Genomic DNA, 112,828 nt, shown 5'->3' with positions numbered 1-112,828 from the left:
ATCTCGCCGACCCCGCCCGCCCCTTCTCGCGCCTCGGCGAATGGGATGTGCACAAGGTCGAGCCGGTCATGGACCGCGTTTCCGGCTTCATGATCCACAACAACTGCGAAAACGGCGATTTCGACCTGTTCGACCGCATGCTCGGCACGATCGAGGAGAAGTTCGCGCCGCTGCTGAAGAAGGCCGAATGGGTGAGTCTCGGTGGCGGCATCCACTTTACCGGCGAAAACTATCCGCTGGAAAAATTCGCCGAGCGGCTGAAGCGCTTTTCTGGCGAATACGGTGTTCAGGTCTATCTGGAGCCGGGCGAGGCCTCGATCACCAAGTCGACCACGCTTGAAACGACGGTTCTCGACCTTCTGAACAACGGCAAGGACCTCGCCATCGTCGACAGTTCCATCGAGGCCCATATGCTGGACCTTCTGATCTACCGGGAGAAGGCCAAGCTTTCCCCGAATACGGGGCCGCACCGCTACATGATCTGCGGCAAGTCGTGCCTGGCCGGCGACATCTTCGGCGACTTCGATTTCGAGAACGAACTGAAGGTGGGCGACCGCATCTCCATTCAGGATGCGGCCGGCTACACGATGGTCAAAAAGAACTGGTTCAATGGCGTGAAAATGCCGGCGATCGCCATCCGCGAACTGGATGGCGAGATCAAAACCGTCCGTGAATTCACCTACGCGGACTACGAAGAAAGCCTCTCCTGAGGCGTCCTGACGGGTAGAAGGAGATATCCCCCGAAATGAAGAAGAACGTGCTCATCATCGGCGCCGGCGGCGTCGCACAGGTCGTGGCGCACAAATGCGCCCAGAACAACGACGTGCTCGGCGACATCCATATCGCGTCGCGCACCAAGGCGAAGTGCGACAAGATCATCGCGTCGGTCCATGAGAAGAAGGCGATGAAGCAGGCCGGCGTGCTCGAAGGCCATGCCCTCGACGCCCTCGATATCGAAGCGACCAAGGCGCTGATCGCCGCCACCAAGTCCGAGATCGTCATCAATGTCGGCACCGCTTTCCTCAACATGTCGGTGCTGCGCGCCTGCATGGATACGGGCGTCGCCTATATCGACACCGCGATCCACGAAGAGCCGGGCAAGATCTGCGAGACCCCGCCGTGGTACGGGAACTACGAGTGGAAGCGCGCCGCCGAATGCGCGGAGAAGGGCGTCACCGCCATCCTCGGCGCCGGTTTCGATCCGGGCGTCGTCAACGCCTATGCCAAACTCGCCAAGGACGAATATCTCGACACGGTGACCGACGTCGACATCGTCGACATCAACGCCGGCAGCCACGGCAAGTACTTCGCCACGAACTTCGACCCGGAAATCAACTTCCGAGAATTCACCGGCGTCGTCTATTCCTGGCAGAACGGCCAGTGGCAGACCAACAAGATGTTCGAGATCGGCAAGGACTACGACCTGCCGGTCGTCGGCACGCGCCGCGCCTATCTCTGCGGCCATGACGAGGTGCATTCGCTGGCCAAGAACATGGACGGCGCCAACGTGCGCTTCTGGATGGGCTTTGGCGACCACTACATCAACGTCTTCACCGTGCTGAAGAACCTCGGCCTTCTTTCCGAGCAGCCGGTCAAGACCGCCGAGGGCCTCGAAGTCGTGCCGCTGAAGGTCGTCAAGGCCGTGCTGCCGGATCCGTCCTCGCTCGCCCCGAACTACGAAGGCAAGACCTGCATCGGCGACTACGTGAAGGGCCTGAAGGACGGCAAGGAAAAGACCGTCTTCATCTACAACGTGGCCGACCACAAGGAAGCCTATGAGGAAGTCGGCTCGCAGGGCATCTCCTACACCGCCGGCGTTCCGCCGGTCGCCGCCGCGATGCTCGTCGCGACCGGCGAATGGGACGTGAAGAAGATGGCAAACGTGGAAGAACTGCCGCCGAAGCCCTTCATCAACCTCTTGAACCGCATCGGCCTGCCGACCCGTATTCAGGATGAGGATGGCGACCGCGCCGTCAGCTTCTAAGACCGACAAACACCGGCCGCGTTCTTAGACGCGGCCGGTCCCCGCCTGCCCACGCCCATCCAATCGTTGTGGAAACCGTCCCGACCGATTAGGAGGGAAACATGGCCCAACCAGCGGCAGCGGAAGAATGAATCGTTACCCCATGTTCAGCCCGCAGCTTTTGATCAGCTTCGTGGCAGTCTGCGAAACCGCGAGCTTCACGCGCGCGGCCGACCGGGTGTCGCTGTCGCAATCGACCGTCAGCCAGCAGGTGCGCCGGCTGGAGGAACTGCTCGGCAAGGCGCTGTTCGAGCGCACCTCGCACGAAGTGCATCTCACCGAGGAAGGCATCAAGCTGCTCAGCTATGCCCGCCGCATCATCGCACTCAACGAGGAGGCGCATGATGCGCTGGCGGGCCCATGGCGCGACGGAGCGCTGCGGCTCGGCATGCCCGAGGATTTCACCGTGCCGACGGTGGACCTGCTCGCCGCCTTCAAGCGCGAACATCCGCATCTGCGGCTCGACGTTACCAGCGGGCTCAGCCCCGACCTGCACCGCGCCTACCAGCAGGAAGAGCTCGACCTCGTGCTCGTCAAGCAGCGCCGGGTGCACCTGCCGCGCGCCGCGCGACCGGAGCCGCTGCTCTGGCTCGACAGCAAGGCGCATCCCGCCATCGAGCAGTCGCCGGTGCCGATCGCGGTCTTCCCGGTGAACGGCCTTTACCGCGAGGAACTGTGCGGTGCACTCGACGGGCTCGGCATCCGCTGGCGCGTCAGCTACAGCGGCGGCGGCCTTGCGGCGCTGGCCGCGGCCTCTGCCGCGGGGCTCGGCATCAGCCTGCTGCCGGCAAGCTGCCGCCTGCCCGCGCACCGCGTCCTCGGCGCTGCCGAGCGCCTGCCGCCGGTCGAGGATTTCGAGCTCGCGCTGTTCTACCGAGACACCGCCACGCCCGTGGCGCTGGATCTTGCCGAACGACTAGTCGCCTTCTGCCGGCTGGTGCGTTAGAGCATTTCCAGCCGAAGCGGGATCGCTTCGGCGTCGGACAATGCGGAAAAAACAAATAGACAGAGCTTTTCCGGTGAACACGGGTTCACCGGAAAAGCTCTAACCCCGTCATTGGGAAATCGAATAGCCAGCATTTTCAAATGTCGCTGCCAACAGGCGCCTGCGTTTCCTAGAATGGCATCATCCATTCCAGACGAGGAGACGATGTTGCAGCACGCCGTATCGCAGAGCCGCAGGGCTTTTCTGAGCCGCACCGGCCAACTCACCACCGCGGCCGCCGTCGCCGGCCTGGCCGGCGGCATGAGCCGTGAAGCCGCAGCCGAGACGACCGATTGTGGTCAGGAGAATGCCGTGACGTCCGTAGGAGACAACCACTACCTGCTCGCCGACGTCCGGCTGGAGGAGGGTTTCGAGAAGGACGGCGACGTTATCGTCGCCACGCGCACGGCGCTCTACACGCTGGAAATCAAAGACGGCAGGATCGCGGCCCTGCACGGTGACGGCGCAACCCAGCCTGTGGGCCTGCCAACCTACCAGGCGAACGGCCAGCTCGCGCTGCCCACCATGCGCGACATGCATATCCATCTCGACAAGACCTTTTACGGCGGTCCCTGGCAGGCGCCCCGCCCGCGCCAGGGCAAGACGATCATGGACATGATCGCGCTGGAAGAGAAGCTGCTGCCGCAGTTGCTCCCGACCTCCGTCGAGCGCGCCGAAGGCCTCATCGCCCTCGTGCAATCCAAGGGCAGCACGGTCGCCCGCAGCCATTGCAACATCGACCCGGTCAGCGGCCTGAAGAGCCTGGAACACCTCAAGATCGCGCTGGAAAAACACAAGGACGACTTCGTCTGCGAGATCGTCGCCTTCCCGCAGCACGGCCTGTTGCATTCCAAGGTCGACAAGCTGATGCGCGAGGCCATGCAGCTGGGTGTCGAGTATGTTGGCGGCCTCGATCCAACCAATGTCGACAGCGCCATGGAAAAGTCGCTCGACGCCATGTTCCAGATCGCGCTCGACACGGGCAAGGGCGTCGATATCCACCTGCACGAGACGAGCCCGGCGGGTGTCGCGGCGATCGACTACATGATCGATACGGTGGAGAAAAACCCGGCCCTGAAGGACAAGGTGACGATCAGCCACGCCTTCGCGCTGACGACGCTGTCGCCGGAAAAGCTGGAGGAGACGGCCGCCAGGCTTGCGGCGAACGGCATGACCATCGCCTCGACCGTGCCGATCGGCGGGCTGATGATGCCGCTGCCGCAGCTTGCCAAGGCGGGTGTCTTCGTCATGACCGGCACCGACAGCGTGATCGACCACTGGTCGCCCTTCGGCAGCGGCGACATGCTGGAAAAGGCCTATCTCTACGCCCAGCTCTATCGCGGTTCGGACGAGTACCACCTGTCGCGTTCGCTCGCTATCTCGACCGGCGGCGTGTTGCCGCTCGACAAGGACGGCAATCGCGCCTGGCCGAAGGCCGCCGACGAGGCCGGCTTCTCGCTGACGACGGCAAGCTGCTCGGCCGAAGCCGTCGCCCGCCTGCCGGCCCGGACCGCAACGTTCCACAAGGGACGCCTGGTTTCCGGCGGTGTTGGCAAGGCGTCGAGCTGACACCCACCCACCGTCGTCATCCTGACAAAGAGGCCGGCGCCCTGCGCCGGCCTTTTCTTATTCCGCAAACATCTTCCAGCGTGTCGGGCGGAAGCGGATGGTAGCGCCGGTCGCGGCGGTCGCTTCCAGCGGCACCTCGATCTCGACATGGTGCGGCGCGCCGGGCTTGCCGATGTCGAGATCGGCGATGCGGGTGCCGGCAAGGCGGCGCGAGGTGGCGACACGGCCTTCGAGCGCAGGCGCAGCGGCATCGTCGACGAGGACGACATCCTGCGGGCGGAAGAAGAGCGTGCCGGTGCCGGAGGTGATGTCGCTCCCGCGCGGGGCGATGCCGATCGGCGTCTCCTGGAAGCGGACCGCGCCATCGGCCACCTGGACCGGCAGGCTGGCGCTGTCACCGATGAAGGAAAAGACGAAGGGCGAGTTGGGGCGGTCGTAGACGTCGTCCGAGGACCCGACCTGCTCGATTGCGCCCTGGCTCATCACCACCACGCGGTCGGCGAGTTCGAGCGCCTCTTCCTGGTCGTGGGTGACGAAGACGGTGGTATGTCCGGTGCGGTCGTGGAACTCGCGCAGCCAGCGGCGCAGCTCCTTGCGCACCTTGGCATCGAGCGCGCCGAAAGGCTCGTCGAGCAGCAGCACCTTCGGCTCGATCGCCATGGCGCGGGCGAGCGCCACGCGCTGCCGCTGGCCGCCGGAAAGCTGGTTCGGATAGCGCTTTTCGAGGCCCGAAAGCTGCACCATCTCCAGAAGCTCGCCGACGCGGCGGCGGATTTCCGCCTTGTCCGGCCGCTCGCCACGCGGTCGCACCGTGAGGCCGAAGGCGATGTTGTCGGCGACCGTCATGTGGCGGAAAAGCGCATAGTGCTGGAAGACGAAGCCGACATGACGCTCCTGCACCGTCTTGTGGGAAGCGTCCTCGGCTCCGAAATAGATTTTTCCGAGCGTCGGCTGCTCGAGGCCGGCAATGAGGCGCAGCAGCGTCGTCTTGCCGGAGCCGGAGGGGCCGAGAAGCGCGATCAGCTCACCGGAGCGGATGTCGAGCGAGACATCGTTCAGCGCCGGGTATCGATCGAATTCCTTGCGGATGTTTTTTACACTGACGTCCATACGGGCGTGCCTTTCAGGTCAATGCTTGCGGCCGGCGGCGATTTCCGCGCCGTAGTGAAGTTCGAGCGCCGTCTTGACGACGAGCGTGACGAGGGCGAGCGCGGCGAGGAGCGAGGCCACCGCGAAGGCGGCGACGAAGTTGTACTCGTTGTACAGGATCTCCACATGCAGCGGCATCGTGTTGGTGAGGCCGCGGATATGACCAGAGACCACCGAGACCGCCCCGAACTCGCCCATGGCGCGCGCATTACAGAGCAACACGCCGTAGAGCAGGCCCCATTTGATGTTGGGCAGCGTCACGTACCAGAAGGTCTGCCAGCCGGAGGCGCCGAGTGACAGGGCGGCCTCCTCGTCGCCGGTGCCCTGCTCCTGCATCAGCGGGATGAGTTCGCGCGCGACGAAGGGAAAGGTGACGAAGACGGTGGCCAGCACAATGCCCGGCACGGCGAACAGGATCTCGATGCCGTAGCTCTTGAGCCAGGGACCGAGCGCGCTGCCGGCGCCGAAGAGCAGCACATAGACGAGGCCGGAAATGACCGGCGAGACCGAGAACGGCAGGTCGATCAGCGTCGTGAGGAACGCCTTGCCCTTGAATTCGAACTTGGCGATGGCCCAGGCCGCCGCCACGCCGAAGACGAGGTTGAGCGGCACGGCGATGCCGGCGACGAGCAGCGTCAGGCGGATGGCGGCCATCGTGTCGGCATCGCCGAGCGAGGTAAAGAACTCGCCCGCCCCCTTGCGGAAGGCCTCGATGAAGACGGCGACGAGCGGCAGAATGAGGAAGAGCGCCAGGAACAGGAAGGCGAGCGCCATCAGACTGTAACGGGCGAAGGGCGCCTCCGTCGTCGGGGAGCGCAGGCGGCGGGAGGTCTCATGCGCCATGGCCATACCTCCGCCGGTTCCAGGCCTGGATGAGGTTGATGACGAGCAGCATGGCGAAGGAGATCCCCAGCATGATGGTGGCGATCGCCGTCGCGGCGCCGTAGTTGAACTCTTCCAGGCGGATGACGATGAGCAGCGGCGCGATTTCCGAAACATAGGGAATGTTGCCGGCGATGAAGATGACCGAGCCATATTCGCCGACGCCGCGGGCGAAGGCCAGCGCAAAGCCCGTGAGGATCGCTGGCGCAAGGCCGGGCAGCAGGACCCGGAAGACGGTCTGGAAGCGATTGGCGCCGAGGGTCGCGGCCGCCTCCTCCACCTCGCTGTCGATCTCCTCCATGATCGGCTGCACCGTGCGCACCACGAAGGGCAGGCCGATGAAGACGAGCGCGATGACGATACCGGTCGGATTGAAGGCCGCCTTGATGCCGACGAGGTTGAGGATCTGGCCGATCCAGCCGTTCGGTGCATAGAGCGCGGCGAGCGCGATGCCGGCGACGGCCGTCGGCAGCGCAAAAGGCAGATCGACGATGGCATCGACGATGCGCCGGCCGGGGAACTCGTAGCGCACGATGACCCAGGCGACGATGACGCCGAAGACGACATTGACGAGTGCCGCGATGAAGGCCGTGCCGAAGGAGACCTTCAGGGCGTTGAGCGTGCGTTCATCGGCGAGGATTGCGAGAAATTCCGCACCGGACAGCGAGGCCGACCGCCAGACGAGGCCGGCGAGCGGGATGAGGATGATGAGGGTCAGGTAAGCGAGCGAAAAGCCGAGCGTCAGTCCGAAACCCGGAATGACACTCGGCTGTCTCAGTCGCCACCGCCCGGAAGCAGCAGCAGATGTCGTCAAAGGTTTCAGTTCCCCGGCTTGTAGATCTGGTCGAAGACGCCGCCATCACCGAAATGCTCGGGCTGTGCCTTCACCCAGCCGCCGAAGATCGGGTCATCGATCGTCACCAGCTTAATGTCGGGAAGCTGTTGCAGCAACTCCGGCTTGACCACCTCGCGCTTCGAGGGCCGGTAGAAGTGTTTCGCCGCGATGTTCTGGCCTTCCTCGGAATAGAGGTACTCCAGATAGGCCTCGGCCTGCTTGCGCGTGCCCTTGGCATCGACATTGCCGTCGACCACCGTGACGGGCGGCTCGGCGAGGATCGAGATCGGCGGAGCGACGATATCAAAGGAGTCAGCCCCGAATTCCGCGCCGGCGAGATAGGCTTCGTTTTCCCAGGCGAGCAGCACGTCGCCGATCTGGCGCTGGGCAAAGGTGGTCAGCGAACCGCGAGCACCCGTATCGAGGACCGGCGCACGCTTGAAGAGCTCGGCGATATAGGCCTTGATCTTGTCCTGGTCGCCGCCGAACTCCTGGTTTGCCCAGGCCCAGGCTGCGAGATAGTTCCAGCGGGCGCCGCCCGAGGTTTTCGGGTTCGGAGTGACGATCTGCACGTCGCCCTTCACAAGGTCGCCCCAGTTCTGGATGCCCTTCGGGTTGCCCTTGCGCACCAGGAAGACGATGGTCGAGGTGTAGGGCGCCGAATTGTTCGGCAGGCGGGTGCGCCAGTCCTTGTTGATCTTGCCGGTCTTTTCGACGATGGCGTTGATATCGCTTTCGAGCGCCAGCGTCACCACGTCCGCTTCCAGCCCGTCGATCACCGCGCGGGCCTGCTTGCCGGAGCCGCCATGCGACTGCTGCACGGTGACGTCTTCGCCGGTCTCTGCCTTCCAATGCTTGGCAAAGGCCTCGTTGTAATCCTTGTAGAGTTCGCGCGTCGGGTCATAGGAGACGTTGAGCAGCGTCGTCTCGGCGAACGCCCCCGTCACCCCGCCGAGCGCAAGCCCGACACCCACGATCAAAGCCCCGAACCGTTTGGCCAATATCGACATCTCCAACCTCCTTGGATTTCTATCCCACATAAACCCTAGTGAATTAGTAGAGTTAGTCAACAATGCCTCTGCAACTCGCAAAACGGGTTTCAAACCGGCCGGAAGCACGCAACGGACGACCTGTGGTTTCCGGCAGGCAGCGAACATTTCATCCGGCCAATCCGTCCTCGCGCGCAAAAAGCATCCGCGAAAAACCGCCGGTTTCGCCGCCCCGCCCAAACTTTTTTTCGCGGCGGATGCGCCGTCAGCGCTGCGAGACGTGGGCAAGGCCCTGCGTCTGGATATCGAGAACCGCCCGGTAGGCCTGCCGCACCGTTTCGGCAAAGGTGAACGGGCCCGGCCGCAGACTGGAGGCGACGGCGCCCACGACGGACAGGCCGCACAGCACCTCGTCGTGACTGACGAGGCGGCCGCAATCATCGACGGTGAGCGCCGCAACGTCGCGGCCGAGCAGGCCGGCAAGTGCCCGGGCGGAGGGGGTCTCGCGACAGTCGATGGTGTTTTCGCCGGCGGATTTCGGATCGCAGGGCGGCACAAAGCGGGTGCGACCCGTTTCGAACTCGCCGGCGAGGCGTCGATGGATATCCCGGGCGATGCGGACGGAAAAGTGCCGGTGCAGGCGCAGGAGATGGCGCCGGTAGTGGTTGCGTTCCGCCTGGGGCAGATGGCGCCAGACGACGGACAGGCGGGCGGAAGCGGCATCGACGACGGTCTGCCAGCCGCCGCCCTGCGCTTCCGCCGCGCTACATTCCGTGCGGATGTAGCGGAAGGCGTCCTTCAGGGAACGGGTGGCCGGCGGCACGCCCAGCGTCATGCCGCCTTCGCCATGGCCATGCGGCTGCGGCAGCCGGCCAGCCGCGGCGGCGACATGGATTTGGCCGGCATACCCCCCTGCCCTCAGATCGAGCAGGATGGCGGCAAGGCGCGGCCCGTTGCCAACCAGCGTCAGCGGTGATGGAGCCTTTGCCTGCGACAGCCGTTCGGCCGCCGCCCGCGCATCGCGCCAGGACGCGGCCTCGCGCTGGGCAATACCGAAACCTGTGGCGACCACGACATGGGCGAAGTCCGCATGCTCCCCGTCGCGAAACGCGACACGCAATCCTTCCCCGCAAGCGCCGATATGGCGCACGGTGCCGCGGAACGTGCGGATGCGCACATCCCGGCGCAGGCTCAACGCCTCGGCGAAGCGGGCCATGACATAGTCACGGAACAGGCTGCGCGGCACATGCAGGTCCTGCGCCCCACGCAACGCCGAGACGACACCGCCGGAGAGCAGACCCGTTTTCAGCCAGTCGCAGAAATCCTCCGGGCGATCCGGCACGACGGAGAGATCGCGCGCCGGCTCCGTCGTCAACGCCCTGCCGGCCGCGCCGTCGGCGAAAGCGCCCGGTGCGTCCTCGGCGTCGATCAGCCAGGCCTCGAAAGGGCGGTGGAACCGCCGCATCAGCGCGATGGTCGTGGCAAGGCCGGACGGACCGGCGCCGATCACCGCGATGCGCATCACCGACAGACCTGCCGGCCGCGTGCCTTCTTCCCTGACGGCCCTTTCGAAGAACATGCGCTGTCCTTTCCCTCGCGAAGATCCGAGACGCCTGACCGCCATGATAGCGCAGCGTCCGATAATTTTCTACCTTTTTACTAGAATAATTGACGAACGTTCACCGTCCAGCCTGTCGGCAGGATCGGACAGGACGTCCGCGAGCGTCGTGCCGTCGAGGATTTCGCCGGATGCGACGGCGACCTTCGCAAAGACCCGGCGCACGGCGCAAAGGCGCTCGTCGCGGCAATCATCGCAGCGACGATGCCCGCCATTGCCAAGGCAGGCGAGCGGAACGAAGGGGCCTTCCAGAATGCGCAGGACCTCGCCAAAGGCAATCTCCTGCGGCGCCCGCAGCAGATGGTAGCCGCCGTGCTGGCCCCTGCGGCTGGCAACGAGACCGGCATGCTTGAGGTCGAGCAGGATCTGCTCGAGAAACTTTTTCGGGATCGCCTCGCGTGTGGCGATGGTGCCGATCTGCAGGGTCTCGCCCGGGCCGGCACGCGCCAGCGCGATGAGCGCACGCAGGGCATATTTGGATTTCAGCGCGATCATCGCGTCAGGCCACGCGCGGCGGGCGTGGAGCCGGCACACCGCTCGGGGCGCCGGAGCTCGTCGTCATCCGGCGACGACCTCGGCATTGATGCTCGCCGCGACGGCGCGCGCCTGGACGCGGATATCGGGAACGGCCGTGATCTCCCAGCTGTGGCCGGCAGTGAGCGGGCCAAGGGCGTAGAGGCGCGCCCTGCCGGTACCCTCGCCGGCACGAACCGCAGCCCTGTCATCGACAAGGATGCCGAGGCCGTGCGGATCAGACTGGAGGAGGCCGTGCGCGGCAAGGCTCGCCAGCAGCGGCGAGGCGGCAACCGTACATCGATCGAGGCCGGTGCAGTTGACGGCGAGATGGGCCGCCAGCGGCGTACCGTCGCGGAGAACGGCGGCAAGCCGGCCGTCCTTGAGATGCAGCGCCTCCAGCCGACCACGGTGGATGACGAGCTGCCCGGACCGGCGCAGCGCCGCAATCTCCTCGGCGACGGCTGGAGCCATGCGGTGGCGGTGGACATTCCAGAAGGAGGCAGCATGGCGCAGGAAGCGGTTGCGCTGGCCGGCGCTCCAGCCCTTCCAGAGGTCCTGCGTGACCGGCCGAAGGCCGTCCATGACGGTGCGCCAGTCCGGCGCCGCCTCGGCCTGCCGGCGCAGGGCCGCAAGCATCGTGCTGACCTCACCCCCGCCTGGAACAAGCGCCGTCTCCACCGGATCGGCCCGGCGGGCAAGATGCGGCTGGGGCAACAGGCCATGCCGCGACAGGGCGTGCATGGTGCCGCGGAAGCCGCGGCGCTTGAGCAGAAGCAACTGGTCGATGGTCGTAAGGCCCGTGCCGATGAATAGCACGTCCGCATCCGCCGGCAGGCGCTCCCACCAGGCGTCCGCCCAGGGATCCTCGACGACGAAGGGGCGCGCTGCGGACGGGACCATATCCTCCGGCAGCGGCAGGCGGCGCGTGCCGGCTCCCGTGCAAAGCGCCGAGACGCGCGTGGACAGTCGCCCGCCGTCGGAAAGCGTGAAGACGAGACCGCCGTCCTGCCCGGCTTCCGCCGCCAGCGCCTCGGCATCGACGAGAGTGATCGCGGCACGGTTGCCGGTGCGCTTCATCGCCTCGTTGAGGCAATCGCGCACATAGGTGCCGTAGATGCGGCGCGGTACGAAGTCGTCGGCCGACCAGGGGTATCCCTGCCCGGCAAGCCAGGCGAGGAAGTGGTTCGGCCGGTCGGCGAAAAGGCTCATGCGGCCAGCCGGCACGTTGAGGAGATGGCATTCCGCCTTGGTGGAATAGGCGATGCCCCGCCCCTGCCCGGCGGCCCTGCCAACAAGGCTGACCTTCGCCCTGGGCGGCAGGAGATCGACGAGGTTCAGCGCCAGAGCGACCGCCGAATAACCCGAGCCGATGATGGCCACATCCGTTTCAAGCGTCATGCATTCCCTCCTGCGAAGACTGTGCCGACACTCTAGCGAGGTTTATACAGTAAATCTATAGACTATTATCAATCCCTATCTTCGATGAGGAAACGTCTGGAATGCGGCACAGGTTCCGGCTGTTCTTTTGCCGCCGGAACCTGTGCCCGGGCCTTAGCTTTTCCGGCCAAGGCGCGGATAGGCCGCGGAGAAAATCTCCTCGACGGGAGGATGGCCGTAGGTGCGTTCGGGATAGCGGGCCAAGAGGCCGTCGAACTGGCGCTGTGCCCGCGCCTGCTCTGCCTTGGCGTCGAAACCGGGGATCTGGCCACCGACCATCACGAAGCGACCGTCGATGATCACATCGGTGACATCGCGGCCGGAGCTCGACATCATCAGGGTCTGAATCGGATCGATGACATGGCCGATACGGTCGTGTCCCATGTCGATGACGATGATGTCAGCCTTCGAGCCGGGTTGCAGACGTCCGAGATCGGGCCGCCGCAGGGCATCCGCGCCGCCGAGCGTTCCGGCGTCGAAATAGTGTTCGGAGCGTACCGTCTCGATCGAACCGTCCGTGACCCGCGAAAGCAGCATGCCGACCTGCATGTTCTGGATGAAATCCGGCGGCCAGGTGTCCGTGCCGAGGCCGATGCGCACGCCCATGTCGCGGAACTTCGAAAAGCTGTCCATGAACCCGCCATGGCGACCCGAGACGATAGGGCAATGCACCAGCGTCGCGCCGGAATTCTTCAGGATATCGAGGTCGCGGCCCGGGCGATCGACATTGCGCGTGCCCGCGACATATTCGCCGTGCGGCAGCAGCATGCGCTCGTTCAGCACGCCGAGGGCATCCATCCATTCCAGCGGCGTCATGCCGTAGGTGCTGGTGATGCGGTCGAATTCGAGCCCGGACTGGCAGCAATGCTGGCGGATCGGGATATCGAGATCGCGGCCGGCATCCGCCGTGCGGCGCAGCATCTCCGGCGTGTTGGTTTCGAGGCGGTCGGGCGCCAGCATGGCGCGCACCAGCGGCGAGGCCAACCCTTCGATGCGTTCGGCAAAGGCGAGCGATTCGGCAAGGCTGCGGAAGCCGCGCTCCTCGTCGTAGAAGAAGGCGATCTTGCCGTTCTCGTCGACATAGCTGTTGCCGGAGCGGTAGGCCGGGCCAAGATAGACGCGCAGGCCAAGCGCATGCGCCGCATCGGCGGCGGCGGAGAATTCCGCATCCGTCTCGCCCCATTCACGGTAGAACAACGAGGCGATGGGCAGTGCGGTGGTGATGCCGTTGCGGATGAGCTGGGCGAAGGCATAGCGCTTCTGGAACGCCAGCTCTTCCTGCGTGTACATCTCGTAGGCGCGGTCCATGTAGCTTTTCGGCCAGACCCGGCCCTTCTTCCAGGACGGCTGGTTGTCAAAGGCGAGCACGGTCGTGTCGAGGTCGGAAAGCGCATCGAGATCGATGAAGCCGGGCGAGAGGATGGCATTGCCGTAGTCGATGCGCTCGGCGACCTCCCCCGGATAGTCATGCCCGACGAAGATGACCTTGTCCCCCTCGAAGACAACGACGCCGTCGTCATAGATCACATGGCGCCCATCGCGGTGGCCGACGACCCAGCGGGCGGTGAGAAGGACCGGACCGTCGATGCGGCCGGAAGCGGGAAGTGTCGTCATGATGCTCGTCCTGTCGTCCTGTCAATCATGCACGGGCCGCGCGTTCACGCGGCCCGGCCTTTCCATGCCGAATTACTTCTTCGGTGCGATATCGCGCTTGAACCATTTGACGGCGAGGCGCGATAGCGTTCCGTCGGCGATCGCCGCGTTGATCGCCTCGTCGAACTTCGCCTTCAGCTCGGTATCCGCCTTGCGCAGGCCGACCGACTGGCCGCCGCCGAGCGGGCCGCCGGTAAACTCGGTGCCGGCGAAGACCACCTGATCGGCACCGATCTTCTCCAGCGTCCGGTCGAGCGCGACGGGGGACGCCATCACGCCGTCGATGCGGCCGGCCTCAAGGTCGAGGTCGTGCTGTTCCGTCGACTTGTATTCGCGGAACTCGATCCCCGGAAACAGTTCGGCCATGATCTGGCCGGCGGTCGTCGCACCCTGACCGCCCATGACGGTGCCTTCCATGAAGGGCAGCATTTCCGCAGCGGCGGCCTTCGCCGCCTCCTTGTCCTTGCCCATGTCGACCTGCTTGCCGACAGGCATGTTGGCGAGCGGCGAATCCTTGCGAACGAGGAAGGCGGCCGAGCCGGTGCCGTAGTTGCGCGAGAAGGTAATGACCTTTTCCCGCTCCTCGGTCTGCAGCATGCCGGCGACGATGGCGTCAAACTTGCCGGCGTTCAGCGCCGGGATCAGCCCGTCCCAGTCCTGTACGACGATCTCGCACTTGACCTTCATGCGCGGGCAGAGATCCTCCAGCATGTCGATCTCGTAGCCCGCCAGCTTGCCGCCGGCTTCCGTGAAGTTCCACGGCGCATAGGCGCCTTCCGTCGCGATCGTGATCGTGCGCTCCCCGGCCTGCGCCGCGGATGCTCCGAGGATCACCCCGAGGGCGATGACTGTCTTACCAAGCGACTTCAACATAATGGCAACTCCTCCTAGCCTATGTTTGAAAACCTTCACCCTTGCCTCAGGCCGCGACGAGCGCGCCGTCCCGGGCAACCGGAACCCCTTTCCGGTAAACCGCCCGGCGAACCGGGCGGGATGCCACGGCATCGGCCGGCGTCTCGGCATGCACGAGCACGAAGCTCGCATCGCAACCGGTCGAAAGGCCGTAACCCTCGATGGCCAGCATCGCCGCGCCGCCATAGGTGCACAGGCGGAGCGCCAGCTCGATGTGGACATCGTTGATGAAATCGTTGCGCTGGGAGACGATCGCTGCCCGGTCGAGCATGTCGGCATTGCCGAAGGGCTGCCAGGTATCGCGCACGCCGTCGCAGCCCGAGGCGATGTTGACGCCCATTTCCGCAAGATCGAGCACCGGGGGGCGCGGGCTTGCCGCACCGCCCTTGGTCATCAAGTGCACGCCGGCCTCGGCCATCATGCCGCCGAGCCGTGCCAGCGGCTTGTCGGCGAGCATGCCGAGGCAGAAGCCGTGGCTGACGGTCACCCGGTTCGCCATGCCGAGCGCTTTGGTGCGCTCCACGATCAGCTCGATCGCGAAGACACCGAGCGAATCGGGCTCGTGCAAGTGGATGTCCACCGGCTTGCCGTAACGTTCCGCGAGAGCGAAGACCGTGTCGAGATGGCCCTTCGGATCGCGGTCGACGCCGGACGGGTCGAGCCCGCCGACCACGTCCGCCCCCTCGCGCATCGCCCGGTCCATGAGCTCCACCGTGCCGGGGCGGATCAGCATGCCGCTCTGCGGGAAGGCGACGATCTCGATGTCGACGATATCGCGGTAACGCTCACGCGAAGCCAGCACGCCCTCGAGGCCGGCAAGGCCGTATTCCGTGTCGATATCGACATGGGTGCGGATATGGGTGGTGCCGTTTGCGGCGGAACGCTCGATCTGGGCGGCGGACTGACGCTGCGGATCGATGCCGAGCTCGCGCTTCATGCGGCGCTCGTTCTCGATGAGGTCGATCAGTTCGAGGCCGACATCGTTGCGATACCAGGGCATGCCGAGGAGAGTCTTGTCGAGATGGGTGTGGGCGTCGACGAGGCCCGGCAGCAGCAGGAGCCCTTCGCCGTCCACCACGCGCATCCCGCCAAAGGCGCGGGAACCGTGCGGGACGATTTCGGCAAAACGCCCGTCCCTGACGACGACATCCTTCGCCGCCTCGCCATTCGGCCGCACATTGATGAGAACGAACTCTTCCCGCATTGCTGTCTCCAAATCTCCAGAACGTCAGCCGAACCGGCTCATTGCGTAGGGTGCCGGGTCGGCAAAGGGCTTTTCGCCCGTCATCATTTCCGCCAGAAGCCGCCCGGTGGCCGGGCCGAGCGTCAGGCCGTGATGATTGTGGCCGAAGGCGAACCACAGGCCCTTGTGGCGCGGCGCAGGGCCGATGATCGGGCGCATGTCGGGCAGACAGGGCCGCGCACCCATCCACGGCGCCGGCTCGACGCGGCGACCGAGCGGAAAGATCGCACGGGCATGGGGCTCCGTCTGATCGACCTGAACGGGCGTCGGAGCCTCGTCCCGCTCGGCGAACTCGATGCCGGTGGTGAGGCGAATGCCCTTCGTCATCGGCGCCAGCAGGTAGCCGCGCTCGACATCGACGACGGGGTGATTGAGCACGGCATCGCCCGCCGGCTCGATATGCACATGGTAACCGCGCTTGACAGCGAGCGGCACCCGATAGCCGAGCCGGCGGTAGACCGCATCCGACCAGGGGCCGAGCGCCACCACGGCCTCGCGGGCCCGCACCGTGCCGCCATTGGTGCGGATGCTCCAGCCGCCCTCTTCCTCGGCAAGGGTCGACGCATCGGCCTCGACGATCTCGCCGCCCTTGCGGACGAAAAGGTCGGCATAGTCCTTCACCAGCCCGCCGGGATCGGCGACCGTCGCGGGATCGAGCCAGTGCACGGCACCGGCGAAGCTGCCGGCAAGATGCGGCTCGCGTGCCTGCAGGTCCTTCGGCCCGAGAAAATCATAGCGGATGCCGAATTCATCTAGCGCGCGGGCGGCGACCTTGGCGGCGGAAAAGGCCTTTTCCGTACGGTAGGCCTCCATCCAGCCGGTGCGGCGGGCGCGGTGCAGGATGCCCGCCTCGGCCATCAGGTCCGTATGCTCGGTGACGGAGCGCTCGATCAGCGGCAGCATGTCCATGGCCGCCCGGCGCAGGCGCCGGCTGGACGATTCGAACCAGAAGCGGGCGATCCAGGGCAGGAGCTTCGGCAGGAAGGTCCAGCGGAACCGCACGTCGGCGGAGCGGTTCGTCGCATATTTCAGGAGGGTCGGGATCTCGCGCGGGAAACCATAGGGAATGACGCTCGCCCGCTCGATGAGACCGGCATTGCCGTAGCTCGTCTCCTCGCCCGGCGCGCGGCGATCGACAAGCAGCACGGACTTTCCGCGCTTCTGCAAATGCAGGGCCACGCAAACACCAATGATGCCGGCACCAAGCACGAGCACATCTTTGTCGGGGCGATCTATCGGGGTCATGGCAGAAATCCGTTCTGGAGGAGAGAGAATGTTAGTTTTCTGACTTCATTTCACTAAAAGTCAACTATATAACATTCCCGACACCGACCTCCTCCGACGGCCGCAGACCATGCTGGCGCCTGCCACGCGTCGTGCTATTCGGGGAACAGGCAGGCACGAAGGGCGGACAGGCGCGACATGCGGAACGAGAACTGGATGGACAACAGCTCGGTGCGGCAGCGGCTCACCGCCGCACTGACGGAGGCGTCGGCCTCCGGCAAGGCGCTGGCGAACTTCATGCTGGCCAATATCAGCGACCTGCCCTTCGAGACCTCGCGCAGCGTCGCCGACAAGGTGGGCGTCAGCGAACTGACCGTCGGCCGCTTCTGCCGCTCGATCGGCTATGACGGGTTCAAGGACCTCAAGGAGCGGCTGAAGGACGACATCAGCGACAGCCCCTGGCTCATCGGCGACCGGTTGCGCGACCTGCAACAGAAGAGCGCCACCGACGACGCGCTCGCCCGCAGCCTCGAGCTTGCGGTCGCTTCGGTCGTTCGCGTCTATGAACATGCCCATACGGAGGCCTGGAACCGGGCGGCCAAGCGCATCGCGGAGGCCGACCGGGTGTTTGTCGCCGGCTTCCAGACCGAACGGGGCCTTGCCGAATCTTTCGTGCACATGCTGCGCTACCTGCGCGACGAGGTGCAACTGGTCGACATTGCCGGCGGCAACTTCGCCGAGGTGCTGCTGACGGACCCCGCCGGCTGCACGCTGGTGCTGATCGATGTGCGCCGCTATTCCCGACAGTCGCAATTGCTGGCCGCCAAGGCGGCCGAACGCGGCATGCCGATCACCATCGTCACTGACCTTTATTGCGACTGGGCGGCAAGCTACGGCGACGAGGTCTTTGCCGTTCCGACGGACCTCAATCTCTTCTGGGATGCGACCTCCGGCATGTGGACGCTGATGCAGCTCCTGCTCAACAGCGTCTTCGCGCACCGGGGCCCCGCGGTCGAGGAGCGGCTGAACAGCGTCGCCAGCCTCTACGAGAGCTTCGTCGGCTACAGCCGGGGCCCGAAATAGCGGCACCGCCGCCCTCGCTGCTCTAGCCATGGGACGAGATGAACTTGCGGAAGCGATCCGAGCGCGGCGCCGTGAAGACGTCTGCCGGATCGCCGTCCTCCTCGACCAGGCCCTGGTGCAGGAAGATGACGCGGTTGGAAACGTCGCGGGCAAAGGCCATTTCATGGGTGACGACGAGCATGGTGCGCCCCTCGTCCGCCAGCGCCCGCATGACGCGCAGCACCTCGCCGACCAATTCCGGATCGAGCGCCGAGGTCGGCTCGTCGAACAGCATGACCTTCGGTTTCATGGCGAGCGCCCGGGCGATCGCCGCGCGCTGCTGCTGACCGCCGGAAAGATGGCTCGGATAGAAGTCGCGCTTGTCGGCGATACCGACCTTGGCCAGCAGCTCCAGCGCCTCCTCGCGGCATTCCGCCTTCGGCCGCTTCTGCACATGGACCGGGGCTTCCATGACGTTTTCGAGGATCGTCATGTGGGACCAGAGATTGAAGCTCTGGAACACCATGGCGACATTCGTGCACAGGCGGCTCAGCTGCCTGAGATCGGCAGGCTGGCGGCCATGGCGACCGTCCTTCAGGCGGATCGCCTCCCCTGCGATGCGGATCTCGCCCTCGCTCGGCACTTCCAGCATGTTGATGCAGCGCAACATGGTCGACTTGCCGGAACCGGACGAGCCGAGAACGGAGATGACTTCGCCTTCCCGCGCATCGAAGGAAATGCCCTTCAGCACTTCGAGCGCGCCAAAACTCTTGCGCAGGTTGCGGACGGAGACGGCCGGCGTGGTGGCGGCAGCGAGGGGCGCAGGTTCAAGCATGGTGCAACGCAGCTCCGGAAGACACGGTGGGGGCGGGGCGCAGATGGGGCGACAGCCACCATTCGATGAGCGCGACGAGACGCGTGATGGCGAAGTTCAGCGCGAGATAGATGAGACCCGCGACGACGAAGACTTCCACGGCCCGGTAGGACTGCGAGATGAGCTTTGCGGCAAGGCCGGTCACTTCCAGCATGGTGATGACGGAGGCGAGCGAGGTCGCCTTGACCATCAGGATGATCTCGCTGCCATAGGCCGGCAGCGCCTGGCGGATGGCGATGGGGAAGATGATGCGGCGATAGAGCAGGAAACCCCACATGCCGCTTGCCCGCGCCGCCTCGACCTCCCGGTGCGGAACGGCCTGCAGGCCGCCACGCAGGATTTCCGAACCATAGGCCGCGGTGTTGAGGCTCAGCGCGAAAATGGCGCACCAATAGGGCTCACGGAAGAACACCCAGAGACCCCAGGTCTGCAGCGTCGGACGGAACTGGCCGAGGCCGTAGTAGATGACGAACATCTGCACCAGCAGCGGCGTGCCGCGGAAGACGAAGACGTAGAACTGCGCGACCCAACCGACCGGGCGCCAGGATGACAGCCGCATCAACGTCAGGAGCACCGCAAGCAGCGCACCGAAGGCCGTGGAGACGAGCGCCAGATTGAGCGTCAGCGGCACCCCGGAGAGAAGGTTGAGAAACGTTTCCGAGAGGAAAATGAAATCCATCACGCCCTCCTGACGCCGCGCAGGGCGCGGGCTTCCGCCTGGCGGAAGAGGTAGGAGGACACGGCGGTGATCACGAGATAGAGCACGGCGGCGGTGATGTAGAAGTCGAAGGGCCGGCGGGTGGAGCCGGCGGCGATCTGCGACTGGCGCAGAAGCTCGACGAGACCGGTGACGGAAATCAGCGCCGATTCCTTCAGCACCAGCTGCCAGGTGTTGCCGAGGCCCGGAATGGCATAGCGCAGCACCTGGGGTACGATAATGCGGCGCAGCCGCAGCCCCGTTCGCATGCCGACCGACCGGGCGGCCTCCAGCTCGCCGCGGCTGATCGCATTGAACGCCCCGCGAAAGACCTCCGCCTGGTAGGCGCCGGAAACGACGCCGATGGCCAGGACGCCGGTCAGGAAGGCCGGCATGCCGATGAAGCCATCCGCGCCGAAGAGCTGCCCCACCACGCCGAGCGCGGCACTGCCACCGAAATAGAAGAGATAGATGACGAGGAGGTCGGGAATGCCACGCAACACGGTCGTATAGCCGTCGCCGAAGGCACGCAGCGCCCGGCTGCGGGACAGCTTTGCTCCGGCAACACCCGCACCGATGACGGAACCCGCAGCGAAGCCACCGGTGGCGACGGCCAAGGTCATGCCGGTCGCCATCAGCAAGGCGGCACCCCAGCCCTCCGGGCCGAAACCGACAAGGTCAAGGAAGGACGGCCCCTGCATCAGACACCTCCCCGGAGAGCGGACAAGCCGTCTCCGCCGGAGGCAATCAGCCACCGCTTTTCAATCATCGCTGTTCCTCCTCCAGCCCGCACTCCTCGCGGGCCGGCCCGTTTGACAGGCCATGTCAGCTTTATAACGTATACAATTTTTCTGTCAATTAGCTGACAATGAGAGAATTGTATTTTCGTGTGCGCTCCTCGGTGGAAAAACAAAGCCCCGCGGGCCGGCGGGCTGGCGCGGGGCATAAAACACGGCTTCGAGGATCCGTCGGGCAGATCAGCCGAGCTTGGGCGTCAGCATCTCGAACCGGTCGCGAATGGTGGAGCAGGTGTCGCCGCCAAGGCGTGCAATGGCGTCGATGACGTTCGGATCGACATGCATGGCGCTGTCGACGGCGCCCTCCTGGTAATGCGCGAAAAGGATCTCCCCCATGATGATCTGGCGCGACTTTCCAAGCTCCAGCGTGACGTGACGGCGGCATTCGAAAGCCGCTGGCGCCTCCTTGATCCAGGGCGCGGCGATGCGTTCGCCGGGCATGGCGGTCAGACCCGCTTCCTTCAATTCATCTATGCCGCGCGGATACTTAGTGCCGCAGACATGCATCGCCTCGGCAATGGCATGGGAGACGATGTTGACGGTGAAGACCTCCGTCATGCGGATGTTGTGGCCCGTGTCCTTGAACGACATGTCCGGGTTGTTCTCGACACCGATGGCAAGGATCGGCGGGTCGGCCGAAAGGCAATTGAAGAAGCTGAAGGGAGCGGCGTTGTAGCGGCCGTATTCGTCGACGGTCGTCACCAGTGCGATGGGGCGCGGAATGATCGTACCGATCATCAGCTTGTAGCGCTCGCGCGCGCTGAGCGTGGTGAAGTCGAAGGCGGTCCTCTCGCCCTTCTCGATTTCGTTGCTGCGGGTATCCATCGGCGCTCCTCTCCGGCTTTCCTTCGCCCGGCGCCGAAGATGGCCAATTGCCCGCCTCAGTCACGCATGCGATAATTCCATTTAAAGGATGCAATTATTGTATGCAATATATCCGAACCTTGCATCTGCAAAAATCTCCTGCCGGAGACAAGGACGGACCACACGCCACCACCTGCCAGCCCACTCAAGCGGGCAGGAGAGCCCGCGCCAAATGCAGCCCCGGTGGACAGGCCTGCCGTTTGTGTGCAATTTGCGCGCTACTTTTGCGATTCTGGAGACTGCCGCATGGCAAAGACAGTTGGCGATTCCGGCCGCGGTCGTTCGCAGGCCGTTCACCGGGCATTGAAGCGCGCCATTCTCGATCAGGCCCTTTCGCCCGGCGCCAAGCTGCCGGAGGACTCGATCGGGGAGCGGCTCGGCGTCAGCCGCACGCTCGTGCGCGAGGCACTGGTTCGCCTCAGCGAGGAAGGCCTCGTCGATCTCAGGCCGAACAAGGGCGCGACCGTGGCGCGGCCGACACTCGAGGAGGGCCGCAACCTGTTCCTGACGCGCGCCGCGCTGGAACGCCTCGTGGTCGAGACCCTTGCCGGCAAATTGACGCCGGACCAGATCGAGACGCTGTCTGCCCACATCCAGGCCGAGGACGCCGCCAAGAAGGAACACGCGACCTCGATCCGCCTGGCGGGCGAGTTCCACACCCTCCTGGCGCAGATGACGAACAATGCCAGCCTGATCCGCTACGTGAACGAACTCGTTGCCCGCAGCTCGCTGATCCTGGCGCTCTACGGTCGCCCGCATTCCTCCGACTGCGCCGTCTCCGAGCACCAGGAGCTGCTCGACAGCCTGATCGCCGGCAAGGCGGAGGTCGCCTCCAAGCTGATGACGCACCATCTCGATTCCATCACCACGCGCGCCCTGCTGCCACGCGAGGACGACCGCAACATCAAGGACGTGCTCAGCGCCTACGCGGCCGCCGAAGGCCTCGCCTGACCCGCCCCCGCCGCGCACGGCGGGGTGCTTGACAAAGCCGGTTTCAGCGTATTTCAATCGTTTTCAATGCGCGGGCAGCTTTGTCCGCCTCTCTCACATGACCTCGTTCGTCGAAGGGCAACAGCGCCCACAGCGACCCGGCTTCCGGGATCATCGCTGTGGGCTTTTTGTATTGGTGGCCAATGGTAGACCGCGTGAAGATCGGCATCCTCTATTCGACCACCGGCCCCTATGGCTCGATGGGACGGGATGCCCGCGACGGCGCGGAATTCGCCTTCCATGACTACCGCCAGCGCGGCGGGAACCGTATCGAGCCCGCCTATTTCGATCCACGGGCAGACCTTGCCGCCTATCTGGAGGGCGCGCGCAGCCTGATTCGCGATGAAGGCTGCCGGCACATCATCGGCACCATCACCTCGACGGCGCGCAAGGAAGTCATCCCGCTCGTCGAGAAGCACGACGGCCTGCTCTGGTACATGTGTCCCTACGAGGGCTTCGAGGCCAACGAGAACGTCATCTATATCGGCGGCTGCCCGAACCAGCACCTCATCCCGCTCTTCGACTATCTGCTGCCCCGCCATGGCACGCGGCCCTATCTCGTCGGCGCCAACTATGTCTGGGGCTGGGAGATGAACCGGCTGGCGCGCGAGCTGATCCACAATGCCGGCGGCACGGTGCTCGGCGAACGCTACCTGCCGCTGGAGGAGACCGCCGTCGAACGCATTGTCGCCGACATCGCGGAAAAGCGGCCGAGCTTCGTGCTCAACAATCTCGTCGGCCCGTCCAGTTACGCGTTTCTTGCCGCCATGCGGGCGCTCGGCGCGCGCGACCCCGCCTTCCTGCCGGAGAACTGCCCCGTCGCGAGCTGCGACCTGCAGGAATGCGAACTGTCGGACATCGGCGCGGGCGTCGCCACCGGCCAGCTCTGCGCAGCCTCCTATTTCCACACGCTCGACACGGTCGACAACCATGCCTTCAAGGCGCGGCTGCGGGACTGGGGCGGCGGGGAGCGTATCGTCTCCAGCCTGTTCGCCAGCGCCTACACCGCCGTCAGCCTGTGCATCGCCGCGATCGAGGCGGCCGGCTCCGATGCCCCGGAGCGCGTGCGCGCCGAGGTGCTGGCCCGCGACTGGCCCTCGCTCTTCGGCGACATGCGGGTGGATGCGGCGACCAACCATGCGGCCCTGCCCTTCCTGCTCGGCCGCATCAACGATGGGCACGGCTTCGACGTCATCGCCGCCGCCCCGGCACTCGCCGCCGATCCCTATCTGACGGGCGCCACGACACGGCCCGCCCCGCGCCTGAGGATCGTGTCATGACGCTGAAGACCCCGAACTTTACCGGCTGGCGCGCCGTCATCCTCAGCGAGGCGGACGGCAACACGGATCGTCTGCGTCGCCAGCTCGGCCTGCTCGGCGTTTCGGTGACCGTGCAGTGGACGCCGCTTTCCACGGCCGATCTGCCGGATCTCGTGCTGATCGATGCCGACCGGGGCTGGGACGAGCTCTTGCCCTTCTCCGACGCCTCGCCGGCCTGCCCGGTCGTCGCGCTGCTCGGCTCGGAAGCGCCGGGCCGCATTGCCTGGGCGCTGCGCCACGGCGCCGGCGCGATCATCCCGAAACCGGTTTCCGCCTCGACCGTCTATCCCGCCATGGTGCTCGCCGTCTCTCTCCATGAAGAGCGTCTGGAGACGCGCCGCCGCATCGCCCATCTGGAGGAGCGGCTGAAACTGCGGCCTCTCGTCTTTGCCGCCGTCACCCGCCTTGCCGCCGAACGCCATATCGACGAGGAGCGCGCCTATGCGATCCTGCGCGACTGCGCCATGCGCCGCCGCCTGCCGATCGAACAGCTCGCCGCCTTCTTCCTCGGCGGCTCCGAATCCCTGCGCGAGGTCGGTTGATGCGGGTGCTGAAGGAACTGTGCCGCCAGCCCGCGGCGGTGTTCGGTCTTGTCATCGTTCTTGCCGTGGTCATCGCCGCCATCGCCGCGCCATGGCTGGCGCCCTATGCGCCTGACAACCAGATGTTCGAAGGCCTGACGATCGAGGGCGCGCCGATGCCGCCCGGCGGGGAATTCCTGCTCGGCACGGACACGCTTGGCCGCGACCTGCTCTCGCGCCTGCTCTACGGCGCCCGCACCTCGCTGATCATCGGCCTCGTCGCCAATGGCGTCGCCGTCACCATCGGCCTCTTCGTCGGCATCACGGCGGGTTACATGCGCGGCTGGGTCGGCGGCATCATGATGCGCTTCACCGACCTGATGATGGCCTTTCCCGCACTGCTGCTCGCCATCGTGCTTGCCGCCATCCTGAAACCGAGCCTGTGGATCGTCGCCATGGTCATCGCGCTCGTCAACTGGGTGCAGGTGGCACGCATCGTCTATACGGAGACGCGCGGGCTGGTGGAGCGCGACTTCATCATGGCCGAACGGGCGCTCGGCGCCGGCAACGCGCGCATCGTGCTCCGGCATGTGCTGCCACATCTCGTGCCGACCGCCATCGTCTGGGGCACGCTCGGCATCGCGACGACCGTGCTCCTGGAAGCCACCCTCTCCTTCCTCGGCATCGGCGTGCAGCCGCCGGACCCCTCCTGGGGCAACATCATCTTCGAGAGCCAGAGCTATTTCCAGGCGGCGCCCTGGCTGGTCTTCTTCCCCGGCGCGGTCATCCTTCTGACGGCGCTCGCCTTCAACCTGGTGGGCGACGCACTGCGCGACATCCTCGACCCGACCCAGCGGGGCCGCGGCTGATGGCAAAGCTTCTGGCAAAACGCCTCGTCCAGTCCTGCCTGATCCTGCTCGGCGTTGCCGCCATCACCTTCGTGCTGCTCTATGCGCTGCCGGCCGACCCTGCCCGCATGCTCGCCGGGCGCAGCGCGACGGCGCAGACCGTGGAAAACATCCGCCGTGAACTCGGCCTCGACCAGCCGCTGCTGACCCAGTTCCTCAGCTATCTCGGCAATCTCGTCCAGGGCGATCTCGGCCGGTCCTATGCGCAAAAGACCGAGGTTGCCACGCTGATCGCCGCCCGTCTGCCGGCGACGCTGACGCTGATGGCAGCGGGCATCTTCGTCGAAGTGCTGCTCGGCCTCACCTTCGGCATCGTCGCTGCGCTGAACCGCGGCGGGGCGATCGACCGCTTCGTCATGGCCTCCGCCTTCGTCGGCGTTTCCGCCCCGCAATTCGTCGTCGCGCTGCTGCTGCTCTACGTCTTTGCCGCAACGCTCGGCTGGTTCCCGATGAGCGGCTACGGCACGGCCGCCCATGTCGTGCTGCCGGCCATGACGCTCGGCATTCTCGGCGCCGGCTGGTATGCGCGCATGGCGCGCTCGGCGATGATCGACGTTCTCAACCAGGACTTCATCCGCACCGCCCGCGCCAAGGGGCTGTCCGGCCGGCGCGTGGTGCTGCGCCACGCCCTGCCCAACGCCATCCTGCCCGTCGTCGCGATGATCGGCATCGATATCGGCCAGTTCATGGGCGGGGTCGTGGTCGTGGAGGCGGTCTATGGCTGGCCCGGCATCGGCCAACTTGCCTGGCAGGCGATCCAGCAGGTCGACATTCCCATCATCATGGGCGTCACGCTCACCTCCGCCTTCGCCATCATCGTCGGCAATCTCGTCGCAGACCTCATCGCGCCGATGATCGATCCGCGTATCCGTTCGCATTGAAACCAAAAAGGGGAACGAAAAATGTTCAATCGCTGGTTACTGACAACGACAACGGCGACCGTGCTCGCCTTCTCCGCACTTTCGGCCAAGGCCGAAACGCCCGCGCAGGGCGGCGAGATCGTCGTCACCTACAAGGACGACATCACCACGCTCGACCCGCATATCGGCTATGACTGGGTCAACTGGTCGATGATCAAGAGCCTGTTCTCGCGCCTGATGGACTACGAGCCCGGCACCGCCAACCTCGTGCCCTCGCTTGCCGAGAGCTTCGAGGTCGCGCCCGACGGGCTCACCTATACGTTCAAGCTACGCAAGGGCGTGAAGTTCACCAACGGCCGCGAGATCGTCGCCTCGGACGTGAAATATTCCATCGAGCGCGCCGTCAACCCGAAGACGCAGGGGCCCGGCGCCGGTTTCTTCGGCGCGATCAAGGGTTTCGACGACCTGACGGGCGGCAAGGCCGAGGTGCTTTCGGGCGTGGAGACGCCTGACGATGCGACCGTCGTCTTCCGCCTCTCGCGGCCCGATGCGACCTTCCTGCACGTCATGGCGATCAACTTCGCCTCCGTCGTGCCGAAGGAAGCGGTGGACGCGGCGGCCGGCGACTTCGGCAAGAAGCCGGTCGGCTCCGGCGCGCTGGTGCTGAAGGACTGGACGATCGGCCAGAAGCTCGTCTTCGAACGCAACCCCGACTATTTCGTCAAGGACGTGCCGCATGTCGACAAGGTGACGATCGAAGTCGGCCAGGAGCCTCTCGTCGCGCTCCTGCGCCTGCAGAAGGGCGAGGTGGACATTGCCGGCGACGGCATTCCGCCGGCAAAGTTCCTGGAGATCAAGAACTCGCCCGATGGCGCGGCGATGATCGTCGACGGCGAACAACTGCACACCGGCTACATCACGCTCAACACCAAGGTAAAACCCTTCGACGACGTGAAGGTGCGCCAGGCCGTCAACATGGCGATCAACAAGGAGCGCATCACGCGCATCCTGAACGGCCGCGCAACGCCGGCCAATCAAATCCTGCCGCCGTTGATGCCGGGCTACGACAAGGCCTTCACCGGCTATGCCTTTGACGTGGAAAAGGCCAAGGCCCTGCTTGCCGAGGCCGGCCATCCCGATGGTTTCGAGACGGTGCTCTATTCCACCAACACCGACCCGCAACCGCGCATCGCCCAGGCGATCCAGCAGGATCTCGCTGCCATCGGCATCAAGGCCGAGGTGCGGGCACTGGCGCAGGGCAACGTGATCGCCGCCGGCGGCACGGAGGGCGAAGCGCCGATGATCTGGTCCGGCGGCATGGGCTGGATCGCCGACTTCCCGGATCCGTCCAACTTCTACGGCCCGATCCTCGGCTGCTCGGGCGCCGTCTCCGGCGGCTGGAACTGGCCGTGGTACTGCAACGAGGCAATCGACAAGCGCGCCGCGGAGGCCGATGCCATGTCCGACCCGGCCAAGGCGGCGGAGCGCCAGGCGGCCTGGGGCAAGATCTTCACCGACATCATGGCGGATGCGCCCTGGGTGCCCGTCATCAACGAGCGTCGCGTCGTCGCCAAGTCGCTGCGCATGGGCGGGCCGGACAACATCTACATCGATCCGACGCGCGTCATCAATTACGACGCGATCTTCGTGAAGCCCTGAGCCTTCACCACCGGCTCTCCTCGCACCCGCGGGGAGAGCTTTCAAGAACAACAAACGACCGGGAGGCCTTCCATGTGCGTCGCCTGCACCCACACCATCCACCGCGCGCAGCATAATTTCGGCTGGGACCGCGCCTTTCCGCCGGCGCTGACGGCCAGGCCCGGCGAGACCATCCTCTTCGAATGCCTCGATTCCTCGGGCGGCCAGCTCGGCCGTGATTCGACGCTGGAGACGCTTGCCGCGCTCGATTTCGGCAAGGTGAACCCCGTCTCCGGCCCGGTCTATGTGGAAGGCGCGGAGCCCGGCGATGCGCTGAAGGTGACGATCCGCAAGTTCCATCCCTCCGGCCACGGCTGGACGGCGAACATTCCCGGCTTCGGCCTGCTCGCCGACCAGTTCAAGGACCCGGCGCTGCACATCTGGTCCTACGATACGGCAAGCATGGCGCCCTCCGCCTTCGGACCCGGCGGGCGCGTGCCGTTGAAGCCGTTCACCGGCACGATCGGCGTTGCGCCGGCCGAACCTGGCCTCCACTCCGTCGTGCCGCCGCGCCGTGTCGGCGGCAACATGGATATCCGCGACCTCACGGCGGGCGTGACGCTCTACCTGCCCGTCGAGGTCGAAGGCGCGCTGTTCTCCGTCGGCGATACCCATGCGGCGCAGGGCGATGGCGAGGTCTGCGGAACGGCGATCGAGAGCCAGATGAATGTCGAACTCACCCTCGACCTCGTGAAGGGCGCCAACCTCAAGACACCACGTTTCACGACGACCGAGCCCGTGACGCGCCATCTCGACGGCGCCGGCTACGAGGTCACGACCGGCATCGGCCCCGACCTGATGACGGGCGCCCGCGAGGCGCTGATGCGCATGATCGACCTTCTCGTCGCCGAGCACGGCTACAGTCCCGTCGATGCCTATTTGCTCTGCTCGGTCTGCGGCGATCTCAGGATCAGCGAGATTGTCGACATGCCGAACTGGGTCGTTTCCTTCTACTTCCCGAGGATCGTCTTCGCGTGACGTCGCATCAGGCCGCCCCGGTTCTCTCCGTCCGCAACCTCTCCGTCGATGCGCGCACGCCCGAAGGGCTGAAGCGCATCCTCGACGGCGTGAGCTTCGATCTTACCGCCGGCGAGACGCTCTGCCTTGCGGGGGAATCGGGGTCCGGCAAGTCCGTCACCTCGCTGGCCATCATGGGCCTTTTGCCGAAGGCTTCGCTGAAGGTATCGACCGGCGAAATCCGGCTGGAAGACCGCAACATCCTTGGCATTCCGCACCGGGCGCTGCGCAAGATCCGCGGTGGCGACATCGCGATGATCTTCCAGGAGCCGATGACCTCGCTGAACCCGGTGATGACCATCGGCGCCCAGATGGTGGAGGCGATCCGCGAGCATCGCGAGGATCTCTCCGAGGGAGCCGAAGCCATTGCCCGCGCAATGCTCGACGCCGTGCACATGAGCGAGGCGCCGCGCCGGCTGACGCAGTACCCGCACGAACTTTCCGGCGGCATGCGCCAGCGCGTGATGATCGCCATGGCGCTCTCCTGCCGGCCCAAGGTGCTGATCGCCGACGAGCCGACGACCGCACTCGACGTGACCGTGCAGGCGCAGATCCTCACGCTGATGCGCGAACTCCGGCGTGAATTCTCCACCTCCATCCTGATGATCACCCACGACATGGGTGTGGTCGCGGAAATGGCGGACCGGGTGGCGATCATGCAGCAGGGCAGGATCGTTGAGGCCGGCGATGCGCTCGACATCTTCGCGCGGCCGGCCGAACCCTATACGCGCCAACTGCTTGCCGCCGTTCCCCGCCTCGGCGCCCATGCCGGCACGGACGGACCGCCCCGCCTGACGGAAGCTGCGCCACCACCGGCGGAAAACCCAATCCTCGTCGTCAAGGATCTCAGCGTCACCTATGGCGCGCGCGCCGGATGGTTCAACCGGTCGCGCATCGCCCCCGCCACCGTCAGCGACATTTCCTTCGTCCTCAAGGCGGGCGAGACGCTCGGCCTTGTCGGCGAAAGCGGTTCGGGCAAGTCGACCACCGGCAAGGCCGTGCTCAACCTCATTCCCTTCGCGGGCAGCGTTTCGATCGATGGACACGAGACGCACGGCCTGAAGCCCGCCGCGATGCGCCCCGTGCGCCGCATCGCGCAGATGATCTTTCAAGACCCCTACGCCTCACTCGACCCGCGCATGACGGTCGGTGCGGCCATCGCCGAGCCACTGGTCATCCACGGCGTCGGCAATGCCTCCGAACGGCAGGACCGGGTGGCCGCCCTCCTGAAGCGCGTCGGCATGCCGCCGGATGCCGGCGGCCGCTATCCGCACGAGTTTTCCGGCGGCCAGCGCCAGCGCATCTGCATCGCCCGGGCGCTGGCGCTGGAGCCGAAGCTCATCGTCGCCGACGAGAGCGTCGCGGCGCTCGACGTTTCGGTCCGCGCCCGGGTGCTCGACCTGATGCTGGAACTGCAGGAGCAGATGGGCCTTGCCTATCTCTTCATCTCGCACGACATGGCGGTCATCGAGAAGATGTCGCACCATGTCGCGGTGATGCGCGGCGGGCGGATCGTCGAGATCGGCACACGCCGGCAGGTGTTCGAAAGCCCCGGCGACGACTACACACGCAACCTGATGGCTGCCGTACCGATCCCCGATCCGGCCCTTTATCGCGCGGCCCGGCACGCCTGAGGCCGACGAGGATGCATTGAACCAGAAAGCGCGGCAAAGAGGCCTCGCTTGACGATTTTGCTGGATGCCCCCTTCGTTCCGGACAAGAAAAATGCGCCGAAACCCACAATTTCGCGCAGCCGGACGTTGTAAAATCTCCCATCACCCGCACCGTCGCCCGACCCTTCCTGATTTCGCGCGCCTTTGCATGCTCTAGGCACAGCGCCGACTGCTCACACCCTTCGACAATAGCTGTTGCAGCGTCGTGTCGACGGGGATTTTGGATGAGTAAAACACTCTAAATCGAACACATTGACTGGCGAAGGGCCGAACAAAGGCGGGACTTCATACATACGGCGAATTTAAAGTACATATTTCTTATATTGCAACATTAAACCTATTACGCCGATTCAAAAATACAACTTCAATTTTGACTAGAAATACAAAAAATAAATGGCAAGAAATTTGGAACAAAAAAATAACAATCGTCAAAACCCGCCATAGATCGAAAACCTTTAAATACACGCAGCGGATGCATACTGTTAAAATACTGAAATCCGGGGCGAATTCGGGCAAATTATCGATTCCATAACCATTATAAAGCACATCCTTTACACATACCGACGATGGCGTCGGGTATAGCACTCATGTGCGGCATGACTTCATGACGTCAGAAATGAGTTCGACGCGGCAGAAGAGGCATGTCCACGCCAGGAACTGTCCATCATGAGAATCAAGACGCAATTCCTCATCCTCGCCTCGGCCACCGGCATTGCCATTGCCGGCCTCGCGGGCAGTCTGTGGGAATATACCGGCGCAGCCGGCGATGTGACGAATGCCTATGACCAGAAGTACCGGTCCTACCTTCTCGCCGACGGCTTCCGCCAGTCGTCCGACGATCTGACGCGCCTGGTGCGCACCTATGCCGAAACGGGGGATGCATCCTACAAGGACCAGTACAACGCCGTCATCGAAATCCGCAACGGGACCCGGCCACGACCGGAAGACTACCACCGCATCTACTGGGACTTCGTCGCCGGTGGCGAGGCAAAACCCCGCCCGGACGGTCCCGCCATCTCCATTCTCGACCTGATGAAGCAGGCCGGTTTCACCGACGACGAATTCGCCCTGCTCGATGAGGCAGGCAAGCGCTCCGATGCGCTCGTCAAGCTTGAGACCGAGGCGATGACCCTTGTCGACAATGCCGCCACGACAGGACCGGAGGCCCGGGACAAGGCAGCGCACATGCTGGATTCGCCCGAGTACCACAAGTTCAAGGCCGAGATCATGAAGCCGGTCGACGCCTTCTTCGTGAAGCTCGAGCACCGCACCCAGGGCGCCGTCGACGCCGCCAACGCCCGCGCCGCCTTCTTCTGGTCGCTGACCCTGGCCGCCATGGGCGCGCTGATGCTGATGCTCGCCATCATCGGCTACGTGACCTTCAAGCGCATCATCGGCGGCATGTACAAGCTTGGCAATTCCATGGGCCTCGTGGCCAATGGTCAGCTGGACACGCAGATCGACCTTGCCAGGAACAACGACGAGATCGGCGACATGGGCAAGGCGCTGGAGGTCTTCCGCCAGGGCGCCATCGCCAACCGGCGGCTGGAGCAGGAAGCGACGGAAAACCGCAAGAAGGCCGAGGCCGAACGCATCACCATGCAGGAGAAGGCCGAAGCCGACGCCGCCGAGCGGCTGCGTGTTGCGACATCCGGCCTTGCCGCCGGCCTGAAGCGCCTCGCCTCCGGCGACCTCGCCTTCCAGCTCAACGAGACCTTCGCACCGGATTTCGAGGCCCTGCGCCACGACTTCAACCGCTCCGTCGCGCAGCTCGGCACGACGCTTTCGGAAATCTCCGGCTCCATCTCGACGCTCGACACCGGCACCCGAGAAATCGCCGCCGGCACGGACGACCTTTCGAAGCGCACGGAGCAGCAGGCCGCCTCGCTGGAGGAAACGGCAGCGGCGCTCGACGAGATCACCGTCAATGTCGCCAACTCCTCCAAACGCACGGAAGAGGCCAAGGATGTCGCCGGCCGCGCCAACCATTCGGCGGCCGAATCCGCAGAAGTCGTCTCCCATGCGGAAGAGGCGATGCGCAAGATCGAGGAAAGCTCGCAGCAGATTTCCAACATCATCGGCGTCATCGACGAGATCGCCTTCCAGACCAACCTGCTCGCCCTCAATGCAGGCGTCGAAGCAGCCCGTGCGGGCGAGGCCGGCAAGGGTTTTGCGGTCGTGGCACAGGAGGTGCGCGAGCTTGCCCAGCGCTCCGCCCAGGCGGCCAAGGAGATCAAGGGTCTGATCCAGAACTCGTCCGCCGAAGTCGGCACCGGCGTGAAGCTGGTGCGCGATACGGGCTCGGCGCTGAAAACCATCAGCGGCTTCATCGTCGAGATCAACACGCATATGGAATCGATTGCGACATCGGCCAAGGAACAGTCCGTCGGGCTGGCCGAAGTCAATACTGCGGTCAACGCCATGGACCAGACGACCCAGCAGAATGCGGCAATGGTGGAACAGTCCAACGCCGCCTCCAACACGCTGGCCAACGAGGCCGTGCGCCTGCGCGAGCTGGTCAGCCAGTTCCGGCTGGAGGGCGCCTCTGCCGCCCGTGCAGGCGGCCTGCGCACCGCGCGGAGTGCCGATTCCGCCGTTGCCTCCCCTGCCCGCACGCTCGGCCGCAAGGTTGCAGCCGCCTTCAGCGGCAATGCGGCCCTCGACACCAAAGGCGAGTGGGAGGAATTCTGAGACCACGCCGGGCCATCCGCGAGCCTGCGGGTGGCCCGGCATTCAAGGGACGCAGGCGCTTACCGCCGTCACGTCCTGTCGATCCGCCACGGCGGATCGATCCGGTTCGCCCCGGCATGGTAGAGGACGATGCGGTTGCCGCCGGGATCGAACAGCTCGGCCTCACGCCAGAGCCAGCTCATATCCTCCGGCCCGCGTTCAAACCGGAGGCCGGCTTCGACAAGAGCCCTGACCGTCCCGTCCAGATCCTCGCATTCGAAATAGACGGTGGTTCCACCCTCACCCGCCTCTCCTTGGTGCAGCGAGAAGGTGCTGTCGCCCTCCGGGCAGAGGAAGCGGGCATAGCGAGGCCGCGCGTCGACGACGGGCCTGAGGCCGAGCAGGCAATAGAACCGCCAGCCTGCATCGAGATCCGGCATCGTTACGGTCACCTGGTTGAGGCGCATGATTCCTCCTGCTGCCCTTCACCCGTCAACAAGGCCATGGTCGATGGCGAAATAGCAACAGTTTAAAGAAAGAAATTCGCGACCGTTGACAATTTTTGCGAATTTCTTCTTCTATCTCCGTCTCTTTCAACAAGGAGACAGTAAAAATGAAGCATTTTCCCTATACAGGCTCCGGCCCATATTGTTATTCAAACGCCTTCGCCATGATGTTAGGTGAAATTTCACCACCGACAAACGTCATTGAATTTGCAACGAGCAGTGCTTTCGGCATGCATTTGCTGCGGGGCACGCTGCCGTTTTTCGATCCATTCTGCTGGACGCCGGAAGCAAGCTTTGACGATACGCTGGCGGCGCTGGGCTGGGCCTCCGATCTCGTGCACGGCGACGACCCGCAATCGGCGCTCGCCACGCTCAAGGCTGCGCTGGTCGATGGGCCGGTCTGGATCGGCCCCGTGGAGATGGGTCATCTCCGGCACCAGCCGGGACGGATGGGGCCGATCGGCGCGGATCACTATGTCGTCGTCATCGAGATGGACGAGACGTCGGTGCTGATGCACGATCCGGAAGGCTTCCCCTACGCGCGGCTGCCGGTCGACCTGTTCCTCAAGGCCTGGCAGACGGAAACACTCGACTACGGCACCCCCTTCACCCTGCGCTCGGGCTTCCGCCGGACCGCTGTCAGGTCCAACACGGAGATCATCCGTGCCGCCTTGCCCGCTGCACGCAGATGGTTGGCCGGCGCGGGTGTCAGCGAGGTGCCGCCGGGAACGATCGGCAACGGCGAGGCGGCCGAAGCGCTCGCGGCAATGATCGAACGGGGCGTCGAGGAGGGGTTGCGCGACCACCTGATCCACTTCGCCGTCCGGGTCGGCGCCCGCCGTGCCGCGGACGCAGCCACCTGCCTCACGCAGATCGGCGAGGTGCAGGCCGCAGCCATCCTCGACCGTCAGGCCCGGCTCATCGGCTCCCTGCAATATCCGCTGGTCACCCGGGACGATGCAACCGCCGCTGCCCAGCTGCGGGCACTCGCCCCGACCTACGAAGCCCTTCTGGCAACCCTGCCGGCCTGACGGGTATAGGGCGGCATCTCGCTGGAAGATGATGCCGCCCAAAAGGGAAACTCCAGACGGCCTTGATTGGCATACCTTTCCAGCCTCCTCACAGCATGAAGCCCGCAGCCGAAGGGGTGGAGCATCCGGCAGAAAAGCTCGCTGCGCGTATATGCATTTCGCGTAAAAATTTTAACAATTTTACGTTGTGTATTATTTACAATCAACCGCAAGGTGTTAATCATATCCCACCCTGATCATAGGGTTTGAGGAGGGATTGAAATGTGTGGAACTGGAGGATGCTGCGGCACGTCGCAGTCTAGCATCAGAAGACTGAATCCGGAATCGGTCGACATCATCCGTCAAAAGGCATTGGCCAACAGAGCGGACCTTCTGAACAACAGAAACCTGAAAGCTTCCATTCTCAGCGCGGAAAACGTTACTGCGATCGAATTCTTAAGTCACGACAAGTCGGACATGAGAAGCGTCATCATATGCCAAAAGATGGGCAGCTTCGGTGCGTTTGACATAAAAATACGCAAGCTCGAGATAAAATACCCGAAAGTTGAGATGGTCGCCGATATCAAATTTGATCCCTTCGACGGAGGGCTTTTCAAATTCGAGGCGACGCTCACCATAAAATGCAACGACATAACACAACCCATTGGTTGTGAAGTTCACCTGGACTACGGCAAGACGGATTCGCAAATCCAGCCGCTGATAAACTGGGACTGCATCAAGAGATGCGCCCCGCAATGCATCTATTGCGGCTCTGATTATCAGTGCTGGCTGGCCTGCGCCGGCATCTGCATCATTCAGTGCCTCTGATGCCCCTTCGGCGCATGCCGTGCCATCGCGCATGACGCCTCGACGCCCCCGCTCCACCCTCCGCCATCAGATCAACCGCTGAAAGGCGGGGTGGAGCGTTTGCGCATCTCGTGCCGGCACGGCCGAGATACTCAGCCGCGCACCGCCAGCCGCCGCCAGCTTTCGGCGCTCGGCGGCCCCGCGGCGACGGAGAGCGACACCGTTTTGCCGATCTCGTAAACGACTGCACCGACCGTCATCTGGCGCATGAGGCCGAGCTTGGTGTCGGTACGTGCCGGGCCTTTCGGCACGATGGAGACGGCGCCGCCCTTGCGCTGCGCCGAAAGGGCGCGTCTTGCGGTTTCGGCATTCACCGGCCCGCCGCGGGAAAAATCGGTATGGAGGCTGCGAAGGCGGGTGCGCGAGTCGCTGCCGCCCTCCAGCCTGGCATTCGGCGCGACGCGCGTATTGGCGAGCGGATGGTTCGTGTGAAGCGACAGGCCATCGGCAATGGCGATCTCGGCAACGCCACCCGCCGCGCATTCGAGCGTGCGGATGCCGTTCCGGTCGCCGACCTGGAAATTCTGACCCGAGGCATGCGGGACGCGGGAGAGAAAGTCCGCCGCCGCTGCCGCGTCTTTCCGCGCCAGCGCGCCGCGCATGGCGAAGGAGACGGGAAGCCCGTGCGGGCTGTAGGCAAGCTGGGCAAGCGTGTTGACGCAGATGCCGAGGCCGCGGCCGGAAACGCCCATCAGGCCGATCAGGCCGGCGGAGGTGTAGACCAGCGTTTCGCTGTCGCCGTCATCGAGCCGCAGCACGGCCTGTGCGCCATCGTGCCAGCGTGGCAGGTCCATGGTCTGGCCGACAATCGTCTCGCGCCCTTCTGCCGGTGCAACGGCAAGACTGCTGCAATGGCCCTCGCCGTCGAAACCGCCGAACCACCATTCCTCGTCCATCAGTTGGAGGGCATAGGCCGTCTCCTCGGATATGCCGGCACCTTCGGCAATGCCGCGCACCTCCTCGAGAAGATCGGGCGTATGGACGGCGATTGCCGTGCGGAAGTCCGTCACCGTCAGGAAGACGGGCAGGAAGGCCGCCGCCGGTCGGCCATAGGCCTTGCCGATCGCCGCCTGCCAGCGCTCCACCTTGTCGGCGATCGTGCCGCGCAGCGCCTCGCCATGCGCCCGCCCGCGGGCAAGCGGCGCCTTCGGGCAGTCGATGACGGGAAGATCTTCGGTACGCATGATTTTCTCCTGACGGGATGCGGTCGTCGGGGCGCGATGGGCGTCCCGACGACGAGATAAAGACAGGCGAGGACGGCCCGCAGCCTGTTGGCCATTGCTCCGGCTGCGGGAACCGCTCCTGGATTGCCGCCCTCGCCCGACGGATGGGATCAGTTCTTCTTCACGCCCCAGGCCCGCTCCTTGTCGGCCGCCCAGACGTCGAAGCCTTCGATCTTGGCCCCGACTGCCGCGACGACAGGTTCATAATAGAGGCCGAAGATCGGCAGGTCCTTGGCCATCAGCGCGTGGATTTCCTTGAAGACCGCCTTGCGCGCCTCGAAATCCGTCGTCTTGGTCGACTTCAGATAGAGCTGCCAGGCCTCGGGATTGTCCCACTGAGCCGTCGGCTCGACCTTCTTGTCGCCCATGATGACGCCGTAGAACTGCGAGGGATCGAGGCGTGCGGAATAGCCGAAGGACTGCAGCTGGAACTTGCCCGCGAGGTAGTTGTCGAGCTGTGCGGCCCAGTCCAGCACCTCCAGCTCGGCATTGATGCCTGCGCCTGCCAGCATGGCCTGCACCAGGATGCTGTTTTCATACATGCCCTGGTAGCGGGTGTTGGTCTGGATCTTGATCACCTCGCCCTTGTAACCGGCCTCTGCGAGCAGCGCCTTGGCGGCCTCCGGATCGTAGGCCGGCCATTTCAGGAAGTCCTCGTCGAAGAAGGCGCTCGCCTGCGGTACGCCGGAGGGATTGAAATCGGCAAGGTTCGCCGTGCGCGCGGCGGCGATCTGCTTGAAATCGATGGCATGGGCGATCGCCTGGCGCAGCTTGACGTTCGACATCAGCGGATCGGTGGTCTGGATCAGGAGTGGCGTCAGCGAGAGGCCTGAAGTCGTCATGACCTGCAGGCCGCGTGCCTTGGCATCCTCGATGCGCTGGGATTCGAAGTTCGGCAGCACGTCGATCTCGCCGGCGAAGAGTGCGGTCTCGGCGGCCGACGTGTCGGGGATGATCATGAACTTCGCTTCATCGACCAGTGCCGTGCGGTCGCCGGCATAGCCGCTCGCCTTTTCCTTCGGCGGCTTGTAACCGTCGTACTTCTCCAGGGTGATGTACTGGCTCTTCACCCATTCCTTCAGCTTGAAGGAACCGCTGCCGATCGCGCTGCCCTCGATCCACTTGCCATTCGGCCCTGCATTTTTCGGGCTGGCGACCCAGCCGTTGCACTGGATGTTGGCGAGCTGGGCGAGGAAGAGCGCATTCGGCTCGTTGATGCGGAAGACGACGGTGCGCGGGTCGGGCGTTTCCAGCGCCTCCACCTTCAGGCCCTGCGAACCGTCGTAGAAGGCGTTGCAGAACCATTCGGCGCCGGCCGCGACGCGGTGGTCCCAGTTCCACTTGACGTCGGCCGATGTAACGGGATCGCCGTTGTGGAAGGTCGCGCCCTCGCGGATCGTGAACGTATAGGTCTTGCCGTCCTGCGAAACGGCCCAGCTTTCGGCGAGCGCAGGGCCGATGCTGAGATCGGCGCGGAAGCCGACCAGCGTCTCGAAAACATGGTGCAGCACGGTGTCGGTGTTGGCATCACGGTCGATGCCTTCCGTGCTGCGGATATCGGCATTGATGCGGATGTTCAGCGTTGCCGCCTCGGCCGAGACGCCAAGCAGCAGGCCAGCCGCCAGCGCCGTCGAAATCAGAAATGTCCGTTTCATGATGATCTCCTGGTGTTCCCCGCTTTGTTATCGTCAGGAGCGCTCGCGGATTGCGCCCAGCGTTTCTGCAAAGAAATCCTTGACCTTGCCGATGAGCTGATGGTCGTCATGGGCAATGCCCGGCACGATGTCGTGCCGCACGCCGATGCCGTGCTGCTCGAAGCTCTTCTTCAGCGCGCGCATGCGGTCGTTGCGGTTGGCGCCGGCCAGATCGGCGCCCGGCATGTACCAGTCGTCGTCGGGCGAGATGGTGATTTCCCAGGTCTCCAGGTCGTCACCGCCGATCACCATCTGCACGGCGACCTTGCGGATCGCGTCGAGATCGATCGGCTTGCCGAAGACCGTCTCGAAATTGCGCACGCCGACCCAGAAATCATGGTCGAAATCGAGCAGCGTCACGACGCCGGGCGCGCCGATCGAGGCGGCGAGCAGACGCTCGGGATGAAGGTAGAGGAACCGGTGGGTGAAGTGGCCGCCACCAGAAAAGCCGTACATCATCACCCGGTCGCCCTCGATGCGGTACTTTTCCTGCATCTCGGCGATCATATCGAGCATGATGGCGTCATAGTGCAGGTCGCCGTCGCGCAGCATCTTGTAGGACGACAGATCGCCCGGGAAGCAGATGTTGGCGGGGAAGAGCGGGCACAGCACGATGACGCCGTTGGCTTCGGCAAAATCGGCGAAGGCATCGCGATAGGCCTGCATGCCGCGCTCCGTGCCATGCACGATGACGGCAAGCGGGTAGGTCTTCTCGCCATCCTCCTCGTAGTCGTCGGGTACATAGGCGCAATAGGGGAAACGCTGGTCGAGCCGCGAGGCATAGACGGTCGTATGGCCGAAATCGTAATAGGACAGCTTCTGGCCGTGACCGCTGACATTGCGCATGGATGGTCTCCTCTCCGTATCGAAAATCTAAAGGCCTGCCGCCCCTGACAGGAGGCGGTGGCTGCCTGCGCCATCCGTGCCTGCGAAGGTGCGGTCGAGCAGCATGGCGGCGTCGAGCAGGCGGCGGGTATAGGCGTGCTGCGGCCGGTCGAAGACGTCGTCGCGCGTGCCGATCTCGACGATGCGGCCGTTCTCCATCACGGCGACCCGGTCGGCCACCTGCTCCACCGCGCCGAGATCGTGCGAGACGAACAGGCAGGCAAAGCCGTAGCGCGCCTGAAGATCGCGGAAGAGTTTCAGGATCTGCTTCTGCACGGTCATGTCGAGCGCCGAAACCGGTTCGTCGGCCACGACGAAGGCGGGGCGGCTGACGATGGCGCGAGCAATCGCCACGCGCTGGCGCTGGCCGCCCGAGAGCTGGTGCGGAAAGCGGCCGGCGAGCTCCGGCGCAAGACCGACCTCGGCAAACACCTCCTCCACCCGCGCCTGCCGCTTTCCGCGATCCATCGCCGGGTCGAGCTTCAAGGGCTCGCCGACGATCTCCGCGATGCGCTGGCGCGGGTCGAGCGAGGAATAGGGGTCCTGGAAGACGATCTGGATCGATTGGCGCAGCGCACGGCCGCCGGCATCGTTCCGGTAGGCGAGCGGCGCACCGCGGAAGGCCATCGTGCCGCCGGAAGGCGTCACCAGTCCGACGATCGCCCGGCCGAGCGTCGTCTTGCCGGAGCCGGAAGCGCCGACCAGCGCCAGCGTCTCGCCGCGGTTGATGGCGAGATCGACGCCATGCACGGCGCGTTTTCCCGCCGCCCGGCCGAAGAGCTTTGCACGGCCGGGATAATCGATGACCACGTCCTTGAGCTCGATCAGCGCCTCGGCCGGCGCGCTTGCCGACCGGCTGCCGCCGGCGCTGCGGCGCGGCAGGGCGTCGACGAGGCGCCGCGTGTAGTCGTGTTTCGGGGCATGCAGCACATCCTTGCTGTCGCCCTGCTCCACCGCCCTGCCCTTGTGCATGACCACGACGTTGCGCACGTAGTGCGAAACCATGCCGAGATCGTGGCTGATGAGGAGGACCGCGGTGTTGTTTTCCTGTGTCAGCTCCACCATCAGGTCGAGCACGTCGCGCTGGATCAGCGTGTCGAGCGCCGTGGTCGGCTCGTCGGCGATGAGAAGCGCCGGCTTCAGCAGCATGACGGAGGCGAGCATGATACGCTGGCGCATGCCGCCGGAAAATTCATGCGGGAAGGCGGCAAGGCAGCGCGCCGGATCCTGGATGCGGATGCGCTCCAGCATGGCAAGGCTCCTGTCGCGGATCTCGGCCTTGCCGAGCTTCCTGTGCAGCGCCAGACCTTCGGCCATCTGCCGGCCGATCGTCATGGCGGGGTTGAGCGAGACCATCGGCTCCTGGAACACCATGCCGATGCCGGCGCCGCGGATTTCCCGCATCTTTGCCGGCAGCGCGCTGACGAGATCCGTGCCCTTGAAGCGGATGCGGCTTTCGGGCGTCGCCATGAAGGGCGGCGGCAGAAGACCCAGCACGGAGCGGGCGGCCATGGTCTTGCCGGAACCGGATTCGCCAACCAGCGCCAGCATCTCGCCGGCCGGCAGGGAAAAGGAGAGGCCATCGACCACGGTAAGGCCGGCCTGCCCCATGCGGACGGAGAGATTTTCGACGGAAAGCACGGTCTCGATACCAGCCATGGGGTCAATCCTGCATCTTGGGGTCGAGCCAGTCGCGCACCGCATCGCCGAGCAGATTCACGCCGAGCAGCGTGATGGAGATGCAGAGGCCGGGCAGGATGATGATATGCGGCGCCTGGTTGATGTAGGGGCGGCCTGTTGAGAGCATGTTGCCCCAGCTCGGCGCCGGTGGCGGCACACCGAGGCCGAGGAAGGAGAGTGCGCTTTCCGACAGGACCACCCAGCCGAACATCGTCGTCGCCAGCACCATGATCGGTGCCAGACAGTTGGGCAGCACATGGCGCAGCATGGTGACGATGCCGCTGTTGCCGATCACCTTCGAAGCCTCGACGAATTCCCGCTCGCGGATCGACAGCACCGTGCCGCGCACCACGCGCACGGCGACGGGCATGTAGGCCATGCCGAGGGCCACGATGATGCCGTTGCGGCTGGCGCCGAACACCGCCATGAAGCCGAGCGCGAGCAGAAGGCCGGGAAAGGCGAGCAGCGCATCGTTGACCATCATCAGGATGCGATCCGTCCAGCCACGCAGGAATCCGGCAAGCACACCGAGGATCGTGCCGAAGACGATGGCGAAGACGACGGTGGCGAAGGCGATCCAGGCGCTGGTGCGCGCGCCGTAGACCAGCCGGCTGAGGAGATCGCGGCCGAACTCGTCGGCACCGAGCAGGTGCGCCTCGGACGGGCCTTTGAGGCGCGCCATGAGGTCGAGCTTCAGGGGATCATAGGGCGCAAACAACGGGCCGAAGACCGCGACGAGGAGCAGGAGACCGACGACGAGAATGCCGATCAGGCCGTTGAAACGCAGTGCCGGAAGGCCGAATGCCCGTGCGATCATGCCGTCACCCTTGGATCGAGAAGCGGATAGAGGAGATCGACCAGGAGGTTGACCACCACGTAGAGGAAGGCGGTGAACAGCATGCAGCCCTGCACGACGGGATAGTCGCGGGCATAGATGCCATCCACCAGCAGACGCCCGAGGCCGGGAATGGTGAAGACGGTCTCGATGACGGCGATGTTGGCAAGCAGGCTGCCGAGCACGAGGCCGATCAGCGTCAGGGTGGGCGCGAAGGCGTTCTTAAAGGCGTGGCGCCACATGACGGTCGCCTCGGAAAGCCCCTTGGCCCGTGCGTGGGTGATGTATTCCAGTCGCGCCACCTCGATGGTGCTCGCCCGGGCCATGCGGGTGATCGAACCGGATTCCACCAGAACCAGCGTCACCACCGGCAGAATGATGTAGAGCAGCGCGCCGCCGAAATCGCGGCTGAAGGGCACGTAGCCGACAACAGGCAGCCAGCCGAGCTGCAGGCCGAAGATCAGGAGCAGCATCAGCCCCAGCCAGAAACTGGGAATGGAGAGCAGCAGCGTCGAGGTGGCGATGACGGCGATGTCTCCGGCCCGGTTCTGCCGCCAGGCCGCGAACATGCCCGCCGGCACCGCGATCAAGGTCGCGAAGAAGACGGCCACGAGGACGATGGTGGCCGAGACGGAGAAACGGTCCAGCATCAGCGGCAGCACGGGTTGGCGCGTCGAGATCGACTGGCCGAAATCGCCGGTCAGCACGTCGCCGAGCCAGTAGAGATATTGCACGGCGATGGGCCGATCGAGGCCCATTTCGGCGCGTAGCGCCTCTAGCTGGCCAGGCTGGGCGAGGTCGCCCAGCATCAGCGCCGCAGGGTCGCCGGGGATCGCCCGCATCAGCGCAAAGACGGTGATGGAGACGAGAAACAGCGTGGGGATTGCCGTGGCGATGCGGGTCAGGAGGAAGCGGACCATCGTTTCCCCCTGTCGAGTGTTTCATCCTTGGACCCGGCCGCGCGGGCGAAAGCATCGTCGTCCATTGCCAGCTCATAGCGCGTGAAGGTGCGGTTGATCGCCGGCAGTGGCGCGATCTCCATGACGCCCTTCGCCGGCTCGCAGAGGATCATCGCGACCGTCGCCGAGAGATTGCCGCCATCCTTGGCGAGCGGCGCGCGGCAGACGCAGAAGGGCGCGGCGAAATCGTCGAAGAAGGCGCGCTTCAGGTCGTCGACGCCGAGCTTGCCGCCGCCTTCCCGCAGGACCTTCAGGACGCGGTGATCGCGGTAGAGACTGTCCGGCACGTTGGGCAGACCGGTCTCCTTGAGCTTGGAGAGAGCGACAGCGCTCTGCCAGTGGTTGGCATGCACGATCACGCCGTCCTGCGGATAGATCGGAAACGCCTCGTCCGGTGCGCATTCGAGATCGACCGCATAACCTTCGGCCGTGCTCAGCATCATGTTGTTCGAACCGGATTTCGGCGTGATGGCGACGACGCGCAGCGCCATCGCGAAATGCCGCGCCTCCAGCGCCCGACGACGGATGAAGGGCAGCGGAATGCCCATCTCGCGGTAGTCACGGTCGCTTTCGAGATAGTTGGCGGTGATCGTGATGCCGGCGGAATTGAAGCCGCTGCGGGCGAGACCGCCCGCCTCGGTGAAGGTCAGGATATCAGGTCCGTCATCGCGCAGGATGCGCAGCACTACGGACGTGTCGGCGCATTCGGCGCGCCAGTCCCAGTTCTGGCCGTGGATGACCGTGCCGTCGCGCGTCACTTCCGGCAGCAGCACGGCACCGGTGCAACCGTCCGGCTCTTCGTCGGAAACGCCTGCCTCCAACCGTGCAAGCTGCAGCACCTCGGTGCGCGCATTGACCAGCACAACGGCAGACAGACTGACTCCCGCCCCCTCGGCAATGCCCTCCATCTCCGTCACCAGGTCCGGCGCCCAATCACGGATGCGCGGCAGGAAGAGAGTGACGAGACGTTCGATGTCGGCATCGTCGAAGCCGAGCTTGTGGAGCTGACCGGTGTAGAGGCCGGCCGAGAGATGAATACGATCCCGCGCCTTCTCGCCATACATGCGACCGCGCTCCCGCGGCGGACCGCTGATCTCGATGAGGGGGAAAGGGGTGATGTCTGCCATATGCCGCTGCCTCGTTTCCGTCTTTGATTGCAGCTTAATGCATTTTGTGAATATGAAAAGCAGTAAATTTGAAAAATTATCAATTCGCATTGCGTTGTGTTCGCGCTATAATGCAAATGATAGTGAGGGACCCATGGACGATACGGACCTTTCGGACGCCGAACACACGGACGGCCCCAGCATCTTGCAGCTCGATCTGGCCCGCCGGATCATCGACCGGATCCGCGATGCGGACCTGACGGTCGGCACCCGCATTTCCGCGCCGGAACTGGCGCGGCTCTTCGGCGTGTCGCGCTCGCCAATAGCGGGCGCGCTCGATCTGCTCGTGGAAAAGGGCGTGCTGCAGCCGATGGAAAAGCGGGGCCTGCGCGTGGCGCGCGACGTCTCGACGCTCGACCTTGCCGAAATCCTGCCGGTCTCGCCGATCGAGGACCTCTATCGGCGCATGCTGCGCGAGCGGGCGCAGGATACCCTGCCGCAGGACGTGTCGGAGGCCGAGCTCATGCCGCGTTACGGCGTGTCGCGCGGCACCGTGCGCAAGCTGCTGATGCGCTTCGCCGCCGAGGGGCTGGCGCAGCGCCTGCCCGGCCATGGCTGGCGCTTCGTCGATTCGCTGGTCGGTGACGACGCCTATCGGGAAAGCTACGAGTTTCGCGCCATCGTCGAATGCTCGGCACTGCGCACGCCGCATTTCAAGGTGGACAAGGAGATCGCCGCGCAGATCCGCCGCTCGCACGAGCGCATCATCGACGATCCCGCCAGCCGCTCGGGCAGCGACGAGTGGTTCCGCGTCAATGCCTTCTTCCATGAGAACCTTGCCGGCTTTTCCGGCAACCGGTTCCTTACCGATTCGATCCGCCACCAGAACAACCTGCGCCGCATGCAGGAATCGGCCGCTTTCTTCGAGCTGCCGGCCGAACGCATCGAGCAGTCCTGTCGCGAGCACCTTGCCATTCTCGATGCGGTGGAAAACGGCGACCTCGACTGGGCCGAGGCCCTGCTGCGCCAGCACCTGAAACAGGCGCTGGAATTCGGAACGAGCGAACGCGTCTGATCGTCTCCGAGGAAGCGGCCCCGCTCAGGGCTGCTTGCCCTCCATGACGGTGATCCACTCCTCGGTGAAGCGCTTGTGCTGGGCCTGGTCCTGCGCAGCAAGCAGCGCCGGGCCGATGCGGATCGGCCGGCCGATGCCGGTATCGATGAGCGAGGTCGGACCGTCCACTCCGTAGGGCAGCAGCCCGTTGGCGCTGAAATAGAACGAGGCCTGGCGCGCCTTCTTCTGTCCGCGCTCGGACAGGAGATAATCGAGGAAGGCGCCGGCAAGGCTCTTCTGCCGGGAGGTCGCCGGGATCAGAGCGCCGCGGGAGAGGATGAGCGTGTAGTCCCGCGGCAGGACGAGGCGCAGGTGCGGATCGCGCAGATGCGCGGCATAGGCATAGGAACCGAGCACGTTGTAGGCGATCGCGATGTTGCCGCGGCGCAACTCGTCCAGCACCTCGTTGTTGCAGCAGCGCGTGACCGTCTCCGCCCGGCCGAAGCTCTCCAGCAGGCGGCCATAGGTGGTGGGCGCGACGCGAGAGTCATTATAGGCGAGCAGGTAGCCGATGCCGGAGGCGCGCACATCGTAGGTGCCGACCCGGCCGCGATAGGTTTCGAACTTCTGCCGCAGCAGTTCGGCGAGCTCGTGGTGGCTGCGCGGCACGTCCTCCGGCGGCACCTGCCGCTCGTCGTAGACCATCACGGCCGGTTCGAAGCTGAAGCCGTAGACCTCCTCGCGCCAGTTGGCCCAGGACGGCACCGTTTCCCCGGTGCGATGCGCCACCGCGCAGCCGTCATTGGCAAGCCGCACGAGTTGATCCACCGAAGAGGACAGGAGAAGATCGGCGACATGCTCGCCGCTCGCGCAAGACGCCTTCGCCTCGCGGAAAAGCTCGTTGGTGAGATAGTCGACATATTCCAGCGTCACCTCCGGACGAAGCGCCCGGAAATCCTCGAGCAACGGCCGCATCGCCTCGATGTCCGTCGCGCCGTGGATGACGAGGCGCGCCCTTTCCGTTGCGGCGGGAAAGACCTGCCGGTCGCCCTCCACCGCGACGGCGGCCCGCGGCAGGAGGAACGGCAGCACCAGAAGCGTGCAGGCAAGCGCCTTGCGGATCATGTCCTGTCCTCCTGATGAAGCGGCAATTCGATGATGGTCGTGAAGCCGCGCCCATCGGCGGCGGCAAGGAAGCGCAGATGGCCGCCGAGCAGGTTCGCCACCTCCGCGGCGATGGCGAAGCCAAGGCCGGAAACATGGCGTTCCGAACGGGAAGAGGCAAAGCGCGTGATGACCTCCGGCCATCGTTCCGGCGGGATGCCGGGCCCGTCGTCTTCGACGGCGAAAAGCGCCGTCTCCCCCGTCACCGAGACGCGCACGTCGAGCTTGGCGACGGCGCCGTGGCGCAGCGCATTGTCGATGACGTTGACCATGGCCTCGCGCAGGCTGAGCGCATCGCCCAGCACGATGACCGGTGCGTCCGGCGCCTCGAAAGCGGCGACGATATCGGGATCGAGGCTGAGCGGCACGGCACGCTTGAAGGCACGACGCGCGACGTCCCTGATATCGATCGGCACGAGCTTTTCCGAATCGAAACGATGGATGACCATGGCGTGGCCGAGCAGCTGGTTTGTCAGGTGCGACAGCTCCTCCACCCGTGCCCGCACCCGCGCCAGATGGTGGCGCCCTTCGTTCGAAAGCCCCTTTTCATCGACGAGGCTGAGCTGGGCAAGCAGGGCCGTCAGCGGCGTGCGGATCTGGTGCGCGCTATCGCCGATGAAGCGATGGAGCAGGCGCATGCGCTCGTCCAGCCGCCGCATGAAATAGTTGATCGAGCCGACGAAGGGCGACAGTTCGCGCGGCACCTCGACAGCCAGCGGCGTCAGGTCCTGCGGCTCCCGGTCGTGCAGCACCCGGGACAGGTCGACGACCGGCCGGAGCGAGAGCCGAAGGGCCAGCGCCGTTGCGAAAAGCGTGGCGCAGGCCATGACCGCGACGAGGATGACCGCCCGCGCCGTCAGCTCCGAGGCGAGCGCCGTGCGCGCCTCGGTCGTCTGCGCGAGGATGATGTAGACCCAGCCGCTCAGCGCGGGGTCGGAGACGGCGCGGGCGCCGATCGTCATGCGCACGTCCGTATTGCCGTAGCGTGTCGAGACGAAGACAGGTGCCCGCCGGCTTTCAGAAAGATCTATCGGCGGTTGCAGATCCTCGTAACCGGTCAACGTCTTCCCATCCGTTCCGACGACGCGGTAGAAGATGCGGTCGCGGGTGGCGAGCCCCAGCAGCTCGAAGGCGGAAGACGGCATGTTGATCTCCAGCGCGCCGTCTTCCACCACCATGTTTTCGGCGATCTGGAAGGCGGCGCCCTGCAGCAGGCGGTCGAACGCCTCGTCCGCCGCCGCCGCCGCGTAGAACCAGGCCGCCGTGACGATGCCGGCAGCACCGAGGAAGAGCACCAGCGCCACGCGCAGCAGCAGGCGTGAGAAGAGCGAGGTTTCCGTCTTCATGGGCCGGCCACCAGCTTGTAACCGAGGCCCCGGACGGTGACGATGACGCTCTCCGCCCCTTCCAGTTTCTTGCGCAGCCTTGCAACGTAGAGTTCTATCGCGTTCTGGTCCGGTGCCTCGTCGAAACCGAACAGGTGGTCGAGCAGTTCCTGCTTGCTGAAGATGCGGCCCGGGCGTGAGGCGAGGATCTCCAGAAGGCTCATCTCGCGGCGCTTCAGCTGGATCTCGCGGTTGCCGATGCGCACGTTGCGGTTCGTCCGGTCGAGCGCCACGTCGCCGCAGGTGATGATGTTGGTCGGCTCGCCGCCGGAGCGCCGACGCATCAGCACGCGGGCCCGCGCCTCCAGTTCGCGGAAATCGAAGGGTTTCACGAGATAGTCGTCCGCGCCGAGATCGAGCGCGCTCACCCGGTCGTCGATTTCCGAACGGGCGGTGAGCACGAGCACCGGCACCGGATTTTTCTGCAGGCGCAGGCGGCGCAGAATCTCGAACCCGTCGAGGCCCGGCAGCATCACGTCCAGGATCACCAGATCGTAGGGCGTGAAATCGAGAATCTCCGAGGCTGCCAGCCCGTCGACCTGCCAGTCGACGCTGTGCCCGATCTGTTCGAAGCGACGGCTGATCGCTTCGCCGACATCGTCGGTGTCTTCCACCAGGAGGATACGCATACGCGTGAGCGTGGCACGCTGAAGGGGGCGCAATCAAGCCGGGCGAGGCATGACAGCGTTGTGACAGGAAAGCGGCGTAGGAAGGATCGCCAGCCGACGGGAGAGACTGTGTCGGCTGCCCGGAGGAGAGTTCCCGTATCGACCGACGCCGCGCCGCGACCACCGCGAGCGCGCACCCGTTCGTGCGCCCATCGCCTCCCCGGAAACCACAACGGGAGAAGCAGACCATGATCCGATCCATCTCGAAACTCCTCGCCGGGGCTGCGCTTGCAAGCCTTGCCGCCATGGCGCCGGCCTTCGCCGAGCCCGCCAAGCCGGAATGCCTTGCCGGCGCCAAGCCGGGCGGCGGTTTCGACCTCACCTGCCGGCTGGCCGCCAATGCCCTGCTAGAATCCAAGCGGATCTCGACCCCGATGACGGTGACCTACATGGAGGGCGGCGTCGGTGCCGTCGCCTACAACCACGTCGTCGGCAAGCGCGGCAATGACGGCAACCTCATCTCGGCCGCCTCTTCCGGTTCGGCGCTCCTGATCGCCCAGGGCAAATTCGGCCAGCCGGATGAAACCGCGGTGCGCTGGCTCGGTGCGCTCGGTGCGGACTACGGCGTGATCGTCGTTGCCGCCGATTCGCCGCACAAGACGCTGAAGGAACTCGTCGCCGCCTACAAGGCGGACCCGGCCGGCTTTGCCGTGGCCGGCGGCGGCGCCGTCGGTTCGCAGGACTGGATGAAGGGTTCGCTCATCGCCAAGGCGGCCGAGCAGGATCCGAAGACCATGCGCTACGTGGCGCTGGAAGGCGGCGGCGCCGTGCTGACGGCGCTGGAAGGCGGCCATGTCAAGGTCGGCTCGGGCGATGCGGCCGAGATGGTCAAGCACCATGTCGCCGGCAAGGTGCGCATCCTCGCCGTCATGGCGCCGGAACGCCTGCCGGGCGAACTTGCCGGCGTGCCGACCGCCCGCGAACAGGGCTTCGAGATCGATTGGCCGGTCTGGCGCGGCTACTATGTCGGCAAGGATGTTTCCGATGCCGACTACGACTGGTGGGTAAAATCCTTCGAGGCGATGGCCAAGACGCCGGAATTCGCCAAGGAGCGCGATGCCCGCGGCCTCTTCGAGTTCACCCTGATCGGCAGCGCCTTCGATGCCCGCGTCAAGCAGGATGTGGAGCGCTTCAAGGTGCTCGCCAAGGAAGCCGGCATGTAAGGCGGCGCGGCCGTCCCCGTCCGCATCCTCGCGGCGGGGGCGGCCTGCCCCGGACCCGGGCACCCCTTCAGAAAACACGGGAGACCACCATGTCCAACACGGTCGAAAACCGGCGCGTGAGCCGCATCGCGGCGCTCATCCTTCTCGGCATCGCCATCGCCTATGGCGTCGGAGGCGCAACCATCGAATACGCCTTCTCGTCGGACCCGCTGGGGCCGCGTGCGGTTCCGGTCATGCTGGCGGCGCTGCTGGCGGGGCTGAGCCTTCTCTATCTCGTCTGGCCGGGCACCGTGGAGGCGATTCCGGCGGGGCCGGCGCTGCTGCGCGTGCTTGCCATCCCGGCCATCCTAGCGCTCTCGGTCGCGCTGTTCGAACCGCTCGGCTTTGCCGGCTCGACCTTCGTCCTGACCTTCGGCGCGGCGCTCGTCTTCGGCGCACCGCTCAAGCACGCCCTCATCGGCAGTGTCCTCCAGACGCTGCTGTGGTGGACGGTCTTCGCCTATGTGCTCCAGGTCTATCTGCCGACCGGCTCCCTCTTCGGCTGATCGACCGGCCGCGAACTGAAAGGTCATTTTCATGAACCTCGACTATCTCTGGCAGGGTTTCGGCGTCGCCTTGACGTACCAGAACCTCTTGATCGGCTTCATCGGCTGCTTCATCGGCACGCTGGTCGGTGCACTTCCCGCCATCGGCCCGATCAACGGCATCGCCCTTCTCATGCCCATCGCCTACACGATGGGGCTGCCCGCCGAGAGCACGATGATCCTGCTCGCCGCCGTCTATTGCGGGGCGGAATATGGCGGGCGCATCTCCTCGATCCTGCTCAACGTGCCGGGCGATGCCGGCGCCGTCATGACCGCGATGGACGGCTATCCGATGGCCAAGCAGGGCCGCGCCGGCGAGGCGCTTGCCCTTTCCGGCATCGCCTCCTTCGTCGGCGGCATCCTCGGTGTCATCGGCCTTGCCTTCTTCGCGCCGCTGCTGTCCGGCCTTGCCATCGGCTTCGGCCCGGCGGAGTACTTCGTGCTGATGATCTTCGCCTTCGCCACCCTCGGCTCCATGGTCGGCAGCCAACCCGTGAAGACGCTGATCGGCTGCACGCTGGGCCTGATGCTGGCGACCGTCGGCCTCGACGCCACCTCGGGCGCCTACCGCTTCACCTTCAACGAGCCGGAACTCGGTGACGGCATCGAGTTCGTCGTGCTCGTCATCGGCCTGTTCTCCGTGTCCGAGGCGATGCTGATCCTCGAGCATCAGGGCCGTGGCGTCACGGTGGTGCGCGAACTCGGCCGCATGACGGCCCGCATGAGCGACGTGGTGAAGAGCATGGGCGCGACCCTGCGCGGCTCGCTTATCGGCTTCATCGTCGGCGTGCTCCCGGGCACCGGGGCCTCGGTCTCCAGCGCCGTCTCCTATACGACGGAAAAGCGCATCTCCGACCGCGAGGGTACTTTCGGCAAGGGCGACGTGCGGGGCCTCGCCTCGCCGGAGGCCGCCAACAACGCGACCGCGGCGGGCGCCTTCGTGCCCATGCTGACGCTCGGCGTGCCGGGCTCGGGAACGACCGCCGTCATGCTCGGCGCACTGATGCTCTACAACATCCAGCCGGGCCCGATGCTACTCGTCGAGCGGCCGGAAGTGGTCGGTGGCCTCATCGCCTCGCTCTTCGTCGGCAACTTCATCCTGCTCGCGCTCAACCTGCCGCTGGTCAACATCTTCGCCCGCGTGCTGACCGTGCCGAACTGGCTGCTGGTGCCCGGCATCCTCGTGCTGTCCGTCATCGGCGTCTATTCCACCCATGCCTCGGTCTTCTCGATCTTCCTGATGCTGGGCATCGGTTTTGCCGGCTGGATGCTGCGCAAGGCAGGCTTCGACATGGCGCCGATCATCCTCGGCTTCGTGCTCGGCAATGTGATGGAGGTGAACCTGCGCAATGCGCTGGCGATCAGCGGCGGTGATCCTTCGATCCTGTTCCAGAGCACGATCTCGATCACGCTCTGGATCATGGCCGCCGCCGTCGCGCTCCTTCCGCTCCTCCTCTCGCGCCGCCAGAAGGCCCTGCTCTTCAAGCAGGCCGAAGGCGAAGGCTGACGCATGCCCGGACCGGGGCGCGGGACCACTCGCGCCCCGGCAACGCCTACCGGCCGCGGCGCCCGCCCTCGGCAGGTAGCGGCAGGCCACTGAACGGCTTGATTTCCTTGAGGACGAACGTGGTCTGCATTTCCTTGATACCCGGCAGCCGCCGAACGACACTCATGGCGAAGTCCGAATAGGTGTCGAGATCCTGCGAGACGACCTGCAGCAGGAAATCCGCATCACCCGCAATGCTGTAGCAGGCGACGACGCAATCGAGCTTCATCACCTCGCTGGCGAAGGCCTCCGCCTCCGCCTCGGTATGGCTGTCGATCTTGACGCGGATGAAGGCGAGGACCCCGAGGCCGATCTCCCGCCGCCCCAGCACCGCCATATAGCGCTGGATCACCCCTTCGTCCTCCAGTTGCCGGACACGTCGCCAGCACGGCGAAGCGGACATGCCCACCGCACCCGAAAGCGCCTGGTTGCTCAAGCGCCCGTCCTCCTGAAGCGCTTTGAGGATCTTCACATCCGATGCGGCGAGCGTTTCCGGCATATCCTGCCTCCTTGTTTGCTTTATAAGGCAGATCCTACCGCAATTTCGATTTCCTCAGCAATATCAGAAAGAACCTGCCCGCCCGCCCCCTGTAGTCTCGCCGGCACTGCAACAGAGGAGAAAAGCCGCCATGCTCGAAGACGTCCGTCTCGCCATCATCGTCAATCCCGACCTGCCGCCGGGCCATCTCGCCAACACGATCGCGGCCGTCTCGATCGGCATGGGGGCGGCGATGCCGGCGCTCGGGGGCCGCCGGCTCACGGACCGGCAAGAGGCGACGATCGACATCAGCTCCAACATGCCCGTACCGGTGCTTCAGGCGGACAGCCGGACGATCGGCGCGCTTTTGGCCAAGACACTGCCACGGCAGGCAGGCCGCGTCATCGTCGCCTTCCCGTCCTTTGCGCGCGCGCTGCACAGCTATGCCGACTACGAGGCGACCTTCCCCGAGCGCGACCTTGGTGAGGAGACCATCGACGGGCTGGGGCTCGTCGGCGAAAGCCGGTGGGTCAAGTCCCTGACAGGTTCCCTGAAGCTGCTTCGCTGACGGCTGTGCCACCGGCGGAAACGAGATTCTCCCAGCCCGCCATGGCGCAGTCGGCAATGGCCAGCAGCGTCTCGCGGGATATGCCATCCCGCGCCTGGATGGAGAGGCCGTGCTGCACGGTGACCATGTAGGCCGTGATGGCCTCGACATCGGCGGTTGCGGGAAGATCGCCCTCTGCGACCGCCCGTCTCAAGCGCTCCCGCAGCACGGCCGTGGTTGCTGCACGGCGGTGTTTCAGCGTGTCGCATATGGAGGGGCTGGCCCCGTCCATCTGCGGCGCGGACAATACGACCATGCAGCCGCGGCGCTTGTCATCGCTCGCGAAGGCCTCCGCCGTGGCGCGCAGCAGATGCGCACAGGCCGCACGCGCGGTCGGCGCGGCGGGCACGCCTTCCCAGATCTCGCTGCCCTCCGTTGTGGAGTAGAGCGCCAGCGCCTCCTGGAACAGTGCTTCCTTGCTGGTGAACGCCGCATAGAGGCTGGGCGAATTGATGCCCATCGCCTCGGTCAGGTCGGCCAGCGAGGTGCGCTCGTAGCCCTTCGCCCAGAACACCTCCATGGCCCTGCGCAGGGCCGCATCCCTGTCGAAGGCCCGGGGTCGGCCGCGCAACGCCATTCTCATCTCCTTTTTTGTGTCGATCGATAAATAAATCACTTGACGGGCTTCGGCAAGATGATCCAGTAATTATGTATCGATCAACACAGAAAGATAGGACATGGCAAACCTCGACGGAAAAATCGCTCTCGTTACCGGCGGCAGCAGAGGAATGGGGGCATCGATCGCCCGGCAGCTGGCGCGGGAGGGCGCACGCGTCACCTTCACCTATGCCAGCGCGGAGGCCGCAGCCGCGGCCACCGTCGCGGCCATCGAGGCCGCGGGCGGCAAGGCCGTCGCCATCAGGGCGGACAACAGGGACGCTGCAGCCGTCGCGGCAGCCGTCGATGCAACGGCGAAGGCCGAGGGGCACATCGACATCCTCGTCAACAATGCCGGCATCTTCCAGGCCGCCTCCCTCTCCGATCTGACGCTGGAGGATTTCGACCGCACGATCGACATCAACGTGCGCGCCGTCTTTGTCGCCACCCGGCAGGCCATCGCCCACATGCCCGATGGCGGCCGGATCATCACCATCGGCAGCAACCTGGCACAGCGCGTGCCGTGGCCAGGCATCAGCCTCTATGCGCTGAGCAAAGCCGCGCTGTCGGGCTTCACCCGCGGCATCGCACGCGATCTCGGGCCGCGAGGGATCACCGCCAACATCGTTCATCCGGGCTCCACCGACACGGACATGAACCCCGCAACGGGCGAGACCGCGGATATCCAGCGCGCGGCGATGGCAATCCCGCGCTATGGCAGCCCGGACGACATTGCGGCATTCGTCGCCTGGCTGGCAGGTCCTCAGGCCCGTTCCGTGACCGGCGCCGAACACATCATCGACGGCGGCACCAACGCATAAGGGGGCCCGCCCCTCTCGCAAACGATCGGAACAGCGGAAGCGCCCTGCGCGCTTCCGCTGTTTCTGTTTGTCGGAGGCCGCCCCCCTGCCAAGCCTCACGCATCACGCTGGCAGCATCGCTCCAGCGCATTGACTTTTGTCAGCGACAATGAATAATGTCAAAAGCCCTTCGCGAGAGACCCGCAATGCCCATCCGCGCCAACGACCAGATCATCCACAAGGCCGCCTGGCTCTATTATACGCATGGGCTGCGGCAGGATGAAGTGGCACAGAAGCTGGAAATCTCCCGCGCCTCCATCGCCATGTATCTGCGCAAGGCGCGCGAGATGGGCATCGTCACCATCGCCACCTCGACGGAGCTGTTTTCCGACGATGTCCTCGCCCGCGAGCTGGAGGATGCGACGGGGCTGACGACGGCGTGGCTGGTGCCGGAAGACCGGCAGGCCATGGATCCGGCCGCCGAAATGCCCGTCGTCGCCGCCTCGGTCTTCCTCGAGCTCATCAACAAGGGCGACCGGATCGGCGTGGCCTGGGGCCGTACCGTCTATCACATCGCCGATGTCATGCCCTTCGCCGATCTCAGCGGCGTCACCGTGGTGCAGCTCTGCGGCAATCTCGGCGCGCCCTATTCCTATCGCCCGGACCAGTGCACCACGGAAATCGCCCGCCGCCTCAATGCGGAAGGCATCAATTTCTATGCGCCGCTCGTGCTGTCCTCCGAGCGGCTGGCCGAGGAGCTGCGCGGCGAACCCGTCATCCGGGAGCAGCTCGCGACGATTTCCGACTGCCAGCTCGCGCTCTACTCCGTCGGCGGCATCGAGGATGACAGCCATCTCGTCAAATGCGGCGCGCTCTCGGCCGCCGACATGCATGCGATGGGCGAGCGGGGTGCCGTCGGCGTCATCGCCGGACAACTCATCGACGGCGACGGCCAGTGGATGGACTGCGAACACAACCGGCGCTGCATCTCCGCCGACCTCGCTTCCATCCGCGCGATCCGCAAGCGCATGCTCGTCGTGCAGGAGGACAGCAAATTCGAACCGCTGATGGCGGCGCTGAAGGGCGGCTTCGCTTCGCATCTCATCGTCACCGCATCGATGGCGCGGCGGGTGCTGGATCGCTGGAACCGCGAAGGGCTCGGCAAGGCTTGAGCCAAAAGTTTTGGTCCGCCGATGCCGGCCGGGCCGGTTTATCGGGAGGCTGAACACGATGGAAAATCTCTGGCGCGACGACGAGGCGGAACGGGCCGTGGCCGGCTATGCAGCCAAAGGCATCAACCGGGACTTGGCACTGCGCACCTACACGACGCGGCTGCTCGGCAGCGAGCCGCGGCTCGTGCTGCATGGCGGCGGCAACACCTCCGTAAAGACGGAGATGACGGACCTCGTCGGCGACATCCATGCCGTGCTCTGCGTCAAGGGCAGCGGCTGGGACATGGGCACGATCGAGCCGCCGGGCCTGCCCGCCGTGAAGATCACTCCGCTCCTGAAAAGCCGCAAGCTCGCCAAACTCTCGGACGAGGACATGGTGACGCTGCTGCGTGCCAATCTCATCGATCCCGCCGCACCGAACCCCTCGGTGGAGGCGCTGCTGCATGCCTTCCTGCCGCACAAATTCGTCGACCACACCCATTCGACCGCCATTCTCGCCATCGCCGACCAGGCGGAAAGCGCGAAAATGTGCGCTGCGCTTTTCGGGAAGAAGATGGGCTTCGTGCCCTATATCATGCCCGGTTTCGCACTCGCCAAGGCGGCCGCCGACGTATTCGACCGCGACCCGACGGTCGAGGGCCTGATCCTCGACAAGCACGGCATTTTCACTTTCGGCGAGACGGCGAAGGAAGCCTATGACCGGATGATCCACTACGTCACGCTGGCGGAGGACCATGTGAAGCGGAACGGCCGCAACCCGTTCACACCAGCCGCCCTGCCCGCTACCCTCGCCGACCCCAATGACATCGCGCCGATGCTGCGTGGCGCCGTCGCCGTCGACAGGGGCGAAGGCCGCTACGACCGCATGGTCAGTGTCTTCCGCGCCTCCCCCGCCATCCTCGATTTCGTCAACGCGACGCAAGTTGCGGACATGGCCGCCCGCGGCGTGTCGACGCCCGACCTTTCGATCCGCATCAAGACGGGCCCGATGGTGCTGCCGGCCCCGGCGAAGGACGATCTTGCCGGCTATCGCGCCGTGATCGACGAACGGGTCGCCGCCTTTGCAGCCGACTATACCGAGTATTTTCGCAGCAACGACGCCCGCGACGACGTCAAGCGCATCATGCTCGATCCAATGCCGCGCCTGACGCTGGTGCCGGGCCTTGGCCTGTTCGGCCATGGCCGCACCTACAAGGATGCGACGATCGCCGTCGATGTCGGCGAGATGTGGATCGAGGCCGCGCGCGACGCGGAAGCCGTTGGCCGCTTCGAGCCGGTGAGCCGACCGGACCTCTTCGACCTCGAATACTGGTCGCTGGAACAGGCAAAACTTGCCGGCGCCAAACCAAAACCCTTCACCGGCCAGGTCGTGCTCGTTACCGGCGGTGCGGGCGCCATCGGTGCTGCGATCGTCAAGGCCTTCGTGGCGGAGGGCGCGCATGCCGTCGTGCTCGACCTCGACGGCGAGAAGGCCGCTGCAGTGGCGAAGGCCGCGGGCAACGGTTCGATCGGCGTTTCTGCCGACATCACCAACCCTACCTCCGTGCGCGCCGCCTTCGATCAGGCCATCGCCACCTTCGGCGGCGTCGACATCGTCGTCTCCAATGCCGGCGCCGCCTGGGAGAGCCCGATCGCCACGATGGACGACGCGCTTCTGCGCAAGAGCTTCGAACTCAACTTCTTCGCCCACCAGAGCGTGGCGCAGAACGCCGTGCGCATCATGAAGGCACAGAAGACCGGCGGCGTGCTGCTGTTCAACGCCTCCAAACAGGCGGTCAATCCGGGCGCGAAGTTCGGCGCCTACGGCCTGCCGAAGGCGGCAACGCTGTTCCTCTCGCGGCAATACGCATTGGAACATGGAGCCGACCACATCCGCGTCAACGCCGTCAACGCCGACCGCATCCGATCGGGCCTGCTCAACGACGAGATGATCGAGAACCGTGCCGCCGCCCGCGGCCTGTCCGTCAAGGAGTACATGGGCGGCAACCTGCTCGGCCTCGAGGTGACCGCGGACGACGTCGCCCGCGCCTTCGTGCACCACGCCCTCGCCGAGCGCACGACCGCCGACGTCACCACCGTCGACGGCGGCAATATCGCGGCGGCAATGCGCTGAGTTATCGAGGAGAGAAGACGAAGGGCAGCGGCTTGCCGGCCGCCCCGAAACCCTATCGAAAAAGCCGGCGCTCCAGAAACGGCTGCATGTCCGGGCGATCGTCGACGACACAATAGACGACGGCGTCCGATCCCATAATTCGGCAGATCATGCGCCAGGGTTTGTGATGGATCTCACGATACTCGCTGATCCCGATGGAAACCACTTCCTTCGGGATGTTCCCGCGCTCCGGGAGTTCTTCGAGGCTCATTACGGGCACCTCGAGCTCACCGAGGATGCGCCTGGCGGTCTCTGCCCGTCGCGATGGGCGATGAAGCGACAGAAGTCTTCGGTGTCCCGCTCGGCGTCTTCGGAAAGCTTCATCGCAGCGCCGCATTCGGACCAAGTATAGTCCTTTAAGGGGTCCGATATAGCACCGCACAAACGGAAAGGGCGGCCGTTACAGGCCGCCCTTCATCCATTCACATGCCAAAAATCAGGGCTTCGGCATCCAGGCCGGCATGGCCACATCCGCATGGGCGAACTGCGGCAGCTTCACGCCCAGCTCTTCCATGTTCTTGATGTCCTGGTCGTTGAGGTCCTTCTGGGTGATCAGCGTCGGCGGGACGATGACCTGCTTGCCCGGGTCTTCGCCGGCGAGCAGCATGGCCAGCGAGCGGACGGAGACCTGGCCGACCACCGCCGGGTTCGTCGCGGCCGTCGCGACCCAGGCAGAGCCGGATTCGCGCATGGCGGCGATGTCGGATGTCGAGATGTCGGCGGAGTAGATCTTCACGCTGGAGGAGAGGCCCGCCTCGTCGACGGCGATCTTCACGCCCTTGGCGAATTCGTCATAGGGGGCGAACATCACGGTTATGTCGGGGTTGGCGGAGATGACAGAACGGGCCTGGTTGGCGACGGAATTGGCGATCGGGTTGTCCATCGTGCCGAACTGGGCGGCCTCGTTGATACCCGAATACTTCGCCTTGAATTCCTTCCAGGTCTCGTCGCGACGGTCGAGCGGCGCGATGCCGGCAACATAGACATAGCCGGCCTTGAAGCTCTCGCCGTTGTCCTTGATCGCCTGCTCGAGGGCAAGGCGGGCGAGGTCGCGGTCGGACTGTTCGATCTGCGGGATCTTCTCGTTCTCGACGTTGACGTCGAAGGCGACGACCTTGATGCCGGCATCGACCGCGCGCTGGGCGGCTTCTTTCATGGATTCGGTCAGCCCGTGCTGGATGATGATGCCCTGCACGCCGAGCGCGATCGCCTGGTCGACCATGTCGGCCTGGAGGGCGGCGTCCTGGCGGCTGTCGAAGACCTGCAGGTTGACGCCCAGCGCCTTGGCCTGCGCCTCCACGCCGGCAAGATAGGACTGGAAGAAGTCGCCGGTCGAAAGATAGCGCACCAGCGCGATCTTCACGTCGCCGGGCTTGTCGAAGGGCGCCGGCATATCGGCGGCAAAGGACGGCACGGCGAAAGCCGCCGCGCCCATCAGCCCGAGCGTTATCTTGCCCAGGGTTCTGCGAGTAAGGTTCATGTCAGTCTCCTCCACTGGTGAACTTTTGATTGTCTGTCAGGCGGTTTCAGCGTTTGCCTCTTTTCGAGAGCGCAAAGGTGAAGATCAGGGCGATGACGAGCACCGCGCCCTTGATGAAATCCTGCGTGTAATAGGGCGCGTTCATCATCGTCAGGCCCTGCAGCAGAATGCCGACAAAAAGCGCGCCGACGGCGGTACCGAAGGCGTTCGGCTTGGCGGCACCGAGCACGGCGAAGCCGATCAGCGCGGCGGCGACGGCGTCGAGCAAAAGGTTGTTGCCGGAGGCGATGTCGCCGCGCCCGAGCCGGGCGGCAAGTAAGATGCCACCGATCGAGGCGAAGACGCCCGAGATGATATAGGCCCAAATCTTGTAGGCATTGACCGGCGCGCCGGCGAGGCTCGCCGCCCGCTCGTTGGAGCCGACGGCGTACATCATGCGGCCGAAGCGGGTGTATTCGAGGAAAAACCAGATGACGATGGCAAGCACGATCAGCACGACGACGGACACCGGCACGAGATTGGGCAAGATGAAATCGAACCGGTGGCGGCCGAGCGCCAAGAAGGCCGGGCTGAAGGCGCCTGTCGCCGTCGAGCCGTCCGGCAGCGTCATGCCGGTCGCGATGGAGCGTCCCTCGGTCGGGATGCGCTGGAGACCGAGCAGGAGGAACATCATGCCGAGCGTGGCGAGCAGATCCGGCACGCGCATGTAGACGATGATGATGCCGTTGACGAGGCCGACGAGAACGCCGACGGCAAGGCAGGCGAGCGTCGCCGTCAGCGCATCGCCGCCCATCACCACCATGACATAGGAGGAGGCCATCATCGCCGTTGTCGCGACGGAGCCGATGGAAAGGTCGAAGCCGCCGACGACCAGCGTCGCGGTGACGCCGAGCGCGAGGATGCCTGTTATCGACACGGACTGCAGGATGAAGACGGCGCTCTGCGGCGAGGCGAAACCGCCCGTCACCAGCGAGAAATAGAGTACCATGCCGGCGAGCAGCACGAGGAAGCCGTATTTGATGGCGGCTTCCCTGAAATTCAGGGTCGCCGATGGAACGGCGCCGGTGGCGGCGGATTTGCTCTCTTCACTCATCATCATGCATTGACCTGTTGATAGAATTGCCCGGCGATCTCGGAGAGCAGCCGCTCGACGTCGATGTCGGCGTTGCGGTGCTCGCCGACGATGGTCTGCTCCGACATCACGAGGATGCGGTCGGCGACCTCGAAGGCTTCGTCGAGTTCGGTCAGGAAGAGGATGGTGGAGCGGCCGGCGGCCGAGGCGCGCAGCTTCTCGCCGATATCGCGGCGGGCGGCGATGTCGACGCCCTGGAACGGTTCGTCGAGGATGAGGAGGCGCGACGGCTCGGAGAGCCAGCGGCCGACCATGACCTTCTGCTGGTTGCCGCCCGACAGCGTCTGCATCTCGTCGCGCTCGCTGCGGCAGACGACGCCGAGCGCATCGATCTGCCGGCGCGCCTTCGCCCTTTCCGCCCGTCGGCTCGCGACGCCGAAGGCCGAGAGCCGGCGCAGGAACGGCAGGCTGATATTCTCGTAGATGTTGAAATCGGGCACGATGCCGCTGATCGCGCGGTCCTTGGCGACAAGGAAGACGCCGCGGGCAATCGCCTGGCCCGTGCTTGTCGGTGCGTAGGACCGGCCATCGAGCGTCATTTCGCCCGCTGCCGGCGCGCGGGCGCCAAACAGCGTTTCGGCGAGTACCGTCTTGCCGACACCGACAAGGCCGGTGACAGCGACGATCTCGCCGTCACCGAGGTCGAAATCGAACGGCCGCGCCTGCTCGGAAAGTTTCAGGCCCCGCACGCCGAAGACCGGAGCGCCCGCCTCTCGCACGGCGACCGCGCCGGCCGAGACCTTGCGCCCGAGCATGGCGTCGACCGCGCCCTCGTAATCGAGCTCCGGCCCTTCGAACCGGCCGGTGATACGGCCGTCGCGCAGTGAGAGGATGCTGTCGGCAAGGCGCCGGATATCCGACATGCGGTGCGAGATGTAGAGAATGGCGACGCCGCGTGCCTTCAGCCGGTCGACGAGATCGAACAGGCGATCGGCCTCGGCACTGGAAAGCGAGGAGGTCGGTTCGTCGAGGATCAGCACCTTCGGCTCATGCGCCATGGCGCGCGCGATCGCCACCATCTGGCGGTCGGCGAGCGTCAGATCGTTGATATTGGCCGCAAGATCGATGGCAAGACCCATGCGGGCAGCGACAGCCGCGGCCTCGCGGCGCACCCGGCGCGGATTGAAGAACAGTTTTGCGCCGCGCCCGTTCAACCGGTCGAGCGTGAGGTTCGTCGCGACGTCAAGATCGGCGACGACGCCATCGTTGATGTTCTGGTGCACCGTGACGACGCCGGCGCGGATCGCCTCGGCGGGCGTCGCCGGTTCGAAGGGCTTGCCGGCAAGCGTGATCACTCCGTCGTCGCGCGTGTAGACGCCGGAAAGGATGCGCACGAGCGTGGATTTGCCGGCGCCGTTCGCGCCCATCAAAACCGTCACCGCGCCGGCCTTGAGGTCGAGGTCCACCCCCTGGAGCACCGTTACCGGCCCAAAGGATTTGCGCACGCCCCCAATGCGAAACACCGCCTGTTCGCTCATTCTCTCCTCCCGATGAAGGCAGGTTAGGATAGGCTCTCATCAAATGTCAAGGCCATTGACATTTGACAGAATGCTGCCTTAGCTGTGCGCAAGAACGGGGGGATGACCGGCAGTGGAGGCCGTGTCCTGCCGAGGAGGAGAAGCACATGGAAAGCCAGGTCTTCGCAGCGCTGAGCGCCGAGACATTGCCGGATCGGCTGAGCGGCAACGCTGCCCTGAAGGAAAAGATCGGCGCAGATTTTTCCCGCTGGACCGTCAAGGAGGTCGGCGACGGCAACCTCAATCTCGTCTTCATCGTGACGGGCGATACGGGTGCGGCGATCGTCAAGCAGGCGCTGCCCTATGTGCGGCTGGTCGGCGAAAGCTGGCCGCTGCCGCTGAAGCGCTCTTTCTTCGAGTATCACGCGCTGACACGGCAGGCCGCGCGCGATCCGGGCATGGTGCCGGAAATCCTCTTCTTCGATGAGGCGCAGGCGCTCATCGTCATGGAATACCTGGCACCGCACGTTATCCTGAGGCGTGCGTTGATCGACGGGCGTCAACTGCCGAAAATCGGCCGCGACCTTGGGCTTTTTGCCGCCCGCACGCTGTTCCGCGGCTCGGATCTTTCCATGCCGACGCGGGAGAAGAAGGCGGATCTCGCGCTGTTCTCCGACAATGTCGAACTCTGCGACATCACGGAAAACCTCGTCTTTTCCGATCCCTATTTCGAGGCCGCTCTGAACCGCCACACGACACCGCAGCTCGACCCCATCGTCGCGGAACTGCGCGCCGACCGCGACCTCAAGGTGGAGGCGCAACGGCTGAAACACCTCTTCTCCGCCAAGGCCGAAACGCTCTGCCATGGCGACCTGCACACCGGCTCCGTCATGGTGACGGATGACGAGACACGGGTCATCGACCCGGAATTCGCCTTCTACGGCCCGATCAGCTTCGACGTCGGAATGCTGATCGCCAATTTCTGGATGAGCTATTTTTCGCAGGCAGGCCACGAGACGGCGCCCGGCGCGCGCGACGATGTGCGCGCCTACCTGCTCGACACGATCGAGAGGCTCTGGGAAACATTCCGGGCCGAATTCGCCCATCTCTGGCGCACGGAGCGCCGCGGCATCCTCTATCAGGCAAGCCTCTTCGAGGATCGCGGCGACCCGCTTGCCGCTGAGCAGGCTCTCAATATCGTCATCGACGAGATCTGGTGCGAGATGCTGGGCTTCGCCGGTGTCGAGATCCACCGCCGCATCCTCGGCCTTGCCCACAACGCCGATTTCGAAACCATCGCCGACCCCGATCGCCGCGCGCCCTGCGAAACCAAGGCGCTGAAACTCGGGCGTCACCTCGCCGTCAACCGGCAGCGCATCCACAGCCTTCGCGACATCCGCGAGACCGTGGAGCGGCTTGAAAAGGAGATTCTCGCGTGAAAGTCGGAGAACGCCACTACCATACGATCTGGCTGAACGAGGACGGCCGCGCCGTCGACATCATCGACCAGCGCTGGCTGCCGCATGAATTCCGCGTCGTGACGCTGAAGACCGTCGCCGACATTGCCACGGCGATCCGCGACATGTGGGTGCGCGGCGCGCCGCTGATCGGCGTCACCGCCGCCTACGGCGTCGCCATCGCCATGGCGAAGGACCCGTCGGATGCGCATCTCGACGCCGTCTGGGAGGAACTCAACGAAACGCGCCCGACCGCCATCAACCTGCGCTGGGCGCTGAACGCGATGCGCGATCATCTGCGTCCGCTGCCGGAAGGCGAACGCGCAGCCGCCGCCTACAAGCGCGCGGCGGAGATCGCGGAGGAGGATGTCGAGCTCAACCGCGCCATCGGCGCCAACGGCCTCGACGTGATCCGTAAGATCGCGGCCAAGAAAAAACCGGGCGAGCCGGTGCGTATCCTCACCCATTGCAACGCCGGCTGGCTGGCCACCGTCGACTACGGCACCGCGACCGCGCCGATCTACATGGCTGTCGAGGAAGGCATCCCCGTTCACGTCTATGTCGACGAAACGCGGCCGCGCAACCAGGGTGCCTATCTCACCGCCTGGGAGATGAACGGTCACGGCGTGCCGCACACGCTGATCGTCGACAATGCCGGCGGTCATCTCATGCAGCACGGCGATGTCGACATGGTCATCGTGGGCACCGACCGCACCACGGCGAACGGCGACGTCTGCAACAAGATCGGCACCTATCTGAAGGCGCTCGCCGCACGCGACAACAATGTGCCCTTCTATGTAGCGCTCCCCTCGCCCACCATCGACTGGACGGTGCGTGATGGCATCAAGGAAATCCCGATCGAGGAGCGGGCCGGCGACGAGGTGAGCTTCGTGCAGGGCCGCGCGGCCGACGGCTCGATCGCCAGCGTGCGCATCTCGCCCGAAGGCAGCCCGGCGGCGAACCCCGCCTTCGATGTCACGCCGGCGCGCCTCATCACCGGCCTCATCACCGAGCGCGGCATCGCCACGCCTTCGCCCGAGGGCCTGAAGGCGCTCTTCCCCGAACGGAGCTGAGACGATGAGCCTTACGAACGAGAAATCCACCGAGGACATCGCGCTCGGCATCCGCCGGCGCGTCTTCTTCCACACGATGAAGAACAATGGCGGCTATCTCAGCCAGGCCTGCTCGGCCGCCGAGAGCCTGGCCCTGCTCTACAACGAGTTTTTGAAGCTCGGAGAACCGACGCTGCCGAAGGTGCCGCTGCCCTTCCGCGGCGTGCCCTCGGCGCACAATCCGGATGCCTTCACCGGCGCCGGCTACCATGGCCCGATCGGGCCTGAATTCGACCGCCTCTTCATCTCGCCCGCCCATTATGCGCTCGTCATATACTCTGCGCTGATCGAGACCGGCCGCATGGACGAGCATGCACTCGACCATTTCAACAAGGATGGCGGTTCGGTCGAGATGATCGGCGCCGAGCACAGCCCCGGCATGGAAGTGACGACAGGCTCGCTGGCACAGGGCCTTTCCATGGCCTCGGGCGTCGCCTTCGCGCGGCTTCGGAAAAAGGAGCCCGGCAAGGTCTGGGTCTACATGTCCGATGGCGAATTCCAGGAGGGCCAGACCTGGGAATGCCTTGCAGCGATGAGCTACCACAGAATCGACAATATCCGTGTCATCGTCGATGTGAACCGCCAGCAATGCGACGGAGCGATGTCCTCCGTGCTCGATCTCGGCGATCTTGCCGCCCGGGTCGCCGCCTTCGGCGTCACCTGCCGCTCGGTGGATGGCCATGATCTCGGGGCGCTGCGCGCTGCAGCGGACAGCGCCGAGGCCGGCAAGCCACTCGTCATCCTCGCCAACACCTCGCCCTATCAGGGCATGGATTTTCTCAAGAAGCGTTTTCCGCGCCTGCACTATGTCCGCTTCAAGAGCGCGGAGGAGCGGCTGGAAATGCAGGCAGCGCTCGCCGTAGAACTCGGCGTCGATGTGAACGCGATGGAAGGGGCCTGACCATGGTCGAAATCGTCAACCGCCCCTATGCCAGGGCATTCGAGGCCTTCGCCAGCGCAAGGCCGGAGGTCCTCTGCCTTTCCGCCGATCTCACCTCTTCCTGCGAGGTTGACGGTTTTCGCGACCGGCATCCGGACCAGTTCCTGTCGCTCGGCATGGCGGAGCAGAACATGCTGTCCTTCGCCGGCGGCCTTGCCATGCAGGGGTTCCGGCCGTTCCTGCACACTTTCTCGGTCTTTCTCTACCGCCGGCCCTATGACCAGCTGATCAATTCCATCGCCTACTCCAACCGCAAGGTACGGCTGATGGGCTTTCTGCCCGGCATCACCACACCCGGCGGCATCACGCACCAGGCGATCGAGGACATCGCCGTGCTGCGGGCCGTGCCGAACATGACGATCCTCGAAACAGGGGACGCGACCGAAGTCGAGACCGTGCTCGACGTCGCCGACAGCATCGACGGGCCGGTCTATGTGCGCGTCCTGCGCGGCGAGGTGCCCCGCCTCTTCTCGACGCCCTTCGAATTCAACAGGCTGCGCACGCTTTCGGAAGGCGACGACATTCTCGTCGTCTCCTCCGGCGTCTGCACGGAGGAAGTTTTGCGTGCGATCCAGCCGCTGGAAACGCGCGGCCTCGGCGTGCACCACCTGCACGCCTCGACGCTGAAACCCTTCGACCGGGACGGCCTCCTGAAGGCTGCCCGCGGCAAGAAGGGCATCGTCACGCTGGAAAACCATACGATCGTCGGCGGCCTCGGCTCGCTGGTGGCGGAAATCCTTGCCGAGGAAGGGCTGGGCATCCGCCTTAAGCGCCTCGGCCTCAATGATACTTTCGCCCATGGCGCGTCAAAACCCTATCTCATGAAGAAATACGGGCTCGACGCCGGCGCGCTCGTCGCGGCCATCGAGGCGCTGCTCGGCAAGACGCTCGATATCGGCGAGGAGGAACTGGCAGAGGTGCGCCTCGACCATGTGCATTCGGCCCAGAAAGCCGAGGCGCTCTGATGGCGCCGCGCTTCACCGTCCGCTATTTCGTCCGCGCTGCCGATGCGGCGGAGGCGAAGATGCGGGCGCTCGACATCGCGCTGGAGCAGACGGTCGAGATCCCGCGCGACGTGGTGCCGAAGGGCTATGTGGAGGACGAGATCCTCGGCAGGCTGGAGACGCTGGAAAAGGCTCCGGACGGGCGCGCGGGCTTCCTCGCGACGATCTCCTATTCCGAGGACGATGTCGGGGGTGATTTCCTGCAGTTCCTCAACATCGTCTTCGGCAACAGCTCGATCAAACCAGGCCTCAAGGTCGAGGATATCGGCCTCTCACCGGGTCTGCTTTCGCTTTGCGGGGGGCCGCGCCATGGCATTGAGGGCTTGCGCGCACGCGCCGGGGTTGACGATGTGCCGCTCCTCATGTCGGCGATCAAGCCCGTCGGCCTTTCCACTGCTGAACTCGCCCGGCTCGCCCATGATTTCGCGCTCGGCGGCATGCACTACGTGAAGGACGATCATGGGCTCGTTGATCAGAAGACCGCGCCCTTCTCCGAGCGGCTGAAGGCCTGCATCGAGGCGGTCGGCGAGGCGAATGCCAAGAGCGGCGGGCGCACGAGCTTCGTGCCCAACATTACCGGCCCTGCGGGCGTGATCCTCGAACGGGCGAAGGAGGCGGAGGCCGCCGGCGCGGGCGCCGTCATGATCGCCCCGGCGCTTGCCGGCTACGACGTGGCGCGCACGCTCGCCGCGGATCCGGATTTTTCCCTGCCCATCGTCGCGCACCCCGCCTTTTCCGGCGCGAATGTCGTTTCGCCGGATTGCGGCTTCTCGCACCGTGCCTTCTACGGCACATTACACCGGCTGATGGGCGCTGACGCGGTGGTCTTTCCGAATTTCGGCGGCCGTTTCGGCTTCACCCGGGAAGAATGCCGGTCGATTGCCGAGGCCTGCAGCACCGGGACGGGTGGGCCGAAAGCGAGTGCGCCGACACCCGGCGGCGGCGTGAACTTCGCCCGCGTGCCTGATATGCGCGCGGTCTACGGCAAGGACGTCGTGTATCTCGTCGGCGGCGCTTTGCTGCAGGAACCGAACCTCGTCGATGGCTGCCGGCGACTTGCCGAAGCGGTCTATGCCTGACCTTGCGGCTCAGGACGGGTTGAACGTCGCATAGCCACCACAGGGGCGCGCGCCGTAGCGGCAATCCCGCGGGCGGTAGAGCCGCCGGTAGCCGCCCTCCTCGGCGCGAATCGCCTGTCGGCGCTGATGCGCCCGCATCGCCGGCGAGACCGAGCCGGAATAGCCGGGGCGCACATCCGGCGCACGTTCCGTGGTGCAACCGGTAAGCACGGCACCGGCTGCCAGCACGATCAGCAACATCCTTGGAACGCCAGGGACAATGCGCATTTCGCTTCTCCTTGCATTCGAACAGGCCCAAGCAGACGGCCTGCCACGGTTTTGCCCTTTAAAGGCTCGTTTACGGACATTTTTCTTTAAAACGCTGTTAACTGCGTAGCGTACAGATTGCCACAAGCCGGATGACTCCAGAATGAACGCAGTGCTCAGAGACGGTTCAGGTCGCCGCTGTCATATCTTGAACGAACGTCAGGTTCGGTTCGAAATCGAGGAAATTCCATGAAAACCGCTGGTATCCTGCTTGCATCTCTCTTTCTTGCCACGGCTGCCCATGCCCAGGCGGATGACATCTCGCTCGGCACGCCCGGCTACGGCGGCAGCGGCTGCCCGGCCAACAGCGTCGCCGCAACCCTGAGCCCGGACGGCAAGGCTCTCAGCCTGCTGTTCGACGAGTACGTCGTGGAAGCCGGTGGCGAGACCGGAAAGTCCTTCGACCGCAAGACCTGCAACGTCGCGATCCCGGTTCATGTGCCGCAGGGCCGCAGCGTCTCGGTGCTCGCCATCGACTATCGCGGCTTCAACCAGCTGCCGCGCGGCGCCCGCTCGCAGTTCAACGTCGAATACTTCTTCGCCGGCACGCGCGGCCCGGCTTTCCGCCAGACCTTTACCGGCCCGCAGGAGAAAGACTATCTGATCTCCAACAAGCTGACGGCGGAATCGCTGGTCTGGTCGGCCTGCGGCGAGGACGTCAACCTGCGCACCAACTCCAGCATCCGCGTCAACACGACGCGTGGCCAGGAAGCGATGGCGACAGTCGATACGCAGGACGTGAAGGCCGCGATCATCTATCAGCTGCAGTGGCGCAAGTGCCGCTAAATCCAGTCTGGTGCGTTTCCTGAAAGGGAAAACGCCCTATCCTGCGCCTTCATGAACCGGGCGGCGCCCTCGCCGCCCGGCCTGCATCCAGGGAATTTTCGTATGCGTCTTCCGATCCGCCTCGCCCTCCTCGCCGCCGCCTCGATCCCGCTTCCGGGGCTCGCCCACGCGGCAAACGGCTGTGCCGACGGAACGTTTTCCGCAACGCATTCCCCCGATGGCAATGCGACGAGCATTCTCTTCGACGATTTTTCCGCGACGGCCGGCGGTGCATCGGGCAAGAAGCGCACGACCACGACCTGCAAGCTGTCCGTGCCCGTGACCCAGCCGGGCGGGCATACCGTCTACGCCGTAGACTATCGCGGCTTCACGACGACCGAGGACGGCCAGACCGCCTCGCTGCGCACCACGCAGGACGGCAAGAAGATCCTGCAATACGAGATCAAGGGACCTCTGCAGGACGATGTCGCCATTTCCGACAAAGTGGGCGTTTCGGGCTCGGAAACGCTCGATCTCGCCGTGATCCTCGGCGCGAGCGGGCCGCTCGACGAAAACGGCTTCGAATCCACGCTGGCGATCGATTCCATCGATTTCGCCCGCATCGGCTACACGACCACGGCCTCGGTCGTCGCCTCGCTCGACCAGATCGCCCGCCAGCGGCAGTCCATCGCGCTCGACCTGATGGACACCGCGCAGAACCTGCTCGGCCAGCAGAGCCGTTTCGACGAGGGCAGCTATGTCGCCGCCTTCGCAAGCTCGGATGCGGCTGCCGGCTTCAACGGGCGCTGGGAGGCAGGCAGCGGCGTCAGCGTTCTCGGCGGTGCCGCCATGGTTCATGCGAACCGCACCGATGTCGCGCTCGACACGCTCGGCCTCTTTGCCGGTGCGGTGCGCTATACGAGCCCGCAGGCCACCTGGCGCGCCTTCGGCGAAGTCGGCGCCTGGGGATCGCCCGACATCTCGGCCTCGTTCTCGCGCAGCTACCAGAATCTCGATTCGATCGTCTTCGCCAGCGGCAACGCCTCCGGTTCGCTGTTCAGCGCCTATGGGCGGGCCGGCGTGATCTATGCACCGGATGCCGCGAACGAATTCGCACTCTCCACGCGCTTCACCCGCTCCTGGCTCGACCTTGACGGTTATGACGAGGATGCCTCCGGCAAGAACCTCTTCGCGGGCCATATCAAGGGTGGTCGCTCCGCCTCGGACACGGTGAGCGCGGAGTTCGCCTGGAGCCGCAGGCTGGACGAAAGGCTCGACTACACGATCCTCGGCGCGGTCGGCCGCACCTTCGCCGGAAAGAACGGCGCAAAAGCCTCAGTCGATTGGGTCGGCGACGCCAGGGGCAATGCGGACGACCAGAATTTCGCGACGCTCGGCGGACGCGTCGGCTGGAAGTTCGACGAACGCTGGCAGCTCGACACAGCAGTTTCCGCGACGTTCCGCGAAAACGACAAGCCGGACTGGAACATCGGCGGCCAGCTGAAGGCGTCGTTCTGACGCCGACCATGCGACGCGTATGATCAGGGACCGGCACAGCCCGAGCCTCATGCCCCGCCTTCACGTACACCGTCAGGCCGCCACCCGCATGGCGGCCTGAACAATTTTCATGGCGCCCTTGAAGATATATAGGAGTCCTATATATTATGCGCATGGAAACGATCAAGGACCCCCATTCGATCACCGAGCGCCTTCGCGAAGGTCTTTCCCGCGTCGGCATGGCCATGCGCATCGACGAGTGGAACCGGTCGAAGGCAAGCAGGCTCAACCCGACGCAGCTCGCCATCCTGACGCTGCTGGAAGGACGCGGGGTGGACGGTCTCAGCGTGCGCGAGATTGCCGCCCATCTCGGCGTTTCGCAGCCGACGGCGACGGATTCGATCAACGCCCTGGAGCGCAAGGCCTATCTGGAGAAGCGGCCGGAGGCGGGCGACCGGCGCGCGGTGCGCGTGGTGCCGACGGCGGCGGGCCTTGCAGCCCTTGCAGCCTCGGATACCGGCGATGGCCTTGCCGCCGAGGCCCTCGGCGCGCTCGACGAACACGAGCAGGAAGCGCTGCTTCTCGCCCTCGTCAAGATGATCCGGCAGCTACAGGTGGCGGAGGCGATCCCCGTCCAGCGCATGTGCGTGACCTGTCGCCACTTCGCGCCCTTCGCGCATGCGGATCCCGCGCGCCCCCATCACTGTCATTTCGTCGATGCCGCCTTCGGCCAGCGCGAGCTGCGCGTCGATTGCCGCGATCACGATGAAGCCGATCCCGCATCCCGGGCTGCCACCTGGGATGCCTTTCAGACGGGATAATCCCAACCCTCCAGGCAAACGAAAGGAAGACCATCATGTTCGGCAGATTTGCAACCGGGGCACTCGCCGCCGGAACGGCTTTGCTATGGCTGACGACAGCCTCCGCCCATTCCATCAAGGCAGAGCCCGCCGAGGCGGTACAGGCCGCATTCGACATTATCGAAACGACGATCGTCACCAAGGGCGACAGCGCGATCTTCACCACCCGCGTGCGCGGCGAAGCAGGCAAGGACAAGCCCGATGCGACGGGCAAGTTCGAAGGCTCCAGCGTCTACGCCTATGTCTGGCCGACGAGCCTCGACAGCGGTGAAATCGGCTTCGACAAGGGCCAGGGCATCGTCGCGCTCGCCGTCACCTTCCATCCGGATTTCGACGATGCGGCCAAGGGCGGCAAGAACCGCCATGTCTGGCATCCGCACTGGGTGGTGCTGGCCGAGGACAAGGCCTGCGGCGGCGGCCTCAAGGTCATCGACATTCCGGAAGGCACCAAGCCGAAAGTGCCTGAGACCTGGCCTGGCGTTCCGCTCCTCATCGACAGCCCGGAATATCCGACCAGCTTCAAGGGCGATACGGTGGATGTGGCCATTCCCCTCTCGCTGATTGGCGGCATCAAGGGGGCTTCGTTCGACGGCGTGACGGCAGGTCTGAAGGTCAACGGCAACCTGCATGCGCCGCTGCTATGCGTCAGCAACGTGTTCAAGGTGGCCTCGGGCGATCTCAGCCTGCCCGGCAAGGTCGTGCCGGCAGAATGACCCGGTGCCGGTCCGGCAACTGCCATTGCCGGACCGGCCATTCCTCCCCTCCAGGCAAATGAAAGGAAAGAACATGCCGAGATTTACCCTCACAGGCCCCTGCGATGCAACGGGCACGCACGGCCCGGCCAGAGCCACCATACCGGGAGGCGCCAATGACCGCGCCTGAGACAGCGTTTGCTCCGGAACTTGCGATCAGCGAATGGTTCAACACGCCGGTCCCGCTGACACTGGCCGGCCTGCGCGGGCGGCCGGTCTTCCTGCACAGTTTCCAGCTCCTCTGCCCCGGCTGCGTCGCGCAGGCCATTCCGCAGGTCCAGCGCATCGAGCGCGTCTTTGCCCATACGGATCTGCAGGTCATCGGCATCCACACGGTCTTCGAGCACCATGCAGCCATGTCGCCGGTCACCCTCGAAGCATTCCTCCACGAGTACCGGCTGAAATCCCCTGTTGGCATCGACAAGGCCGCAGAGGGATCAGATATTCCGGTGACGATGCAGCGCTTCAGGCTGCGCGGAACACCCTCCTCCGTGCTGATCGGACGCGACGGCACAATCCTGCACCAGGCGTTCGGCGTGGAGGACGACATCGCCGTCGGAGCACGGATCGCCATGGCGCTTTCCGCGGCCCCGGTACAGTCCGCCGCGGCCGAGGACGGCACCTGCGCCGACGGCCGCTGCGCCGTATCGACACCGTCGGTTGTCACGCCATGACGGAACTTGCATTGCTCAGCCTGCGCATCGGCAAGGTCGCGCCATTGGGTGCACGCGGCGTGCCAAGCGGCATCGTGAAATCGCCGGTCGGCCATGCGCTTGCGCTGACCGAGACCGGTTTTGCCGGCGACGCGCAGGGCGATACGGTACGGCACGGCGGACTGGAAAAGGCGGTGCATCACTATCCCTTCGAGCACTATGCCGACTGGGCGAGCGATCTCGGGCCGCATCCGCTTCTCGCCGGCCCCGGCGCCTTTGGCGAGAACCTTTCGACGACCGGGCTGACGGAGAGCATGGTGGCGATCGGCGACGTCTTCGAGCTCGGCTCCGCGGTCCTCGAGGTCAGCCAGGGGCGGCAGCCCTGCTGGAAGCTGAACGAGCGTTTCGGCCGGACGGAGATGGCGCGCCTGGTGCAGTCGACCGGGCGGACCGGCTGGTACTATCGGGTGCTCACGCCCGGCACCGTCTCGCCCGCCGACCGCCTCGTCCTGCGCGAGCGTCGCGCGCCGGAATGGACGCTGACGCGCATCTGGCGCGCCTTCTATATCGATCCGCTCAACCGCTCGGAACTTGCCGGCATCGCCGCGCTCGAACGCCTTGCCGAGAGCTGGCGCAGCCACGCCGCGCGCCGGTTGGAAAGTAACCGGGTCGAGGACTGGACGAAGCGCCTCACCGGCTCCGCCTGACCCAATGCAGGGCTTCCCGGCCCTGCGACGCTATTGCACTTTCGGCCGGTCAGGGCTTGCGTTAAAAGTGGTACTCAAGATACCTTTTTATGCCCGAGCGGGAGACGAAGACATGCGGATGACGCTTCACACGGACTATGCCCTGCGCATGCTGATCTACGTGGCGACGCGGCCGGATGGCGTGCGCACGGTGAACGACGTCGCCGAGGCCTACGGGCTTTCGCGCAACCACCTCCTGAAAGTGGCGCAGACCCTGCGCGATCTCGGCCTCATCGAGACGACGCGCGGGCGGGCGGGCGGCATCCGGCTGGCGAAGGCGCCGGCCGACATCCCAGTCGGCGCGCTGGTCCGGGCGACGGAAGAGGAATTCTCGCTGGCCGAATGCATGCAGGCAGGCGGGCGGGCCTGCGCCATATCGCCGGCCTGTCGGCTGAAGGGCATGCTGCACGAGGCGCTTGCCGCATTCCTTGCAGTCCTCGACAAATACACGCTTGAGGATATTGTCCGCAACAGGGCCGCGCTCGGTCCGCTGCTCGGCATTGCCGAAGCGGCGTGAAACGCGAAGAGGAGATATCGATGATATCGGGATTGACGGTTTCGGAGCGCCATCTGGCCCTCTTCGTGCTCGGCGCGCTCGCCCTGACGGGGCTCGCCATGGCAGTGGCCGGGCGGGGTGATCCGCTGGCCGTGCACGGCTATATCGTGCTGGTCTTCAGCGTCGGCCTCGGCTTCGTCGTGCTCTCCGCACTCTTTTCCCCGGAGCCGCCGGAAAGCCGGCTTTCCGAATATTATGACGACCCGACGCGGGTCGGCATCATCCTGTCGCTCGCCTGGGCGGTGGTCGGCATGTTCGTCGGCGTCTGGGTCGCCGCACTGCTCGCCTGGCCGGAACTGACCTTCGTCGACAGTGCCTGGGCAAGCTTCGGACGCCTCCGGCCGGTGCACACGTCGGGTGTCATCTTCGGCTTTGGCGGCAATGCGCTGATCGCCACCTCCTTCCACGTGCTCCAGCGCACCTGTCGCGCGCGACTGCCCGACCAGTTCAGCCCGTGGTTCGTGCTGATCGGCTACAATCTCTTCTGTCTCGTCGCCGCCACCGGCTACCTGATGGGCATGACGCAGTCGAAGGAATATGCCGAACCGGAATGGTATGCCGATATCTGGCTGGTCGTCGTCTGGGTCGTCTATTTCTTCATCTACATCCGTACGCTGCAGCGCCGCAAGGAACCGCATATCTATGTCGCCAACTGGTACTACATGGCCTTCATCCTGGTCGTGGCGGTGCTGCATATCGTCAACAACCTCGCCGTGCCCGTCTCCTTCGGCCATGCCAAGAGCTATTCGCTCTTCGCGGGCGTGCAGGACGCCATGACGCAATGGTGGTACGGCCACAACGCCGTCGCCTTCTTCCTGACGGCCGGCTTCCTCGGCATGATGTACTACTACCTGCCGAAGCGCGCCGAGCGGCCGATCTTCTCCTATCGCCTCTCGATCATCAGCTTCTGGGGCATCACCTTCATGTATATGTGGGCGGGCGCGCACCACCTGCACTACACGGCCCTGCCGCAATGGGTGCAGACCCTCGGGATGACCTTCTCCATCGTGCTGCTGGTGCCGTCCTGGGCATCCGCCGGCAACGCACTCGCGACGCTCAACGGCGCCTGGCACCGGGTGCGTGACGACGCGACCCTGCGCTTCATGATGGTCGCGGCGGTGTTCTACGGGCTCTCCACCTTCGAAGGCTCCTTCATGGCGATCCGCGCCGTCAACTCGCTCTCGCACTATACCGACTGGACCGTCGGCCATGTGCATGCCGGCGCACTCGGCTGGGTGGCGATGATCACCTTCGGCTCGCTCTACGCCCTCGTGCCGTGGATGTGGAAGACGGAGCGCATGTATTCGCCCAGGCTGATCGAGGTGCACTTCTGGCTCGCGCTTGCCGGCACCGTCGTCTACGTCTTCGCCATGTGGAATTCAGGCATCATCCAGGGCCTGATGTGGCGCACCTACAACGACAGCGGCACGCTCGCCTATTCCTTCATCGACAGCCTCGTCGCCATGCATCCCTATTACATCGCCCGCGCGTTCGGGGGCTTGCTGTTCCTCTCCGGCGCCGTCGTCTGCTCGTTCAATGTCTGGATGACGATCCGCATGGCGCGACAGGCGCGTGCCGCAGAGCCGGCCGGCGACGTTCCCCTCTACGGCAAGGCCGGCGCAGCCCAGGCAGGAGAATGACGATGAAGGAATTCTTCCACCGCAAGCTCGAGCGCAATGCCATCGGCTTCGTTCTGGCCATCGTCGGCGTCGCCTCCATCGGCGGCCTCGTCGAGATCGCCCCGCTCTTCACCATCGGCGAAACGGTGGAGGAGGCGCCCGATATGCGGCTCTACACGCCGCTGGAGCTTGCCGGCCGCAATCTCTACATCCGCGAGGGCTGTTATGCCTGCCACTCGCAGATGATCCGCACGCTGCGCGACGAGGTGGAGCGCTACGGCCCCTATTCGCTGGCCGTTGAATCGAAGTACGATCACCCGATGCTCTGGGGCTCCAAGCGCACCGGGCCGGACCTCGCCCGCCTCGGCGGCAAGTATTCCGACGCCTGGCATGTCGCCCATCTCGTCAATCCGCGCGATGTGGTGCCCGAATCTGTCATGCCGCGCTACGGCTGGCTGAAGCGCAATGCGCTGAGGATCGACGATCTCGGCGAACATCTTGCCGCCCAGCGCGCCGTCGGCGTGCCCTATACGGATGCGATGATCGAAAGCGCCACCGCCGACACCCGTGCACAGGCCAACCCCGATGATGCCGGCGCTTCCGGCGTCAGCGAGCGCTACGGCGAGGCGACCAATGTGCGCGCCTTCGACGGCAATCCCGGCCTTCTGACCGAGATGGACGCGCTGGTCGCCTATCTCCAGATCGTCGGCCAGCTGACGAAGGCGGCGCAGCAGCAGATGGCAACGGCGGAGTGAGGCGATGGACATCGATCACAACAGCGTCGTCGCCTTCGCCAAGAGCTGGGGCCTGTTCTACCTGATCCTGCTTGCCGCGGGCGTCGTGATCTACGCGCTCTGGCCGGGCAACCGGCAGCGCTTCGATCGCGCCAAGACGAGCATTCTCGACAAAGACGACCGGCCGGGGGACTAGGACATGGCAACCGAAAGACACGATCCCACAACCGGACGGGTCACCACCGGGCACGAGTGGAACGGCATCGAAGAGCTGGACACGCCGATCCCGCGCGTCGTCCTGTTCTTCCTCACCGTCACCACGCTGTTTGCCATCGTCTACTGGATCCTGATGCCGGCCTGGCCGCTCGGCGTCTCCTATACGAAGGGCCTGCTCGGCATCGACCAGCGCACTGTCGTGACGCAGCAGGTCGAGGATGCCGCCGCAGCCCGTGCGGCCTGGACCGGCCGCATCGCCGAGGCGAGCCTTGCGGAGATCGCCGCGGACGACACGCTGATGCAGCATGTGCGCGAGACCGGCCGCACGCTGTTCATCGACAACTGTGCCGCCTGCCACGGCACACGCGGCACCGGCGGGCCGGGCTTCCCCAACCTAGCGGCGAAGGCCTGGCTTTGGGGCGGTGAGCCGGAGACCATCGCCGAGACGATCCGCATCGGTATCAACTCCACCAACGAGGAGACGCGCGTCTCGCAGATGATGGCCTTCGGCCGCGACGGCATTCTCGACGACAGGCAGGTGCGAGCCGTCGCCGCCTATGTGCGCTCGCTCTCGGCCCTGCCGATGAGCGAGGCCGACGCGGCTGCAGCCGAGGCCGGCAAGGAAGTGTTCACCGCCAACTGCGTCGCCTGCCACGGTGAAGACGGTCGCGGCAGCACGGAAGCCGGCGCGCCCGACCTTACCGATGCAACGTGGATCTACGGCAGCAGCGCGCAGACCGTCTATTCCTCTGTCTATTCCGGCCGGCAGGGCCATATGCCCCATTGGGAAGGCCGCCTTTCGCCGGTCGATATCAAGCTGCTGGCGCTCTATGTCGGCACGCTGACGGAAGGCGCACGATGAGCGGCGCGGCAAGCGAAGCGCGCCGGCCCGGGCGCATCAACGGGCGGCTCGCCGCGTTCATCGTCGTCGCAGCCGGCCTTGCCGTCTTCGCGGGCGCCAATGCGCATCTCGTCTATGTCGCGCTGACATCCCAGCCCGATTGCGTGCAACACCTGAAGACGGAGGGCCAGGACGGCGCGTACCGCGCCGCGCGGCCGTCCTGCTAAGAGAGGAAGGATACCATGGGAACGACCGACAAGACCGGTAGCGCGCCCGTGCCGCTCGCCGAACAGCGCCGCCGCCACCTGCCGGCCGGCGCCGCGCTCGGCTGGCTCACCGCCGGCTGGCGCGACCTCTGGCGCAACCCGCTGCCGAGCCTCGCTTACGGCTTCGCCGTCTTCCTCCTGTCGCTGGCGGTGGTCTGGGGCCTCTTCCGCCTGGAGCTCGACTATATTCTCTTCCCCGCGCTTGCCGGCTTCATGGTGGTCGGCCCGCTGGTGGCGATCGGCCTCTATCGCAAGAGCCGGGACCTCGAGGAGGGCATCCCGCCAAGCCTGTCGCGCATGATCTTCGTGAAAACGGAATCCGGCGCGCAGGTATGGTACACGGGCGCGATTCTCTGCCTGCTGATGCTGGTCTGGATGCGTGCCGCCGTCATCATCTACGCGCTCTTCGTCGGGCTCCGGCCTTTTCCCGGCCTCGACCATATCGTCGCCATGCTGCTTTCCACCCCGGAAGGGCTCGGCATGCTCGTCGTCGGGACGGCGGTCGGCGGGCTTTTTGCCGCCTTCTCCTTTGCCATCAGCACCTTTGCCATTCCCATGCTGCTGGCGGAGAAGACGGATGCCTTCACCGCGATGGGCACGAGCATTTCGCTGACCTTCCGCAACCTGCCGGTCATGCTGGCCTGGGGCGCCATCGTGCTGGCGCTTACCGTTGTCGCCATCGCGACAGGGTTCCTCGGCCTCATCGTCATCTTCCCGCTGCTCGGCCATGGCACCTGGCGCAGCTACAGGGCGATCCGATGAGAGGCCGCCCCGCCCCTGCCCGCACCATCGTCATCGACGGCAAGCCGTTGCCGGAAGTGCTCGACGAAGCGATGATCCATGCCGTGGTACACGGTTTCTATGACGAGATCCGCGCGGATGCGCTGCTCGGCCCGGTCTTCAACGGCGCGATCCCGCCGGAGGACTGGCCGGTGCATCTTGCCAAGATGTGCGACTTCTGGTCTGCGACGCTGCTGCGCACCGGCCGCTACGAGGGCCGCCCCCTGCCGCCGCACCTCGCGATTCCCGAACTCCGGGAGCAGCACTTCCACCGTTGGCTCACGCTGTTCCGCATGACCGTCGAACGGCTCTGCCCGCCTGAAGTCGCCGACCTCTTCCTTGACCGGGCACTGCGCATCGCGCATTCCTTCCGCCTTGCCATCGCGTTCAGCCGCGGCGAGGATTCCATGGCGATCGCGCCGATTTCGCGAGAAGCAATTTCATGAGTGCAGCCGATGCCACCCCCCTCGTCCTCAGCCGGGACGAGGCAGGAGAGTTCCTCCTGCCGGCCGACATGCTCGCCGCGCGCTTCGGCTGGCCGACGCAGACGCTGCGCGATTACATGCGCCGCGGCCTCGTCGCCTCGCGCGTCGAGCGCGGCGAAGGCGCGGATGCCGGGCGCTGGCGGCTTTCGGTGCGCTGCGGCAACCGCCGCTGGCAGGCCGTCGTCGAGGCCGATGGTACGGTCGGCACGCAGCGCGTCGAGGTGCTTTCCACCGGAGCGCCGAAACCCGCGCGCTGAAAGAGGGTTTGGCCCGATCAGTCGCCGAGGAGCTGGCGGTCGTCGCCGTCGCGCCGGCTGACCAGTTCCTCCTTGATGCTGCGCAGCGTCTTCATCGCCTTGGTCCTGTCAGTGTAGGCCACGAGGTTGGCCAGCATGTCGATGACCGCGAGATAGGCATAGCGCGTGGAGGTGGGCCGGAAGATATTCTTGCCCTCCGGCATTTCGACGGCAATCACCACATCCGCCGCCGCCGCGACGGGCGAGCCGCTCTGCGTGACAACGATGGTGGGAATGCCGCGCCGGCGCAGCAGTTCGAGGCAGTGGACGAGCGCCGAATCGCGGCCGGTGAAGGAGGAGCCGAACACCACCGTGCCCGGCAGGGCCGCCGCGGAGATCATCGCGTTCATGTTGTGGTCGTTCGAAGCGTTGATGCGGCAGCCCAGCCGGAAGAGCCGGTTGTGCAGCTCGTTGACGATCATCGCCGAATTGCCACTCGCCCCAAAGGCTTGGATGAAATCGGCACCGCGCAGCAGACGGGCGGCGGTGTCGAGCGCCGCAAAATCCAGTTGGCGATGCAGCTGGAAGAGGGCGTTCTGCGCCTTGGCGATGATGTCCTCGGCCACTTCCTCCGGCGTTTCGGTCGGCACCTCCGGCTTGACATAGCGCAGGCCCACATAGGTCAATCTGGCGAGCTGCACCTTGAAATCCGGATAGCCCTTGCAACCGAGCCGACGGCAGAAACGCGTGACGGTCGGCGGCGACACCCCGGCCCGGTCGGCCAGCTCGCCGATCGACGAGTTGACGACGAAATCGACATCGTCGAGCGCGAGCTGCGCCAGCTTCCGGTCGAGCCCGGACAACCGGCCATCCTCATCCGACAAGGCGTGAAAAAGGTCCATAGGCTGCGGCCTCCCCCTGCACGGCGCGTCGGTTCGGCGCGCAAATGAAAACAAATTTCTTGTTCGCCCAGTCATAACACAGTGTCGGCCTGCATCAATGGGCTTGGTGGCCACCGCATGAAATTCACCGGATCATTCCGGGGTGCTTTCCTATCCGCCGTGCAGAGACGCCCCAGACTGCCCGGATATCCAGGCATTCTGGGAAGTGATTACCGGAAGTGCCGCGAATTTTCATGACGGTGCCGGTTCGACCGAACGTCAGGACATGAATTTTCAGGAGAACAGGGCCCGTTTTTCAGAAAAATTTTTACGCACTGCCTTCAAATCGGCGTGAGGTGCGGAATGAAGGCCCACCATCGATGAAAATCAGACCCATCAGATGCCACCACATTTTCATGATGCCGCTGATTTTCCTGCGCTTCCAGCCATTCCGGAATATACGTCTCAAGGCGGAACAAGTTGAAATCGATACGGGATTCAACCCGATCGCCACTGTCGTCGCAGCTCCCGCCGATACAGACATCATGAAAATTTCTCACTTTGCTGCATTGCGAGAAAACGGATTACACGAAGATGCGCAAATTGCGCCCCATCCATTGACTTCCGAAGAAATTTCCGCATTATCGAGAAAACAAATTACATCGCCTCTGCGATGATCACTGACGGGAACTTTGCGATCCAGAACACGGCTTCCTGCCGTTCGGCCAGGCACACCGGCGCGGCACGCGCCGGGCGATGACGGCCGGACATCGGCCGGCCTGGACGCCTGCGGAACGGACGCCCATGCGCATCTTCACGGCCTCGCTTGCCACCGAGACCAACACCTTCTCCCCCGTCCCCACGGACATGAACGCCTTCAAGGCCGCTTTCTATGCCGGTCCGGGCGAGCACCCCGACACGCCCACGCTCTGCTCCTCCGTCGTGCCGATCCTGCGCCGGCGCGGCCGGGCCGAAGGCTTTACCGTCATCGAGGGCACCGCCTGCTGGGCCGAGCCCGCCGGCCTCATCCAGCGCCGCACCTTCGAGACCCTGCGCGACCGGATCCTCGGCGAGTTGCAGGCCGCCCTGCCGGTCGATGCCGTCGTGCTCGGCCTGCATGGCGCCATGGTCGCCCAGGGCTACGACGACCCGGAGGGCGACCTGCTCGAGCGGGTCCGCGCGATCGTCGGGCCCGACGTGCTGGTTGCCGCCGAGTTCGACCCGCACAGCCATCTCACCGCCCGGCGCGTCGCTCATCTCGACCTGATGGCGACCTTCCTCGAATTCCCGCACACCGACTTCGAGGAGCGCGGCGAACATGTCGTCGAGCTCGCCCTGCGCACGCTGCGCGGCGAGATCCGCCCCGTCATCTCCACCTTCGACTGCCGCATGATCACCATCTATCCGACGAGCCGCGAGCCGATGCGCTCCTTCGTCGACCGCTTGAAGGCGATGGAGGGCAAGGACGGCATCCTCTCCATCTCCGTCATCCATGGCTTCATGGCCGGCGACGTGCCGGACATGGGCACGCGCATCGTCGTCGTCACCGACGGCGACAGGGCGAAGGGCGCGGCGCTGGCGCAAAGCCTCGGCCACGAACTCTACGGCCTGCGCCACAAGACGGCGATGCCGATGTTCGACACGGAGGCCGGGCTCGACCGGGCGCTTGCCGTGCGCGCCGAACGGCCGGACGTGCCCGTCGTCATCGCCGACGTCTGGGACAATCCGGGCGGCGGGGTGGCGGGCGATGCCACCTATATCCTGCGCCGCATGATGGCGCGGGGCTTGGACAATGTCGCCGTGGCGACGATCTGGGATCCCATCGCCGTCTCCTTCTGCCATGCGGCGGGGGAAGGTGCCGAGCTTGCGCTGCGTCTCGGCGGCAAGTCGGGGCCGGAGGGCGGCGAGCCGCTCGACCTCACCGTCACCGTCCAGGCCGTGTTCGACGCCGGCTGGCAGAGCTTTCGCAACAGCCGGGTGACGCTCGGCCCTGCTGCCGTCGTGCGCCCGCGCGGCTCGACGATCGACATCGTGCTGATCACCAGCCGCACCCAGACCTACGAGCCCGACATCTTCGCCAACCAGGGCATCGACTTCACCCGGAAAGCCTTCCTCCTGGTCAAGTCCACCAACCATTTCCACGCAGGCTTCCAGCCGGTCTCCTCCCAGATCGTCTATGTCGCCGCACCCACCTCCTACCCGACCGATCCCGCAACGACACCCTACAAAAAAGCCAGCCTAAATATCTGGCCACGCGTCAACGATCCGCTCGGGCTTGAAAGCTGAACCACCCGCCGGACGGGAGCCGGCGCGGACACGAACCTTGTAAAATCAGAGGGATATAAGATGAAAAATGCATTTGTCATGATAACCTTGGCCGCGGCACTCGCCAGCACGAGCAGCCTGGCCATCGCCCAGACGACGGATGGCGTCCTCACCGTCGCGACCATCGGCGAGCCGCCGACGCTCGACGTCATGCAGACCGCGACCGACATCGTGCTGACCATCGACCAGCACATTTTCGAGACGCTCTACACCTATGACAACGAGTGGCGTTCCGTGCCGCTGCTGGCGCTCGCCATGCCCGAGATTTCCGAGGATGGCCTGACCTATAGCATTCCGCTGCGCCAGGGCGTCAAGTTCCACGACGGCAGCGATCTCGATGCCAAGGACGTCACCGCCTCGCTGACGCGCTGGATGGCCGTCAACTCCAAGGGCAAGCAGGTCGCCGAAGTGGTGGAAAGCCTGTCCGAAGACGGCCCGAACACCGTCGTCGTCAAGCTGAAGTCGCGCTACGCGCCGCTGCTCGCCACCTTCTCGCAGGCTTCCGTCATCATGCCCTCCGAGAAGATCGCCGACACGCTGACCGAATTCGTCGGCACCGGCCCCTATGCCCTGAAGGAGCGCAAGCCCGACCAGTATACCCAGCTCGTCCGCTTCGACGGCTACACCTCGCCCGAGGGCGAGCCGAGCAACTATGCCGGCAGGCGCGTGGCGATCGCCAAGGAGATCCGCTTCGTGCCGGTTCCCGACGCAAACACCCGCGTCGAGGGCCTGATTTCCGGACAGTTCGACTTTGCCGATTCCCTGCCGGTCAGCGCCTATGAGCGCGTCGAGGCGAGCGGCAAGGCGAAGGCCGTGATCTACGAGAACACCGGCTGGGCCTCGCTCAACATGAACATGAAGGAAGGCCTGCTCATCAAGAAGGAGCTGCGCCAGGCCGTGCAGGCCGCGCTCAACCCGAACGACATGATGCTCGCCGCCTTCTCCGACGAGCGCTTCTTCAGCGTCGATGCCTCGATCTTCCCGAAGGGTTCGCTCTGGTACACCGAGGCGGGCGTTGCGCGCTACGGCGAGGGCGATCCGGAAGAGGCCGGCAAGCTGCTTGCGGATGCCGGCTATGACGGCACGCCGCTGCGCCTGATGACCAGCCGCCAGTACGAGTTCCACTACAAGATCGGCGAGGTCGCCAAGGCCTATCTCGAAGCCGCCGGCTTCAAGGTCGACCTGCAGGTGGTGGACTGGGCGACCCTGACGACCCGCCGCGCCGACCCGAAGGAATGGGACATCTTCATCACCCATTCCAACTTCCCGGGTGACCCGACGACGATCAACACGATCACCGACACCTATCCGGGCTGGTATGTTTCCGAGCAGAAGGCGTCGGCCGCCGCCACCTACATGAACGCCGTGTCCGACACGGACAAGCAGACGGCCTGGGAAGGCATCCAGACCGTGATCTACGACGATGCGCCGCTCTTCAAGGTGGGCAACTTCAACGCGGTCACGGGCGTCGGCGCCGGTATTTCCGACTACAAGCCGACCTACTGGCCGCATTTCTGGAACGTAACGCCCAAGAAGTAAGGGGGAAATCATGGCAAGGATCGTCCGGGCACTGTTGAACCGGCTGGGGGGCATGGCCATCGTGCTCGCCCTCGTCGTGACGGTGGTTTTCGTCATCGTCCGCGTGACACCGGGCGATCCCGCCGCCGTGATGCTGGGGTCGGATGCGACCCCGCAGGACATCGCCGAACTGCGCACGAAAATGGGGCTCGATGCGCCGCTGATCACCCAGTATGGCCAGTTCGTGCTCGGCATATTGAAGGGCGATCTCGGCCAGTCGATCTTCCTCAACCAGCCGGTGACCTCGGCGCTTGCCGCACGGGCGGAGCCGACCTTCTTCCTCACGCTGTTCTCGATCCTGATCGCGGTTGCGATCGCGTTGCCGGTCGGCATCCTCTCGGCCGTCAAGCGGGGCACGCTGTTCGACCAGGTCGTCGTGACGCTGACCATGGTGGCGGCAAGCGTGCCGAGCTTCTGGCTCGGCCTCATGCTCATCCAGGTCTTCGCCGTCGGCCAGGGCTGGTTCCCGGCCTCCGGCTACGGCGGGCCGGACACGGCCTTCCTCGAGCGGCTGCACCATCTCGTGCTGCCTGCCGTGGCGCTCGGCATCGTCAATTCGGCACTGATCACCCGCTTCACCCGTGCCGCCATGCTGGACGTTCTGGGTGACGACTATGTGCGCACCGCCCGTGCCAAGGGGGCGAGCGAGCGGCGCGTCATCCTCAAGCATGCCCTGAAGAACGCCTTGATCCCGATCATCACCGTGATCGGCCTCTCTATCGCCATGCTGGTCGCCGGCGCGGTGGTGACGGAAACGGTCTTCGGCCTGCCGGGCGTCGGCAATCTCGTGGTCTCGGCCGTGCTGCGCCGCGACTATCCCGTCATTCAGGGTACGCTGCTCGTCGTCGCGGCGATCTATGTGCTCATCAACTTCATCGTCGACATGCTCTACATCCTCGTCGATCCGCGGGTGCGCCTATGATGACCGCCTCCCTCTCCATGCCGCTCGTCTCCAGCCTGCGGCGGCTCTTCCGCAACAAGGCCATCCTCATCGGCGCGATCATCCTTGCCATCGTGCTCGTGGCGGCGATCCTTGCCCCGTGGGTCGCACCCTATGCGCCGAACAAGCTGTCGATTGTCAACAAGCTGAAGCCGCCGTCCCTCGCCCATGTCTTCGGCACCGACGAATTCGGCCGCGACATCTTTTCCCGCGCCATCTATGCGGGACGCATCTCGCTGCTCGTCAGCCTCGGCGTCGTCTGCATCTCCACGGTGCTCGGCGTCATCATGGGGGTCGCAGCCGGTTTCTTCCGCAAGCTCGACGCGCCGATCTCCCGGCTGCTCGATGCCATGATGTCCTTCCCGGACATCCTGCTCGCCATCGCGCTGGTCGCTGCGCTCGGGCCGTCGCTCACCACGGTCATCCTGGCGCTCGGCATCACCTATGCGCCGCGTCTTGCCCGTATCGTGCGCGGCTCGACACTGGTGCTGCGCGAGCTGCCCTACATCGAGGCCGCCGTCGCCATGGGCCTGCCGACCTGGCAGATCCTGACGCGCCATGTGCTGCTCAACCTCGCCTCGCCCATCCTCGTGCAGGCGACCTTCGTCTTCGCCTCGGCGATGCTCGCGGAAGCAAGCCTGTCCTTCCTCGGCGTCGGGGTTTCCACCGATATGCCGACCTGGGGCACCATGCTCGCCTCCGGCCGCGAATACATGAACAACGCCCCCTGGCTGATGGTGTTTCCGGGCCTTGCCATCGTCTTCTCGGTCCTCGCCCTGCAATTGCTCGGCGACGGGCTGCGCGATCTCGTCGATCCGCGCCTTGCGAAGGAAAGCTGACCATGACCGCTCCCACGAACCGGCCGGTGCTCTCGGTCGAGAACCTGACGACCTCCTTCAAGACTGCCGAGGGGTGGCGCGCCGTCATCCGCGACATCAACGTCGAGGTGAATGCCGGCGAGACCGTCGCCATCGTCGGCGAATCGGGCTCGGGCAAAAGCGTCACCGCACTGTCCACCATGCGCCTCCTGCCGGCAGGCCGGGCGCGCTGCGAAGGCCGCATCCTGCTCGAAGGACGCGACCTCCTGAAGGTGAGCGAAGCGGAGATGCGCTCGGTGCGCGGCGGCACGATCGGCATGATCTTCCAGGAGCCGATGACCTCGCTCAATCCGGTCTTCACCATCGGCAACCAGGTTGCCGAGGCCCTGGTGCTGCACCGGGACCTGTCATGGAGCGCCGCGGAGGCCGAAGCGCTGCGGCTGATGGAGCGCGTGCGCATCCCCGCCGCGAAAAGCCGTCTCAACGAATATCCGCACAAGTTCTCCGGCGGCATGCGCCAGCGCGTGATGATCGCCATGGCACTCGCCTGCCGCCCGAAACTGCTTATCGCCGACGAGCCGACGACCGCGCTCGACGTGACCGTGCAGGCCGAAATCCTCCATCTGCTGCGCGAACTGCAGCGCGAGGAGAACATGGGCGTGCTCTTCATCACCCATGACATGGGCGTGGTCGCCGAGGTGGCGGACCGCACCCTCGTGATGTTCCGCGGCGACATGGTCGAGACCGGCCCGACGCCGCAAATCTTCGCGGCGCCCAAGGCGATCTATACCAGGGCGCTGCTCGCCTCCATCCCGCGCCTCGGCACGATGGGCGATGCTGCTGCACCCCGCCGCTTCCCGAATGTCGATCCCGCCACCGGCGAGGCCAGCGACGGCGGCGTGACGTCGCCCGTTCCCGATGGCGTGCAGCCGATCCTGAAGGTGGAAAAACTCGCGGTCCGCTTCGCGCTGCCGCAGGGGCAGATCCATGCGGTCGAAGGCGTCTCCTTCGACCTGAAGCCCGGCGAGACGCTGGCGCTGGTCGGCGAATCGGGCTGCGGCAAATCCACCACCGGCCGGGCCATCATGCGCCTCGTCGATCCGAGCGCCGGTTCGATCACGGTCGACGGGCAGGATGTGACGCAGGCGAGCGCCGGTTCGCTGCGCGCCATGCGCCGCACCTCGCAGATGATCTTCCAGGATCCGTTCGCCTCGCTCAACCCGCGCATCACCATCGGCTCGGCGATTGCCGAACCCATGCTGGCGCATGGCCTGATGGGGCGGCGCGAGGCGAAGGACAGGGTGGCCGAACTCCTGCAGCAGGTCGGCCTCTCCGCAACGATGGCCGACCGGCATCCACACGAATTTTCCGGCGGCCAGCGGCAGCGCATCTCGATTGCCCGGGCGATCGCGCTGCAGCCGAAGCTCATCGTCGCCGACGAAGCGGTCTCGGCGCTCGACGTGTCGGTGAAGGCGCAGGTTTCGAACCTCCTGCTGGATCTGCAGGAACAGCACCGCCTCGCCTATCTCTTCATCTCGCACGACATGGCGGTGGTGGAGCGTGTCAGCCATCGCGTCGCCGTGATGTTCCTCGGCGAGATCGTCGAGATCGGCCCACGGGCGGCAATCTTCGACAATCCGCAGCACGCCTATACACGCCGCCTCATCTCCGCCGTGCCGATCCCCGACCCTGCCCGGCGCGGCCAGTTGAACCCGCCGCTCAACGAGGAGATCAAGAGCCCGCTGCGCCCGCACGGCTATGTGCCGCCCAAGCGCACCTACCGCGAGGTCTCACCGGGGCATTTCGTTCAGGACAGCATGGCTGCCTGACGCCCGATCGACGCTCCCCCAAGCCTGCCCGCCGGTCGCATCGTGCGCCGGTGGGCTTTTTTGTGTTTGCCGCGACAGCCGCACGCGAAAACCCTAATTTTTCCCGCTTCACGCGAACCGTTGCACGGGCGCCTCAGGGCGCATGCCTCGCGCCAGCCAGACCTGCAAATTAACCTTTTGTTAACCATTCCATCGGTACACCGAAGCAACCGAAAATTAACGAAGATGACTGACGTGTTAACCCAACCACGGCCGATCCGCCTCAAGGGGCGCTCTTTCCTTGCGCTTGCGCTGACCCCGGAGCTGCCCTTCGAGGACTGGCTGGTGCGGCTTGACGATCTGGCGGCGCGGTCCGCCGGCTTCTTCCTGCGGCGTCCAGTGGTGCTGGATGTCGATGGGCTGGATATCGAGAAGGCGGAGCTTCGCGAACTCGTCAGCCAGCTGAACGCCCGCAACGTGCGCGTCATGGGCATCGAGGGCGCGCGGTCCTCGCTGCTCGGCGCAGACATGCCGCCGGCCATGACCGACGGCCGCCCGGCCGGCGACATCGAGGCGCCGGTTGCGGAGGAACGCACGGAAAAGGCCGGCAAGGCAAAGAAGACGGAAAAGGCGGAACAGCCCGCCGAATCGATCGTGGTGCCCGCAAGCCCGCCGCCGATGCAGGCGGTGCCGTCGATGGTCGTCGCCCGCCCTATCCGCTCGGGCCAGTCCATTTTCTTTCCAGAAGGCGATGTCACCATCATCGGCTCGGTCGCATCAGGCGCGGAAATCGTCGCCGGCGGCTCGATCCACGTCTATGGCCCGCTGCGCGGCCGGGCCATGGCCGGCACAATGGGCAATGCTTCTGCGCGCATCTTCTGCCGCAAGCTCGAAGCAGAACTGATCGCCATCGACGGCTTCTACAAGACCGCCGACGACATGGAACCGGACCTGCGCGGCAAACCCGTGCAGATCTGGCTGGAAGGCGAAGCAATCAAGGCAGCAACACTCGGCTGAACCGAGGACGGTTCAAACAACGGAGAGGTCAATGGGCAAGGTAATCGTGGTCACATCGGGCAAGGGCGGCGTCGGCAAGACGACGTCGTCTGCCGCGCTCGGCGCCGCGCTGGCGCAAAACGGCGAGAAGGTCGTGGTCGTGGATTTTGACGTCGGCCTGCGCAATCTCGACCTCGTCATGGGTGCGGAACGCCGCGTCGTCTATGACCTCGTCAACGTCATCCAGGGCGAAGCCAAGCTGACGCAGGCGCTGATCCGCGACAAGCGCGTCGAGACGCTCTACCTGCTGCCGGCGTCCCAGACCCGCGACAAGGACAATCTCACGCCCGAGGGTGTCGAGCAGGTCATCGCCGCCCTGAAGAACGCCTTCGACTGGGTGATCTGCGACAGCCCGGCCGGCATCGAACGCGGCGCGACCCTTGCCATGCGCCACGCCGACGTGGCGATCGTCGTCACCAATCCGGAAGTCTCGTCCGTACGCGATTCGGACCGCATCATCGGTCTGCTCGATTCCAAGACGCTGAGGGCGGAGAACGGCGAGCGCGTCGAAAAACACCTGCTTTTGACGCGCTACGACGCCGTGCGCGCCGAGCGCGGCGACATGCTGAAGGTCGATGACGTCCTGGAAATCCTCTCCATCCCGCTGCTCGGCATCATCCCCGAGAGCATGGACGTGCTGCGCGCCTCGAACGTCGGGGCTCCGGTGACGCTCGCCGACGGACGCTCGGCTCCGGCACTCGCCTATTTCGAAGCTGTCCGTCGCCTCAAGGGCGAGACCCTGCCGGTCACGATCCCCGGCGACAAGCGCAGCTTCCTCGGCAAGATTTTCGGAAGGAAGGCGGCATGAATCTGTTCCGTTTTTTCTCCCGCGCCCAGTCGGCGCCGGCAGCGCGCGAGCGACTGCAGGTGCTGCTCGCCCATGAGCGGGCCGCCACCGGTGACGTGGACCTCGTCAACAAGCTGCGCGACGAGATTCTGAAGGCAATTTCCAAGCACATGCAGGTTGATGACGAGAAGGTCTCGATCAAGATGGAGCGCGGCGCGCAGGTTTCGACGCTTGCCGTCGACATCGAGATCCCGTTCGACGCCGGCAAGAAGGCGGCTTAAGGCGTCCCCCTCCGCTGCCACAAACAAAAAAACGCCCGGTGAAAGCCGGGCGCCTACCGTTTCAAAGATCGCTCGCCGAGACGTAGAGTGCGGCGAGCGCTTCGAAGCCAGCCTGGTCCTCCGCCGTGAACCGGCCGGGCAGCGGGCTGTCGAGATCGAGAACACCAAACACGACGCCGTCGCGGACGAGCGGCGTGACGAGTTCCGAGCGCGAGGCGGCATCGCAGGCAATATGCCCTGGAAAGGCGTGCACATCCGGCACGAGCTGGCTTTTGCACTCGGCCACCGCGCTGCCGCAGACGCCCTTGCCGACAGGGATGCGCACACAGGCGACCTTGCCCTGGAACGGCCCGAGCACCAGTTCCTGCGGCGTTTTCAGGAAGTAGAAGCCCGCCCAGTTGAGATCGGCGACCGCGCCGAAGATCAGCGCGGAGAGGTTCGCCGCGTTGGCGATGGCATCGCGCTCGCCATGTAGCAAGCCCTCGGCCTGGGCGAGCAGCTCGCGGTAGAAGCCGATTTTGTCGGCCGCCTCGATTTTCCGGATCTCATGCATGGCAGTCCTCATGGACGACGGTTTTCATCGGATCGTCGATAGACCCGGGCAGCTGACCTTGCAAGGGTGGAGACCGGCGCGGAATCAGCCGGCTGCTTACGGCCTCATTCCACAATGTAGCGTTTTGCAAGCCGCGCTTCGGCACGCAGGGCATCGGCGCGATCCGGCCTTTGATGACGGTCCATTTCGGCAGCCGCGCGCTCGCGCTCGGCGATGTCGGCCAGCAGGATCGCCCGCACCTGCGCAGCGCTCAGGGAAAGCCGTTCGACCTCCGCCGACCCGTCGCAGAAGCTGTGGTGATCTGCGGCACGGTGCCCCGGCTGAAGCGGCGGCGCTTCGGCGTTGTCGATCGCCGCGACGAGCGTCCGGATCAGTTTTGCCTCGTCGGGGCGGCCCTCCTTTATGGCGGCGCGCAGATCGCCGCGCATGCGGGCTTTCATTTCACCGGCGGCATCGCTTGCCTTGTCGACATTCCCTTGCGGTTGAATTACCATCTCAACGTCCTTCAATATTCCATAAAAATCTATTTACATAGAGCAATAAGGAATAAATCAGAGCACATCACATGACGCAACAGCTTTTGACCGTCGAACAGGCAGCGCAGCAGCTGAACCTGCACCCGAAAACCGTGCTGCGGTATATTCACGACGGGCGGCTGCCTGCAACGCGGGTCGGAAAATCCTACCGCATCCTCCGGGTCGACCTGGACGCGCTTGCCGGCGTCGCAAGCGGGGGAAGCAAACCGGACGGGAGCGCCCGCACGACCTGCATAACGGACATCCCCGACATCACGCTCGAGGCCGCGGAACGCATGGCGACATTTCTCCAGGCCGTCGCGCTTACCGGGAACGCCGGCACCCCGCCACTGCATCTCCAGACGGCATTCGACCCACAGGCGGGAACACTGAAGATCATCGCGATCGGCAGCCCTTCGGATGTCGGCAAGCTTCTGGAAATGATGCATCTTCAGATGCGGGCGCGGTGAGAGGCGGTCCTGTCGCCGCACCACCAGGAAACAGACCCGGCACGCTTTCGCATGCCGGGCCCGGCCAGTTCTGCCGAAGGCCAAGCGGTTAAACGCCGACGCGCTGCTTCCTGCGGCCGGCCTGCTGGTCGGCCGCCGCGGCATTGACCTCTGCCCGCGCACTCACCTGCGGCACGCCGACATCCCACCAGGCATCGCCCGGCGTCCAGGTGAAGGCGTCGGAGACGATGGTGATGACGGTGGTGCGGTCGGTCGTCTGTGCCCATTCAACGGCGTCGCCGAGATCGGCAAGGCTTTCGACCCGGCGGGTGAGAGCCCCCATCGCCTCGGCGTGCTTGGCGAAGTCAACCGCGAACGGTTCCTTGACGCGGCAATCCTTCAGGAGATTGTTGAAGCCCGGCGTCCCCTTGGCGTTCTGCAGGCGGTTGATGACGGAATAACCGCCGTTGTCGCAGACGACGAGGATCATCTTGTGGCCGGACAGCACGCTCGAATAAATGTCCGAGTTCATCATCATGTAGGTGCCGTCGCCGATCATGACGATCGGCGTGCGTGTGGGATCGGCCATCGCGGCACCCCAGCCGGCGGCGATCTCGTAGCCCATGCAGGAGAAGCCGAACTCGCAGTCGAAGGTGTTCGGCGCCTTGACGCGCCAGTTCTTCATCACCTCGCCCGGCAGGCCGCCGGCGGCGGTGATCAGGAGGTCACGCTCCCCGGCCTTGGCATTGACGATCCCGACGACCTGGGCATAGGTCGGCACCGGTGCATTGGTCGGCTTCTGGTAGCCGTCGAGCGCCGCGTTCCATTTTGCGAATTCGCGCCGGCCCTTCTCCGTCCAGCCGGCATCCGCCTTGTAGTCGCCGATCACGGCATCCAGTTCGGAGACCGTCTCCAGCGCATCGCCGACGACGGCGACGGCGCGGTGCTTGTTGGCATCCCAGCGGGCCGCATTGATCGAGACGAAGCGGGCATCGGGCGAGAAAGCGGTCCAGGAACCGGTGGTGAAATCCATGAGGCGCGTACCGACGGCGAGCACCACGTCTGCCTCACCCGCCAGTGCATTGGCCGAGGTGGAGCCGACAATGCCGATCGGGCCGACATGGGCCGGATGGTCATGGGTGACCGTGCCCTTGCCGGCAATGGTCTCGCAGAGCGGGATGCCATGCTTTTCGGCAAAGGCGGCGAGCGCCGTTTCCGCACCCGAATAGCGCACGCCGCCGCCGGAGATGATCAGCGGGCGTTTTGCCGCCTTCAGCACGCGCACGGCCTCCGCAAGGCTGTCACGATCCGGCCGCGGGCGCGGCGCCTTGTGGATCGTCGGCGCAAAGAAGCTTTCGGGATAGTCCCAGGCGATCTCCTGCACATCCTGCGGCAGGGCCAGGAAGGCCGGGCCACAATCGGCTGGATCCAGCATGACGGCGACGGCCTGCGGCAGCGAGGAGAGGATCTGCTCGGGATGGACGATGCGGTCCCAGTAGCGCGTCACGGCCTTGAAGGCATCGTTGACGGTGATGGTCGGATTGCCGAAATGCTCGACCTGCTGCATGACCGGATCGGGCCGGCGGTTGACGAAGCTGTCGCCGGCGAGAAGCAGGATGGGCAGGCGGTTGGTATGCGCCACGCCGGCCGCCGTCACCATGTTCAGCGCTCCCGGGCCGATGGAGCTGGTCGCCACCATGATCTGGCGGCGCCGCGTCGCCTTGGCAAAGCCGATCGCGGCAAGCGCCATCGACTGCTCGTTCTGGCCGCGCCAGGTGGGCAGCGTGTCCTTGACCGCCTCCAGCGCCTCGGAAAGGCATGTTACATTGCCATGGCCGAAAATGGCGAAGACGCCGGGAAACAGCGGTACGCGCTCCCCGTCGATCTCGGTGAACTGGTTGCACAGGTAACGCACCAGAGCTTGCGCCATGGTCAGGCGGATGATGGACATGGTAAACCTCCCTCAGCCGGCCTTTTCGCGGCGGCCACTGTCCGGAAACTTTTATTTCATACTAAAAATTATTGCAATACTTATTGCATATCACAATGACAAAGAGCAGCCCACCCAGGCGCCGCCCGACTGGCTGGAGGCCAGCGCCGCCTCGATGAACTTCACGCCGAGCGCGCCGTCCACCACCGTCGGGTAGGCGAGCAGCCCCTCGGGCAGGGTCCGGCCGAGACGGCGCGCCTCGATGGCGATGGCGAATTCCTCGTAGAGATTGCCCCAAGCGTCGCTCAGCGCTTCCGGATGGCCGCGCGGCATGTGGACGAAACGCGCCGCATGCGTGCCGATGCCCGCCCCCTCGCCGCGCGTCAGCACGCAAGCCGGCTCGCCGAAGCGGCGGACATGCAGCAGCTCCGGCTCCTCCTGGTTCCATTCCAGGCTCGCCTTGTCGCCGAAGACGCGGATGCGCAGGCCGCAATGGGCGCCGGGTGCGACCTGCGAGATCATGATGGTGCCGGGAATGCCGCCCTCGTAGCGCACATGCATGAAGGCCGTGTCCTCCAGCGCCTTCGGCGGGCCGAGCGTGTGGAACTCCGCCCGGACGGCGGTGACGGGGCGACCGCAAACAAAGGCGCCGAGATGATGGCAATGGGTGCCGATATCGCCGGTCGTGAAAGTGGGACCGACGATGGCGGGATCGACGCGCCACTGGGCGCCGGCTCCGGCCTCGCTCGGCGGCGTCAGCGCCCATTCCTGGAAATACTCGACATGCACCTGCTGCAATTTGCCGAGCGCGCCCTCCGCGATCATCTGGCGAGCCTGGCGCACCATGGCGGAGGCGGCATAGGCATAGGTGACGCCGAAGACGAGGCCCGTCTCCTTCTGACGGCGCACCAGGTCGAGCGCATCGTCGAGCGTCGTCGTCAGCGGCTTGTCGCTGATGACGTCAATGCCCTTCTCCATGAAGACGACGGCGATGGCGTGGTGGGAATTGTTCGGCGTGGTGATTGCCACGGCATCGATGCCGTCCGGCCGCGCCGCCTCACGCTCGGCCATCACGCGGTAGTCCGTATAGATGCGATCGTCCGCAAGGAGCCAGGCGCGGCCGGATTCCTGCGCCACCTCCGGGCGCGACGACAGCGCGCCGGCCACCACATCCCAGCGGCCCGAAAGCCGCGCGCCGCGCGCATGCACCTTGCCGATGAAACTGCCCTGCCCGCCGCCGATGACGCCGAGCCGCAAACGGCGCCCGGCCAAGGGAAACTCCGCCATGCTCTCCTCCTCCACATTCTGGCCGCCCGGAACGGGCTTGCAAAAACCCTCTTCAGAATTAATATTGACGAAATTTAATACACGCAACTTTTTTTGCAATCCATCCATCACCTCAGGAGGAGGAACCATGACGAGGATCGCACTGCTCGGCTGCGGGCGCATCGGCAAGATGCACGCGGCCACCATCGCCCGCGCCGAGGGCGCCACGCTTGCCGCCGTCTACGACCCGTTGACCGCCGCCGCCGAGGAGATCGGCCGGCTTTATGGCTGCCCGGTCGCCGCCAGCGCCGACGAAGCGATCGCCCTTGCCGACGCCGTGCTGATCGCCACCTCCACGGCCACCCATGCCGACCTCATCGAGGCCTCCGCGCGCGCCGGAAAGGCGATCTTCTGCGAGAAGCCGATCGACCTTTCGCTTGCCCGTGTCGTCGCCTGCCGCAAGGCCATCGCCGGCTTCGACAGGCCGGTCCAGATCGGCTTCAACCGCCGCTACGATCCGGGCCACCGGGCCGCGCGCGAAGCGGTGCGCGCCGGCAAGATCGGCGATCTCCAGCAGGTGATCATCACCTCTCGCGATCCTGGCCTCGCCTCGCGTGACTATCTCAAGGTTTCCGGCGGCATCTTCCGCGACATGACCATCCACGATTTCGACCTTGCCCGCTTCATGCTGGGCGAGGAGCCCGTCGAGGTCTTCGCCACCGGCAGCACGCTCATCGACCCGACGCTTACGGAATTCGACGACGTCGATTCCACGATGATCATCCTGCGCACCGCGAGCGGCAAGCTCTGCCACATCAACAATTCCCGCGCTGCCGCCTATGGCTACGACCAGCGCGTCGAGCTGTTCGGCGCAAAGGGCATGCTGATCTCCGGCAACCGGCGCGCCCACCAGGTCGAGCGCTTCACCGCTACCGCCACCGGCGCAGGCGAACCCTATCTCGACTTCTTCATCGAGCGCTACGTCGAAGCCTTCGAGATCGGCCTGAAATCCTTCCTGCACTGCGTCGCCGCCAACGCTGCGCCGGACGTGACCTTCGACGACGGCGAGAAGGCGCTGGTGCTGGCCGAGGCCGCCATCCGCTCCAAGGCGGAAGGCCGCTTCATCAGGGTCGAGGAGATCACCGGCTGAAGGGCCGTGGCTGGAGCATTTCCGGACGCAAAACCGCTACGCACTTTTGCTGGAATTGCTCTAGCTCTTGCGCCGCTGCCTGCCCGTGACCGTCGGGATCTCGGGCGAGCCCTTCTTGTCCTCCTGCAGGAGGGCCGCAAGTGCCACCGCGATGGTCTGCGTCAGGCACATTGGCGCGGCAAGCGAACGCGAGAAGGAATATTCGTCTTCCGGGATGGTGAAGAGCACGGCCGCGTTCTTGGCGAGCGGCGAGAGCTGGCTGTCGGTAATCGCGACGATGGGCGTGCCGTTCTCGGCCGCGACATCGGCGATCGTCACCACCTCCTTGGCATAGTGGCGGAAGGCGATGGCGACCAGCACGTCCTTCTTGCCCATGACCTTGGCCATTTCGGGCGCAAGGCCGCCGGCGGGATCGAGCAGGATAACCCGGCACTGCAGCATGGAGAGCACGTAGCGCAGGAACTTGGCGATCGGCTCGGAGCGCAGCTGGCCGGCGATGAAGATCGTGTTGGCATTCTTCAGCGCGCGCGCCGCCTGCGACAGGCTCTCCTCCGTCGTGGTGTTGAGAAGCTCCTGCAAGGTGGCGATGTCACGCACGACGAGGTCGTGCAGGAAGCCGAGATTGCCTTTGCGCTTGGTCTTTTCCAGGTCGACGTCGAGCGCGCTGATGCGCTCGCGATAGCCAGGCGCGGCCGTCGACAGGCGGCTCTGGAACACCGACTGGAGCTGCTTGAAGCCGGAAAAGCCGAAATGCTGGGCGAAGCGCACGAGGATGGAAGGGTGCGCGCCGCACTGTTCGGCAATGGCGTTGATCGACTGCATCGCCACGATGTTCGGGTTCTGCGTGATGAAGCGGGCAACCTGCTGGAAGCGGTCGGACAGGTTCGGATAGGCCTCGGTGACGATGTTGACGAAGGTCTCGTAGTTCGCCGTCTTCGGCGGCGGCTGATCGGACTGCTTTACCCTCGGCATACGGCCTACTCCCCGGATGGTACTGTTTCGGATCCGGGATGAGCCGGTGCCGGTCCATATTTGCAGTATTGCATAAAACCGAAGTCTGCAACGCTCGCCCGGAAACGGCACATCCCGCCATGCCCGGGAGCATGGCGGGAGGCCGGGAGGCGTGCTCCGGGCCTGCTATCAATAGGGCGCGTCGGGGAAATAGTATTCCGCGGCATTGTCCTTGGTGATCAGCGGGCTGCCGAGCACGTAGCGGCCATTGATCGGGGCCTGCGTGGCGTATTTCATCGTGACGAGCTCGATCGCCGGGATGATCAGCGTCGGCGGGTAGAAAATGTCGGCATCGACCATGTCGTGGCCGTCCATGACAAGCTTGATGACCTTGTTCATGCCCGAACCGCCGAGCACCGTAACATTCTTGCGGTCGGCCTGCTTGATCGCCTCGATGGCGCCAAGCGCCGCATCGTCGTCACCGGCCCACACGCCGTCGATCTGAGGGAAGCGCTGCAGGTAGTCCTGCATCACCTCGAAGCCCTTGTCCGGGTTCCAGTTGGCATATTGCATGTCGAGCACTTCGATCTTCGTATCCTTCAGCGCCGCATTGAAGGCGTCGATGCGGATGTTGTCGATCGCCGTCGGGATGCCGCGCATCACGACGATCTTGCCGCCGTCCGGGAACTTCTTCTTGAAGTACTCGGCGGCCGCCGTGCCGTATTGCGGGTTGTCGCCACCGACATAGAGATCCTCGATACCCTCTTCCGCAAGGCCGCGGTCGACGGTGGCGATGAACACGCCCTTGGCCTTGGCGGCCTTGACCGGCTCGGTCAGCGGGTCGGATTCAAAGGGCAGCACGACAAGCGCGTTGATGTTGCGCGCCATCAGGTCCTCGATGTCGTTGACCTGCTGCGTCGCGCTGGAGGAGGTCGCCAGCACGAAATCGATGTTCGGGAAGGCTTCCTTCATCCGGTCGATCGTGCGTTTGGTGTGGTAGTTGAGGCCGCCCGTCCAGCCGTGCGTCGCCGCCGGGATCGAGACGCCGATGACGGCGTCGGCGGCAAGGGCGGGCGCCGTGAAGGCGACAATGGCCACCGCACCTGCGGCGAGCATGGATTTCAGTCGATGGAACATTCACTTGTCTCCCTGTTGAAGTGAAATGAAGCGTCAGCCCTGCGCCCGGTCACGCTGCAAAAGCACGGCGATGATGATGATCGCCCCCTGGAAGGCCCCGTTGAGATAGGGGCTGACGAAGCCGGTAAGATTGAGGATGTTGCTGATAAAGCCGAGGATCAGCACACCGACGATGGTGCCCCAGATGCGGCCGAAACCGCCGCTGAGCGCCGTGCCACCGATGATGACGGCGGCGATCGCCTCCAGCTCCCACATGAGACCGGTGGAGGGCGTGGCGGCGCCAAGGCGCGGCACGTAGATGACGGTGGCGACGGCGACGCAGAGCCCCTGAATGACATAGGTGAGGATGCGCACGCGGCTGACGGGGATCGCCGAATAGAAGGCGACGTGCCGGTTCGAGCCAATGGCAGCGACATGGCGACCGAAGCGCATGCGGCGCAGCGTCAGTTCACCGAGGATGGCGATGACGGCAAGCACGATGATCGGCACGGCGATACCGAGGACCTGACCGTAGTAGATCGGCCGCACCGCATCCCGCAGCGAAAAATCGAGCGAGATGGAGCCGCCATCGGCAAGCCAGGTAATGACCGAGCGAAAGATGCCCATGGCGCCGAGCGTGACGATGAAGGCCTCGACACGCCCACGCACGATCATGAAGCCGTTGATGAAGCCCGCGGCCACACCGATGACCAGCGAGAAGAGGATGCCGGCGGCGGCGAGCTGCCAACCGTCGCCGAGCGTGGCGGCCGCCGAATTCATGAACATGATCGTCATGCCGGCGACGAGCGCCGAGAGAGAACCAACCGACAGGTCCAGTCCGCCCGCCGTAATGACGAAGGTGGCGCCGACCGCGATGATGCCGATGATGGCGCTGCGGGTGAAGACGTTCGAAAGGTTCTCCGCGCCGAGGAAGCTGTCGCTCATCAGCGTGCCGACCAGCATCAGGAGGATGAGCGCGATGAGCGGACCGGCGGCCCCGAACAGGCCGACGAGGGTGCGGCCCGGCGACGCGGCTGCGTTGCCGGCAGACGTGGCGGTGATGTCGGTCAAAGGCTTGCCTCCTCCTGCGGACCCTTTTCTTCGAGGCCCATGGCAAATCGGATAATGTCGGTCTCGCTGATGACATCGCCGGAAAGCTCGCCGGCGATACGGCCGCGCCGCATGACGAGCACCCGGTCGGACAGGCCGACGATCTCCTGCATCTCCGAGGAGATGACGACGATCGCCTTGCCCGCGGCGGCGAGCCCCGCGATGATTTCGTAGATCTGCTGCTTGGCGCCGATATCGACGCCGCGCGTCGGCTCGTCGAAGACGACGAGATCCGGTTCCGCCCCCAACGTCTTGGCGATCAGCACCTTCTGCTGGTTACCGCCGCTGAGCGCGCTCGCCGTGACATCGAGCCGGCCGGTACGGATGTCGTAGCGCGCGACGGCCGCCTTGAGATCGCGCCGCTCGGCAGACCGGTCGATCCAGGCCGTGCCGGCGATCGCGCCGCTGGTCAGGGCGACGTTTTCCGCCAGCGGCTTACCGAGCAGCAGGCCCTTGCCCTTGCGGTCCTCCGTCAGGTAGGCGAGCTTCAACCCCCAGGCCTCGCGCGCCGCCGGCAGCCGGCGCTTTTCGCCGCGCAGCACGAAAGACGTGCATTTCGCCGGGCGCAGGCCAAGCAGTGCCTCAAAAAGCTCGGTGCGGCCGGACCCCACAAGGCCGGAAATGCCGAGCACCTCGCCTTCTCGAATCTCCAGCGTCGCCTCTTCCACCGCGCCTGGCGCCGTGAGGCCGATCACGCTGAGAAGCGGCTTTCGCAGCGCCGTGCCACGACGCGGCGGGTAGATCTCGGCCAGCGGCCGGCCAACCATCGCCTCGGCCATAGCATCCTCGGAAATGTCGCACGCCTGTTCGACACGCACGATCTGGCCATCGCGCAGCACCGCGACCCGGTCGGCGATCGCCTTCACCTCGTCGAGGCGATGCGAGGTAAAGATCACCGAGCCGCCCGCCGCACGGAAGGCCCGCATGCGCGCAAAGAGGTTGCCGGCCTCGGTCGCCGAAAGCACGGCGGTCGGCTCGTCCATCAGGATGAGCTTCGGCTGGCGGGCGAAGGCCTTGGCTAGCTCGATCATCTGCCAGTCGGAGACGGGAAGGTCGCTGAGCCGTGCCCGCACCGGCGCCGCAGAACCCAGCTCCGCGAGAAGGTCGCGCGCCCGCTTCTCCATCGCCCTGCGATCGGTGAAAAGGCCGCGTGTGATCTCGCGGCCGAGGAAGACATTCTCCGCCACCGTCAGGTGCGGGGCCAGGCAGAACTCCTGGTGCACCATGACGATGCCCGCCCGCTCGGCGGCATGGAGATTTGCCGGAGCCGGGGCACCATCCAGCAGCATCGTGCCCGAGGAGGGCGGCGCAAGGCCGGCGGCAATGCGCATGAGGGTCGATTTGCCGGCGCCGTTCTCCCCGACAAGGGCCAGAACCTCGCCCGGTTCGACGACGAGGTCGATGCCCTTCAGCACCGGTACGGTGCCGTAGGATTTGGCAATATCGCGAAAAGCCAGAAGCGTCATGATCAGGCCCCGATCGTCGCGGGGCGGTATGTCGCGATCTCGGTGTGGTTGACGACGAGCGCCGGATCGAGCGTCCCCTTGAAGAAATCGAGAATGTTTGCTGCCGCGGCGATCGCCATGCGCCGCGCACAAGCCTCTGTAAGTCCAGCATTGTGCGGGGAGAGCACCACCCGCTCGCAGACAAGCATCGGGTCATCGCCGGCCGGCGGCTCGCAATCGAGCACGTCGAGCCCCGCCGCGGAAAGCCGTCCCTCCTCCAGCGCCGCCAGCAGCGCCTTTTCGTCGATCAGCCCACCCCGTGCCGTGTTGATGAGAATGGCCGAGCGCTTCATCACGGCCAGTTCCGCCGCGCCGATCAGCGGCTCGGGTCCGGACTTCGGCACATGCAGCGACACGACATCGGCACGATGCAGACCGTCCATGAGGTCATCGACCGGCATCACGCCCGCGGCCGCAATCCCAGCGGCGTCCTGGTACTTGTCATAGGCGAGCACCGTCATGCCGAGCGCCGCACCGATCTGCGCAAGCCGTCGGCCGATGCGGCCGAAACCGACGATCAGCAGCGTGCGCCCGTCGAGCTCGTCGGCATCGAGGCTATTGCGGTAGTTCCAGTCGCCCTGCCGCATCCTGCGGTCGAAGAGCACGGTGCGCCGCGCGGCCGAGAGCATCAGCATGACGGCATGTTCGGCCACCGCACGGGAATTCACGTCGCCGACCACGGCGAGCGGGATGCCGCGGCCGTTCAGCGCCGCGACATCGACGGAATCGTAACCGACGCCGTGGCGGGAAACGATCTTCAGCTGCGGCGCTCCCGCGATGAAGGCCGCAGGAAGCGGCTGGGTGCGGATGAGCAGCGCATCGGCCATCGGCAGGAGCGGCTCGTAGCTCGCTGCGGAGACCTCCTCGACATAGTCGATCACCATACCGGGCGCGGAGTTCAGCACGGCAAGGCCGTCCGCATGGATCTTGCCGGCCACCAGGATCCTCGGCATTCAATATCCTCCCGTGTCGATCGTGTCGGCGGGAGCGACCTGCTGCACGCGCTCGCGGAAGGCCCTGACGCTCGCCTCGGCGGCGCCGGCGAGCAGGCGGACGTCGTTGGAGACGGTCACGAGATCGAAACCCCAGCCGACTGCTTCCGCGGCATAATCCGCCGTGCCGTTGTGCAATGCCGCCCGCTTACCGGCCCGGTGGGCGGCGTGGAGGATCGTCTTGATCGCCTCGATCATCTCGGGCTCGCGGCGGTCGAAGCCCGGCGCGTAGCGCTTGCCCTGCAGGCCGAGCGTCAGGTCGGCCGGGCCGATATAGACGCCGTCGAGGCCGGGCGTGGCGAGGATATCCTCGAGGTTCTCATAGGCCTGCGCGGTCTCGATCATGGCAAGGCAGATGATCTCGCCGTCGGCCTCGGCGGCATAACCGGGGCCGGCGGAAAACAGAGCGCGGCTCGGGCCGAAGCTGCGCACGCCGGCCGGCGGATAGCGCACATAGGACACGAGACGCTCGGCCTCGGCGCGGGTGTTGATCATCGGGCAGATGACGCCGTAGGCGCCGGCATCCAGCGCCTTCATGATGTCGGCCGGATCGAGCCAGGGCACGCGCACCAGCGGCGTCACGCCGCTTGCCCGCATGGCCTGCAGCATCGGCACAGCGCCGTCATAACCGACGATGCCGTGCTGCAGGTCGATGGTGAGAGAATCGTAGCCCTGCGCGGCCATGATCTCTGCGCTGAAGGAACTGGCTATGGAGAGCCAGCCGTTGAGCACCGGCTTGCCTTCCGCCCAGCGCTGCTTGACACTGTTCCGGATCATGGATGCCTCCCTCAGACCGCCATCTGCGCGAGCTTGACGTTGGAATAGTCGAGGATGCCCTCGGTGCCGCCTTCGCGGCCCATGCCGCTCGCCTTGATGCCGCCAAAGGGCGCCTCGGCCGCGGCCAGGGCAAAGCTGTTGACGCCGACCATGCCGGCCTCCAGCCGTGCTGCCGCCTCGCGGGCGCGGCCGGCATCGCGGGTGAAGACATAGGCGGACAGGCCCATTTCGGAGGCGTTGGCGCGGTCGAAGACCTCGTCGGTCGTGGCAAAGGGTGTGATGGCGGCGATGGGGCCGAAATTCTCCTCGGCGATCGCCTTCGCATCGTCCGGCAGGCCGGTGATGACCGTGGGCTCGAAGAAGAAGCCGGCATTCATCTCCGCCGGGCGTCGCCCGCCGGCAAGGATCCTGCCGCCGCGATCGCGCGCATCGGCGACGATCTCCTCGATGGCAGCAATGCGGCGCTCGTTGATCAGCGGCCCCATCTGTGTCGCCTCGTCGAGGCCGTGGCCGAGCTTCAGCGCCCGGGCGCGGACGGCAAAGCCCTCGACGAAACGGTCGTGCAGCGCCTCGTGCACATAGAAGCGGTCCGGCGTGACGCAGACCTGGCCGGCATTGGCATATTTCGTCGGCACGGCGAGATCGAGCGCGCGGTCGAGATCCGCATCGTCGAAGACGATCATCGGCGCATTGCCGCCGAGTTCCATGCTGACGCGCTTCACCGTCTCGGCGCTGTCGCGGATCATCTGCTGTCCGACGCGGGTGGAGCCGGTCAGCGACACCTTGCGCACGGCCGCCGCGGCCATGATGGGCTTGTAGGTGGTGGCGGTGGGGCCGACCAGGAGATTGGCGACCCCGGCGGGGATGCCGGCCTCGCGCAGGCAATCGAAAAGGATCATCGCGACGCCGGGCACCTCGACGGAGGGCCGGACGATGACGGCGCAGCCGGCGGCGAGCGCCGGGGCGACCTTGCGGGCGATCAGCGCCGCCGGGAAGTTCCAGGCGGTGAAGGCGGCGACGACGCCGACGGGCTCATGCGACACTTCCAACCGGCCGCCCGGCGCGCGGCTTTCGACGATGCGGCCATAGATGCGGCGTGCCTCCTCGGCGTACCAGCGGAACTGGTCGACGGCGAGGCTCCATTCGCGGCCGGACTGGGCGAGTGGTTTTCCGGTCTCCAGCGTGATCTGGCGGGCAGCCTCAGCAGAGCGGGTGGCCATGGCATCGGCGGCCTTGTGCAAAAGGTCGGCGCGTGTCCATGCCGGCGTCGCCTTCCAGCTGCGGAAGGCCCGCTCCGCAACAAAAACTGCGCGCTCCGTATCTTCGACGCCCGCCGCGGGCACGCTGCCCAAAACCGCACCGCTACCGGGATCGGTGATCTCCACCGAAGCGCCCTGCGCAGGCCCCGACCAGGTACCGTCAATGAACAATCCGTATGCGCCGTACATGCTGCCTCCTCCATGCGGCGCGCCGCCCGAAGAGGCCGCGCCCGCAAGTGTAATTTCAAAATCAGAAAGAAAGCAATTTTTATTGCAAGTCAAGAATAATCCGCAACGTTTGGTGCAAATACCCGTACATTGCACGGTTCAGTGCGGCCGTTCCGGCAGCACGAGCGGCGTGCGCCGGCGCGCCGCCATTGCCTCTACGATCTGCTCGGCAAGACTTGTGGCGACGAGGCCATCCCAGGCCGTCGAGCCATCGGCGGGCGGCGTTCCATTGCGGATGCCGTCGATCCAGGCCTGATTCTGCAGGCGATAGGCATCGCGGAAGCGAGGAACCCAGTTTGCCGGAAAGCCCCCCTCCTCCGCGCCGTTGCGCCGCGTGCGGGTGAGCGCCGGATGCGCCATGCCGATCGTGCCGCCTGCGCAGACGGCCTCGGCATGGACATGATAGCCATAGGCGGCGTTCATGAAGACCTCGACGGAAACGAGGCTGCCGGCCTCCGTCTCGAAAACGAACATCGCAGGGTCGCCGCTCCCCTCGGCTTCCGACGGGCAGGGAATGACGGTGACGGCACTGTATTCCGTCGAGAGCAGCCAGCGGCAGACATCGATCTCGTGCACCAGCGAATTGGTGATCGCCATCGTACCGGTGAACCAGGCAGGCGCCGCGGCGTTGCGGTGCTGGCAATGCAGGATGCGCAGGGCGCCGAGCGCCCTGCTGTCAAGCGTCGTCTTCAGCTCCCGGTAGGCCGGATCGAAGCGGCGCATGAAACCGGTCTGCACCAGCGGCCGGCCCGCGTGCTGTTCGGCCGCGACGATCTCCAGACATTCGGCCGTGCTCGTGGCAAGCGGCTTTTCGCACAGAACCGGCTTGCCCGCCGCGATCGCCGCCAGCACCAGCCGGTGATGCGTGGCGTCGGGTGAGGCCACGAGGACAGCCTCGACCGCGGGATCGGCGATCAGCGCCAGCGCATCGCTCGTCGGCCGCGCACCCTGCCCGACCGCCTCGGCCCGTGGGAGATCGGCGTCCGCCACGGCAACGAGATGTGCGCCCGCGACATCGCTGGCAAGGATGCGCGCATGTTCCGCCCCCATCACGCCCGCGCCGATGACGCCCACTCCAACCGTCTTCATGGTTCCTCTCCTCCTTCGTTCAGCCGGCATCCACGACACGCCAGGTGCCGGCACGCGCGGAGGCGTGGATCGTCTCCACCAGCATCTGGATGCGCAGACCGGCGCGAAAATTGAACGGCTCGGGCCGAAGGCCGGCAATCGCTTCCAGATACCCGGCGACCTCGATCGCCTTCAGGTCGTTGAAGCCGAGCTGGTGGCCCGGCGCGACACAGAAGCGGCCATAGGGCACGTGGTCCGGCCCCGCCTCGATGCGGCGGAAACCCTGCCGGCCCGTTCGGTCGGCCGTGGAGTAGAAATGCAGCTCGTTGAAATGTTCCTGCGAGAAGGCGAGCGCGCCCTTGGTGCCGTAGACCTCGAAATCGTGCTGCATCTTGCGGCCGGTGGCGACCCAGTTGCCTTCGACGGAACCGGTGGCACCGTTTGCAAAGCGCAGGAAGGCGCGGCCGACATCGTCCGTCTCCACCGTGCGCATGCCGCCTCTGCCATCCGGGCGGCTGGCGATGACAGTCACGCAATCGCCCATCACCCTCTCGATGGGGCCGAGCAGGAATTCGGCGGTCGCCAGCGCGTGACTGCCGAGATCGGCCAGCGCCCCGCCGCCGGCAGGATCGTGGCGAAAGGTGAAGGGCGCGGCGGCATCGGCCATGTAATCCTCGGCATGAAGGCCGCGATAGCCGCGGACTTCGCCGAGCTCCCCGCCTGCGATCATCTCCCGGGCAAGGTTCAGCATCGGATTGCAGAGATAGTTGAAGCCGACCTGCGTGCGGATGCCCGCTTTTTCTGCGGCCTCCGCCATTTCCCGGGCATCGCCCGTCAGCGGAGCGAGCGGCTTTTCGCAATAGACATGCTTGCCTGCGGCGATGGCGGCGAGCGCCATGTCCTTGTGCAGGGCATTGGGAGCCGTGATGTCGACGATGTCGATTTCCGGATCCGCCACCAGGCTGCGCCAGTCGTCCGTGGCGCGCCCGAAACCGAGCGCTGCGCGGGCGGCTTCTGCCTGTGCCGGGGTCGCGTCCGCGATAGCTGCCAGTTCCACCTCATAGGGCAAGTCGAAGACCCTTGCGGCGGCCGCAAAGCCGAAGACATGCGTCTTGCCCATGAAACCCGACCCGATGAGGCCAAGACGGAGCTTCTTCTTCATTCTCTCTGTTTCCCGGATGATGGCCCACGGGTTTTCCGTGAGCACCATTTTTGCAACATTTATTGCGAAATCATTGCACTATGAACGCTCGGTGCGCGGCCGGGGCGCAAGCAACGCCCCGGCGCCTGATTGCTCTTGTCAGATCGTGCCGCCGAGCGAGGCTTCCAGCAGCGCCAGTTCCTGCCCGCCCGCCATCATGTCCTGCAGGGCTGCCGCATCCACCGTGCCGCGCTCGGCCGTGCCCAGGGTCTGCCCGCGGTTGAGCACCGTGAACCGGTCGCCGACGGCAAGCGCATGGCGGACATTGTGGGTGATGAAGACGACGCCGATACCCTGCTTGCGCACCCGGTCGATGGTGCTGAGCACGTTCGCCGTCTGGCGCACGCCGAGTGCGGAGGTCGGCTCGTCGAGGATCAGCACCTTGGCGCCGAAATAAACCGCGCGCGCGATGGCGACCGTCTGGCGCTCGCCGCCCGAAAGCGTGCCCACCGCCTGATCGGGACCGCGCAGGTTGATGCCCATCTTGCGCATTTCGGTGACGGTGATCTCATCGGCCTTGCCGGTGTCGAAGGTCTTGAACGGCCAGACGCCGCGCTCCGGCTCGCGGCCCATCCAGAAATTGCGGCTGACGCTCATCAGCGGGATCATCGCGAGATCCTGGTAGACCGTGGCGATGCCGGCGGTCATCGCATCGCGCGGGCTCTGGAAGAGCGTGTGCGTGCCCTCCACCAGCACCTCGCCGCCGCTCGGCCTGTAGACGCCGGACATGATCTTGATGAAGGTGGACTTGCCCGCACCGTTGTCGCCGAGCAGGCAGTGGCATTCGCCCGGCCTTATGTCGAAGGAGACGCCGGCCAGCGCGATGACATGGCCGAAGTGCTTGGTGATGTTTCTCATCTCCACGATGGCGGACATCAGCGTTCTCCCGTGATGATGCGGCGGATGTAGGTGTTCATGATCACCGCAGTCAGGAGGATGACGCCGAGGAAAACCCGGAAGAGCGAGCTTTCCGCATTGGCGAAGAACAGGCCCTGCTGCACGACGCCGAAGATGATCGCCCCGAGCGCCGCGCCGATGACCGAACCGTAACCGCCGGTAAGCAGCGCCCCGCCGATGACAACGCAGATGATCGCCTCGAACTCCTTGAGCAGGCCCCGGTCTGCCGCCGCCGAGCCGAATTCCATCACCTGGCAGGTGGCGAAGACACAGGCACAGAAGGCCGAGAACATGAACATCAGGATCTTCACCCGGTTGACCGGCACACCGACATACCGCGCCGCAAGCGCATCGCCGCCAGCCGCGAAGATCCAGTTGCCGAACTTGGTGCGGGTGAGCAGCCAGTGGCCGAAGACGACGAGCACGATCGCCCAGACGACCAGCATGGGAATGCCGTCGATGACCGGCTGGCCGGCGCGGTTGCCGCGGGTGAAGGTGGCGATCCAGCCCATCTCGCCTATCCAGGTGAAGAGGCTTCCGAGGATCTTGCCGCCGAAGAGCGGTGCCAGCCAGTCGCCAGCCGCCTTTTCCGCAACGCCGCCGATGATCGTCTGGCGCGTGAAGTAGATCGAGCCCCAGATCGTCAGGCCGCGCAGGATGTAGAGGAAGGCGAGCGTGACGATGAAGGACGGCAGGCCGGTGCGGATGACCAGCCAGCCGTTGACGCCGCCCAGAAGAATGCAGAAGACGAAGGTGATGACGATGGCAAGCCACAGCGGCACACCGATATGGACCGACAGGATCGCCATCATGACGCCGGAAAAGCCGATCATCGAGCCGGTGGAGAGGTCGAACTCGCCGGCGATCATCAGGAGACAGGCGCCGACCGCGATGATCATGAACTGGGCCGACACCACCGTCCAGTTCATCACGCCCTCGGCGGCGAACATGCCGCTGTCGCCAGCGACCGCTGCAAAGAGCAGGAAGACCAGGATGGTGCCGCAGATGCCGCCAAGCTCCGGGCGGATCAGCGCGCGCCGGAGCGGCGAGACGGGCTTGATGCGCTCGTCCTTCAGCGCGTCTGGAATGACGTCCGTCATGAATGCACTCTCCTCCCTCGAAAGATCGGGCCTCGAAAGACCGTGGCGCGGGCGGCTGCCCGCCCGCGCCCGCAAAAACGTCAGATCAACGGTACTGGCCCGCCAGGGACTCGACCAGCGCGATGTTGTCCTTCGTCACGAAGCCCGGGCCGGTGAAGATGGAATTGGCCGGGGCGACGCCGTAGCGCACATAGCTCGTCAGCACCTGGATCGGGATCGAGCCCTGCAGGAACGGCTGCTGGTCGATCGCGAAGTTGATCGTGCCGTCCTTGATGGCGGCGGAGATTTCCGCAGAAAGGTCGAAGGTGCCGAAATAGATGTCACCGTCGAGGCCCATATCCTTGACCGCGCGGATCGACGGTTCGGCCGAGTTGGGGCCGAGCGTCAGGATGGCGCCGGTATCGGGATTGGCAGTGAGATAGGCCTTCACCTTGTTCTGCACTTCCGACGGGTCGATGCCGGAATCGACCATCTGGTTGCCGAGCTCGACGCCGATGCCCTCGGCAAAGCCGCGGCAACGCTCCACCGAGGCTGGATTGGTGATGTAGTGGTTGACGCACAGGAAGCTCTTGATACCGGCCTCCTTCGCGCGCTTGCCGGCGCCGAGGCCCGCTTCATATTCCGGCTGGCCGACATGCATCAGCGCACCGAGCTTCTGGCTTTCCTCCACCGTGCCAGAGTTGACGGTGACGACCGGAATGCCCTTGGCGACGGCATCCTTGATCGGCCCTTCCAGCACGTTGAAATCGGCGATGGTGACGATGATACCGTCGACGCCGGCGGCCGAACTCTGCTGGACGATGCGTGCCATGTCGGCAAGGTCGCCCGTCGGTGGATTGCGATACTCGGTCGTCACGCCCATCTGCTCGTTCGTCACCTTGATCGCGTTCTTGATGACGTTGAACCAGCTGTCGCTGTCCGGGCCGTGGCTGATCCAGACGAATTTCTCGCCATCCGCTTGGGCAGCACCGGCGAGCGCCGTCGTCGCCAGCAGCACGCCGAGGGCAAGGGATTGCAGGATTTTCTTCATGCTTAACGTCCTCCCGAAGTCGGCTTCCTGTTCGCTCCCCGCCCGAAGCCTTTGCGGGTAACTCAAGATGTCAGGCCGCCCGTTTCGCGCCTTGCGCCGAAAGAGCGGCATCGAGGCGCGCCTGATCCCAGCGCTCCTCAACGGCCCGGGCAACGAGGTCCTGCTGGCTTTCGGGCGCAAGACCGCCGAGCGGCGGGTCGGTGTCGAGATTGGTCGGGAACGGATAACCATCCGCCGTCGCGGCAATCACCGCCCGCCGCCCGGCCGGCGACAGCGCCGCCAGATGCGGGTAGACCGCGCGGACCATCGCGGTGCGGTCGAGGTTTTCCATATGGCGGGCGAAGGCGGAAGCCGTCTGGATAAGGTTGACCATGCGCACGACGTCCGCCGTGCGGTTCTCGCCGGCCGCATGGAACAGCGCGGGGGAAAAGAAGATGGCGTCGCCTTTCTCCAGCGGAAGCTGGACGCAATTCCCCTCGAAGTAATCGCGGAATTCCGGACGCGTGGCGGCGACATAGCCCGGCAGATAGCGCTGAGAATGCGGCAGGAGCTTCGTCGTGCCGCTTTCCACTGGCATGTCGCAGTGAGCGACCCCGCCCTGCAGGATCAGCGTCGGGCCGGTGGCGTGGATATGGCTCGGATATTCCGCCATCTGCTCGGGCTTCATGAAGCCGAGATGATAGTCGCGGTGCGGCGCCTGCGCCTTGCCGCCGGGACGGACCTGGTTGACCTGCGTGGCGATCTGGTAGCCCGGGCCAAGCCAGGCGCGGCAGGCAATATCGATGACAGGATTGGCCATGTAGCGGGCATAGACGGCGGGATCGCGCAGGCAGAGTTTCTGCAGCGAGTTCCAGATGCGATCGTTGGCGCCCGCCTTGGCAAAATGGTCGCCGGCTGCCGTGCCCGCCGCCCGCTCGTCGGCGATGATGCTGCGAAAGACATCGCTTGCCGCATCGATGGCGCCCGGGTCGATGAAGGCGCGCTTGACGACGAAGACACCCGGCCCCTCGCCGATGACCGAGGCCCATTCCGGGCCGATGCCGTCATCGAGGGAGGCCCCGTCATAGACGGGGATGTTCTTCTCGATGGCGATCGCCGTCGGGCACATCGCCATGGTCGTCACGGTCTCCACCTGGCGGCGGAATTGCGCAAGGTCGATCACCGTTGCAATATCGTTCATCGAAATCCTCCTGTCCGATGCCTGAAAACCGGCTTGACGGCAGCCATCGCTCTCACCCCGCCCCTCCCTGGGCATGGCGAGCTGCAAACGCAGATCAAAAATTGCGACCATCAATTGACTGCAATATTAATTGTGAAATTTTATCGGTGTCAATACGGGCTGCGCTGCTTCACTGGCAAAGACGTTACCAATCGCAGGCAATCCTGATGATGCCCAACACATCTGCCACGTCCAAGACGACACATCCATGGTTTCCGTCTCCGTTGCCGATTTCGTTGGCATTATAGGGCTGCGGCTTGCGGGGTGGAAAAGGGGGGTTGTTTTGGGGCTTCAAACGCAAAAAGCCCTCCGCGAAGGGAGGGCTTTTAGATTTGGTTGCGGGGGCAGGATTTGAACCTGCGGCCTTCAGGTTATGAGCCTGACGAGCTACCGGGCTGCTCCACCCCGCGTTACCCGGTTTTGCCGGAGGCAAAATACCGCGACGAGTGTCTCGTCCTGAACGCTTTTCCCGGTCCGGTTTTTGCCGGAGGCAAAACACCGTTGTATTTCTGTGGCCTCGCACCGAGGTCTGGAACGCACAAAGGCCGCTTGAAGCGGCCCTTTGGTTTCGGCAGGGCCGAATGTGTGTCGAGAAGATCGTTGCCGGTATTTTACCTTGCGGTAAAAACCTGTCGGTATTTGTCTTGCGACAAAACCTGCTCACATTGCACTTAGCAGACCTGGCAGCGACCTACTCTCCCGCGTCTTAAGACGAAGTACCATTGGCGCTGGGGCGTTTCACGGCCGTNTTAGCAGACCTGGCAGCGACCTACTCTCCCGCGTCTTAAGACGAAGTACCATTGGCGCTGGGGCGTTTCACGGCCGTGTTCGGAATGGGAACGGGTGCGGCCACCCCGCCATGACCACCAGGTCGGCTAAGGGCAATGTGATGAGAAGCTGGTAGGCTTTCGCCTGTTTGTCTTATTTTGTGAACACGTCTTTTCGATCTTCTCCCTCGCCTCGGCCGGAGGCCGCAAGCGCAGAGCGCGTCGCCAATCCCGGGTTTTTGCCTTTGGCAAAATACCCTAGATGGCGCGCCGTCCGCAGGGCCTTTGGCCCGTGAGGACAAAAGATCAGCATCATCAGTGCGCCTTGGCGCGCTGATGAGCATGAACAATGAGAACGATCAAGCCAATCGAGCTATTAGTACCGGTAAGCTTCACACATTGCTGCGCTTCCACACCCGGCCTATCAACGTGGTCGTCTTCCACGGCTCTCAAGGGAATACTCGTTTTCAGGTTGGTTTCCCGCTTAGATGCCTTCAGCGGTTATCCATTCCATATATAGCTACCCTGCTATGCCCTTGGCAGGACAACAGGTCCACCAGAGATATGTCCATCCCGGTCCTCTCGTACTAGGGACAGATCCTGTCAATATTCCTACACCCACGGCAGATAGGGACCGAACTGTCTCACGACGTTCTGAACCCAGCTCACGTACCGCTTTAATTGGCGAACAGCCAAACCCTTGGGACCTGCTCCAGCCCCAGGATGCGATGAGCCGACATCGAGGTGCCAAACAACCCCGTCGATATGGACTCTTGGGGGTCATCAGCCTGTTATCCCCGGCGTACCTTTTATCCGTTGAGCGATGGCCCTTCCACGCGGGACCACCGGATCACTATGACCGACTTTCGTCTCTGCTCGACTTGTCAGTCTCGCAGTCAGGCGGGCTTATGCCATTGCACTCGACGACCGATTTCCGACCGGTCTGAGCCCACCATCGCGCGCCTCCGTTACTCTTTCGGAGGCGACCGCCCCAGTCAAACTACCCACCATACACTGTCCCGGACCCGGATGACGGGCCGCGGTTAGACATCCATGACGATAAGGGTGGTATTTCAAGGATGGCTCCACGCAAACTGGCGTCCGCGCTTCAAAGCCTACCACCTATCCTACACATGCCGACACGAATGCCAGTGTAAAGCTATAGTAAAGGTGCACGGGGTCTTTCCGTCTAACCGCAGGAACCCCGCATCTTCACGGGGAATTCAATTTCACTGAGTCTCTGCTGGAGACAGCGGGGAAGTCGTTACGCCATTCGTGCAGGTCGGAACTTACCCGACAAGGAATTTCGCTACCTTAGGACCGTTATAGTTACGGCCGCCGTTTACTGGGGCTTCGATTCAAAGCTTGCACCTCTCCTCTTAACCTTCCAGCACCGGGCAGGCGTCAGACCCTATACGTCGTCTTGCGACTTCGCAGAGCCCTGTGTTTTTGATAAACAGTCGCTACCCCCTGGTCTGTGCCACCCCAAAATACTTGCGTACCTTGGGGTCACGCTTCTTCCGAAGTTACGCGTGCAATTTGCCGAGTTCCTTCAGCAGAGTTCTCTCAAGCGCCTTGGTATGCTCTACCTGACCACCTGTGTCGGTTTCGGGTACGGTCTATACGGTGGAGCTATTTCCTGGAACCGCTTCCCCGCCCAGACAATCCAATAAGTCTGAACAAGTTACGCAATCCGTCACTACCACCAGGCCCACGAATATTAACGTGGTTCCCATCGACTACGCGTGTCCGCCTCGTCTTAGGGGCCGGCTAACCCTGCTCAGATTAACTTTAAGCAGGAACCCTTGGTCTTTCGGCGAGAGGGTCTCTCACCCTCTTTATCGTTACTCATGTCAACATTCGCACTTCCGATACCTCCAGAGGCCCTCACGGGTCCTCCTTCGCAGGCTTACGGAACGCTCCGCTACCACGTATCTTGCGATACATCCTCAGCTTCGGTGCATGGCTTTAGCCCCGTTACATTTTCGGCGCAAAGACCCTTATTTAGACCAGTGAGCTGTTACGCTTTCTTTAAATGATGGCTGCTTCTAAGCCAACATCCTGGTTGTTTTGGGATCCTCACATCCTTTCCCACTTAGCCATGACTTGGGGACCTTAGCTGGAGGTCAGGGTTGTTGCCCTTTTCACGACGGACGTTAGCACCCGCCGTGTGTCTGCCGACTAGTACTCTCAGGTATTCGGAGTTTGGTTAGGATCAGTAAGACGGTGAGTCCCCATAGCCCATCCAGTGCTCTACCCCCTGAGGTATTCGGTCGACGCTCTACCTAAATAGATTTCGCGGAGAACCAGCTATCTCCGAGTTTGATTGGCCTTTCACCCCTAGCCACAAGTCATCCCAATCTATTGCAACAGATGCGGGTTCGGTCCTCCAGTTGGTGTTACCCAACCTTCAACCTGCTCATGGCTAGATCACTCGGTTTCGGGTCTAATGCAACTAACTATGATCGCGCTATTAACACTCGCTTTCGCTGCGCCTACACCTACCGGCTTAAGCTTGCTAGTTACACTAAGTCGTTGACCCATTATACAAAAGGTACGCTGTCAGGCTTGCGCCCTCCAACTGCTTGTAGGCAACCGGTTTCAGGTTCTATTTCACTCCCCTTGTCGGGGTGCTTTTCACCTTTCCCTCACGGTACTTGTTCGCTATCGGTCATGCACGAGTACTTAGGCTTGGAGAGTGGTCTCCCCATGTTCAGACAGGATTTCGCGTGTCCCGCCTTACTCAAGGACAATGCCTGTTCTACGTGTACGGGGCTATCACCCGCTAAGGCCGGACTTTCCATTCCGTTCCACTTTATTCAGCATTGCCACTGGCCTGGTCCGCGTTCGCTCGCCACTACTTGCGGAGTCTCGGTTGATGTCCTTTCCTGCAGGTACTTAGATGTTTCAGTTCCCTGCGTTCGCTTCTTACCCCTATGTATTCGAAAGTAAGATACCTTATCACAATGCTTGGAAACCCAAGCCGACATCGCTGTCAGTTTGGATTTTCCAAGCATTTAAGGTGGGTTTCCCCATTCGGAAATCCATGGATCAAAGCTCATTCGCAGCTCCCCACGGCTTATCGCAGCGTATCACGTCCTTCATCGCCTGTGCATGCCAAGGCATCCACCAATTGCCCTTACGACACTTAATCGTTCTCATTGTCTATGCTCACCAC

105 protein-coding genes, 1 tRNA gene, 2 rRNA genes and 1 pseudogene (1 of these 109 only partly in view) are annotated in these 112,828 nt (G+C 64.9%); 54 read left to right on the top strand and 55 right to left on the bottom strand.

Annotated features, from left to right (window positions below; translation table 11 throughout):
* From AKG11_RS24480 to AKG11_RS24465, 4 genes are all read left to right on the top strand, one after another.
* Window positions 1–710: the 3' portion of a carboxynorspermidine decarboxylase gene (locus AKG11_RS24480; protein WP_050745801.1), read on the top strand. 391 nt of this gene lie to the left of the window's left edge; 710 of the gene's 1,101 nt are visible here — the last part of the coding sequence; its start codon lies beyond the left edge, outside the window; its stop codon occupies window positions 708–710.
* Between the two features lie 35 nt (window positions 711–745).
* On the top strand, window positions 746–1,984 hold the full coding sequence (locus tag AKG11_RS24475; protein ID WP_050745800.1) for a saccharopine dehydrogenase family protein: 1,239 nt from the start codon (window positions 746–748) through the stop codon (window positions 1,982–1,984).
* A 127-nt stretch (window positions 1,985–2,111) separates the two neighbouring features.
* Window positions 2,112–2,969 (top strand): LysR family transcriptional regulator, encoded by an 858-nt coding sequence (locus AKG11_RS24470; protein WP_050745799.1) that lies wholly within the window; start codon window positions 2,112–2,114, stop codon window positions 2,967–2,969.
* A gap of 204 nt (window positions 2,970–3,173) precedes the next feature.
* Window positions 3,174–4,577, top strand: a complete 1,404-nt coding sequence (locus AKG11_RS24465; protein WP_050745798.1) for an amidohydrolase family protein — start codon at window positions 3,174–3,176, stop codon at window positions 4,575–4,577.
* 57 nt (window positions 4,578–4,634) lie between these two features.
* Here the strand turns inward: AKG11_RS24465 and AKG11_RS24460 are convergent, their stop codons facing one another.
* The 11 genes from AKG11_RS24460 to AKG11_RS24410 all read right to left on the bottom strand — a co-directional run bounded on the left by AKG11_RS24460 (window position 4,635) and on the right by AKG11_RS24410 (window position 17,056).
* The gene (locus tag AKG11_RS24460; RefSeq protein WP_050745797.1) at window positions 4,635–5,687 is read right to left on the bottom strand and encodes a sulfate/molybdate ABC transporter ATP-binding protein; all 1,053 of its coding nucleotides are present in this window, start codon (window positions 5,685–5,687) and stop codon (window positions 4,635–4,637) included.
* Window positions 5,688–5,705: 18 nt separating this feature from the next.
* On the bottom strand, window positions 5,706–6,569 hold the full coding sequence (gene cysW / locus AKG11_RS24455; RefSeq protein WP_023515838.1) for a sulfate ABC transporter permease subunit CysW: 864 nt from the start codon (window positions 6,567–6,569) through the stop codon (window positions 5,706–5,708).
* Entirely contained in the window at window positions 6,559–7,422 is an 864-nt protein-coding gene (cysT, locus tag AKG11_RS24450; RefSeq protein WP_050745796.1) for a sulfate ABC transporter permease subunit CysT, read from the bottom strand. The genes cysW and cysT overlap by 11 nt, the downstream gene beginning before the upstream one ends.
* Window positions 7,423–7,427: 5 nt before the next feature.
* Window positions 7,428–8,453 carry a sulfate ABC transporter substrate-binding protein gene (locus AKG11_RS24445; RefSeq protein WP_023515840.1) on the bottom strand — a complete coding sequence of 342 codons (1,026 nt, stop codon included), beginning with the start codon at window positions 8,451–8,453 and terminating at the stop codon, window positions 7,428–7,430.
* A gap of 244 nt (window positions 8,454–8,697) precedes the next feature.
* Entirely contained in the window at window positions 8,698–10,011 is a 1,314-nt protein-coding gene (locus AKG11_RS24440; protein WP_050745795.1) for an FAD/NAD(P)-binding protein, read from the bottom strand.
* A gap of 69 nt (window positions 10,012–10,080) precedes the next feature.
* A complete protein-coding gene (locus AKG11_RS24435; RefSeq protein WP_023515842.1) occupies window positions 10,081–10,545 on the bottom strand; it encodes an RrF2 family transcriptional regulator in 465 nt (154 codons plus the stop codon).
* A gap of 63 nt (window positions 10,546–10,608) precedes the next feature.
* On the bottom strand, window positions 10,609–11,964 hold the full coding sequence (locus AKG11_RS24430; protein WP_023515843.1) for an FAD/NAD(P)-binding protein: 1,356 nt from the start codon (window positions 11,962–11,964) through the stop codon (window positions 10,609–10,611).
* A gap of 153 nt (window positions 11,965–12,117) precedes the next feature.
* Window positions 12,118–13,617, bottom strand: a complete 1,500-nt coding sequence (locus tag AKG11_RS24425) for an amidohydrolase family protein (RefSeq protein WP_023516658.1) — start codon at window positions 13,615–13,617, stop codon at window positions 12,118–12,120.
* Between the two features lie 72 nt (window positions 13,618–13,689).
* The gene (locus AKG11_RS24420) at window positions 13,690–14,529 is read right to left on the bottom strand and encodes a transporter substrate-binding domain-containing protein (RefSeq protein ID WP_050745794.1); all 840 of its coding nucleotides are present in this window, start codon (window positions 14,527–14,529) and stop codon (window positions 13,690–13,692) included.
* A gap of 46 nt (window positions 14,530–14,575) precedes the next feature.
* Window positions 14,576–15,772, bottom strand: a complete 1,197-nt coding sequence (locus AKG11_RS24415; protein ID WP_050745793.1) for an amidohydrolase family protein — start codon at window positions 15,770–15,772, stop codon at window positions 14,576–14,578.
* A gap of 24 nt (window positions 15,773–15,796) precedes the next feature.
* Window positions 15,797–17,056 carry an NAD(P)/FAD-dependent oxidoreductase gene (locus tag AKG11_RS24410; RefSeq protein ID WP_197284009.1) on the bottom strand — a complete coding sequence of 420 codons (1,260 nt, stop codon included), beginning with the start codon at window positions 17,054–17,056 and terminating at the stop codon, window positions 15,797–15,799.
* Window positions 17,057–17,233: 177 nt separating this feature from the next.
* Here AKG11_RS24410 and AKG11_RS24405 point away from each other — a divergent pair, with 177 nt between their 5' ends.
* Window positions 17,234–18,118, top strand: a complete 885-nt coding sequence (locus AKG11_RS24405; protein WP_245290227.1) for a MurR/RpiR family transcriptional regulator — start codon at window positions 17,234–17,236, stop codon at window positions 18,116–18,118.
* A 22-nt stretch (window positions 18,119–18,140) separates the two neighbouring features.
* Here AKG11_RS24405 and AKG11_RS24400 read toward each other — a convergent pair whose 3' ends face one another.
* From AKG11_RS24400 to AKG11_RS24385, 4 genes are all read right to left on the bottom strand, one after another.
* Window positions 18,141–18,932, bottom strand: a complete 792-nt coding sequence (locus AKG11_RS24400) for an ABC transporter ATP-binding protein (RefSeq protein ID WP_050745791.1) — start codon at window positions 18,930–18,932, stop codon at window positions 18,141–18,143.
* Entirely contained in the window at window positions 18,925–19,650 is a 726-nt protein-coding gene (locus AKG11_RS24395) for an ABC transporter permease (protein WP_050745790.1), read from the bottom strand. Before AKG11_RS24395 ends, AKG11_RS24400 begins: the two co-directional genes overlap by 8 nt.
* Window positions 19,650–20,369: an ABC transporter permease gene (locus AKG11_RS24390; protein WP_023514858.1), complete on the bottom strand. Its 720-nt coding sequence runs from the start codon at window positions 20,367–20,369 to the stop codon at window positions 19,650–19,652. The genes AKG11_RS24395 and AKG11_RS24390 overlap by 1 nt, the downstream gene beginning before the upstream one ends.
* Before the next feature lie 276 nt (window positions 20,370–20,645).
* Window positions 20,646–21,290 carry a flavin reductase family protein gene (locus tag AKG11_RS24385; RefSeq protein WP_050745789.1) on the bottom strand — a complete coding sequence of 215 codons (645 nt, stop codon included), beginning with the start codon at window positions 21,288–21,290 and terminating at the stop codon, window positions 20,646–20,648.
* A 285-nt stretch (window positions 21,291–21,575) separates the two neighbouring features.
* On the opposite strand from AKG11_RS24385, the gene AKG11_RS24380 reads away from it, so the two are divergent.
* The 9 genes from AKG11_RS24380 (at window position 21,576) to AKG11_RS24340 (ending at window position 33,006) form a co-directional block, all read left to right on the top strand.
* A complete protein-coding gene (locus AKG11_RS24380; protein ID WP_023514937.1) occupies window positions 21,576–22,280 on the top strand; it encodes a GntR family transcriptional regulator in 705 nt (234 codons plus the stop codon).
* 182 nt (window positions 22,281–22,462) lie between these two features.
* A complete protein-coding gene (locus tag AKG11_RS24375) occupies window positions 22,463–23,599 on the top strand; it encodes a transporter substrate-binding protein (protein WP_050745788.1) in 1,137 nt (378 codons plus the stop codon).
* Window positions 23,596–24,180: an ANTAR domain-containing response regulator gene (locus AKG11_RS24370; RefSeq protein ID WP_050745787.1), complete on the top strand. Its 585-nt coding sequence runs from the start codon at window positions 23,596–23,598 to the stop codon at window positions 24,178–24,180. Before AKG11_RS24375 ends, AKG11_RS24370 begins: the two co-directional genes overlap by 4 nt.
* On the top strand, window positions 24,180–25,028 hold the full coding sequence (locus tag AKG11_RS24365) for an ABC transporter permease (RefSeq protein ID WP_023514940.1): 849 nt from the start codon (window positions 24,180–24,182) through the stop codon (window positions 25,026–25,028). The genes AKG11_RS24370 and AKG11_RS24365 overlap by 1 nt, the downstream gene beginning before the upstream one ends.
* Window positions 25,028–25,948 carry an ABC transporter permease gene (locus tag AKG11_RS24360; RefSeq protein WP_050745786.1) on the top strand — a complete coding sequence of 307 codons (921 nt, stop codon included), beginning with the start codon at window positions 25,028–25,030 and terminating at the stop codon, window positions 25,946–25,948. The genes AKG11_RS24365 and AKG11_RS24360 overlap by 1 nt, the downstream gene beginning before the upstream one ends.
* Before the next feature lie 21 nt (window positions 25,949–25,969).
* Window positions 25,970–27,586, top strand: a complete 1,617-nt coding sequence (locus tag AKG11_RS24355; protein WP_050745785.1) for an ABC transporter substrate-binding protein — start codon at window positions 25,970–25,972, stop codon at window positions 27,584–27,586.
* Between the two features lie 72 nt (window positions 27,587–27,658).
* Complete coding sequence (locus tag AKG11_RS24350) at window positions 27,659–28,603, top strand: acetamidase/formamidase family protein (protein WP_050745784.1); 945 nt, start codon at window positions 27,659–27,661, stop codon at window positions 28,601–28,603.
* The gene (locus tag AKG11_RS24345) at window positions 28,600–30,276 is read left to right on the top strand and encodes an ABC transporter ATP-binding protein (RefSeq protein WP_050745783.1); all 1,677 of its coding nucleotides are present in this window, start codon (window positions 28,600–28,602) and stop codon (window positions 30,274–30,276) included. Before AKG11_RS24350 ends, AKG11_RS24345 begins: the two co-directional genes overlap by 4 nt.
* Before the next feature lie 705 nt (window positions 30,277–30,981).
* Window positions 30,982–33,006, top strand: a complete 2,025-nt coding sequence (locus AKG11_RS24340) for a methyl-accepting chemotaxis protein (RefSeq protein WP_245290225.1) — start codon at window positions 30,982–30,984, stop codon at window positions 33,004–33,006.
* Window positions 33,007–33,074: 68 nt separating this feature from the next.
* Here the strand turns inward: AKG11_RS24340 and AKG11_RS24335 are convergent, their stop codons facing one another.
* Window positions 33,075–33,452 (bottom strand): VOC family protein, encoded by a 378-nt coding sequence (locus AKG11_RS24335; RefSeq protein WP_050745782.1) that lies wholly within the window; start codon window positions 33,450–33,452, stop codon window positions 33,075–33,077.
* Window positions 33,453–33,598: 146 nt separating this feature from the next.
* On the opposite strand from AKG11_RS24335, the gene AKG11_RS24330 reads away from it, so the two are divergent.
* On the top strand, window positions 33,599–34,522 hold the full coding sequence (locus AKG11_RS24330) for a hypothetical protein (RefSeq protein ID WP_050745781.1): 924 nt from the start codon (window positions 33,599–33,601) through the stop codon (window positions 34,520–34,522).
* Between the two features lie 435 nt (window positions 34,523–34,957).
* On the opposite strand, the gene AKG11_RS34675 is transcribed toward AKG11_RS24330, so the two are convergent.
* The 8 genes from AKG11_RS34675 to AKG11_RS24290 all read right to left on the bottom strand — a co-directional run bounded on the left by AKG11_RS34675 (window position 34,958) and on the right by AKG11_RS24290 (window position 43,771).
* Window positions 34,958–35,362, bottom strand: coding sequence for a hypothetical protein (locus AKG11_RS34675; RefSeq protein WP_156334129.1), 405 nt, complete (start codon window positions 35,360–35,362; stop codon window positions 34,958–34,960).
* Window positions 35,363–35,460: 98 nt separating this feature from the next.
* A complete protein-coding gene (locus AKG11_RS24320) occupies window positions 35,461–36,552 on the bottom strand; it encodes a C45 family autoproteolytic acyltransferase/hydolase (protein WP_050745779.1) in 1,092 nt (363 codons plus the stop codon).
* A gap of 149 nt (window positions 36,553–36,701) precedes the next feature.
* Window positions 36,702–38,246: an ABC transporter substrate-binding protein gene (locus AKG11_RS24315; RefSeq protein ID WP_050745778.1), complete on the bottom strand. Its 1,545-nt coding sequence runs from the start codon at window positions 38,244–38,246 to the stop codon at window positions 36,702–36,704.
* A 33-nt stretch (window positions 38,247–38,279) separates the two neighbouring features.
* Entirely contained in the window at window positions 38,280–39,131 is an 852-nt protein-coding gene (locus tag AKG11_RS24310; RefSeq protein ID WP_023511993.1) for a hypothetical protein, read from the bottom strand.
* A 27-nt stretch (window positions 39,132–39,158) separates the two neighbouring features.
* Window positions 39,159–40,829, bottom strand: coding sequence for an ABC transporter ATP-binding protein (locus AKG11_RS24305; RefSeq protein WP_050745777.1), 1,671 nt, complete (start codon window positions 40,827–40,829; stop codon window positions 39,159–39,161).
* A 4-nt stretch (window positions 40,830–40,833) separates the two neighbouring features.
* Window positions 40,834–41,667: an ABC transporter permease gene (locus AKG11_RS24300; RefSeq protein ID WP_023516680.1), complete on the bottom strand. Its 834-nt coding sequence runs from the start codon at window positions 41,665–41,667 to the stop codon at window positions 40,834–40,836.
* Window positions 41,664–42,605, bottom strand: a complete 942-nt coding sequence (locus AKG11_RS24295) for an ABC transporter permease (RefSeq protein ID WP_023516681.1) — start codon at window positions 42,603–42,605, stop codon at window positions 41,664–41,666. The genes AKG11_RS24300 and AKG11_RS24295 overlap by 4 nt, the downstream gene beginning before the upstream one ends.
* Window positions 42,587–43,771, bottom strand: a complete 1,185-nt coding sequence (locus AKG11_RS24290) for a C45 family autoproteolytic acyltransferase/hydolase (RefSeq protein ID WP_050745776.1) — start codon at window positions 43,769–43,771, stop codon at window positions 42,587–42,589. Before AKG11_RS24290 ends, AKG11_RS24295 begins: the two co-directional genes overlap by 19 nt.
* Window positions 43,772–43,904: 133 nt before the next feature.
* Here AKG11_RS24290 and AKG11_RS24285 point away from each other — a divergent pair, with 133 nt between their 5' ends.
* A complete protein-coding gene (locus AKG11_RS24285) occupies window positions 43,905–44,825 on the top strand; it encodes a GntR family transcriptional regulator (RefSeq protein WP_023513555.1) in 921 nt (306 codons plus the stop codon).
* Between the two features lie 24 nt (window positions 44,826–44,849).
* Here the strand turns inward: AKG11_RS24285 and AKG11_RS24280 are convergent, their stop codons facing one another.
* The 3 genes from AKG11_RS24280 to AKG11_RS24270 are packed head-to-tail and all read right to left on the bottom strand — an operon-like array spanning window position 44,850 to window position 47,982.
* Window positions 44,850–45,929, bottom strand: coding sequence for an ABC transporter substrate-binding protein (locus AKG11_RS24280; RefSeq protein ID WP_050745775.1), 1,080 nt, complete (start codon window positions 45,927–45,929; stop codon window positions 44,850–44,852).
* Window positions 45,926–47,314 (bottom strand): sensor histidine kinase, encoded by a 1,389-nt coding sequence (locus tag AKG11_RS24275; protein WP_050745774.1) that lies wholly within the window; start codon window positions 47,312–47,314, stop codon window positions 45,926–45,928. The genes AKG11_RS24280 and AKG11_RS24275 overlap by 4 nt, the downstream gene beginning before the upstream one ends.
* Window positions 47,311–47,982 (bottom strand): response regulator transcription factor, encoded by a 672-nt coding sequence (locus AKG11_RS24270; protein ID WP_023513558.1) that lies wholly within the window; start codon window positions 47,980–47,982, stop codon window positions 47,311–47,313. The genes AKG11_RS24275 and AKG11_RS24270 overlap by 4 nt, the downstream gene beginning before the upstream one ends.
* A gap of 227 nt (window positions 47,983–48,209) precedes the next feature.
* Between AKG11_RS24270 and AKG11_RS24265 the strand changes: the two genes are divergently transcribed.
* The 3 genes from AKG11_RS24265 (at window position 48,210) to AKG11_RS24255 (ending at window position 51,275) form a co-directional block, all read left to right on the top strand.
* Entirely contained in the window at window positions 48,210–49,184 is a 975-nt protein-coding gene (locus AKG11_RS24265; RefSeq protein ID WP_050745773.1) for a Bug family tripartite tricarboxylate transporter substrate binding protein, read from the top strand.
* Window positions 49,185–49,273: 89 nt separating this feature from the next.
* Entirely contained in the window at window positions 49,274–49,729 is a 456-nt protein-coding gene (locus AKG11_RS24260) for a tripartite tricarboxylate transporter TctB family protein (protein ID WP_050745772.1), read from the top strand.
* A 31-nt stretch (window positions 49,730–49,760) separates the two neighbouring features.
* Entirely contained in the window at window positions 49,761–51,275 is a 1,515-nt protein-coding gene (locus AKG11_RS24255) for a tripartite tricarboxylate transporter permease (protein WP_050745771.1), read from the top strand.
* A gap of 46 nt (window positions 51,276–51,321) precedes the next feature.
* Here the strand turns inward: AKG11_RS24255 and AKG11_RS24250 are convergent, their stop codons facing one another.
* On the bottom strand, window positions 51,322–51,813 hold the full coding sequence (locus tag AKG11_RS24250) for an Lrp/AsnC family transcriptional regulator (RefSeq protein ID WP_050745770.1): 492 nt from the start codon (window positions 51,811–51,813) through the stop codon (window positions 51,322–51,324).
* Window positions 51,814–51,943: 130 nt separating this feature from the next.
* Here AKG11_RS24250 and AKG11_RS24245 point away from each other — a divergent pair, with 130 nt between their 5' ends.
* Window positions 51,944–52,360: a DUF2000 domain-containing protein gene (locus tag AKG11_RS24245; protein ID WP_050745769.1), complete on the top strand. Its 417-nt coding sequence runs from the start codon at window positions 51,944–51,946 to the stop codon at window positions 52,358–52,360.
* Here the strand turns inward: AKG11_RS24245 and AKG11_RS24240 are convergent.
* Window positions 52,323–52,976, bottom strand: a complete 654-nt coding sequence (locus AKG11_RS24240; RefSeq protein ID WP_050745768.1) for a TetR/AcrR family transcriptional regulator — start codon at window positions 52,974–52,976, stop codon at window positions 52,323–52,325. The two genes, AKG11_RS24245 and AKG11_RS24240, sit on opposite strands and share 38 nt — an antisense overlap.
* A 100-nt stretch (window positions 52,977–53,076) precedes the next feature.
* On the opposite strand from AKG11_RS24240, the gene AKG11_RS24235 reads away from it, so the two are divergent.
* From AKG11_RS24235 to AKG11_RS24225, 3 genes are all read left to right on the top strand, one after another.
* The gene (locus tag AKG11_RS24235) at window positions 53,077–53,817 is read left to right on the top strand and encodes an SDR family NAD(P)-dependent oxidoreductase (RefSeq protein ID WP_050745767.1); all 741 of its coding nucleotides are present in this window, start codon (window positions 53,077–53,079) and stop codon (window positions 53,815–53,817) included.
* A 185-nt stretch (window positions 53,818–54,002) separates the two neighbouring features.
* The gene (locus AKG11_RS24230; RefSeq protein WP_023513566.1) at window positions 54,003–54,968 is read left to right on the top strand and encodes a sugar-binding transcriptional regulator; all 966 of its coding nucleotides are present in this window, start codon (window positions 54,003–54,005) and stop codon (window positions 54,966–54,968) included.
* 58 nt (window positions 54,969–55,026) lie between these two features.
* Window positions 55,027–57,081, top strand: a complete 2,055-nt coding sequence (locus AKG11_RS24225; RefSeq protein ID WP_050745766.1) for a bifunctional aldolase/short-chain dehydrogenase — start codon at window positions 55,027–55,029, stop codon at window positions 57,079–57,081.
* A 52-nt stretch (window positions 57,082–57,133) separates the two neighbouring features.
* Here AKG11_RS24225 and AKG11_RS24220 read toward each other — a convergent pair.
* The 4 genes and pseudogenes from AKG11_RS24220 to AKG11_RS24205 all read right to left on the bottom strand — a co-directional run bounded on the left by AKG11_RS24220 (window position 57,134) and on the right by AKG11_RS24205 (window position 61,210).
* A pseudogene (locus AKG11_RS24220) lies at window positions 57,134–57,444 on the bottom strand (type II toxin-antitoxin system RelE/ParE family toxin).
* Between the two features lie 112 nt (window positions 57,445–57,556).
* Entirely contained in the window at window positions 57,557–58,600 is a 1,044-nt protein-coding gene (locus AKG11_RS24215) for a substrate-binding domain-containing protein (RefSeq protein WP_023513568.1), read from the bottom strand.
* 46 nt (window positions 58,601–58,646) lie between these two features.
* Window positions 58,647–59,696, bottom strand: a complete 1,050-nt coding sequence (locus AKG11_RS24210; protein WP_197284013.1) for an ABC transporter permease — start codon at window positions 59,694–59,696, stop codon at window positions 58,647–58,649.
* Entirely contained in the window at window positions 59,696–61,210 is a 1,515-nt protein-coding gene (locus AKG11_RS24205) for a sugar ABC transporter ATP-binding protein (RefSeq protein WP_050745765.1), read from the bottom strand. The genes AKG11_RS24210 and AKG11_RS24205 overlap by 1 nt, the downstream gene beginning before the upstream one ends.
* Window positions 61,211–61,356: 146 nt before the next feature.
* Between AKG11_RS24205 and mtnK the strand changes: the two genes are divergently transcribed.
* From mtnK to AKG11_RS24180, 5 genes are read left to right on the top strand one after another with little or no spacing between them, the layout of a single operon-like run.
* On the top strand, window positions 61,357–62,628 hold the full coding sequence (gene mtnK / locus AKG11_RS24200) for an S-methyl-5-thioribose kinase (protein ID WP_050745764.1): 1,272 nt from the start codon (window positions 61,357–61,359) through the stop codon (window positions 62,626–62,628).
* On the top strand, window positions 62,625–63,719 hold the full coding sequence (mtnA, locus tag AKG11_RS24195; RefSeq protein ID WP_050745763.1) for an S-methyl-5-thioribose-1-phosphate isomerase: 1,095 nt from the start codon (window positions 62,625–62,627) through the stop codon (window positions 63,717–63,719). Before mtnK ends, mtnA begins: the two co-directional genes overlap by 4 nt.
* Window positions 63,720–63,723: 4 nt before the next feature.
* Window positions 63,724–64,659, top strand: a complete 936-nt coding sequence (locus AKG11_RS24190) for a transketolase (protein ID WP_050745762.1) — start codon at window positions 63,724–63,726, stop codon at window positions 64,657–64,659.
* Window positions 64,660–64,661: 2 nt separating this feature from the next.
* A complete protein-coding gene (locus tag AKG11_RS24185; RefSeq protein WP_050745761.1) occupies window positions 64,662–65,663 on the top strand; it encodes a transketolase family protein in 1,002 nt (333 codons plus the stop codon).
* Window positions 65,663–66,781 carry a RuBisCO large subunit C-terminal-like domain-containing protein gene (locus tag AKG11_RS24180; RefSeq protein WP_050745760.1) on the top strand — a complete coding sequence of 373 codons (1,119 nt, stop codon included), beginning with the start codon at window positions 65,663–65,665 and terminating at the stop codon, window positions 66,779–66,781. Before AKG11_RS24185 ends, AKG11_RS24180 begins: the two co-directional genes overlap by 1 nt.
* 9 nt (window positions 66,782–66,790) lie before the next feature.
* On the opposite strand, the gene AKG11_RS24175 is transcribed toward AKG11_RS24180, so the two are convergent.
* Window positions 66,791–67,048, bottom strand: a complete 258-nt coding sequence (locus tag AKG11_RS24175; RefSeq protein ID WP_156334128.1) for a hypothetical protein — start codon at window positions 67,046–67,048, stop codon at window positions 66,791–66,793.
* Between the two features lie 228 nt (window positions 67,049–67,276).
* On the opposite strand from AKG11_RS24175, the gene AKG11_RS24170 reads away from it, so the two are divergent.
* From AKG11_RS24170 to AKG11_RS24100, 15 genes are all read left to right on the top strand, one after another.
* Window positions 67,277–67,873 carry a DUF4360 domain-containing protein gene (locus AKG11_RS24170; RefSeq protein ID WP_023514680.1) on the top strand — a complete coding sequence of 199 codons (597 nt, stop codon included), beginning with the start codon at window positions 67,277–67,279 and terminating at the stop codon, window positions 67,871–67,873.
* A gap of 102 nt (window positions 67,874–67,975) precedes the next feature.
* Entirely contained in the window at window positions 67,976–69,370 is a 1,395-nt protein-coding gene (locus AKG11_RS24165) for a DUF4360 domain-containing protein (RefSeq protein ID WP_023514679.1), read from the top strand.
* A 146-nt stretch (window positions 69,371–69,516) separates the two neighbouring features.
* On the top strand, window positions 69,517–70,170 hold the full coding sequence (locus AKG11_RS24160; protein ID WP_245290303.1) for a MarR family winged helix-turn-helix transcriptional regulator: 654 nt from the start codon (window positions 69,517–69,519) through the stop codon (window positions 70,168–70,170).
* Between the two features lie 35 nt (window positions 70,171–70,205).
* Entirely contained in the window at window positions 70,206–70,922 is a 717-nt protein-coding gene (locus AKG11_RS24155; RefSeq protein WP_050745757.1) for a hypothetical protein, read from the top strand.
* A gap of 155 nt (window positions 70,923–71,077) precedes the next feature.
* Window positions 71,078–71,635: a redoxin family protein gene (locus tag AKG11_RS24150; protein ID WP_050745756.1), complete on the top strand. Its 558-nt coding sequence runs from the start codon at window positions 71,078–71,080 to the stop codon at window positions 71,633–71,635.
* Entirely contained in the window at window positions 71,632–72,321 is a 690-nt protein-coding gene (locus tag AKG11_RS24145; protein WP_023514675.1) for an MOSC domain-containing protein, read from the top strand. The genes AKG11_RS24150 and AKG11_RS24145 overlap by 4 nt, the downstream gene beginning before the upstream one ends.
* A 112-nt stretch (window positions 72,322–72,433) precedes the next feature.
* Window positions 72,434–72,877: an Rrf2 family transcriptional regulator gene (locus tag AKG11_RS24140; protein WP_050745755.1), complete on the top strand. Its 444-nt coding sequence runs from the start codon at window positions 72,434–72,436 to the stop codon at window positions 72,875–72,877.
* Between the two features lie 20 nt (window positions 72,878–72,897).
* The gene (gene ccoN, locus AKG11_RS24135) at window positions 72,898–74,556 is read left to right on the top strand and encodes a cytochrome-c oxidase, cbb3-type subunit I (protein WP_024270618.1); all 1,659 of its coding nucleotides are present in this window, start codon (window positions 72,898–72,900) and stop codon (window positions 74,554–74,556) included.
* Between the two features lie 2 nt (window positions 74,557–74,558).
* A complete protein-coding gene (ccoO, locus tag AKG11_RS24130) occupies window positions 74,559–75,290 on the top strand; it encodes a cytochrome-c oxidase, cbb3-type subunit II (protein WP_050745754.1) in 732 nt (243 codons plus the stop codon).
* 4 nt (window positions 75,291–75,294) lie between these two features.
* Window positions 75,295–75,465, top strand: coding sequence for a CcoQ/FixQ family Cbb3-type cytochrome c oxidase assembly chaperone (locus tag AKG11_RS24125; RefSeq protein ID WP_023515681.1), 171 nt, complete (start codon window positions 75,295–75,297; stop codon window positions 75,463–75,465).
* 3 nt (window positions 75,466–75,468) lie between these two features.
* A complete protein-coding gene (ccoP, locus tag AKG11_RS24120; protein WP_050745753.1) occupies window positions 75,469–76,347 on the top strand; it encodes a cytochrome-c oxidase, cbb3-type subunit III in 879 nt (292 codons plus the stop codon).
* Window positions 76,344–76,553 (top strand): hypothetical protein, encoded by a 210-nt coding sequence (locus tag AKG11_RS24115; protein WP_050745752.1) that lies wholly within the window; start codon window positions 76,344–76,346, stop codon window positions 76,551–76,553. Before ccoP ends, AKG11_RS24115 begins: the two co-directional genes overlap by 4 nt.
* A gap of 15 nt (window positions 76,554–76,568) precedes the next feature.
* Complete coding sequence (locus AKG11_RS24110; protein ID WP_050745751.1) at window positions 76,569–77,354, top strand: DUF2189 domain-containing protein; 786 nt, start codon at window positions 76,569–76,571, stop codon at window positions 77,352–77,354.
* A complete protein-coding gene (locus AKG11_RS24105) occupies window positions 77,351–77,818 on the top strand; it encodes a group III truncated hemoglobin (protein ID WP_050745750.1) in 468 nt (155 codons plus the stop codon). The genes AKG11_RS24110 and AKG11_RS24105 overlap by 4 nt, the downstream gene beginning before the upstream one ends.
* Window positions 77,815–78,114: a DUF6522 family protein gene (locus tag AKG11_RS24100; protein ID WP_024270619.1), complete on the top strand. Its 300-nt coding sequence runs from the start codon at window positions 77,815–77,817 to the stop codon at window positions 78,112–78,114. The genes AKG11_RS24105 and AKG11_RS24100 overlap by 4 nt, the downstream gene beginning before the upstream one ends.
* A 17-nt stretch (window positions 78,115–78,131) precedes the next feature.
* Here the strand turns inward: AKG11_RS24100 and AKG11_RS24095 are convergent, their stop codons facing one another.
* Window positions 78,132–78,995, bottom strand: coding sequence for a MurR/RpiR family transcriptional regulator (locus tag AKG11_RS24095; protein WP_050745749.1), 864 nt, complete (start codon window positions 78,993–78,995; stop codon window positions 78,132–78,134).
* Window positions 78,996–79,390: 395 nt separating this feature from the next.
* Between AKG11_RS24095 and AKG11_RS34670 the strand changes: the two genes are divergently transcribed.
* The 9 genes from AKG11_RS34670 to minE all read left to right on the top strand — a co-directional run bounded on the left by AKG11_RS34670 (window position 79,391) and on the right by minE (window position 88,567).
* Entirely contained in the window at window positions 79,391–79,651 is a 261-nt protein-coding gene (locus AKG11_RS34670) for a hypothetical protein (RefSeq protein WP_156334127.1), read from the top strand.
* Window positions 79,652–79,778: 127 nt separating this feature from the next.
* Window positions 79,779–81,260 (top strand): M81 family metallopeptidase, encoded by a 1,482-nt coding sequence (locus AKG11_RS24090; protein ID WP_050745748.1) that lies wholly within the window; start codon window positions 79,779–79,781, stop codon window positions 81,258–81,260.
* Between the two features lie 60 nt (window positions 81,261–81,320).
* The gene (locus AKG11_RS24085) at window positions 81,321–82,838 is read left to right on the top strand and encodes an ABC transporter substrate-binding protein (protein WP_050745747.1); all 1,518 of its coding nucleotides are present in this window, start codon (window positions 81,321–81,323) and stop codon (window positions 82,836–82,838) included.
* A 19-nt stretch (window positions 82,839–82,857) separates the two neighbouring features.
* Window positions 82,858–83,799 (top strand): ABC transporter permease, encoded by a 942-nt coding sequence (locus tag AKG11_RS24080; RefSeq protein WP_037404935.1) that lies wholly within the window; start codon window positions 82,858–82,860, stop codon window positions 83,797–83,799.
* A complete protein-coding gene (locus tag AKG11_RS24075; RefSeq protein WP_023516253.1) occupies window positions 83,796–84,656 on the top strand; it encodes an ABC transporter permease in 861 nt (286 codons plus the stop codon). Before AKG11_RS24080 ends, AKG11_RS24075 begins: the two co-directional genes overlap by 4 nt.
* Window positions 84,657–84,658: 2 nt before the next feature.
* Window positions 84,659–86,464 carry an ABC transporter ATP-binding protein gene (locus tag AKG11_RS24070; RefSeq protein ID WP_050745746.1) on the top strand — a complete coding sequence of 602 codons (1,806 nt, stop codon included), beginning with the start codon at window positions 84,659–84,661 and terminating at the stop codon, window positions 86,462–86,464.
* 225 nt (window positions 86,465–86,689) lie between these two features.
* Window positions 86,690–87,460: a septum site-determining protein MinC gene (minC, locus tag AKG11_RS24065; protein ID WP_050745745.1), complete on the top strand. Its 771-nt coding sequence runs from the start codon at window positions 86,690–86,692 to the stop codon at window positions 87,458–87,460.
* 31 nt (window positions 87,461–87,491) lie between these two features.
* Window positions 87,492–88,307: a septum site-determining protein MinD gene (gene minD, locus AKG11_RS24060; protein ID WP_023516256.1), complete on the top strand. Its 816-nt coding sequence runs from the start codon at window positions 87,492–87,494 to the stop codon at window positions 88,305–88,307.
* Window positions 88,304–88,567, top strand: coding sequence for a cell division topological specificity factor MinE (gene minE / locus AKG11_RS24055; protein ID WP_023516257.1), 264 nt, complete (start codon window positions 88,304–88,306; stop codon window positions 88,565–88,567). Before minD ends, minE begins: the two co-directional genes overlap by 4 nt.
* A 61-nt stretch (window positions 88,568–88,628) precedes the next feature.
* Here minE and AKG11_RS24050 read toward each other — a convergent pair whose 3' ends face one another.
* Both AKG11_RS24050 and AKG11_RS24045 read right to left on the bottom strand, forming a co-directional pair.
* Window positions 88,629–89,120, bottom strand: a complete 492-nt coding sequence (locus tag AKG11_RS24050) for a GAF domain-containing protein (RefSeq protein ID WP_050745744.1) — start codon at window positions 89,118–89,120, stop codon at window positions 88,629–88,631.
* A gap of 104 nt (window positions 89,121–89,224) precedes the next feature.
* Window positions 89,225–89,629 (bottom strand): hypothetical protein, encoded by a 405-nt coding sequence (locus tag AKG11_RS24045; RefSeq protein WP_156334126.1) that lies wholly within the window; start codon window positions 89,627–89,629, stop codon window positions 89,225–89,227.
* Window positions 89,630–89,685: 56 nt separating this feature from the next.
* Between AKG11_RS24045 and AKG11_RS24040 the strand changes: the two genes are divergently transcribed.
* Entirely contained in the window at window positions 89,686–90,105 is a 420-nt protein-coding gene (locus AKG11_RS24040) for a helix-turn-helix domain-containing protein (RefSeq protein WP_050745742.1), read from the top strand.
* 88 nt (window positions 90,106–90,193) lie between these two features.
* Here AKG11_RS24040 and iolD read toward each other — a convergent pair whose 3' ends face one another.
* Together iolD and AKG11_RS24030 are read right to left on the bottom strand one after the other, a co-directional pair.
* Window positions 90,194–92,035: a 3D-(3,5/4)-trihydroxycyclohexane-1,2-dione acylhydrolase (decyclizing) gene (gene iolD / locus AKG11_RS24035; protein ID WP_050745741.1), complete on the bottom strand. Its 1,842-nt coding sequence runs from the start codon at window positions 92,033–92,035 to the stop codon at window positions 90,194–90,196.
* Window positions 92,036–92,125: 90 nt separating this feature from the next.
* Window positions 92,126–93,301: a Gfo/Idh/MocA family protein gene (locus AKG11_RS24030; protein WP_050745740.1), complete on the bottom strand. Its 1,176-nt coding sequence runs from the start codon at window positions 93,299–93,301 to the stop codon at window positions 92,126–92,128.
* Window positions 93,302–93,428: 127 nt separating this feature from the next.
* Here AKG11_RS24030 and iolG point away from each other — a divergent pair, with 127 nt between their 5' ends.
* A complete protein-coding gene (gene iolG, locus AKG11_RS24025; RefSeq protein WP_050745739.1) occupies window positions 93,429–94,430 on the top strand; it encodes an inositol 2-dehydrogenase in 1,002 nt (333 codons plus the stop codon).
* 60 nt (window positions 94,431–94,490) lie between these two features.
* Here iolG and AKG11_RS24020 read toward each other — a convergent pair whose 3' ends face one another.
* The 16 genes from AKG11_RS24020 to AKG11_RS23945 form a co-directional block, all read right to left on the bottom strand.
* Window positions 94,491–95,402, bottom strand: a complete 912-nt coding sequence (locus AKG11_RS24020) for a MurR/RpiR family transcriptional regulator (RefSeq protein ID WP_023516486.1) — start codon at window positions 95,400–95,402, stop codon at window positions 94,491–94,493.
* Window positions 95,403–95,570: 168 nt separating this feature from the next.
* A complete protein-coding gene (locus AKG11_RS24015; protein ID WP_050745738.1) occupies window positions 95,571–96,518 on the bottom strand; it encodes a substrate-binding domain-containing protein in 948 nt (315 codons plus the stop codon).
* A gap of 33 nt (window positions 96,519–96,551) precedes the next feature.
* Entirely contained in the window at window positions 96,552–97,559 is a 1,008-nt protein-coding gene (locus AKG11_RS24010) for an ABC transporter permease (RefSeq protein ID WP_037404929.1), read from the bottom strand.
* Between the two features lie 5 nt (window positions 97,560–97,564).
* Window positions 97,565–99,073, bottom strand: coding sequence for a sugar ABC transporter ATP-binding protein (locus AKG11_RS24005; RefSeq protein ID WP_050745737.1), 1,509 nt, complete (start codon window positions 99,071–99,073; stop codon window positions 97,565–97,567).
* Between the two features lie 2 nt (window positions 99,074–99,075).
* Window positions 99,076–100,065 carry a hydroxyacid dehydrogenase gene (locus AKG11_RS24000; protein ID WP_050745736.1) on the bottom strand — a complete coding sequence of 330 codons (990 nt, stop codon included), beginning with the start codon at window positions 100,063–100,065 and terminating at the stop codon, window positions 99,076–99,078.
* Window positions 100,066–100,881 (bottom strand): HpcH/HpaI aldolase family protein, encoded by an 816-nt coding sequence (locus tag AKG11_RS23995; RefSeq protein ID WP_050745735.1) that lies wholly within the window; start codon window positions 100,879–100,881, stop codon window positions 100,066–100,068.
* Window positions 100,882–100,892: 11 nt separating this feature from the next.
* Window positions 100,893–102,329: an NAD-dependent succinate-semialdehyde dehydrogenase gene (locus AKG11_RS23990; RefSeq protein ID WP_050745734.1), complete on the bottom strand. Its 1,437-nt coding sequence runs from the start codon at window positions 102,327–102,329 to the stop codon at window positions 100,893–100,895.
* Window positions 102,330–102,467: 138 nt separating this feature from the next.
* Window positions 102,468–103,457 carry a Gfo/Idh/MocA family protein gene (locus AKG11_RS23985; RefSeq protein WP_050745733.1) on the bottom strand — a complete coding sequence of 330 codons (990 nt, stop codon included), beginning with the start codon at window positions 103,455–103,457 and terminating at the stop codon, window positions 102,468–102,470.
* Between the two features lie 19 nt (window positions 103,458–103,476).
* A complete protein-coding gene (locus AKG11_RS23980) occupies window positions 103,477–104,598 on the bottom strand; it encodes a Gfo/Idh/MocA family protein (protein WP_050745732.1) in 1,122 nt (373 codons plus the stop codon).
* Between the two features lie 138 nt (window positions 104,599–104,736).
* A complete protein-coding gene (locus tag AKG11_RS23975; RefSeq protein ID WP_050745731.1) occupies window positions 104,737–105,513 on the bottom strand; it encodes an ATP-binding cassette domain-containing protein in 777 nt (258 codons plus the stop codon).
* Window positions 105,513–106,634 carry an ABC transporter permease gene (locus AKG11_RS23970; protein ID WP_197284008.1) on the bottom strand — a complete coding sequence of 374 codons (1,122 nt, stop codon included), beginning with the start codon at window positions 106,632–106,634 and terminating at the stop codon, window positions 105,513–105,515. The genes AKG11_RS23975 and AKG11_RS23970 overlap by 1 nt, the downstream gene beginning before the upstream one ends.
* An 85-nt stretch (window positions 106,635–106,719) precedes the next feature.
* On the bottom strand, window positions 106,720–107,664 hold the full coding sequence (locus AKG11_RS23965) for a sugar ABC transporter substrate-binding protein (protein WP_050745730.1): 945 nt from the start codon (window positions 107,662–107,664) through the stop codon (window positions 106,720–106,722).
* 70 nt (window positions 107,665–107,734) lie between these two features.
* Complete coding sequence (locus AKG11_RS23960) at window positions 107,735–108,844, bottom strand: phytanoyl-CoA dioxygenase family protein (protein ID WP_050745729.1); 1,110 nt, start codon at window positions 108,842–108,844, stop codon at window positions 107,735–107,737.
* Between the two features lie 372 nt (window positions 108,845–109,216).
* Window positions 109,217–109,293 (bottom strand) — tRNA-Met (locus AKG11_RS23955).
* 346 nt (window positions 109,294–109,639) lie between these two features.
* A 5S ribosomal RNA gene (rrf, locus tag AKG11_RS23950) occupies window positions 109,640–109,754 on the bottom strand.
* Window positions 109,755–110,005: 251 nt separating this feature from the next.
* Window positions 110,006–112,804 (bottom strand): 23S ribosomal RNA (locus AKG11_RS23945).
* Between the last annotated feature and the right edge of the window lie 24 nt (window positions 112,805–112,828).

This window comes from Shinella sp. SUS2, assembly GCF_001262505.1.
In the GTDB taxonomy this organism is placed as follows: domain Bacteria; phylum Pseudomonadota; class Alphaproteobacteria; order Rhizobiales; family Rhizobiaceae; genus Shinella.
This window is presented reverse-complemented; position numbering and strand designations above follow the sequence as displayed.

Excerpts from the sequence above, each read along its gene's own strand:
- AKG11_RS24475 (WP_050745800.1), top strand. The coding sequence starts at position 746 with ATGAAGAAGAACGTGCTCATCATCGGCGCCGGCGGCGTCGCACAGGTC.
- AKG11_RS24470 (WP_050745799.1), top strand. The coding sequence starts at position 2,112 with ATGAATCGTTACCCCATGTTCAGCCCGCAGCTTTTGATCAGCTTCGTG.
- AKG11_RS24465 (WP_050745798.1), top strand. The coding sequence starts at position 3,174 with ATGTTGCAGCACGCCGTATCGCAGAGCCGCAGGGCTTTTCTGAGCCGC.
- AKG11_RS24460 (WP_050745797.1), bottom strand. The coding sequence starts at position 5,687 with ATGGACGTCAGTGTAAAAAACATCCGCAAGGAATTCGATCGATACCCG.
- cysW (WP_023515838.1), bottom strand. The coding sequence starts at position 6,569 with ATGGCGCATGAGACCTCCCGCCGCCTGCGCTCCCCGACGACGGAGGCG.
- AKG11_RS24445 (WP_023515840.1), bottom strand. The coding sequence starts at position 8,453 with ATGTCGATATTGGCCAAACGGTTCGGGGCTTTGATCGTGGGTGTCGGG.
- AKG11_RS24440 (WP_050745795.1), bottom strand. The coding sequence starts at position 10,011 with ATGTTCTTCGAAAGGGCCGTCAGGGAAGAAGGCACGCGGCCGGCAGGT.
- AKG11_RS24435 (WP_023515842.1), bottom strand. The coding sequence starts at position 10,545 with ATGATCGCGCTGAAATCCAAATATGCCCTGCGTGCGCTCATCGCGCTG.
- AKG11_RS24430 (WP_023515843.1), bottom strand. The coding sequence starts at position 11,964 with ATGACGCTTGAAACGGATGTGGCCATCATCGGCTCGGGTTATTCGGCG.
- AKG11_RS24425 (WP_023516658.1), bottom strand. The coding sequence starts at position 13,617 with ATGACGACACTTCCCGCTTCCGGCCGCATCGACGGTCCGGTCCTTCTC.
- AKG11_RS24420 (WP_050745794.1), bottom strand. The coding sequence starts at position 14,529 with ATGTTGAAGTCGCTTGGTAAGACAGTCATCGCCCTCGGGGTGATCCTC.
- AKG11_RS24415 (WP_050745793.1), bottom strand. The coding sequence starts at position 15,772 with ATGCGGGAAGAGTTCGTTCTCATCAATGTGCGGCCGAATGGCGAGGCG.
- AKG11_RS24410 (WP_197284009.1), bottom strand. The coding sequence starts at position 17,056 with ATGACCCCGATAGATCGCCCCGACAAAGATGTGCTCGTGCTTGGTGCC.
- AKG11_RS24405 (WP_245290227.1), top strand. The coding sequence starts at position 17,234 with ATGCGGAACGAGAACTGGATGGACAACAGCTCGGTGCGGCAGCGGCTC.
- AKG11_RS24400 (WP_050745791.1), bottom strand. The coding sequence starts at position 18,932 with ATGCTTGAACCTGCGCCCCTCGCTGCCGCCACCACGCCGGCCGTCTCC.
- AKG11_RS24395 (WP_050745790.1), bottom strand. The coding sequence starts at position 19,650 with ATGGATTTCATTTTCCTCTCGGAAACGTTTCTCAACCTTCTCTCCGGG.
- AKG11_RS24390 (WP_023514858.1), bottom strand. The coding sequence starts at position 20,369 with ATGCAGGGGCCGTCCTTCCTTGACCTTGTCGGTTTCGGCCCGGAGGGC.
- AKG11_RS24385 (WP_050745789.1), bottom strand. The coding sequence starts at position 21,290 with ATGGATACCCGCAGCAACGAAATCGAGAAGGGCGAGAGGACCGCCTTC.
- AKG11_RS24380 (WP_023514937.1), top strand. The coding sequence starts at position 21,576 with ATGGCAAAGACAGTTGGCGATTCCGGCCGCGGTCGTTCGCAGGCCGTT.
- AKG11_RS24375 (WP_050745788.1), top strand. The coding sequence starts at position 22,463 with ATGGTAGACCGCGTGAAGATCGGCATCCTCTATTCGACCACCGGCCCC.
- AKG11_RS24370 (WP_050745787.1), top strand. The coding sequence starts at position 23,596 with ATGACGCTGAAGACCCCGAACTTTACCGGCTGGCGCGCCGTCATCCTC.
- AKG11_RS24365 (WP_023514940.1), top strand. The coding sequence starts at position 24,180 with ATGCGGGTGCTGAAGGAACTGTGCCGCCAGCCCGCGGCGGTGTTCGGT.
- AKG11_RS24360 (WP_050745786.1), top strand. The coding sequence starts at position 25,028 with ATGGCAAAGCTTCTGGCAAAACGCCTCGTCCAGTCCTGCCTGATCCTG.
- AKG11_RS24355 (WP_050745785.1), top strand. The coding sequence starts at position 25,970 with ATGTTCAATCGCTGGTTACTGACAACGACAACGGCGACCGTGCTCGCC.
- AKG11_RS24350 (WP_050745784.1), top strand. The coding sequence starts at position 27,659 with ATGTGCGTCGCCTGCACCCACACCATCCACCGCGCGCAGCATAATTTC.
- AKG11_RS24340 (WP_245290225.1), top strand. The coding sequence starts at position 30,982 with ATGAGAATCAAGACGCAATTCCTCATCCTCGCCTCGGCCACCGGCATT.
- AKG11_RS24335 (WP_050745782.1), bottom strand. The coding sequence starts at position 33,452 with ATGCGCCTCAACCAGGTGACCGTAACGATGCCGGATCTCGATGCAGGC.
- AKG11_RS24330 (WP_050745781.1), top strand. The coding sequence starts at position 33,599 with ATGAAGCATTTTCCCTATACAGGCTCCGGCCCATATTGTTATTCAAAC.
- AKG11_RS34675 (WP_156334129.1), bottom strand. The coding sequence starts at position 35,362 with ATGCGCGATGGCACGGCATGCGCCGAAGGGGCATCAGAGGCACTGAAT.
- AKG11_RS24320 (WP_050745779.1), bottom strand. The coding sequence starts at position 36,552 with ATGCGTACCGAAGATCTTCCCGTCATCGACTGCCCGAAGGCGCCGCTT.
- AKG11_RS24315 (WP_050745778.1), bottom strand. The coding sequence starts at position 38,246 with ATGAAACGGACATTTCTGATTTCGACGGCGCTGGCGGCTGGCCTGCTG.
- AKG11_RS24310 (WP_023511993.1), bottom strand. The coding sequence starts at position 39,131 with ATGCGCAATGTCAGCGGTCACGGCCAGAAGCTGTCCTATTACGATTTC.
- AKG11_RS24305 (WP_050745777.1), bottom strand. The coding sequence starts at position 40,829 with ATGGCTGGTATCGAGACCGTGCTTTCCGTCGAAAATCTCTCCGTCCGC.
- AKG11_RS24300 (WP_023516680.1), bottom strand. The coding sequence starts at position 41,667 with ATGATCGCACGGGCATTCGGCCTTCCGGCACTGCGTTTCAACGGCCTG.
- AKG11_RS24295 (WP_023516681.1), bottom strand. The coding sequence starts at position 42,605 with ATGGTCCGCTTCCTCCTGACCCGCATCGCCACGGCAATCCCCACGCTG.
- AKG11_RS24290 (WP_050745776.1), bottom strand. The coding sequence starts at position 43,771 with ATGGCAGACATCACCCCTTTCCCCCTCATCGAGATCAGCGGTCCGCCG.
- AKG11_RS24285 (WP_023513555.1), top strand. The coding sequence starts at position 43,905 with ATGGACGATACGGACCTTTCGGACGCCGAACACACGGACGGCCCCAGC.
- AKG11_RS24280 (WP_050745775.1), bottom strand. The coding sequence starts at position 45,929 with ATGATCCGCAAGGCGCTTGCCTGCACGCTTCTGGTGCTGCCGTTCCTC.
- AKG11_RS24275 (WP_050745774.1), bottom strand. The coding sequence starts at position 47,314 with ATGAAGACGGAAACCTCGCTCTTCTCACGCCTGCTGCTGCGCGTGGCG.
- AKG11_RS24270 (WP_023513558.1), bottom strand. The coding sequence starts at position 47,982 with ATGCGTATCCTCCTGGTGGAAGACACCGACGATGTCGGCGAAGCGATC.
- AKG11_RS24265 (WP_050745773.1), top strand. The coding sequence starts at position 48,210 with ATGATCCGATCCATCTCGAAACTCCTCGCCGGGGCTGCGCTTGCAAGC.
- AKG11_RS24260 (WP_050745772.1), top strand. The coding sequence starts at position 49,274 with ATGTCCAACACGGTCGAAAACCGGCGCGTGAGCCGCATCGCGGCGCTC.
- AKG11_RS24255 (WP_050745771.1), top strand. The coding sequence starts at position 49,761 with ATGAACCTCGACTATCTCTGGCAGGGTTTCGGCGTCGCCTTGACGTAC.
- AKG11_RS24250 (WP_050745770.1), bottom strand. The coding sequence starts at position 51,813 with ATGCCGGAAACGCTCGCCGCATCGGATGTGAAGATCCTCAAAGCGCTT.
- AKG11_RS24245 (WP_050745769.1), top strand. The coding sequence starts at position 51,944 with ATGCTCGAAGACGTCCGTCTCGCCATCATCGTCAATCCCGACCTGCCG.
- AKG11_RS24240 (WP_050745768.1), bottom strand. The coding sequence starts at position 52,976 with ATGGCGTTGCGCGGCCGACCCCGGGCCTTCGACAGGGATGCGGCCCTG.
- AKG11_RS24235 (WP_050745767.1), top strand. The coding sequence starts at position 53,077 with ATGGCAAACCTCGACGGAAAAATCGCTCTCGTTACCGGCGGCAGCAGA.
- AKG11_RS24230 (WP_023513566.1), top strand. The coding sequence starts at position 54,003 with ATGCCCATCCGCGCCAACGACCAGATCATCCACAAGGCCGCCTGGCTC.
- AKG11_RS24225 (WP_050745766.1), top strand. The coding sequence starts at position 55,027 with ATGGAAAATCTCTGGCGCGACGACGAGGCGGAACGGGCCGTGGCCGGC.
- AKG11_RS24215 (WP_023513568.1), bottom strand. The coding sequence starts at position 58,600 with ATGAACCTTACTCGCAGAACCCTGGGCAAGATAACGCTCGGGCTGATG.
- AKG11_RS24210 (WP_197284013.1), bottom strand. The coding sequence starts at position 59,696 with ATGATGAGTGAAGAGAGCAAATCCGCCGCCACCGGCGCCGTTCCATCG.
- AKG11_RS24205 (WP_050745765.1), bottom strand. The coding sequence starts at position 61,210 with ATGAGCGAACAGGCGGTGTTTCGCATTGGGGGCGTGCGCAAATCCTTT.
- mtnK (WP_050745764.1), top strand. The coding sequence starts at position 61,357 with ATGGAAAGCCAGGTCTTCGCAGCGCTGAGCGCCGAGACATTGCCGGAT.
- AKG11_RS24190 (WP_050745762.1), top strand. The coding sequence starts at position 63,724 with ATGAGCCTTACGAACGAGAAATCCACCGAGGACATCGCGCTCGGCATC.
- AKG11_RS24185 (WP_050745761.1), top strand. The coding sequence starts at position 64,662 with ATGGTCGAAATCGTCAACCGCCCCTATGCCAGGGCATTCGAGGCCTTC.
- AKG11_RS24180 (WP_050745760.1), top strand. The coding sequence starts at position 65,663 with ATGGCGCCGCGCTTCACCGTCCGCTATTTCGTCCGCGCTGCCGATGCG.
- AKG11_RS24175 (WP_156334128.1), bottom strand. The coding sequence starts at position 67,048 with ATGCGCATTGTCCCTGGCGTTCCAAGGATGTTGCTGATCGTGCTGGCA.
- AKG11_RS24170 (WP_023514680.1), top strand. The coding sequence starts at position 67,277 with ATGAAAACCGCTGGTATCCTGCTTGCATCTCTCTTTCTTGCCACGGCT.
- AKG11_RS24165 (WP_023514679.1), top strand. The coding sequence starts at position 67,976 with ATGCGTCTTCCGATCCGCCTCGCCCTCCTCGCCGCCGCCTCGATCCCG.
- AKG11_RS24160 (WP_245290303.1), top strand. The coding sequence starts at position 69,517 with ATGCGCATGGAAACGATCAAGGACCCCCATTCGATCACCGAGCGCCTT.
- AKG11_RS24155 (WP_050745757.1), top strand. The coding sequence starts at position 70,206 with ATGTTCGGCAGATTTGCAACCGGGGCACTCGCCGCCGGAACGGCTTTG.
- AKG11_RS24150 (WP_050745756.1), top strand. The coding sequence starts at position 71,078 with ATGACCGCGCCTGAGACAGCGTTTGCTCCGGAACTTGCGATCAGCGAA.
- AKG11_RS24145 (WP_023514675.1), top strand. The coding sequence starts at position 71,632 with ATGACGGAACTTGCATTGCTCAGCCTGCGCATCGGCAAGGTCGCGCCA.
- AKG11_RS24140 (WP_050745755.1), top strand. The coding sequence starts at position 72,434 with ATGCGGATGACGCTTCACACGGACTATGCCCTGCGCATGCTGATCTAC.
- ccoN (WP_024270618.1), top strand. The coding sequence starts at position 72,898 with ATGATATCGGGATTGACGGTTTCGGAGCGCCATCTGGCCCTCTTCGTG.
- ccoO (WP_050745754.1), top strand. The coding sequence starts at position 74,559 with ATGAAGGAATTCTTCCACCGCAAGCTCGAGCGCAATGCCATCGGCTTC.
- AKG11_RS24125 (WP_023515681.1), top strand. The coding sequence starts at position 75,295 with ATGGACATCGATCACAACAGCGTCGTCGCCTTCGCCAAGAGCTGGGGC.
- ccoP (WP_050745753.1), top strand. The coding sequence starts at position 75,469 with ATGGCAACCGAAAGACACGATCCCACAACCGGACGGGTCACCACCGGG.
- AKG11_RS24115 (WP_050745752.1), top strand. The coding sequence starts at position 76,344 with ATGAGCGGCGCGGCAAGCGAAGCGCGCCGGCCCGGGCGCATCAACGGG.
- AKG11_RS24110 (WP_050745751.1), top strand. The coding sequence starts at position 76,569 with ATGGGAACGACCGACAAGACCGGTAGCGCGCCCGTGCCGCTCGCCGAA.
- AKG11_RS24105 (WP_050745750.1), top strand. The coding sequence starts at position 77,351 with ATGAGAGGCCGCCCCGCCCCTGCCCGCACCATCGTCATCGACGGCAAG.
- AKG11_RS24100 (WP_024270619.1), top strand. The coding sequence starts at position 77,815 with ATGAGTGCAGCCGATGCCACCCCCCTCGTCCTCAGCCGGGACGAGGCA.
- AKG11_RS24095 (WP_050745749.1), bottom strand. The coding sequence starts at position 78,995 with ATGGACCTTTTTCACGCCTTGTCGGATGAGGATGGCCGGTTGTCCGGG.
- AKG11_RS34670 (WP_156334127.1), top strand. The coding sequence starts at position 79,391 with ATGATGCCGCTGATTTTCCTGCGCTTCCAGCCATTCCGGAATATACGT.
- AKG11_RS24090 (WP_050745748.1), top strand. The coding sequence starts at position 79,779 with ATGCGCATCTTCACGGCCTCGCTTGCCACCGAGACCAACACCTTCTCC.
- AKG11_RS24085 (WP_050745747.1), top strand. The coding sequence starts at position 81,321 with ATGAAAAATGCATTTGTCATGATAACCTTGGCCGCGGCACTCGCCAGC.
- AKG11_RS24075 (WP_023516253.1), top strand. The coding sequence starts at position 83,796 with ATGATGACCGCCTCCCTCTCCATGCCGCTCGTCTCCAGCCTGCGGCGG.
- AKG11_RS24070 (WP_050745746.1), top strand. The coding sequence starts at position 84,659 with ATGACCGCTCCCACGAACCGGCCGGTGCTCTCGGTCGAGAACCTGACG.
- minC (WP_050745745.1), top strand. The coding sequence starts at position 86,690 with ATGACTGACGTGTTAACCCAACCACGGCCGATCCGCCTCAAGGGGCGC.
- minD (WP_023516256.1), top strand. The coding sequence starts at position 87,492 with ATGGGCAAGGTAATCGTGGTCACATCGGGCAAGGGCGGCGTCGGCAAG.
- minE (WP_023516257.1), top strand. The coding sequence starts at position 88,304 with ATGAATCTGTTCCGTTTTTTCTCCCGCGCCCAGTCGGCGCCGGCAGCG.
- AKG11_RS24050 (WP_050745744.1), bottom strand. The coding sequence starts at position 89,120 with ATGCATGAGATCCGGAAAATCGAGGCGGCCGACAAAATCGGCTTCTAC.
- AKG11_RS24040 (WP_050745742.1), top strand. The coding sequence starts at position 89,686 with ATGACGCAACAGCTTTTGACCGTCGAACAGGCAGCGCAGCAGCTGAAC.
- iolD (WP_050745741.1), bottom strand. The coding sequence starts at position 92,035 with ATGTCCATCATCCGCCTGACCATGGCGCAAGCTCTGGTGCGTTACCTG.
- AKG11_RS24030 (WP_050745740.1), bottom strand. The coding sequence starts at position 93,301 with ATGGCGGAGTTTCCCTTGGCCGGGCGCCGTTTGCGGCTCGGCGTCATC.
- iolG (WP_050745739.1), top strand. The coding sequence starts at position 93,429 with ATGACGAGGATCGCACTGCTCGGCTGCGGGCGCATCGGCAAGATGCAC.
- AKG11_RS24020 (WP_023516486.1), bottom strand. The coding sequence starts at position 95,402 with ATGCCGAGGGTAAAGCAGTCCGATCAGCCGCCGCCGAAGACGGCGAAC.
- AKG11_RS24015 (WP_050745738.1), bottom strand. The coding sequence starts at position 96,518 with ATGTTCCATCGACTGAAATCCATGCTCGCCGCAGGTGCGGTGGCCATT.
- AKG11_RS24005 (WP_050745737.1), bottom strand. The coding sequence starts at position 99,073 with ATGACGCTTCTGGCTTTTCGCGATATTGCCAAATCCTACGGCACCGTA.
- AKG11_RS24000 (WP_050745736.1), bottom strand. The coding sequence starts at position 100,065 with ATGCCGAGGATCCTGGTGGCCGGCAAGATCCATGCGGACGGCCTTGCC.
- AKG11_RS23995 (WP_050745735.1), bottom strand. The coding sequence starts at position 100,881 with ATGATCCGGAACAGTGTCAAGCAGCGCTGGGCGGAAGGCAAGCCGGTG.
- AKG11_RS23990 (WP_050745734.1), bottom strand. The coding sequence starts at position 102,329 with ATGTACGGCGCATACGGATTGTTCATTGACGGTACCTGGTCGGGGCCT.
- AKG11_RS23985 (WP_050745733.1), bottom strand. The coding sequence starts at position 103,457 with ATGAAGACGGTTGGAGTGGGCGTCATCGGCGCGGGCGTGATGGGGGCG.
- AKG11_RS23980 (WP_050745732.1), bottom strand. The coding sequence starts at position 104,598 with ATGAAGAAGAAGCTCCGTCTTGGCCTCATCGGGTCGGGTTTCATGGGC.
- AKG11_RS23975 (WP_050745731.1), bottom strand. The coding sequence starts at position 105,513 with ATGTCCGCCATCGTGGAGATGAGAAACATCACCAAGCACTTCGGCCAT.
- AKG11_RS23970 (WP_197284008.1), bottom strand. The coding sequence starts at position 106,634 with ATGACGGACGTCATTCCAGACGCGCTGAAGGACGAGCGCATCAAGCCC.
- AKG11_RS23965 (WP_050745730.1), bottom strand. The coding sequence starts at position 107,664 with ATGAAGAAAATCCTGCAATCCCTTGCCCTCGGCGTGCTGCTGGCGACG.
- AKG11_RS23960 (WP_050745729.1), bottom strand. The coding sequence starts at position 108,844 with ATGAACGATATTGCAACGGTGATCGACCTTGCGCAATTCCGCCGCCAG.